107 protein-coding genes, 10 tRNA genes, 1 other RNA gene, 2 pseudogenes and 1 riboswitch (1 of these 121 cut by a window edge) are annotated in these 111,871 nt (G+C 71.2%); of the genes and pseudogenes, 77 read left to right on the plus strand and 43 right to left on the minus strand.

Features of this window, described 5'->3' with window-relative positions:
• Positions 1 to 423: 423 nt before the first annotated feature.
• Positions 424 to 972, minus strand: a complete 549-nt coding sequence (locus ACZ5C2_RS07765) for a MarR family winged helix-turn-helix transcriptional regulator (protein WP_468787711.1) — start codon at positions 970 to 972, stop codon at positions 424 to 426.
• 122 nt (positions 973 to 1,094) lie between these two features.
• Here ACZ5C2_RS07765 and ACZ5C2_RS07770 point away from each other — a divergent pair, with 122 nt between their 5' ends.
• Entirely contained in the window at positions 1,095 to 2,369 is a 1,275-nt protein-coding gene (locus ACZ5C2_RS07770; RefSeq protein ID WP_468788526.1) for an MFS transporter, read from the plus strand.
• A gap of 28 nt (positions 2,370 to 2,397) precedes the next feature.
• Here the strand turns inward: ACZ5C2_RS07770 and ACZ5C2_RS07775 are convergent, their stop codons facing one another.
• Together ACZ5C2_RS07775 and ACZ5C2_RS07780 are read right to left on the minus strand one after the other, a co-directional pair.
• Positions 2,398 to 4,062 (minus strand): ATP-binding SpoIIE family protein phosphatase, encoded by a 1,665-nt coding sequence (locus tag ACZ5C2_RS07775; RefSeq protein WP_468787713.1) that lies wholly within the window; start codon positions 4,060 to 4,062, stop codon positions 2,398 to 2,400.
• Between the two features lie 172 nt (positions 4,063 to 4,234).
• Positions 4,235 to 5,614 (minus strand): NAD(P)/FAD-dependent oxidoreductase, encoded by a 1,380-nt coding sequence (locus ACZ5C2_RS07780; RefSeq protein ID WP_468787715.1) that lies wholly within the window; start codon positions 5,612 to 5,614, stop codon positions 4,235 to 4,237.
• A 377-nt stretch (positions 5,615 to 5,991) separates the two neighbouring features.
• Here ACZ5C2_RS07780 and ACZ5C2_RS07785 point away from each other — a divergent pair, with 377 nt between their 5' ends.
• Positions 5,992 to 6,744 carry a TetR/AcrR family transcriptional regulator gene (locus ACZ5C2_RS07785; RefSeq protein WP_468787717.1) on the plus strand — a complete coding sequence of 251 codons (753 nt, stop codon included), beginning with the start codon at positions 5,992 to 5,994 and terminating at the stop codon, positions 6,742 to 6,744.
• Positions 6,745 to 7,298: 554 nt separating this feature from the next.
• Here ACZ5C2_RS07785 and ACZ5C2_RS07790 read toward each other — a convergent pair.
• The gene (locus tag ACZ5C2_RS07790) at positions 7,299 to 9,428 is read right to left on the minus strand and encodes an asparagine synthase-related protein (RefSeq protein ID WP_468787719.1); all 2,130 of its coding nucleotides are present in this window, start codon (positions 9,426 to 9,428) and stop codon (positions 7,299 to 7,301) included.
• A 738-nt stretch (positions 9,429 to 10,166) separates the two neighbouring features.
• Between ACZ5C2_RS07790 and ACZ5C2_RS07795 the strand changes: the two genes are divergently transcribed.
• The 4 genes from ACZ5C2_RS07795 to ACZ5C2_RS07810 all read left to right on the plus strand — a co-directional run bounded on the left by ACZ5C2_RS07795 (position 10,167) and on the right by ACZ5C2_RS07810 (position 15,287).
• On the plus strand, positions 10,167 to 11,591 hold the full coding sequence (locus ACZ5C2_RS07795; protein ID WP_468787721.1) for an MFS transporter: 1,425 nt from the start codon (positions 10,167 to 10,169) through the stop codon (positions 11,589 to 11,591).
• Between the two features lie 151 nt (positions 11,592 to 11,742).
• Positions 11,743 to 12,978 carry an L-2-hydroxyglutarate oxidase gene (lhgO, locus tag ACZ5C2_RS07800; RefSeq protein WP_468787723.1) on the plus strand — a complete coding sequence of 412 codons (1,236 nt, stop codon included), beginning with the start codon at positions 11,743 to 11,745 and terminating at the stop codon, positions 12,976 to 12,978.
• Between the two features lie 45 nt (positions 12,979 to 13,023).
• The gene (gene trmB, locus ACZ5C2_RS07805) at positions 13,024 to 13,860 is read left to right on the plus strand and encodes a tRNA (guanosine(46)-N7)-methyltransferase TrmB (protein WP_468787725.1); all 837 of its coding nucleotides are present in this window, start codon (positions 13,024 to 13,026) and stop codon (positions 13,858 to 13,860) included.
• Between the two features lie 44 nt (positions 13,861 to 13,904).
• Positions 13,905 to 15,287 carry a PrsW family glutamic-type intramembrane protease gene (locus tag ACZ5C2_RS07810; RefSeq protein ID WP_468787727.1) on the plus strand — a complete coding sequence of 461 codons (1,383 nt, stop codon included), beginning with the start codon at positions 13,905 to 13,907 and terminating at the stop codon, positions 15,285 to 15,287.
• 103 nt (positions 15,288 to 15,390) lie between these two features.
• Here the strand turns inward: ACZ5C2_RS07810 and ACZ5C2_RS07815 are convergent, their stop codons facing one another.
• The 5 genes from ACZ5C2_RS07815 to ACZ5C2_RS07835 all read right to left on the minus strand — a co-directional run bounded on the left by ACZ5C2_RS07815 (position 15,391) and on the right by ACZ5C2_RS07835 (position 19,957).
• Complete coding sequence (locus ACZ5C2_RS07815; protein ID WP_468787729.1) at positions 15,391 to 16,413, minus strand: M23 family metallopeptidase; 1,023 nt, start codon at positions 16,411 to 16,413, stop codon at positions 15,391 to 15,393.
• Positions 16,414 to 16,425: 12 nt separating this feature from the next.
• Positions 16,426 to 16,582: riboswitch (cyclic di-AMP (ydaO/yuaA leader) on the minus strand.
• 295 nt (positions 16,583 to 16,877) lie between these two features.
• A tRNA-Met gene (locus ACZ5C2_RS07820) sits at positions 16,878 to 16,951 on the minus strand.
• Positions 16,952 to 17,015: 64 nt separating this feature from the next.
• The gene (locus tag ACZ5C2_RS07825; RefSeq protein ID WP_468787731.1) at positions 17,016 to 18,149 is read right to left on the minus strand and encodes a dihydrofolate reductase family protein; all 1,134 of its coding nucleotides are present in this window, start codon (positions 18,147 to 18,149) and stop codon (positions 17,016 to 17,018) included.
• A gap of 115 nt (positions 18,150 to 18,264) precedes the next feature.
• The gene (locus ACZ5C2_RS07830; RefSeq protein ID WP_468787733.1) at positions 18,265 to 18,924 is read right to left on the minus strand and encodes a response regulator; all 660 of its coding nucleotides are present in this window, start codon (positions 18,922 to 18,924) and stop codon (positions 18,265 to 18,267) included.
• A 28-nt stretch (positions 18,925 to 18,952) separates the two neighbouring features.
• Positions 18,953 to 19,957 carry a HAMP domain-containing sensor histidine kinase gene (locus ACZ5C2_RS07835; RefSeq protein WP_468787735.1) on the minus strand — a complete coding sequence of 335 codons (1,005 nt, stop codon included), beginning with the start codon at positions 19,955 to 19,957 and terminating at the stop codon, positions 18,953 to 18,955.
• Between the two features lie 417 nt (positions 19,958 to 20,374).
• Between ACZ5C2_RS07835 and ACZ5C2_RS07840 the strand changes: the two genes are divergently transcribed.
• On the plus strand, positions 20,375 to 20,662 hold the full coding sequence (locus tag ACZ5C2_RS07840; protein ID WP_468787737.1) for a DUF3040 domain-containing protein: 288 nt from the start codon (positions 20,375 to 20,377) through the stop codon (positions 20,660 to 20,662).
• 413 nt (positions 20,663 to 21,075) lie between these two features.
• Here ACZ5C2_RS07840 and ACZ5C2_RS07845 read toward each other — a convergent pair whose 3' ends face one another.
• The 4 genes from ACZ5C2_RS07845 to ACZ5C2_RS07860 form a co-directional block, all read right to left on the minus strand.
• On the minus strand, positions 21,076 to 23,991 hold the full coding sequence (locus ACZ5C2_RS07845; RefSeq protein ID WP_468787739.1) for an AfsR/SARP family transcriptional regulator: 2,916 nt from the start codon (positions 23,989 to 23,991) through the stop codon (positions 21,076 to 21,078).
• 432 nt (positions 23,992 to 24,423) lie between these two features.
• Complete coding sequence (locus ACZ5C2_RS07850) at positions 24,424 to 26,070, minus strand: site-specific integrase (protein ID WP_468787741.1); 1,647 nt, start codon at positions 26,068 to 26,070, stop codon at positions 24,424 to 24,426.
• 30 nt (positions 26,071 to 26,100) lie between these two features.
• On the minus strand, positions 26,101 to 26,307 hold the full coding sequence (locus ACZ5C2_RS07855) for a hypothetical protein (protein ID WP_468787743.1): 207 nt from the start codon (positions 26,305 to 26,307) through the stop codon (positions 26,101 to 26,103).
• A 156-nt stretch (positions 26,308 to 26,463) separates the two neighbouring features.
• Entirely contained in the window at positions 26,464 to 26,889 is a 426-nt protein-coding gene (locus ACZ5C2_RS07860) for a helix-turn-helix domain-containing protein (RefSeq protein WP_468787745.1), read from the minus strand.
• Positions 26,890 to 27,166: 277 nt separating this feature from the next.
• Here ACZ5C2_RS07860 and ACZ5C2_RS07865 point away from each other — a divergent pair, with 277 nt between their 5' ends.
• The 44 genes from ACZ5C2_RS07865 to ACZ5C2_RS08080 all read left to right on the plus strand — a co-directional run bounded on the left by ACZ5C2_RS07865 (position 27,167) and on the right by ACZ5C2_RS08080 (position 60,108).
• Positions 27,167 to 27,454 carry a helix-turn-helix domain-containing protein gene (locus tag ACZ5C2_RS07865; RefSeq protein ID WP_468787747.1) on the plus strand — a complete coding sequence of 96 codons (288 nt, stop codon included), beginning with the start codon at positions 27,167 to 27,169 and terminating at the stop codon, positions 27,452 to 27,454.
• Positions 27,451 to 27,762 carry a helix-turn-helix domain-containing protein gene (locus ACZ5C2_RS07870; RefSeq protein ID WP_468787749.1) on the plus strand — a complete coding sequence of 104 codons (312 nt, stop codon included), beginning with the start codon at positions 27,451 to 27,453 and terminating at the stop codon, positions 27,760 to 27,762. Before ACZ5C2_RS07865 ends, ACZ5C2_RS07870 begins: the two co-directional genes overlap by 4 nt.
• A 15-nt stretch (positions 27,763 to 27,777) precedes the next feature.
• On the plus strand, positions 27,778 to 28,254 hold the full coding sequence (locus ACZ5C2_RS07875) for a hypothetical protein (protein WP_468787751.1): 477 nt from the start codon (positions 27,778 to 27,780) through the stop codon (positions 28,252 to 28,254).
• On the plus strand, positions 28,251 to 28,481 hold the full coding sequence (locus ACZ5C2_RS07880; RefSeq protein ID WP_468787752.1) for a hypothetical protein: 231 nt from the start codon (positions 28,251 to 28,253) through the stop codon (positions 28,479 to 28,481). Before ACZ5C2_RS07875 ends, ACZ5C2_RS07880 begins: the two co-directional genes overlap by 4 nt.
• Entirely contained in the window at positions 28,478 to 31,333 is a 2,856-nt protein-coding gene (locus ACZ5C2_RS07885; RefSeq protein ID WP_468787754.1) for a DUF927 domain-containing protein, read from the plus strand. The genes ACZ5C2_RS07880 and ACZ5C2_RS07885 overlap by 4 nt, the downstream gene beginning before the upstream one ends.
• 326 nt (positions 31,334 to 31,659) lie before the next feature.
• Positions 31,660 to 33,267, plus strand: a complete 1,608-nt coding sequence (locus ACZ5C2_RS07890; RefSeq protein ID WP_468787756.1) for a DEAD/DEAH box helicase — start codon at positions 31,660 to 31,662, stop codon at positions 33,265 to 33,267.
• A 59-nt stretch (positions 33,268 to 33,326) separates the two neighbouring features.
• On the plus strand, positions 33,327 to 34,799 hold the full coding sequence (locus ACZ5C2_RS07895) for a DNA cytosine methyltransferase (protein WP_468787758.1): 1,473 nt from the start codon (positions 33,327 to 33,329) through the stop codon (positions 34,797 to 34,799).
• A gap of 1 nt (position 34,800) precedes the next feature.
• Complete coding sequence (locus ACZ5C2_RS07900; RefSeq protein ID WP_468787760.1) at positions 34,801 to 35,124, plus strand: hypothetical protein; 324 nt, start codon at positions 34,801 to 34,803, stop codon at positions 35,122 to 35,124.
• A gap of 52 nt (positions 35,125 to 35,176) precedes the next feature.
• Positions 35,177 to 35,512 carry a hypothetical protein gene (locus tag ACZ5C2_RS07905; RefSeq protein ID WP_468787762.1) on the plus strand — a complete coding sequence of 112 codons (336 nt, stop codon included), beginning with the start codon at positions 35,177 to 35,179 and terminating at the stop codon, positions 35,510 to 35,512.
• Positions 35,509 to 35,751, plus strand: a complete 243-nt coding sequence (locus tag ACZ5C2_RS07910) for a hypothetical protein (RefSeq protein ID WP_468787764.1) — start codon at positions 35,509 to 35,511, stop codon at positions 35,749 to 35,751. Before ACZ5C2_RS07905 ends, ACZ5C2_RS07910 begins: the two co-directional genes overlap by 4 nt.
• Positions 35,748 to 36,362, plus strand: coding sequence for a hypothetical protein (locus ACZ5C2_RS07915; protein ID WP_468787766.1), 615 nt, complete (start codon positions 35,748 to 35,750; stop codon positions 36,360 to 36,362). The genes ACZ5C2_RS07910 and ACZ5C2_RS07915 overlap by 4 nt, the downstream gene beginning before the upstream one ends.
• A gap of 156 nt (positions 36,363 to 36,518) precedes the next feature.
• A complete protein-coding gene (locus ACZ5C2_RS07920) occupies positions 36,519 to 36,707 on the plus strand; it encodes a hypothetical protein (RefSeq protein WP_468787767.1) in 189 nt (62 codons plus the stop codon).
• Complete coding sequence (locus ACZ5C2_RS07925) at positions 36,704 to 37,009, plus strand: hypothetical protein (RefSeq protein WP_468787769.1); 306 nt, start codon at positions 36,704 to 36,706, stop codon at positions 37,007 to 37,009. Before ACZ5C2_RS07920 ends, ACZ5C2_RS07925 begins: the two co-directional genes overlap by 4 nt.
• Positions 37,006 to 38,148: a hypothetical protein gene (locus ACZ5C2_RS07930; protein ID WP_468787771.1), complete on the plus strand. Its 1,143-nt coding sequence runs from the start codon at positions 37,006 to 37,008 to the stop codon at positions 38,146 to 38,148. Before ACZ5C2_RS07925 ends, ACZ5C2_RS07930 begins: the two co-directional genes overlap by 4 nt.
• Positions 38,145 to 38,456 (plus strand): hypothetical protein, encoded by a 312-nt coding sequence (locus tag ACZ5C2_RS07935; protein ID WP_468787773.1) that lies wholly within the window; start codon positions 38,145 to 38,147, stop codon positions 38,454 to 38,456. Before ACZ5C2_RS07930 ends, ACZ5C2_RS07935 begins: the two co-directional genes overlap by 4 nt.
• 85 nt (positions 38,457 to 38,541) lie before the next feature.
• Entirely contained in the window at positions 38,542 to 38,793 is a 252-nt protein-coding gene (locus ACZ5C2_RS07940) for a hypothetical protein (protein WP_468787775.1), read from the plus strand.
• An 84-nt stretch (positions 38,794 to 38,877) separates the two neighbouring features.
• Positions 38,878 to 39,042 carry a hypothetical protein gene (locus ACZ5C2_RS07945; RefSeq protein ID WP_468787777.1) on the plus strand — a complete coding sequence of 55 codons (165 nt, stop codon included), beginning with the start codon at positions 38,878 to 38,880 and terminating at the stop codon, positions 39,040 to 39,042.
• A gap of 2 nt (positions 39,043 to 39,044) precedes the next feature.
• Positions 39,045 to 39,221 (plus strand): hypothetical protein, encoded by a 177-nt coding sequence (locus ACZ5C2_RS07950; RefSeq protein ID WP_468787779.1) that lies wholly within the window; start codon positions 39,045 to 39,047, stop codon positions 39,219 to 39,221.
• Positions 39,222 to 39,306: 85 nt separating this feature from the next.
• Entirely contained in the window at positions 39,307 to 41,499 is a 2,193-nt protein-coding gene (locus ACZ5C2_RS07955) for an FtsK/SpoIIIE domain-containing protein (protein ID WP_468787781.1), read from the plus strand.
• Positions 41,500 to 41,621: 122 nt separating this feature from the next.
• A complete protein-coding gene (locus ACZ5C2_RS07960) occupies positions 41,622 to 41,822 on the plus strand; it encodes a hypothetical protein (RefSeq protein WP_468787783.1) in 201 nt (66 codons plus the stop codon).
• A gap of 281 nt (positions 41,823 to 42,103) precedes the next feature.
• Complete coding sequence (locus ACZ5C2_RS07965) at positions 42,104 to 42,580, plus strand: hypothetical protein (RefSeq protein ID WP_468787785.1); 477 nt, start codon at positions 42,104 to 42,106, stop codon at positions 42,578 to 42,580.
• Between the two features lie 61 nt (positions 42,581 to 42,641).
• Entirely contained in the window at positions 42,642 to 42,935 is a 294-nt protein-coding gene (locus tag ACZ5C2_RS07970) for an HNH endonuclease (RefSeq protein ID WP_468787787.1), read from the plus strand.
• 54 nt (positions 42,936 to 42,989) lie between these two features.
• Positions 42,990 to 43,190, plus strand: coding sequence for a hypothetical protein (locus ACZ5C2_RS07975; protein WP_468787789.1), 201 nt, complete (start codon positions 42,990 to 42,992; stop codon positions 43,188 to 43,190).
• Positions 43,190 to 43,384, plus strand: a complete 195-nt coding sequence (locus ACZ5C2_RS07980) for a hypothetical protein (protein ID WP_468787791.1) — start codon at positions 43,190 to 43,192, stop codon at positions 43,382 to 43,384. The genes ACZ5C2_RS07975 and ACZ5C2_RS07980 overlap by 1 nt, the downstream gene beginning before the upstream one ends.
• A 145-nt stretch (positions 43,385 to 43,529) precedes the next feature.
• Positions 43,530 to 43,805 (plus strand): hypothetical protein, encoded by a 276-nt coding sequence (locus ACZ5C2_RS07985; protein ID WP_468787794.1) that lies wholly within the window; start codon positions 43,530 to 43,532, stop codon positions 43,803 to 43,805.
• Entirely contained in the window at positions 43,768 to 45,330 is a 1,563-nt protein-coding gene (locus ACZ5C2_RS07990) for a terminase large subunit domain-containing protein (RefSeq protein WP_468787796.1), read from the plus strand. The genes ACZ5C2_RS07985 and ACZ5C2_RS07990 overlap by 38 nt, the downstream gene beginning before the upstream one ends.
• Positions 45,331 to 45,460: 130 nt before the next feature.
• A complete protein-coding gene (locus ACZ5C2_RS07995; protein ID WP_468787798.1) occupies positions 45,461 to 46,609 on the plus strand; it encodes a phage portal protein in 1,149 nt (382 codons plus the stop codon).
• Positions 46,610 to 46,620: 11 nt separating this feature from the next.
• Positions 46,621 to 47,286, plus strand: coding sequence for an HK97 family phage prohead protease (locus tag ACZ5C2_RS08000; protein WP_468787800.1), 666 nt, complete (start codon positions 46,621 to 46,623; stop codon positions 47,284 to 47,286).
• Between the two features lie 135 nt (positions 47,287 to 47,421).
• Positions 47,422 to 48,672, plus strand: a complete 1,251-nt coding sequence (locus ACZ5C2_RS08005) for a phage major capsid protein (RefSeq protein ID WP_468787802.1) — start codon at positions 47,422 to 47,424, stop codon at positions 48,670 to 48,672.
• A gap of 58 nt (positions 48,673 to 48,730) precedes the next feature.
• Positions 48,731 to 48,985: a hypothetical protein gene (locus ACZ5C2_RS08010; protein WP_468787804.1), complete on the plus strand. Its 255-nt coding sequence runs from the start codon at positions 48,731 to 48,733 to the stop codon at positions 48,983 to 48,985.
• Positions 48,986 to 48,987: 2 nt separating this feature from the next.
• A complete protein-coding gene (locus ACZ5C2_RS08015) occupies positions 48,988 to 49,581 on the plus strand; it encodes a head-tail connector protein (protein WP_468787806.1) in 594 nt (197 codons plus the stop codon).
• 8 nt (positions 49,582 to 49,589) lie between these two features.
• Entirely contained in the window at positions 49,590 to 50,039 is a 450-nt protein-coding gene (locus ACZ5C2_RS08020) for a hypothetical protein (RefSeq protein WP_468787808.1), read from the plus strand.
• On the plus strand, positions 50,039 to 50,236 hold the full coding sequence (locus tag ACZ5C2_RS08025; RefSeq protein ID WP_468787810.1) for a hypothetical protein: 198 nt from the start codon (positions 50,039 to 50,041) through the stop codon (positions 50,234 to 50,236). Before ACZ5C2_RS08020 ends, ACZ5C2_RS08025 begins: the two co-directional genes overlap by 1 nt.
• Positions 50,229 to 50,966 carry a hypothetical protein gene (locus ACZ5C2_RS08030; protein WP_468787812.1) on the plus strand — a complete coding sequence of 246 codons (738 nt, stop codon included), beginning with the start codon at positions 50,229 to 50,231 and terminating at the stop codon, positions 50,964 to 50,966. The genes ACZ5C2_RS08025 and ACZ5C2_RS08030 overlap by 8 nt, the downstream gene beginning before the upstream one ends.
• Before the next feature lie 81 nt (positions 50,967 to 51,047).
• Positions 51,048 to 51,449 carry a phage tail protein gene (locus tag ACZ5C2_RS08035; RefSeq protein ID WP_468788528.1) on the plus strand — a complete coding sequence of 134 codons (402 nt, stop codon included), beginning with the start codon at positions 51,048 to 51,050 and terminating at the stop codon, positions 51,447 to 51,449.
• A gap of 10 nt (positions 51,450 to 51,459) precedes the next feature.
• On the plus strand, positions 51,460 to 51,966 hold the full coding sequence (locus ACZ5C2_RS08040; protein WP_468787814.1) for a hypothetical protein: 507 nt from the start codon (positions 51,460 to 51,462) through the stop codon (positions 51,964 to 51,966).
• A gap of 13 nt (positions 51,967 to 51,979) precedes the next feature.
• Entirely contained in the window at positions 51,980 to 52,369 is a 390-nt protein-coding gene (locus tag ACZ5C2_RS08045) for a hypothetical protein (RefSeq protein ID WP_468787816.1), read from the plus strand.
• A gap of 173 nt (positions 52,370 to 52,542) precedes the next feature.
• A complete protein-coding gene (locus ACZ5C2_RS08050) occupies positions 52,543 to 54,825 on the plus strand; it encodes a phage tail tape measure protein (RefSeq protein WP_468787818.1) in 2,283 nt (760 codons plus the stop codon).
• 8 nt (positions 54,826 to 54,833) lie between these two features.
• Positions 54,834 to 57,638: a hypothetical protein gene (locus ACZ5C2_RS08055; RefSeq protein ID WP_468787820.1), complete on the plus strand. Its 2,805-nt coding sequence runs from the start codon at positions 54,834 to 54,836 to the stop codon at positions 57,636 to 57,638.
• 9 nt (positions 57,639 to 57,647) lie between these two features.
• Entirely contained in the window at positions 57,648 to 58,064 is a 417-nt protein-coding gene (locus tag ACZ5C2_RS08060) for a hypothetical protein (protein WP_468787822.1), read from the plus strand.
• Positions 58,065 to 58,131: 67 nt separating this feature from the next.
• Positions 58,132 to 59,010: a peptidoglycan recognition protein family protein gene (locus tag ACZ5C2_RS08065; RefSeq protein ID WP_468787824.1), complete on the plus strand. Its 879-nt coding sequence runs from the start codon at positions 58,132 to 58,134 to the stop codon at positions 59,008 to 59,010.
• 39 nt (positions 59,011 to 59,049) lie between these two features.
• Positions 59,050 to 59,325 carry a hypothetical protein gene (locus ACZ5C2_RS08070; protein WP_468787826.1) on the plus strand — a complete coding sequence of 92 codons (276 nt, stop codon included), beginning with the start codon at positions 59,050 to 59,052 and terminating at the stop codon, positions 59,323 to 59,325.
• The gene (locus tag ACZ5C2_RS08075) at positions 59,325 to 59,750 is read left to right on the plus strand and encodes a hypothetical protein (protein ID WP_468787828.1); all 426 of its coding nucleotides are present in this window, start codon (positions 59,325 to 59,327) and stop codon (positions 59,748 to 59,750) included. The genes ACZ5C2_RS08070 and ACZ5C2_RS08075 overlap by 1 nt, the downstream gene beginning before the upstream one ends.
• A gap of 1 nt (position 59,751) precedes the next feature.
• Positions 59,752 to 60,108: a hypothetical protein gene (locus tag ACZ5C2_RS08080; protein ID WP_468787830.1), complete on the plus strand. Its 357-nt coding sequence runs from the start codon at positions 59,752 to 59,754 to the stop codon at positions 60,106 to 60,108.
• A 106-nt stretch (positions 60,109 to 60,214) separates the two neighbouring features.
• Here ACZ5C2_RS08080 and ACZ5C2_RS08085 read toward each other — a convergent pair whose 3' ends face one another.
• Entirely contained in the window at positions 60,215 to 60,457 is a 243-nt protein-coding gene (locus tag ACZ5C2_RS08085) for a GntR family transcriptional regulator (RefSeq protein WP_468787832.1), read from the minus strand.
• Positions 60,458 to 60,627: 170 nt separating this feature from the next.
• Between ACZ5C2_RS08085 and ACZ5C2_RS08090 the strand changes: the two genes are divergently transcribed.
• A complete protein-coding gene (locus tag ACZ5C2_RS08090; protein ID WP_468787834.1) occupies positions 60,628 to 60,960 on the plus strand; it encodes a hypothetical protein in 333 nt (110 codons plus the stop codon).
• Between the two features lie 368 nt (positions 60,961 to 61,328).
• Here the strand turns inward: ACZ5C2_RS08090 and ACZ5C2_RS08095 are convergent, their stop codons facing one another.
• The 5 genes from ACZ5C2_RS08095 to ACZ5C2_RS08115 all read right to left on the minus strand — a co-directional run bounded on the left by ACZ5C2_RS08095 (position 61,329) and on the right by ACZ5C2_RS08115 (position 65,495).
• A complete protein-coding gene (locus tag ACZ5C2_RS08095) occupies positions 61,329 to 61,553 on the minus strand; it encodes a helix-turn-helix domain-containing protein (RefSeq protein WP_468787836.1) in 225 nt (74 codons plus the stop codon).
• A gap of 294 nt (positions 61,554 to 61,847) precedes the next feature.
• Positions 61,848 to 61,920, minus strand: a tRNA-Lys gene (locus tag ACZ5C2_RS08100).
• A gap of 152 nt (positions 61,921 to 62,072) precedes the next feature.
• Positions 62,073 to 64,277: a DEAD/DEAH box helicase gene (locus ACZ5C2_RS08105; protein ID WP_468787838.1), complete on the minus strand. Its 2,205-nt coding sequence runs from the start codon at positions 64,275 to 64,277 to the stop codon at positions 62,073 to 62,075.
• Between the two features lie 248 nt (positions 64,278 to 64,525).
• Positions 64,526 to 65,071: a hypothetical protein gene (locus tag ACZ5C2_RS08110; protein ID WP_468787839.1), complete on the minus strand. Its 546-nt coding sequence runs from the start codon at positions 65,069 to 65,071 to the stop codon at positions 64,526 to 64,528.
• Positions 65,072 to 65,144: 73 nt separating this feature from the next.
• Positions 65,145 to 65,495, minus strand: a complete 351-nt coding sequence (locus ACZ5C2_RS08115) for a metallopeptidase family protein (RefSeq protein WP_189557072.1) — start codon at positions 65,493 to 65,495, stop codon at positions 65,145 to 65,147.
• Between the two features lie 84 nt (positions 65,496 to 65,579).
• Between ACZ5C2_RS08115 and ACZ5C2_RS08120 the strand changes: the two genes are divergently transcribed.
• From ACZ5C2_RS08120 to ACZ5C2_RS08150, 7 genes are all read left to right on the plus strand, one after another.
• Positions 65,580 to 67,199, plus strand: coding sequence for a metallophosphoesterase family protein (locus ACZ5C2_RS08120; protein ID WP_468787842.1), 1,620 nt, complete (start codon positions 65,580 to 65,582; stop codon positions 67,197 to 67,199).
• A gap of 80 nt (positions 67,200 to 67,279) precedes the next feature.
• Positions 67,280 to 67,352: transfer RNA gene (locus ACZ5C2_RS08125), tRNA-Glu, on the plus strand.
• 37 nt (positions 67,353 to 67,389) lie between these two features.
• Positions 67,390 to 67,464, plus strand: a tRNA-Asp gene (locus tag ACZ5C2_RS08130).
• Positions 67,465 to 67,488: 24 nt separating this feature from the next.
• Positions 67,489 to 67,562: transfer RNA gene (locus ACZ5C2_RS08135), tRNA-Phe, on the plus strand.
• Between the two features lie 95 nt (positions 67,563 to 67,657).
• Positions 67,658 to 71,638, plus strand: a complete 3,981-nt coding sequence (gene hrpA / locus ACZ5C2_RS08140; RefSeq protein ID WP_468787844.1) for an ATP-dependent RNA helicase HrpA — start codon at positions 67,658 to 67,660, stop codon at positions 71,636 to 71,638.
• Positions 71,639 to 71,731: 93 nt separating this feature from the next.
• Positions 71,732 to 71,806, plus strand: a tRNA-Asp gene (locus ACZ5C2_RS08145).
• 295 nt (positions 71,807 to 72,101) lie between these two features.
• Positions 72,102 to 72,290 carry a DUF6274 family protein gene (locus ACZ5C2_RS08150; protein ID WP_468787846.1) on the plus strand — a complete coding sequence of 63 codons (189 nt, stop codon included), beginning with the start codon at positions 72,102 to 72,104 and terminating at the stop codon, positions 72,288 to 72,290.
• 438 nt (positions 72,291 to 72,728) lie between these two features.
• Here ACZ5C2_RS08150 and bldC read toward each other — a convergent pair whose 3' ends face one another.
• Complete coding sequence (bldC, locus tag ACZ5C2_RS08155) at positions 72,729 to 72,935, minus strand: developmental transcriptional regulator BldC (protein WP_003949541.1); 207 nt, start codon at positions 72,933 to 72,935, stop codon at positions 72,729 to 72,731.
• A gap of 539 nt (positions 72,936 to 73,474) precedes the next feature.
• Positions 73,475 to 74,317: a DUF8083 family protein gene (locus ACZ5C2_RS08160; RefSeq protein ID WP_468787848.1), complete on the minus strand. Its 843-nt coding sequence runs from the start codon at positions 74,315 to 74,317 to the stop codon at positions 73,475 to 73,477.
• A gap of 249 nt (positions 74,318 to 74,566) precedes the next feature.
• On the opposite strand from ACZ5C2_RS08160, the gene ACZ5C2_RS08165 reads away from it, so the two are divergent.
• Together ACZ5C2_RS08165 and ACZ5C2_RS08170 are read left to right on the plus strand one after the other, a co-directional pair.
• Complete coding sequence (locus ACZ5C2_RS08165) at positions 74,567 to 75,664, plus strand: Leu/Phe/Val dehydrogenase (RefSeq protein ID WP_468787850.1); 1,098 nt, start codon at positions 74,567 to 74,569, stop codon at positions 75,662 to 75,664.
• Positions 75,665 to 75,982: 318 nt separating this feature from the next.
• Positions 75,983 to 76,231, plus strand: a complete 249-nt coding sequence (locus ACZ5C2_RS08170; RefSeq protein ID WP_468787852.1) for a DUF3073 domain-containing protein — start codon at positions 75,983 to 75,985, stop codon at positions 76,229 to 76,231.
• 132 nt (positions 76,232 to 76,363) lie between these two features.
• Here the strand turns inward: ACZ5C2_RS08170 and purM are convergent, their stop codons facing one another.
• The 9 genes from purM to purS all read right to left on the minus strand — a co-directional run bounded on the left by purM (position 76,364) and on the right by purS (position 85,392).
• The gene (gene purM, locus ACZ5C2_RS08175) at positions 76,364 to 77,431 is read right to left on the minus strand and encodes a phosphoribosylformylglycinamidine cyclo-ligase (protein WP_468787854.1); all 1,068 of its coding nucleotides are present in this window, start codon (positions 77,429 to 77,431) and stop codon (positions 76,364 to 76,366) included.
• 33 nt (positions 77,432 to 77,464) lie between these two features.
• Complete coding sequence (purF, locus tag ACZ5C2_RS08180) at positions 77,465 to 78,991, minus strand: amidophosphoribosyltransferase (protein ID WP_468787856.1); 1,527 nt, start codon at positions 78,989 to 78,991, stop codon at positions 77,465 to 77,467.
• Between the two features lie 62 nt (positions 78,992 to 79,053).
• Positions 79,054 to 79,839 (minus strand): META domain-containing protein, encoded by a 786-nt coding sequence (locus ACZ5C2_RS08185; RefSeq protein WP_468787858.1) that lies wholly within the window; start codon positions 79,837 to 79,839, stop codon positions 79,054 to 79,056.
• A gap of 49 nt (positions 79,840 to 79,888) precedes the next feature.
• Positions 79,889 to 80,686: a maleylpyruvate isomerase family mycothiol-dependent enzyme gene (locus ACZ5C2_RS08190; protein ID WP_468787860.1), complete on the minus strand. Its 798-nt coding sequence runs from the start codon at positions 80,684 to 80,686 to the stop codon at positions 79,889 to 79,891.
• Positions 80,687 to 80,695: 9 nt separating this feature from the next.
• Positions 80,696 to 81,532, minus strand: a complete 837-nt coding sequence (locus ACZ5C2_RS08195) for a M23 family metallopeptidase (RefSeq protein WP_468787862.1) — start codon at positions 81,530 to 81,532, stop codon at positions 80,696 to 80,698.
• Positions 81,533 to 81,584: 52 nt separating this feature from the next.
• A complete protein-coding gene (locus ACZ5C2_RS08200) occupies positions 81,585 to 82,085 on the minus strand; it encodes an ArsR/SmtB family transcription factor (RefSeq protein WP_468787864.1) in 501 nt (166 codons plus the stop codon).
• Between the two features lie 111 nt (positions 82,086 to 82,196).
• Complete coding sequence (purL, locus tag ACZ5C2_RS08205) at positions 82,197 to 84,455, minus strand: phosphoribosylformylglycinamidine synthase subunit PurL (RefSeq protein ID WP_468787866.1); 2,259 nt, start codon at positions 84,453 to 84,455, stop codon at positions 82,197 to 82,199.
• Positions 84,452 to 85,132 (minus strand): phosphoribosylformylglycinamidine synthase subunit PurQ, encoded by a 681-nt coding sequence (gene purQ / locus ACZ5C2_RS08210; protein WP_468787868.1) that lies wholly within the window; start codon positions 85,130 to 85,132, stop codon positions 84,452 to 84,454. Before purQ ends, purL begins: the two co-directional genes overlap by 4 nt.
• Positions 85,129 to 85,392: a phosphoribosylformylglycinamidine synthase subunit PurS gene (gene purS / locus ACZ5C2_RS08215; protein WP_468787870.1), complete on the minus strand. Its 264-nt coding sequence runs from the start codon at positions 85,390 to 85,392 to the stop codon at positions 85,129 to 85,131. Before purS ends, purQ begins: the two co-directional genes overlap by 4 nt.
• A 354-nt stretch (positions 85,393 to 85,746) precedes the next feature.
• On the opposite strand from purS, the gene ACZ5C2_RS08220 reads away from it, so the two are divergent.
• The 8 genes from ACZ5C2_RS08220 (at position 85,747) to ACZ5C2_RS08255 (ending at position 90,666) form a co-directional block, all read left to right on the plus strand.
• Positions 85,747 to 86,064, plus strand: coding sequence for an Lsr2 family protein (locus ACZ5C2_RS08220; protein WP_399985936.1), 318 nt, complete (start codon positions 85,747 to 85,749; stop codon positions 86,062 to 86,064).
• Between the two features lie 197 nt (positions 86,065 to 86,261).
• Positions 86,262 to 86,333, plus strand: a tRNA-Gly gene (locus ACZ5C2_RS08225).
• Positions 86,334 to 86,412: 79 nt separating this feature from the next.
• Positions 86,413 to 86,485, plus strand: a tRNA-Gly gene (locus tag ACZ5C2_RS08230).
• 219 nt (positions 86,486 to 86,704) lie between these two features.
• Entirely contained in the window at positions 86,705 to 87,667 is a 963-nt protein-coding gene (locus tag ACZ5C2_RS08235) for an ABC transporter ATP-binding protein (protein WP_468787874.1), read from the plus strand.
• A complete protein-coding gene (locus tag ACZ5C2_RS08240; protein WP_468787876.1) occupies positions 87,664 to 88,440 on the plus strand; it encodes an ABC transporter permease in 777 nt (258 codons plus the stop codon). The genes ACZ5C2_RS08235 and ACZ5C2_RS08240 overlap by 4 nt, the downstream gene beginning before the upstream one ends.
• A 248-nt stretch (positions 88,441 to 88,688) precedes the next feature.
• A complete protein-coding gene (locus ACZ5C2_RS08245) occupies positions 88,689 to 89,954 on the plus strand; it encodes a sensor histidine kinase (RefSeq protein ID WP_468787878.1) in 1,266 nt (421 codons plus the stop codon).
• A complete protein-coding gene (locus ACZ5C2_RS08250; RefSeq protein WP_468787880.1) occupies positions 89,951 to 90,571 on the plus strand; it encodes a response regulator in 621 nt (206 codons plus the stop codon). Before ACZ5C2_RS08245 ends, ACZ5C2_RS08250 begins: the two co-directional genes overlap by 4 nt.
• A gap of 22 nt (positions 90,572 to 90,593) precedes the next feature.
• Positions 90,594 to 90,666: transfer RNA gene (locus ACZ5C2_RS08255), tRNA-Gly, on the plus strand.
• 74 nt (positions 90,667 to 90,740) lie between these two features.
• Here ACZ5C2_RS08255 and ACZ5C2_RS08260 read toward each other — a convergent pair.
• The 6 genes from ACZ5C2_RS08260 to ffs form a co-directional block, all read right to left on the minus strand.
• Complete coding sequence (locus tag ACZ5C2_RS08260; RefSeq protein ID WP_468787882.1) at positions 90,741 to 91,640, minus strand: phosphoribosylaminoimidazolesuccinocarboxamide synthase; 900 nt, start codon at positions 91,638 to 91,640, stop codon at positions 90,741 to 90,743.
• A 119-nt stretch (positions 91,641 to 91,759) separates the two neighbouring features.
• Positions 91,760 to 93,277 (minus strand): N,N-dimethylformamidase beta subunit family domain-containing protein, encoded by a 1,518-nt coding sequence (locus tag ACZ5C2_RS08265; protein WP_468787884.1) that lies wholly within the window; start codon positions 93,275 to 93,277, stop codon positions 91,760 to 91,762.
• A gap of 265 nt (positions 93,278 to 93,542) precedes the next feature.
• Positions 93,543 to 95,525: a M48 family metalloprotease gene (locus ACZ5C2_RS08270; RefSeq protein ID WP_468787886.1), complete on the minus strand. Its 1,983-nt coding sequence runs from the start codon at positions 95,523 to 95,525 to the stop codon at positions 93,543 to 93,545.
• A gap of 288 nt (positions 95,526 to 95,813) precedes the next feature.
• Positions 95,814 to 97,067, minus strand: coding sequence for a phosphoribosylamine--glycine ligase (gene purD, locus ACZ5C2_RS08275; protein ID WP_468787888.1), 1,254 nt, complete (start codon positions 97,065 to 97,067; stop codon positions 95,814 to 95,816).
• 134 nt (positions 97,068 to 97,201) lie between these two features.
• A complete protein-coding gene (locus ACZ5C2_RS08280) occupies positions 97,202 to 99,427 on the minus strand; it encodes a DNA polymerase III subunit gamma and tau (protein ID WP_468787890.1) in 2,226 nt (741 codons plus the stop codon).
• Between the two features lie 50 nt (positions 99,428 to 99,477).
• An RNA gene (gene ffs / locus ACZ5C2_RS08285) (signal recognition particle sRNA small type) lies at positions 99,478 to 99,572 on the minus strand.
• A gap of 73 nt (positions 99,573 to 99,645) precedes the next feature.
• On the opposite strand from ffs, the gene ACZ5C2_RS08290 reads away from it, so the two are divergent.
• Positions 99,646 to 99,733, plus strand: a tRNA-Ser gene (locus ACZ5C2_RS08290).
• Positions 99,734 to 99,795: 62 nt separating this feature from the next.
• On the opposite strand, the pseudogene ACZ5C2_RS08295 reads toward ACZ5C2_RS08290, so the two are convergent.
• A pseudogene (locus tag ACZ5C2_RS08295) lies at positions 99,796 to 100,139 on the minus strand (site-specific integrase); the annotation flags it as partial.
• 92 nt (positions 100,140 to 100,231) lie between these two features.
• On the opposite strand from ACZ5C2_RS08295, the gene ACZ5C2_RS08300 reads away from it, so the two are divergent.
• Positions 100,232 to 101,653: an ATP-binding protein gene (locus ACZ5C2_RS08300; protein WP_468787892.1), complete on the plus strand. Its 1,422-nt coding sequence runs from the start codon at positions 100,232 to 100,234 to the stop codon at positions 101,651 to 101,653.
• Here ACZ5C2_RS08300 and ACZ5C2_RS08305 read toward each other — a convergent pair.
• Positions 101,602 to 102,117: an ATP-binding protein gene (locus ACZ5C2_RS08305; RefSeq protein WP_468787894.1), complete on the minus strand. Its 516-nt coding sequence runs from the start codon at positions 102,115 to 102,117 to the stop codon at positions 101,602 to 101,604. The genes ACZ5C2_RS08300 and ACZ5C2_RS08305 overlap by 52 nt on opposite strands.
• Positions 102,118 to 102,246: 129 nt before the next feature.
• Here ACZ5C2_RS08305 and ACZ5C2_RS08310 point away from each other — a divergent pair, with 129 nt between their 5' ends.
• From ACZ5C2_RS08310 to ACZ5C2_RS08330, 5 genes and pseudogenes are all read left to right on the plus strand, one after another.
• Positions 102,247 to 102,429 carry a helix-turn-helix domain-containing protein gene (locus tag ACZ5C2_RS08310; protein WP_468787896.1) on the plus strand — a complete coding sequence of 61 codons (183 nt, stop codon included), beginning with the start codon at positions 102,247 to 102,249 and terminating at the stop codon, positions 102,427 to 102,429.
• Between the two features lie 93 nt (positions 102,430 to 102,522).
• Positions 102,523 to 103,065 carry a DUF5753 domain-containing protein gene (locus ACZ5C2_RS08315; protein WP_468787898.1) on the plus strand — a complete coding sequence of 181 codons (543 nt, stop codon included), beginning with the start codon at positions 102,523 to 102,525 and terminating at the stop codon, positions 103,063 to 103,065.
• Entirely contained in the window at positions 103,062 to 103,310 is a 249-nt protein-coding gene (locus tag ACZ5C2_RS08320) for a DUF397 domain-containing protein (RefSeq protein WP_468787900.1), read from the plus strand. Before ACZ5C2_RS08315 ends, ACZ5C2_RS08320 begins: the two co-directional genes overlap by 4 nt.
• A 234-nt stretch (positions 103,311 to 103,544) precedes the next feature.
• Positions 103,545 to 104,564 carry a hypothetical protein gene (locus ACZ5C2_RS08325; protein WP_468787902.1) on the plus strand — a complete coding sequence of 340 codons (1,020 nt, stop codon included), beginning with the start codon at positions 103,545 to 103,547 and terminating at the stop codon, positions 104,562 to 104,564.
• Between the two features lie 29 nt (positions 104,565 to 104,593).
• Positions 104,594 to 104,951, plus strand: a pseudogene (locus ACZ5C2_RS08330) (maleylpyruvate isomerase family mycothiol-dependent enzyme); the annotation flags it as partial.
• A gap of 69 nt (positions 104,952 to 105,020) precedes the next feature.
• Here ACZ5C2_RS08330 and ACZ5C2_RS08335 read toward each other — a convergent pair.
• The 5 genes from ACZ5C2_RS08335 to ACZ5C2_RS08355 form a co-directional block, all read right to left on the minus strand.
• A complete protein-coding gene (locus ACZ5C2_RS08335) occupies positions 105,021 to 106,814 on the minus strand; it encodes a copper resistance CopC/CopD family protein (RefSeq protein ID WP_468788530.1) in 1,794 nt (597 codons plus the stop codon).
• Between the two features lie 310 nt (positions 106,815 to 107,124).
• Positions 107,125 to 107,898 carry an SDR family NAD(P)-dependent oxidoreductase gene (locus ACZ5C2_RS08340; RefSeq protein WP_468787904.1) on the minus strand — a complete coding sequence of 258 codons (774 nt, stop codon included), beginning with the start codon at positions 107,896 to 107,898 and terminating at the stop codon, positions 107,125 to 107,127.
• Positions 107,895 to 108,374, minus strand: a complete 480-nt coding sequence (locus ACZ5C2_RS08345) for a cupin domain-containing protein (RefSeq protein WP_468787906.1) — start codon at positions 108,372 to 108,374, stop codon at positions 107,895 to 107,897. The genes ACZ5C2_RS08340 and ACZ5C2_RS08345 overlap by 4 nt, the downstream gene beginning before the upstream one ends.
• Positions 108,371 to 108,979 (minus strand): GNAT family N-acetyltransferase, encoded by a 609-nt coding sequence (locus ACZ5C2_RS08350; protein ID WP_468787908.1) that lies wholly within the window; start codon positions 108,977 to 108,979, stop codon positions 108,371 to 108,373. Before ACZ5C2_RS08350 ends, ACZ5C2_RS08345 begins: the two co-directional genes overlap by 4 nt.
• On the minus strand, positions 108,972 to 111,080 hold the full coding sequence (locus tag ACZ5C2_RS08355) for a penicillin acylase family protein (RefSeq protein ID WP_468787910.1): 2,109 nt from the start codon (positions 111,078 to 111,080) through the stop codon (positions 108,972 to 108,974). The genes ACZ5C2_RS08350 and ACZ5C2_RS08355 overlap by 8 nt, the downstream gene beginning before the upstream one ends.
• Positions 111,081 to 111,154: 74 nt before the next feature.
• Between ACZ5C2_RS08355 and ACZ5C2_RS08360 the strand changes: the two genes are divergently transcribed.
• Positions 111,155 to 111,871 carry the 5' portion of a siderophore-interacting protein gene (locus ACZ5C2_RS08360; RefSeq protein WP_468787912.1) on the plus strand. Its footprint extends 6 nt past the window's final position, so only the first 717 of its 723 coding nucleotides appear in the window; the start codon lies at positions 111,155 to 111,157; its stop codon lies beyond the right edge, outside the window.

Below are 111,871 nucleotides of genomic sequence, written 5' to 3' on the forward strand. Positions count from 1 at the left end.
GAAACCGGATGGACGGGGTATCAACATATCTGGCGTTGACTTTTGGCACGCTGTTGAGTTCTCAAGGAACGGACGCTTCCTTCGTACTCACCCTCACGGGCTTTCCTCCGGGCGCTTCCCTTCGGTGTTTCCGACTCTATCAGATCCTTTTCTTGACCTGACCCCCTGTCAGCGGGGTTCGCCTTCCCGGCCGTTGGCCGTTCCGACGTCTCAAACCTTAGCGGCTCTCTCCGCGTTTCCCAAATCGGGGGTGAGAATTCGAATTCGGGCATGCCGAAATCATTCCCAGTGGGAGGTCGTGCTGAGGTTTTGAGTGCCGCAGTCGCGGCGGAAGATGCTGCCGAAGAACCGTTATGGCCCCCTGGCAACCCGAAGAACTCTACGTACCGGTGGGACGGCTGTCAACCACCCCGCCAAGATCCTTCAGTCCAGGTCGCTGAGACGTCCACCGGCGTCCGGCTGGGCGTCCTCCACCCGGCGCAACAGACGGGTGAGGACGTCACCGAGGGTCGCCCGCTCGTCCTGGTCGAGGTCCTGGAGGAGGTCCCCTTCGAAGACGGTGGCCATACGCATGGCCTCCTGCCACTTCTCCCGGCCCGCCGGGGTGAGCTCCACGATCACGCGGACCCTGTTGGTCTCGTCCCGGTCCCGGGTGACCAGGCCCTCGGCGACCATGCGGTCGATCCGGTGGGTCATGGCGGCCGGGGTCAGGCCCAGCCGCTTGGCCAGGTCGCTGGGGCCCATGCGGTACGGGGAGCCGGAGAGGACGAGTGCCTTGAGGACCTCCCAGTCGGCGTTGGTGATGCCGAGTTCGGCGGTCTGCCGGCCGTAAGCGACGTTCATGCGCCGGTTCAGGCGGGACAGCGCGTTGACGATCTTCTCGACCTGGGGGTCGAGGTCCTGGAACTCGCGCTGGTAAGCGGCGATCTGCTCTTCGAGTGTCGGCTCGCCGAGGCCGGAGGTGTCGCCCATGCCCGCAGTATGACACGTCTCCACTTTGCCTTGAAGTCCTTCTATGTGTACTCTTTACCTTCGAACTTTAGCTTCTAAGTCTTCAGGTCTAACTAGTGAGTGAGGTGAACGTGACCAGGGCGATGGGCGCAGCGATGCGCCGGATCCACGTGGGCAACGCACTCAGCGCTTTCGGGCTGGGCTTCACGGTCCCGTATCTGTACGTCTATGTGGCGCAGGTGCGGGGGCTGGGAGCCATGACGGCGGGCCTCGTGCTCGCCGTCTTCGCCGTGGCCGCGCTGATCGTGCTGCCGTTCGCCGGGCGCGTGATCGTCCGGCGGGGTCCGCTGCCGGTGCTGCTCGGAGCCCTGGTCACGGCCGCGGTCGGCGCGCTGAGCCTGGGACTGTCGAGCGGTGCGACGGCCGTGTTGCTGTCGGCGTCGGCGCTCGGTGCCGGGCAGGCCGTGATGCAGCCGGCCCTCGCGACGATGATCGTGGACTGCTCCACCACGGGGACCCGGTCCCGGGCGTTCGCCACGCAGTTCTTCCTGCAGAACCTCGGACTCGGTGTCGGAGGTCTTATCGGCGGTCACCTCGTGGACCCGACGAAAGCCGGCTCGTTCACCCTCCTCTTCTCGCTCGAGGCGGCGATGTTCCTGCTGCTGGTCGCGGTGATGGCGACGGTGCGGATGCCGCGCGCGCCGCGCATCACGGACACGCTCCAGCAGTCGGCCAAGGCGGGCTGGAAGCAGCTGCTGGGCAACCGGGCCATGGTGCAGCTCTGTGTGCTGGGCTTCGTGCTGTTCTTCGCCTGCTACGGACAGTTCGAGTCGGGGCTGAGTGCGTACGGCGTGGAGGCCGCCGGGATCTCCACCTCCGCGCTGGGGACGGCACTGGCCGCGAACACGCTGGTGATCGTGGTCGCGCAGTTCGCCGTACTGCGGTTCGTGGAGCGGCGCAGGCGCTCGCGCGTGATCGCGTCCGTGGGGCTGATCTGGGCCGTCGCCTGGGCCGTGGCCGGGTACGCGGGACTGGGCGACGGGAGCCAGACGATGGCGACCGCCGCGTTCATCTCGACGTACGCGCTGTTCGGGCTCGGGGAGGCGCTGCTGTCGCCGACGCTCGCGCCGCTCGTCGCCGATCTCGCGCCGACCGGTATGGCCGGTCAGTACAACTCGGCGTTCGCCCTGGTGAAGCAGCTCGCGCTGGCCGTGGGTCCGGCGGTGGGCGGCCCGCTGGGGGCCTCGCTGCACGCGCCGTACATCGTGGTCTTCCTGCTGTTCTCGCTCGGTATCTCCGTTCTGGCGGTGCGGCTGGGGCGGCAGCTCACCGACGTGCAGGACCATCCGTCGGGGGCGCGGAGCCGTGTGGTGGCGCAGGGCGGCGCGGGAGCGGGGCAGGCGACGGCACACGCCTGAGCCGGTCCGCGCGTGCCCCCGTGGCGTTCTATGAGCCGGAACCCTGGGTGTTCGGCGGCTTCGGCAGGAGGAACTCGCACCAGACCGCCTTGCCACCGCCCGGGGTGCGTCTGCTGCCCCAGCCGGAGGCGATCGTCGCGACGATGGCGATGCCCCGGCCGGACTCGTCGCCGGGCTCCGCGCGGCGCCGCCTCGGCAGGTGGTCGTCGCCGTCGGTGACCTCGATGATGAGGCGGCGGTCGGTACGGCGCAGCCGCAGCCGCATGGGGGGTGTGCCGTGCTGGAGCGAGTTGGCGACCAGTTCGCTGGCGGCCAGGACGCCCAGGTCGTGCAGTTCGGTGGGGAAGCGCCAGCTGGTCAGCACTCCCGACGCGAAGGCACGCGCGCGGGGTGCCGCTTCGACTCCGCCGAGCAGTTCCAGCGCGGCGTTGCGGAAGAGTTCGCTCTCCGCTCCCTTGCGGGCGGGATGCTGGAGGACCAGGACGGCGACGTCGTCGTCGTGGTCGGGGGTGACTCCGGCCGAGCGGACCAGGCGGTCGCAGACGACCTGAGGGCTGCCGGTGGCTCCGGCCAGGGCTCGCTCCAGGCCCGCGATGCCCTCGTCCAGGTCCTCGTTCCTCCGCTCGACCAGGCCGTCCGTGTAGAGGACGGCGGTGGAGCCGGGGCCGAGGGGAATCGATCCGGAGGCGTGCATCCAGCCGCCGGTGCCGAGCGGCGGTCCGGTCGGTTCGTCGGCGCGCTGGACGGTGCCGTTCCCGTCGCGGACGAGGATGGGGAGGTGGCCGGCGGAGGCGTACACCAGGCGGCCCTCGTTGGGGTCGTGGATGGCGTACGCGCAGGTGGCGATCTGGTTGGCGTCGATCTCCATGGCGAGGCCGTCCAGGAGCTGGAGGACCTCGTGCGGCGGGAGGTCGAGCCGCGCGTAGGCCCGTACGGCCGTACGGAGCTGCCCCATGACGGCGGCGGCCCGGACTCCCCTTCCCATCACGTCCCCGATGACCAGGGCGGTACGGCCGCCGCCGAGGGTGATCACGTCGTACCAGTCGCCGCCGACGGCCGCCTCCGTGCCGCCGGGGTGGTACGTGGCGGCGACACGCAGGTCGTCGGGTTCCTCGAGCTCCTGCGGGAGCAGGGAGCGCTGGAGGGTCACGGCGGTCTCGCGCTGCCGGCGCTCGCTGGCGCGCAGGCGTTCGGCTGCCTCGGCGTGGTCGGTGACATCGGTGGCGAAGATCAGTACCCCGCGGCCCGCGCCCTCGCTGACGGGGGTGCAGGTGAACGTGTAGGAGCGGCCGTCGGGTGCCCTGCGGGACTTCACCGTGCGGGGCTTGCCGCTGCGCAGGACCTGGTCGAGGAGGGGCAGCAGGCCGAGTTCGTCGAGCTCGGGGAGTGCTCCGCGGGCGGGGGCGCCGACGGGGCGGGCGCCGAAGGCCGCCGTATAGGCGTCGTTGACGTAGGCGATGCGGTGGTCGGGGCCGTGGACCAGGGCGACGAGGGAGGGGACGCGGTCCAGGACCTCGCGCACTCCGAGCTCGTCGACGGCGGGCACGGGACGGATGTCGTCGGAGGGTTGTTCGCCGCGGGCCGCGGGCACGGAGCCCTCTCCCCGCCGGTCCGGGGAGACCGTCTGCTCGGTCCGCGCTGCGGCGCGGCGCTGTGTTCCGGGGAGCCGGGCGCTCCAGCGCGTGAAGTTCACGAATCCTTGCCTCGTGTAGTTGTCGGCGGCCGGCAACCGGGACCGGCCAGGGCCCCGGGGGCCGCACCGGGGTGGGCGGGGCCCGCCCGCGGCGGTGGACCAGTCTGGCAGGGTGCCGACCGGGCCGACATCCGTCAGACGCCGGGCCGGCCGCTGGAGTTCCTGGGTCCGGTCAGGACGACCCCTTCGGGTTGTCCGGGGGGTCCTGAGAGGACTTTCCCCCGGCCGCCAGTTCGAACTCCGCCCGGGGGTGTTCGAGTGACCCCAGAGAGACGATCTCCCGTTTGAAGAGGCCGGCGAGCGTCCACTCGGCAGCCACCCGCGCCTTCCGATTGAAGGTCGGCACCCGGCTGAGGTGATAGGTCCGATGCATGAACCAGGCTGGGAAGCCCTTGATCCTGCGCCCGTACACCTGCGCGACCCCCTTGTGCAGCCCCAGGGAGGCGACAGAGCCTGCGTTCTTGTAGGCATACGTCTCCAGCGGTTCACCCCGCAGCGAGTGGACCACGTTGTCCCCGAGGACCCGTGCCTGACGCAGCGCGTGCTGTGCGTTGGGGGCGCACTCCCGCCCGGCCTCCCGCGCGGTGACATCGGGAACGGCCGCGGCGTCCCCCGCGGCCCACGCGTGTGCGGCACCGTCGACGGCCAGTTCGGCGGTGCACTTCAGCCGTCCCCGCCCGTTCAGCGGCAGATCGGTGGTGGCGAGCACGGGATGCGGCTTGACGCCGGCGGTCCACACGACCGTGCGGGTGGGGAAGCGCGACCCGTCGCTGAGCACGGCCATCCGGTCCGCGCAGGATTCCAGCCGGGTCTCCAGACGTACGTCGATGTTGCGTCGGCGCAGCTCGGTGACCGTGTACCGCCCCATCTCCTCACCGACCTCGGGCAGGATCCGCCCGGACGCCTCGACGAGGATCCACCTCATGTCCTCGGGCCGGATGTTGTGGTAGTACCGCGCGGCATAACGGGCCATGTCCTCCAGCTCACCGAGCGCCTCGACGCCCGCGTAGCCGCCGCCGACGAAGACGAAGGTCAGGGCCGCGTCGCGGATCGCGGGGTCGCGGGTCGACGACGCGATGTCCATCTGTTCGAGGACGTGGTTGCGCAGACCGATGGCCTCCTCGACGGTCTTGAAGCCGACGGCGTGCTCGGCGAGACCGGGGATCGGCAGCGTGCGCGACACGGAGCCGGGCGCGAGCACCAGCTCGTCGTAGACGGTCCGCAGCCCTCCCGTGCCCTCTTCCTCGGTGGCGAGGGTGTTGATGGTGGCGGTGCGCTTCGCATGATCGATGCCGGTGGCCTCGCCGATGATGATGTGGCACCGGTCGAGAACACGACGCAGCGGTACGACGACATGGCGAGGGGAAATGGCACCGGCGGCCGCTTCGGGCAGAAAGGGCTGGTACGTCATGTACGGGTCCGGGGTGACCACCGTGATCTCGGCCTCGCCCCGCCCGAGTTCCCGTTTCAGCTTCCGCTGGAGACGCAGGGCCGTGTACATCCCGACGTAACCGCCGCCGACAACGAGAATGCGCGCACGTTCCTTCACCATCCCATGACGCACCCGACACGGGCGTTTGTCCACAGCCTCGACGAATTGTGTGACCGGAAGGTCCCGCAACCGGGGTTGGCCGATTCACCGACCCCGACCGCATTCTCGCAGCTCACTCCGGGTACAAGCCCTCTCATAGAGGGGTACATTCAGGACGTATGCGACCCGTGCTCCGATCGAGGGGCGCTCCGTGCGGAACCTGCCTCTTCTGAATTGACCCCCTCTCAACTATGTTCGTGTGTCGACGGGGTGTAGGGGGCTGTGCTCATCGGGTCCGCGACGGGCGGAACCGGCAAGCCGGGCCTCTTCCACACGCCCCGGCCATCAATGGCGGGGAGCAGTCTCCGGGGGGAGACGTCATTACCGGGGGAATACATATGCATGTTCAGGACTCTCATTGGTCTTCCGCTGTCGCGACCGGCGGCGCGCTGAGTGCGCCCACAGGTGGCAGCGCACGCGCGGACGGCTCGCGCACGGCACCGCTGCGCGTGGACGCGCAGCGCAATCTGGAGCACGTACTGCGTGCCGCACGTGAGGTCTTCGGCGAGCTGGGCTACGGCGCGCCGATGGAGGACGTGGCACGCCGGGCACGGGTCGGTGTGGGCACGGTGTACCGGCGCTTCCCGAGCAAGGACGTCCTGGTGCGGCGGATAGCCGAGGAGGAGACCTCCCGGCTGACCGAGCAGGCACGTGCGGCGCTCGGCCAGGAGGACGAGCCGTGGTCGGCGCTCTCCCGTTTCCTGCGCACCTCGGTCGCCTCCGGCGCGGGGCGGCTGCTGCCGCCGCAGGTGCTGCGGGTGGGCGTGGCCGAGGAGCGCGGTCTGCCGGAGCACGCACGGCTGCCGCAGCAGCGGACGCAGACGGCGGGTGAGCTGCGGCTGGTGCCGGAGGCTCCGCCGGTGGGCGTGGCGGCCGACGACGCGGGCGCCTCGGAACTGCTCGATGTCGTGGGGCAGCTGGTGGAGCGGGCGCGGGCCGCCGGGGAGCTGCGACCGGATGTGTCCGTGTCGGATGTGCTGCTGGTCATAGCGACGGCGGCACCGTCCCTGCCGGATGCGGCGCAGCAGGCGGCGGCGTCGGCGCGGTTGCTGGACATTCTGCTGGAGGGGCTGCGGTCGCGGCCGGCGTGACACGTGCCTGCCCGGTCGCGCCGGCGCGCCTGACGGGCACGGGTGCTTTCGCAGCAGGTGCGGTGGGTGCTGCCAGGGCCGAGTTTCACCACCCGGCGCTTCCCTGTTGAACGAGGGGTGTCTGCGCAACCGGGTACGGGCGGGGTGCACCGGCGCTCATGCTGAGCAGGGGCCGGCCGGTTGCACAGCCCGGTACTTGCGGGGCGCCATCACGCTCGTGCTGAGCAGGAGTGTGTCTGCGCAATCCGGCGCCGACGCACGGCAGGACGGGCCGCCGGGCGCGCACGGCGTACGGGTGTGGACGACGGTGGGCGTGGTGTACGCGCCGACGGCGGGAAGGGGACGGGGCGGGGGGTCGCCCGCAGCGACTGGCGCGTCCGCGCCCCAACCCCCACAAGACACCTGTTCCGCGCCAGTCCGAGGACGGCCACCCCCGACCCACCCACCGACCGCAGGCGCTACACGCACCCCCACCGGACGGCCACAGGCGCCGCGGGCATACGACCGACGGCCGTCACCCACAGAGACAAGATCGCGCACCCCGCCGGAGGCGGTCAGCGTGTGCCGCCCGCCCCCGCGCCCAGCGCGCCCCGTTGCGGGGCGATTCCGCCCGGGACCGCTCGCTGACGGGCCGGTGTGCCGGTCCAGCAGGTTCCCCGGCGGGCCAGCAGGCGGCGTAGCCATACCTCCAGGGCGACCAGATCCGCCAGCCCGTCCAACGGCAGCGGCTCGCCCTCCGCCGCCCCCCGCAGCGCCTTGCGGACCACCCGTGCCTCGACCAGTCCCGCCTCCGCCAGCAGCGGCGTGTCGAACAGCGACATCAGCGTGCCGGCCGCCACCCGCAACCCGGTCCGTGCCGCGGCCCCCGAGGTGGCCGCGCCCGGCGCCCCCCACCCCGCCGGCAGCTCCCGCACCCCCGCCCCTTCCAGCACCGACCGCAGGATGGAGGCCCGGGCCCCCGGCTGCACCCGCAGCGCCTCCGGCAGGGCCCGGCACGCGCGCACCACCTGGTTGTCGAGGAACGGAGCGTGCAACCGCTGGGAGCGGATCTCGGCCGCCTGCTCCAGCACCCGCAGATCCGCCGCGTGCCGGGCCAGTGCCGCCCGCGCCCGGAAGTCACCGGGCCGCTGCCCCGGCCCCACGTCCGACCGCCGCGTCGACGCCTGGAGGCGAACCGATACTTCAGCCAGCGCCTCCCCGGTCAGCCAGCGCGCCGCCGGCCCGGGTCTCCCCCACGTCAATGCGGCCAGCGAGGCATCCGCCGCCCCCGGCCCGTCATCGTCCAGCCGCCGGTGCAGCAACCGCTCGGCGAGGCTCTCCAGCCCGGTCCGGTACGGGGTACGGGCAAGCCGCCGAGCCGCCGCGTACACGCGCGCGGGCACCATCACGGATCCGTCCGCCTTCGCCAGTGCGGCAACCGGCCGCACCAGGTGCCGCCGCTTACGGTCCATCAGCAGATCGGCCAGCCGCGCCGGATGCGCGTCCAGCACCTGCTTCGCCCCGTACCCCGTGAAGTGATCCGCGCTCCCGGCCGCCAGCCGAGCCCGGTGCCGGGCGGCGGTCACCAGCGAAGGGCCCGGCTCGTCCGTCAACGGCCCGTCCAGCTCGGCATACGGCAGCGTCGACTCCCCGCCCGCCACCACCACGTGGTGCAGCCGCGGGTTGGCGGCCAGCGCCCCCGCCCGTGCCAGCTCGTCCTCGTCCCGCCCTCCACCGGCTCCACCGGCTCCACCGGCCAGGTCGTTGAAGGTGACGGCGAGCAGCCGCTCCCCGGCTCCCGTGCCATGCCCCAGCACGGTCCCCGGCATCCCCGGCAGCCCCGCCGCCAGCAACGCCAGCGCGCCGGAGGCGGGCCCTCCGGACAGGTCCGCCCCGATCCCCGGCACCGGCGTCCCACGGGCGGCACGCCGCTCGGCGGGCCCCATCCCCGGCACCGGCCCGGGATCGATGTCGGCACCCGGAACGTGCCGGGGCGCGGCGAGCCGGGTCCGTACGGCCTCGACCAGCGCGTCGCGTACCGCGTCCACCGCGTGGTCGGGGTCGGCCGGCGGCGCGGCGACGGCGAGCGAGGCGACGGGTTCGTACCCGGCGATCTCGCGCGCCCCCGCGCGGAGAATGAGCGCGTGCCCCGGGGGAACGCGCTTCACGCCGTCGTACGGCGTGGAGTCGTGCAGTGCGGCCGGCACGTCGGGCGCGGCAAGCAGCGCGGCGAGGTGCCCGAAGTCGAGGTTGGCCTCGATGAGGTCGGCGAGCGGGAGAGCGGCGGTGGCGTACGCCGTGCCGCCCGCCCAGGGAGTGTGGAACACGGGCCGGGCGCCGGCGAGATCGCCGCACACCGTGACCCGGCGCCCCACTTGGACCACGGCCGTGTAGCTGCCCGCCCAGGCGGTCAGATGCCGCAGTGCCCCGCCCCGCGCGGCGAACAGCGCGACCCGCAGCTGCTCGTCGGAGGCGCCGCAGGTGCCGAGGACGGCGATCCGGGTCTGTTCGTCGGCCTTGACCACCCGTACCTCGTCGGGGCGCCAGTCGCCGACCGCCCACAGCGGGTCGGGGTCGCCCCACAGCAGCTGGGAACCCACGGGGTGGACGGTCTCGCCGTCGACTCCGGTGGCGCCGGCGGAGCCGTTGGGGCCGAACCCCATGGCTCTCGCGGCGGTGCTGCTCCATCCCACCAACCACCGCATCGCCGCCTCCACAGGCTGTGGACAACCAGTGCACCGTACGAACCGGTTCCCCATGCTGCCATGAAGGAGGCGCTCAGGAAGCGTGCCGGAGCCGTATGCGCTCCGTCGAATGCGCCCCGGCGGATACACCCACCCCGGATCCACCCGATCCGAACAGACGCCCGCCGCATACAGATCGCCGCACCGGTGCCACACCGGCGCCACGCAACACACCACGCCACTGCGACGCGAATGCGCCCCCGTAGCGCGCCCCCCAAACCTCCAACGCGCCGTCAACTACCTGGGTAGAAGCAGTGATACACCCGAAAGAGCGGGATCGATTTTCGGCCAAATCGGAGCGGTGAGGACCACCTCGAACACGCTCCGTACATGCTCTGCGCACCGCTGGGCGGCCGCGCAGCCCGGGAGACGGAGCACGTCTCCCGGACCGTTCCGCCACCCGCGGGGATGAAGGCGGCGGTGTCCCCCAGCCCACTGGATCCAGTACAGCGGGCCGACCCACGCACCGACCATGGAACCGCTCCCGCGATGGCCGGAGAAGAGCGCACACACGGGCGCACGGCCACACAACGGGAGCACGCCGCAACTGCGCGTATCGGACCCGTACTTCAGTACGGACCACAATCCCGCCATCCGGAAGAATGCCCCTTAACGCTTGGGATGCGGCGAACTACGCTGGGTTTACGAATGCCGCGTGGTTATGCCAGAGCGGCAGCCGTCTGTGTCGAGGGGTGGCGCATGTCCAGGGAGCAACGCGGGCCGAACGAAAAACTCGGCACCGTTCTCGCCCTCGCGGGAATCTCCAACGCAGGCCTCGCGCGGCGCGTCAACGACCTTGGCGCACAGCGAGGACTGACACTTCGCTACGACAAGACGTCGGTGGCGCGCTGGGTGTCGAAGGGAATGGTGCCGCAGGGTGCGGCACCGCATCTGATCGCCGCAGCCATCGGCCAGAAGCTGGGCCGTCCTGTGCCGCTCCACGAGATCGGCCTGGCGGACGCGGACCCCGCACCCGAGGTGGGCCTCGCCTTCCCGCGTGACGTCGGACAGGCGGTGCGCTCCGCGACGGAGCTGTACCGGCTGGACCTCGCGGGCCGCAGAGCCGGCTCCGGCGGCATCTGGCAGTCACTCGCCGGATCGTTCGCGGTGAGCGCGTACGCGACGCCCGCCTCGCGGTGGCTGATAACCCCGGCCGACAGCTCGGTGGCGCGGGAGGTGAACCCCGCAGACGGCTCCGGCGCACCGCTCAAAGTCGGCCACAGCGATGTGCAGAAGCTACGGGAGGCCGCAGAGGACGCCCGGCGCTGGGACTCCAAGTACGGCGGCGGGGACTGGCGTTCGTCGATGGTTCCCGAATGCCTCAGGGTCGAGGCGGCCCCGCTGCTGCTCGGCTCCTACTCCGACGACGTGGGTCGCTCGCTCTTCGGTGCGGCGGCTGAGCTGACCCGTCTGGCCGGCTGGATGGCCTTCGACACCGGCCAGCAGGAGGCGGCCCAGCGCTACTACATCCAGGCCCTGCGCCTCGCCCGCGCGGCGGCCGACGTCCCCCTGGGCGGCTACGTGCTCGCCTCGATGTCCCTCCAGGCGACCTATCGCGGCTTCGGTGACGAGGGCGTGGACCTCGCCCAGGCCGCGCTGGAACGCAACCGTGGTCTGGCCACCGCCCGCACCCTGAGTTTCTTCCGCCTGGTCGAGGCACGCGCGCACGCACGCGCGGGGGACGCGCAGGCGGCCGGTGCCGCGCTGAAGTCGGCGGAGAGCTGGCTGGAACGCTCCCGCTCCGGCGACAGCGACCCGGTCTGGCTCGGCTTCTACTCCTACGACCGCTTCGCCGCCGACGCCGCGGAGTGCTACCGCGATCTGAAGGCCCCCCGCCAGGTCCGCCGATTCACCGAGCAGGCGCTGTCGAGGCCGACGGAGGAGTTCGTGCGCTCGCACGGACTGCGCCTGGTCGTCTCGGCGGTCGCCGAACTGGAGTCGGGCAACCTGGACGCGGCCTGCGAGCAGGGGGTGCGCGCCGTGGAGGTGGCGGGCCGCATCTCGTCCGCCCGCACCACGGAGTACGTCAAGGACCTTCTGCACCGGCTGGAGCCCTACGGCGACGAACCCCGCGTGGTCGAACTGCGCGAACGCGCCCGTCCGCTCCTGATCACCACGGCCTGACCTGACCCGACCGGCAGGCGTCCGGACGCCCGGACGACCCGACGACCCGACGACCCGACGACCCGACGACCCGACGACCCGACGACCCACAGTACGACGCCCGGCGGCCCGCCTGCCGCGGCCGTTTGTCAGTGGCACGGTGCACTATCGGATGCGGGAGGTGGTGCAGGTGGTGATGGCACGGTCGTACGACTGTGACGTGCTGGTGGTCGGCGGCGGGATCGTCGGCCTGTCGACGGCGTATGCGATCAGCCGCGCGGCGCCGGGCACCCGGGTGACGGTGCTGGAGAAGGAGCCGGGTCCGGCCCGGCACCAGACGGGCCGCAACAGCGGAGTCATCCACAGCGGTGTCTACTACCGCCCCGGATCGCTGAAGGCGCGGTACGCGGTGCGGGGCGCCGCGGAGATGGTCAAGTTCTGCGCGGAGTACGACATCGCGCACGCGGTGACGGGCAAGCTGATCGTCGCCACGGCCCGCGAGGAGCTCCCGCGGCTGCACTCCCTGGTCCAGCGTGGCCGGGAGAACGGCATCGCGGTCCGCGAGCTGTCCGGCGCGCAGATAGCGGAGTACGAGCCGGAGGTGGAGGGCCTGGCCGCCATCCACGTCGGCACCACCGGCATCTGCGACTTCTCGGCGGTGGCCCGGCGGCTCGCGGAGGCGTCCGGCGCGGAGATCCGCTACGGCGCGCGCGTCGTACGCGTCGACCGCCGTGCCGACAGGGGAGTCGCCGTCCTGACCGCCGGCGGCGACGTCGTACGCGGCCGGGTGCTGGTCAACTGCGCCGGTCTGTACTGCGACGAGATCGCCCGCCGCACCGGTGACGATCCCGGCGCCCGGATCGTGCCGTTCCGCGGCGAGTACTTCGAGCTGGCCCGCCCGGAGCTGGTGCGCGGACTGGTGTACCCGGTACCCGACCCGGCGTTCCCCTTCCTCGGCGTCCACCTCACGCGCGGTATCGACGGGGGCGTCCACGTCGGCCCCAACGCGGTCCCGGCCCTGGCCCGCGAGGGCTACGAGCGGCGCACGGTGCGCCCGCGCGAGCTGGGGGCGACCCTGGCCTGGCCGGGCTCCTGGCAGCTGGCCCGCCGCCACTGGCGGTACGGCACCGGCGAACTGCACCGCTCGCTGTCCAGGGCCGCCTTCGCCCGGGCCGTACGCCGGTTGCTGCCCGCCGTGCGGGAGGACGACCTGGTGCGGGCGCCGGCCGGGGTGCGGGCGCAGGCGGTGTTGCGGGACGGAACCCTGGCCGACGACTTCCTCATCCAGGAAACCCCCCGCGCGGTGCACGTGCTGAACGCGCCGTCACCCGCGGCGACGGCGTCCCTGCCGATCGGGCGGGAGATCGCACGGCGCACGATGGCGCAGCTCACGGCCCGGGGGCGGTGAGAGCACGCCGGCCGCCCGCCGCGCCCCCGTAAAATCGAGAGCACTGTGTCTGACTCCGTGAGCACCCCCGAAGCACCGCACCCCGCCCACACGCCCGGTGTGCCGGTCCGCCATACCCGGGCCAAAGGGGAGCCGCGGTTCCCGGACGGGCCGAAGGCCGACCCCGCCGGGTCGCACTTCGAGCGGCGCATCCGCAGCTTCCAGCCGCGCCGCAGCCGCGTCACCGCCGGACAGGCGGACGCGCTGCAGCGGCTGTGGCCGACGTGGGGTTTCGACATCGACGGCAGCCGGCGGCTCGACCTCGCCGAGTTCTTCGGCAACGACCGTCCCGTCGTACTGGAGATCGGCTTCGGCATGGGCGAGGCCACCGCGGCGATGGCCGCCGCCGACCCGGCCACCAACATCCTCGCGGTCGACGTCCACACCCCCGGACAGGGCAATCTGCTCAACCTCGCCGACCAGCGGGGGCTGACCAACATCCGGGTCGGCAACGGCGACGCGATCATCCTCCTGCGCGAGATGCTCGCGTCCGACGACCTCGGCGGACTGCGCGTCTACTTCCCCGACCCCTGGCCCAAGAAGCGGCACCACAAGCGCCGCCTGATCCAGCCGGAGTTCCTCACCCTCGCCGCGGTCCGGCTGCGGCCGGGGGCCGTCGTGCACTGCGCCACCGACTGGGAGCCGTACGCGGAGCAGATGCTCGAGGTGCTCACCGCACACCCCGCTTTCGAGAACACGCAGGCGGACGGCGGTTTCGCGCCGCGTCCCGGGTTCCGTCCGCTCACCCGTTTCGAGGGACAGGGACTGGACAAGGGTCATGTCGTGAACGACCTGCTCTTCCGCCGCGTACCGCACGGGGAGCGGGCCGGGCACCGAGCCTGAGACCGCACGCAGCCCCGCCCCCGTCTCGTTAGGGTCGATCTCCCGTGGCCACCAGCCCCCCGTACCCGACGCGCCCCGGCGACGTTCCCCGCGGCACTCTGCGGCACGCGCACTGGTGGCAGCGGCCGTGGGTGCGTTACGGCGCACTGATCACCCTGCTGACGCTGTCCGGGCTGGTGATCCTCGCCCTGGTCCGCGAGCAGACGGGGACGCAGGGGTTCCTGGTCGGACTCGGTCTCGCCATTTTCCCGGTGCCGCTGCTGCTGGCCGCGTTCCGCTGGCTGGACCGGGTCGAACCGGGGCCCTGGCGGAACCTGCTGTTCGCCTTCGCCTGGGGGGCGTGCGCGGCGGCGCTGATAGCGATCGTCGCGAACAGTTTCGCCACGCGCTGGATAGCGACGGCGACGGCCGACCCGGTCGGCGCCGACACCCTGGGGACGACCGTCATAGCACCGGTCGTGGAGGAGTCCGCGAAGGCCGCGGCCGTCCTCCTGGTCTTCCTCTTCCGCAGACGTGACTTCACCGGGCTCCTCGACGGCGTGGTGATAGCCGGGGTCACCGCCACCGGCTTCGCGTTCACCGAGAACGTCCTCTACCTCGGCACCGCCTTCGGCACCGACCAGCTCACCGGCGGCAGCGGTGCGGCGTCGGTCACCGCGGCGACCTTCTTCGTCCGCATCGTCATGTCGCCGTTCGCCCATCCCCTGTTCACCGTGCTCACCGGGATCGGTTTCGGCATCGCCGCGCCGGCCACGGACCGGCAGCGGCTCCGGCGGGTGCTGCTCCCACTGTGCGGACTGCTCCTCGCGATGGGCATGCACGCGCTGTGGAACGGCTCCGCCGCGCTCGGTCCGTACGGCTTCTTCGCGGTGTACGGGGCGTTCATGGTGCCGACGTTCGGCCTGCTGACCTGGCTGGTGGTGTGGACGCGGCAGCGGGAGCTGCGGACCGTGCGGACGGAGCTGCCCGCGTACGCGGTCGCCGGCTGGCTCACCCCGGCAGAGCCGTTCGCGCTCGGCTCGATGCGCGCGCGGCGCATGGCCCGGCAGTACGCGCGCCGGTACGGCGGGAAACCGGCGGCGCGCGCGGTCGCGCAGTACGAGGCGTACGCGACGTCGCTGGCGTTCCTGCGGCACCGGGGCCGGCTGGGGAGGGCCGGGACGGACTTCGTGACCCGCGAACGGGAGCTGCTGCTGGAGCTGTGGCACCGGCGGGGAGCGGCCCGTCCGGCACTGGACCACGCGGCCCGCCTCACCGCACCGCCGGTTCCGGTCGCCTCCGCGCCGTGGCCGGTGCGGAGGACTTACGGGCAGCCTCCGTACGGACAGCCTCCGTACGGGCAACCGCCTTATGGGCAGCCTCCGTACGGGCAGCCTCCGTACGGGCATCCGTACCCGGTGCCCGACCCGAACCCCTACCGCTCCTGACGGGTCTGCCGCGGACGGCCCCGGAAACACCTGACCGGCAGCCCTGACGTCGGGGGGTCGTCGTCGGGACTGCCGGGGTTCCAGGGGCGGTGGGACTCAGGGCTCAGGGGTTGAGGCCCTTGCCCTGCAGCCACGCCATCGGGTCGATGCCGGAGGAGGAGCCACCGGTGTGGACCTCCAGGTGGAGGTGGGCCCCGGTGGAGTTGCCGGTGGATCCGACGCGGCCGATCACGTCGCCGGTGTTGACCTTCTGGCCGACGCTGACGCTGATGGACGACTGGTGGGCGTACCAGATCTCGGTGCCGTCGTCGAGGGTCAGCACGGTCTTGTAGCCGTAGGAGCCGTCCCAGCCGGCGGAGGTGATCGTGCCGGTGTGAACCGCCTTGATCAGCGTGCCGCTGGGTGCGGCGAAGTCGAGGCCGGTGTGCTGGCCGGAGGACCAGTAGGCGCCGGCCTGACCGAAGGTCGAGGAGATGGTGTACGAGGAGGTCGGCAGCGTGTACTGCTTGGCCAGCTCGGCGAGGCGCTCGGCCTCGGCCTTCTTCGCGGCTTCCTCCTCCGCCTTCTTCTTGGCGGCCTCCGCCTTGGCCTTGGCCTCCTTCTCCGCCTTGGCGGCGGCCTCGGCGGCCTGCTTCTCGGCAGCGGCGAGGGCCTCCGCGGCGGCCTTGGTCTCGGCCTGGCTCTGCTGCTGCTCGACCTGGGCCATGATCCGGCTGCGCAGCGCCTCGCCGGCACCGGGGGCGCCCTGCTCGGCCTCGGCCTCGGTCATGCCGAGGGTGCTGAGAGGGGTGGCCGAACCCTTGGGTGTTTCCTCGTCGGAGATGAGGGAACCCACATTGGGGAGGTCGGGCATGGAGATCGAGACCGGCGGCTTGCCGGTCTGGGCGGTGGCCATGCCACCGGCGCCGACCGCGGCTATGACGCCGACGCCGAGGACGGTGGAGCTGCGGGCGAGTCCTCCGCCGCGCTGCTTGGAGACGCGGTGCCGGCCACGTACCGGGCGAAGGGACTCCGCGGTGGGGTTCCACTCCTCGAGGGGGCCCTCGTCGAGGCGGACACCGCCGTAGGCGAAGGTGTCGTCGCTCGGCTTGAACGGAGCTTCGGGGGCAGGCGGGTTGGACGCCACGTGGGCGTACTCCTTTCCTTCCTTCTTCGCCTACCGGGTTAGCTGACGGGTTCGGAGCAGGAAGGTCTCCTACGCGCGGGCACGAACCGTGTTTCCACGGCGGTATCCACGCGATTCACCCCAATTGGTGGTTCCCCGGTTCCCTTGCGGGATTCGGCGCGTGCGCACGGAGCCGACTTCTGTGACGGCTGGGACGACCGCGCTGCGTTATCGAACGTTAATAGACGCGAGGGCTGGATTCCAAGCCGTTCCTCTTGATCATTAACGATTCTCGCGTGGACTTAACCGCCATGAGCGGCAAAAAACGGGCGAGTTGACCGCCCTTCAGGCCCCCGTCATTTCCTGACGGTACGTCAGCTGCTGTGCGGTGCGGGACGACTCGCTCACCGTGCGTGAAGATGGCGTCGGCCATCGGAAAACACCGAGGGCCGGAACCCTTTCGGATTCCGGCCCTTGGCCTTCAGTAGCGGGGACAGGATTTGAACCTGCGACCTCTGGGTTATGAGCCCAGCGAGCTACCGAGCTGCTCCACCCCGCGTCGTTGAAACCAGTGTACGCCATCCGCGGGACGCGCCGCACACCCATAACCGGCGGCCCCGGTTTCAGCCACTGATCAAGTGCCCGTTCGGCGCCTTGGCACGCTCCTCGTGCTCCGGCAGCACGAGGACGACGGCGCCCCCGTCCGCCAGCAGCCCACTGCCGTCGGCCCCCACCACGAAGGTGTCCGGCTCCCGCCAGGCCGTGACCACCCGCCGTACCCCCGCGTCCAGGATCAGCCGGGCACAGGGCGCCGGCCGGGACGCACGCCGGGCGCAGGGCTCCAGGCTGGAGTACACGGTGGCGGTGGCGAGGCGGGGATCAGCGGGGTCGGTCCTGGCGAGCGCGGCCTCCTCCGCGTGCACCACCGGGTCCGCGCCCTCCCGGGAGTGGCCGCGCGCCAGCTCCGTACCGTCGGCGGCCACCACCACCGCTCCCACGCTGAACGCCGTGTCGGACGGCGGGCACGCGGCGGCCAGCTCGCAGGCGAGGGCCAGCCAGTGGTGGTCGGCGGCGGCGGGCAGCACACCGGTGCCGGGGGCGGTGGGCTCGTAGCGCATGAGGACGACGTCGCCGATCGGGCGGGTTTCCACCAGCCGCATCCGGCCTCCCTGGTAGGAGCCGGGTCCGAAGAGGCGGGGGGCGTCCGCGTCGCCGACGAACAGCGGGGCGAGGACCAACTGCAGTTCGTCGGCGAGGCCCTGGGTGAGCAGCTGGGTGTGGATCCGTCCGCCGCCCTCGACCATGAGCCGCCGCACTCCGCGCCCGGCGTGCAGATGCTCCAGCAGCCGCCTCCAGTCGAGTTCGGGGCCGAGCGGGACGACGTCGGTGGCGAGACCGAGGGCGCGGGCCCGCTCGGCACCCTTGTCGGTGGTGTACAGGACCTTCTCGCCGCCGGTGTGCCAGAACCGCGCCGCCGGGTCGAGGTCGCCGGAGCCGCTGACGGTGACCTTGAGCGGGTACTCGGGCCGGCCCGCGTCGAGCCGGGCGGCACGCCGCGCGGGCGAGTTGACCAGCAGCCGGGGGTTGTCGGCGCGGAGGGTGCCGGCGCCGACCAGGATGGCGTCCACGGATGCCCGTACCTCGTCGACCCGGTCGAAGTCGGCCGGATTGGACAGCAGCAGCCGATCGGGGCCGGTGTCGTCCAGATAGCCGTCGAGGGAGACGGCGGCGGACAGCAGGACGTACGGACGGGGCATCGGCGTACTCCGGGTGTGGGGCGGCGGCGGGCCGGGCCGCGGGGCGACGGCCCGGGTCAAGTCTGACAACCCGACGCGCGGAGCGGCGCCGCGGTCCTGCGCGATCCCTCGGCGGTCAGGGTTCGATCAGACCCACACGGATGGCGTACCGGGTGAGTTCCAGGCGGTCCTTCAGGCCGAGCTTGGCCAGCAGGTTGGCGCGGTGCCGCTCCACCGTCTTGGGGCTGATCACCAGAAGGTCCGCGATCTGCTGCGAGGTGTTGCCCTCGGCGACGAGCTTGAGGATCTGCTCCTCGCGGTCGGTGATGGCCTTGGCCGGCAGGGTCCGGCCCTCCCGCGCGAGGTCGAGGTAGTTGTGGATGAGGGCGTTGACGGCCCCGGGGTAGAGGAACGGCTCACCGCGCATGGTGGCGTGGCAGGCCTCCACGAGGTCCTGGTCGGCGACGGACTTCAGGACGTAGCCCGAGGCACCGGCGGCGAGCGCCTCGAAGAAGAACTGCTCGTTGTCGTACATCGTCAGGATGAGGATCCGCGTCTCCGGCAGGGTGCGGGAGAGCTCACGGGCCGCTTGGAGACCGGTCAGACGGGGCATGGCGATATCGAGAATGGCCAGGTCGGGGCGGTGTTCACGGGCCAGTCCGAGGGCTTCGGCGCCGTCGGCGGCCTCGGCCACGACGGTCAGATCCGGTTCGCCGTCCAGGATGAGACGGACCCCCCGGCGGACCAGCGCGTGGTCGTCGGCGAGGAGGATGCGGGTGGGGGCCTGCTCGGTCATGTCAGCGTTTCCGGTCGAGGGACATCGGTCACGGGGGCGGAGCGTGCGCGGGCGCGGACGCTCCTCGCAGGGGAACGAGGGCGTGCGCGGGGAAACGGGCGGGGACGGGAACGGCCAGACGCACTTCGGTGCCGCCCCCGGGGCGGGGCTCCACGGTCACCTCGGCGCCGACGAGCAGGGCCCGTTCCCGCATCCCGCGGATGCCGGCGCCCTCCTCCGCCGGGCCGACGCCCCGGCCGTCGTCACGGACCCGCAGTTCGACACCGCCGGACGCGCGGTACAGGGCGACCTCGGCGCGGCGGGCGCGGGAATGGCGGGCGATGTTGGTGAGACCCTCCTGGGCGACCCGGTAGATGACCAGCTCCGTCTCCCGGTCGAGCTCCGGCAGGTCCGGGGCGAGTCTGTGCTGGACGCTCAGACCGGGTCCGCCGAACTCGGTGGCCAGGGCCTTGAGGGCGCTGGCCAGCCCCAGCTCGTCCAGCACCCCCGGGCGCAGACGGCGGGCGATGCGCCGGATCTCCTCCAGGCCGGCGCGGGTCGTCTCCTGCGCCAGGCGCAGTTCCTCACGCAGTTCGGGCGGCGCGTGGTCGGCGGCACGCTTGAGCTGGAGCAGTACGGCGGTCAGGGACTGGCCGACCTCGTCGTGCAGCTCCTGGGCGACGCGACGGCGTTCCCCCTCCTGCGCGGACAGGGCGCGGGCGCTGCTCGTGGCACGCTCGTCCTCCAGCCGGTCGAGCATGGTGTTGAACGTGGTGATCAGCTCGGCGATCTCGCCGCGTCCGCCGACCGCGGGACGGTGCCCCGGGCGGAGCAGGTCGGTCGTGGTCATGGCGCGGGTCAGGCGCTGCAGCGGCGCGAGCCCGAAGCGCAGCAGCAGCGCGTTGGCGACCAGCATGGCGGCCAGGCCCACGGCAAGGACCGCGGCCTCGGTGAGCAGTACCGGGGTGGATACGGTGACCGGTCCCAGCAGAAGGGCCGTGGCGACGATGAGCACGACGGCGTTCAGCATGAAGATCCGCCAGAACAGAGGCACCCCGTACCGCCTCCTCGTCCTGGACGGCTCGCATGGGCTCCCGGTGCGGCGGAAGCCGTGACGGGCCCGCGGCCGGGGGCGCGGCGCGGGCCGTCAGGGTCAAGCCTGCGCCCTGAGCAACCCTCGCGCCATCGGTGACAGCCCCCATTTTCCCGTCGGCCACACGGTCGGGAGGCGGTCCGCGTACGCACCGGATCCCACGGAGAATGGGGGGTGCCACGGATGGCCCGGGCCGCTGGCGGTGAGAGAGGCTGGAGTTTCCGGTACCGGACGGATGAGACGTCGGCACACGGGCAAACTCCTTTATAGCGGCCCGAGTTCGCAGCAGACTGGCGGACCCTCTCCACTCGTCCGGTAGTACCGGAGCGACGGCCGCCGGCATGTCGCCGTGCGGCCATCCCCTGGGAAGGAGGAGCCGTGCCCCAGTCCAATGACGATCACTTGGTCGACCTCGCGGCCCGACTCGAGCACGAGGATCCCCGTTTCGTCCGCTCGCTGTCCACCGGACAGCCGACCCGTCCCCGCGAGTACCGGCGCGCGGGCGCCTGGTGGGCGCTGGTCATCGGGGTGACGATGCTGATCGCGGGTGTGATCGTCCCCGACGGACTGCTGATCGCGGCGGGCCTGGTCCTCTCCGGGATCGCCGTCCAGCTTCTCGACCCCGAGCACCGCCGGACGGGCCACGTGCCCGGCACGACCCGCTGACCGGCCGCGACCTCCCGGGCCGCTCTCCCGCACGCCCCGCACTCCCCGTACCGCGCCCCACGCCAGGCCCCCTCCGGGCGGCCCTGGGCGCGAGCCGCAGCGCCGGGCCGCGTTCGGTCGTGCGTGTCCTTCTCGCGGGCCGCGCCCGGACCGCCGACGGCCGGACACAACACACCCCCGTACGTCCGCCGGTTCAGCCGTGCGTGAACCGCACCCACGCTCCGTACGACGACGGAGCGCGGGCCGGCTCCTCCGGCCGGACCTGCCGGGACTCCGTGCGAGGGCCGCTGAACCACCGGCAGCCGCCGGCCGTTGTGCAGGCGGCGGCCCGCCAGCCTGTGGGGGATGGCGGGCCGTACCCGAGGACGGAGCACGGCGACGGCGGACGCAGTGGTCGGGACGGGAGACGGGTGTCAGGCGGTCCGCCCGGGCGGCGGCCCGGCGCCGTGCGGGCGGTGCGGGCCCTCCTCGGACGGGCGGCCGAGCCTTTCGCGAACCTTCTCGGCGTCCGGATGGCCGATCTTCACGAAGATCTCCAGGGCCCGCCGCCAGTCCGCGCGGGCGTCCTCCGGCCGGCCGGCGTCCAGCAGGGCGTCGCCGAGGTTGCTCAGGGAGTGGCCCTCCCCCCACCGGTTGGCGACGGCCCGGTGGGTTTCCAGCGCGCGGTGGTAGTGCGCGACCGCGTCGTCGTAGTGCCGGAGCCGGTGGTGGACCGTGCCGAGGATGTCGAACGCGAGGCCCTCGACCCAGCGGTTGTCGCTCCGGCGCAGGACGGTCAGCGCCTCCTCCAGGCAGGAGACGGCCTCCTCGAACCGGCCCAGCCGCTGATAGGCGTCGCCCAGATTGGTCAGGGCGATGCCCACGCCCCAGTCGCTGCCGAGAGCCCGGTCGATGGCCAGCCCCCGGCGGATGTACTCCACGGCCCTGTCCGGCCGGCCGATCTGGAGGTAGGCGTCACCCAGGTTGCCCACCGCCTTCGACCTGCCCCTCACGTCCCCGAGCTCCCGGCAGACGGCCAGCGCCCGGTGCTGGACGTCGATGGACTCCTCGATCCTGCCCGCGCTGCGCAGCGCGGCAGCCGTGTCCGAGAGGCCCTGGGCCTCGCCGGCACGGTCGTGGGCGGCGCGGGCGGCCGACAGTCCGGTGCCGGCGGTGTCGAGCCAGTCGTGCAGATGGCTGCGGAGGTAGAAGAATCCCCACAGGACCGCGGGCAGCCGCCAGGCGACGCCCGGCTGTCCGTACGCGACGGCCTGGTGCACCGCGCTGACCAGGTTGCCCCGCTCGGTCTCGCACCACTCCAGGGCCTCCTCTCGCGTCGCCGGAGCCGCAGGCCGGCACAGGGCGGGCGGAGCGGGCAGGGAAACCCGGTCGCGGTGCGGGGTGATGAGCGGGTAGGCGGCGGCCGCGGAGTGCAGATACCAGGCGAGCAGCCGCTCGACGGCCCGCTCCCGCTCCGGCGGCGGATCCTCCGCGTGGACGCGTTCCGCGGCGTAGACCCGCAGCAGGTCGTGCAGGGCGTAGCGGCCGGGCAGACGCTCGATGACCAGGTGGGCCCCGGTGAGTTCGGCGAGCAGGTTGCGGGTCTCCCGCGCTTCCAGACCGGCGAGAGCGGCCACGGCGGGCGCCGGCATGTCCGGCCCCGCGTGCAGGCCGAGGAGGCGGAACAGTCGCGCGGCCGGGACGGACAGTGCCTGGTACGACCAGGAGAAGACGGCCCGTACGTCGGTGGCGATGTCGTCGCCCCCGGTGAAGGCGTCGAGGCTGCCGTGGCTTTCGCGCACCTCCTCGGCGATGGAGGCCAGCGGGAACGCGGGGTGGCCGGCCGCGTGGGCGGCGACGATGGCCAGCGCCAGCGGCAGTCGGGCGCACCGGGTGATGATCTCGCCCGCCGCCTCCGGTTCCGCGGCCAGCCGGCCGGCGCCGAGGCGGCGCGCCAGCAGATCGTGGGCCTCCGCGGCGGTCAGCTGGTCCAGCGTCAGCGGAAACGCCCCCTCGCCGACGACCAGACCGGTGAGCCGGCTGCGGCTGGTGACGATGACCAGGGAACCGGGCGACCCGGGCAGCAGCGGACGTACCTGGCCGGCGTCACGGGCGTTGTCGAGCAGGATCAGCATCCGCCGCCGGGCGAGCAGGCTGCGGTACAGCGCCGCCTGTGCGTCGAGACCGGCGGGAATCCCCTCGGGGGGAACACCGAGGGCGTCGAGGAAGGCGCGGATCGCCTCCTCCGGGGTCACCGTCGTGCCGGTCGGATCGAAGCCCCTGAGATTGATGCAGAGCTGGCCGTCGGGAAAACGGTCGGCGATCTCGTGGGCCCAGTGCACGGCCAGGGTGGTCTTGCCGATGCCGCCCATACCGCCGATCGCCCCGATGACCACCGCCGTGGGGGCCCGCCCGTCGTCCGGCAGGAGGGCCCGTATCCGGTCGAGTTCGGCGCTGCGGCCGACGAAGGTCGGCAGGTCGGCGGGGAGTTGTGCCGGGCGGGTGGTCCGCTGCTCGGCCGGTGCGGGAGGCCGGGCCGGTGGGGGCGGCGGCGCCTGCTGCCGGGGCGGTATGAGGGACGCGTCGGCCGCGAGCACACGGTCGCGCAGTTCCTGCAGCGGAACGCCGGGCTCGATGCCCAGCTGGTCCACGAGGGTCCGGCGGGTGCTGTGGAACACCTCCAGTGCCTCGGCCTGCCGTCCCGACCGGTACAACGCCAGCATGAGCAGTCGGCACAGCTGCTCCTTCAGCGGATGCTTATGGGTCAGGTTCATCAGTTCGGCGACCACCTCGCCATGCCGGCCGAGGTCGAGGTCGTTCTCGATCCGGCTCTCCAGCACGGCCAGCCGCTCCTCGTCCAGCCGGGCGCGCTCCGCCTCGGCCAGCGGACCGGGCAGGCCGACCAGCGCCGCCCCGTGCCAGCCGTCCAGCACGGCGTGCAGCAGACCGGCAGCGGCGTCGAACTCGCCCTCCGCGCGCAACGTCCGGGCGCGGACGGTTTGTTGCCTGAACAGCGCAAGATCCAGGGCATCCGGTGGGACCCGCAGCAGGTATCCGTCGCCGACCGAGGCGACCACCCGAGGGGCACCGGCCGTGTTCCCGCCGGTTTCCAGCACCTTGCGCAGCCGCGACGCATAGGTCCGCAGGACGGACACGGCCGCCGGGGGCGGCTGATCACCCCAGACGTCGTCGATGAGCTCGCCCAGGGTGACGGGCCGTCCGCTCCGCAGCAACAGGGCCACCAGGACAGCCCGTTGCTGCGGAGAGCCGAGATCCAGCTCCTGTTCGCCACGCCATGCCCGGACCGGCCCCAGTACGGAGAAACGCAGCGCATTCTCAGACGCGTTCACTTCTCGGACTTTAGTACCCACGCTCCCCGCACCGCCGATCCGATGGGAGCGTACCCACACGTGTGCGCTCGGGAGGCGAAAGGGACCACACCCTCGCCAGGAGCGCCCCGGAAACGGCACAGCCCCTGACCTCCGGCTTCCGCCGCAGGTCAGGGGCTGATCATGAGGTAGGCCCTGTGGGACTCGAACCCACAACCAATGGATTAAAAGTCTGGAGAGTGCCCATGACGTGCCGTACCGTCTCATGCCGCGTATCCGCGCACCGTACCGTCCTGCGCAGATCAGAGCCGTTTAGCGGACGTCCATCTCTCGCTCTTCACCGCGTCTCGTACCGTCTCGTATCGCGCTCTTACGTGGCCTTCGGGCCAGCACGGGGCCAGCAGGAAGGGCCCCCGACCCGCAGGTCAGAGGCCCTTTCGCTGACTCCCGATTCTACTCCGAGGACTCCCCGTTGTCAGCGCCGTCCCGTACCGTGAGGGCATCAGCATCCGCGTCTGCTGGCTGCGGTGCTCCCGGCCCCTGCTGCGGTACAGCGCCCGCAGCAGGGGCCGTTCCACGCCCGCGCCGAGCCCGCGGCACGGCGGCCGCCGCCTTCTCCGTCAGCTCCTCCTCATACTCCGCGAACAGCGCCATGTAGGTGTCGGCGGTGAGCACGATCGTGGAGTGCCTGAGCTTCTTGCTAGCGTCGTCGATGTCACCGCCGCCGGCCTTCACGAGCGCGGCGGCACCGTGCCGGAGGTCGCGCAGGTTGATCGGAGGCAGCCCGGCCACCTCGACCAGGCGCCTGAACTCCTTGCTGACGACGTCGGGGTGCAGCCAGGCGCCGGTCTCTGTGGTGAACACCTTCCCCGTCTCGGTCCACTTCGTCCCCGCGGCGAGCCGCTCGGCGTCCTGGCGGGCACGGTGCTCACGCAGCACCGCCACGGTCCCCTGGTCGAGCGTCACGGAGGCCATGGACGAGTCCGTCTTGGGGACAGTCTCCACAGGAGTCCAGCCGTCCACCACGATCTCGGTGAGCACGTCGATCCGCGCGGGCCTGCTGTCCAGATACACGTTCGACCAGTCCGCTCCGACGCCCTCACCGCGGCGAAGCCCGTGATGCGCGACCAGATGGTAGAAGGCGTACAGACGGCTGTCCTCGGCGGCGTCCAGGAACATGCCGAGCTGCTGAGGACTCCACACCATCACAGGGCTGGGCTTCTCACCGGTCACACGCCAACGGGCGATCCGCTCATCCGTCCAGAGCAGCCCCTTGGGCCGCGCGCTGGTGCCGAGTTCGACGTGAGCAGCCGCGTTGAAGGTGATGAGCTGCTGGGCGATGGCCGCGTTCAACGCTGTCCGCAGGGTACGGCGGATCGCGTGCCGTGTGGCTGGGCCGTTCGTCCTGCGGTAAGGCTTCATCTCGGCGAGCTTCGCCCGCTCGGTCGCCAGGCGCCCGCGCTCGGTCGCCGGCGGCCTGCCTGGCTTCGTCCACTTCGCCCGCGCCTCCTGCTCGCGGCGGGCCGCGTTCTGCGCGCGGATCACGTCGGACTCGTCGGCGATGGCATCGAACATCTCCTGGACGTGGCCGACGTTCAGCCGGTCCAGGCGGTAGTGCCCGAGACGGGGCTTCAGGTGGACCTTGATGTGCGAGCGGTAGCCCGCGTTCGTTGTACTCCTGGTCCTCTTGCTGGCCATCCACCGGTCGAGCCACTCGGCCATGGTGGTCTGCCCGTCGAGGGGAACGCCCACGCCCAGGCGCCGCTGCACCTCTGCGGCCTGAGGGATGTCAGCGCGGCGCCGGGAGATGTCGGCAAGTAGATCTCCCACACGCTGCTGTTCTGCCGGGTCGTCGCCCGGTAGAGCAAGGATGGCCTGCAGGCGGGAGAGGTCGCCCTGGGCCTTGGTCACCTCGGTATACCCGGTGCGCCTGAAGGTCCGGCGCTTGCCATCGACGCCCGGTGGCAGCTCCTGTCGGAGGGCTACGGACCCGTGGTTCTTCTTCTTCAGCTTCGGGCACTCCGTGCCCAACAGCTTGCCGTCCTCGCCGCGGCACTCGCAGCGTCGATAGATGCTGCCTGCCCGGCGTGCTGACGGCATGGTCGCTCCTTTCTCTCAGGAGGCCAGGAGTCACACGCCCACATTCAGGTGCGCGATTCCCACCCCCACTACATGGTCCGCCACTCGGTTGAGCTCGTCGAGCATCTCCCGTTCCAGACCCGCGTCCGGTCTCACAGCGATTGCCAGCCCGTGATCGTTCACGATGGGGATCATCAGTTTCCCCTCGGGCACGTCATCACTGAAGAAGTACCAAACCCGGCCGCGCGGTGACTCCATGCAAACCGCCCCCATCTCCCGCTCACGCGTTCGAATCATGCGTTAGACCAGCACCCTTTCGGCAAGGATGTCGGCACATGATCGCACCACGCGCATCAGAGGTCTACAGGCCGTTTGCTCCTGTCACCCATAGTGATGCGCAGGGGAATGGATCGCTCATTCGGGGGAAGCAGGCGGGGTTAGCGTGTCGATCAGGCGGAGAAGCTGGTCCCGCTGCTCCTGCGGCAACTGATCCAGCTTGTGCACATAGGCCTTCGCCTCCGACGAGCCGCCGACCAGTGGATCAACCCCGTGAAACTGGCTGCCTGCAGCGTCCTGGAGCGCCTCTACCGGCAGCTCGCAGGCCGCCGCCAGCGCACACAGCTCCTCATACACGGGCGGCGTGACAGGCTCCCCAGTCTCCAGCCGGTAGATCCACCCCCGCGTCACCCGCACCCCCGAAACCGGGTCGACAGCCTTCTCCGCGAAGGCGTTCAGGCCCTTATTCAGCTCGGCGCGACGCTTGCGGATCAAGTCCGCGAACTGCGTGCGGCGTTCAGGGTCCTGTGTCATATCGCTCGCTGGCATGTCGGTGGGGGCCATGGGGCTCATCCTGCCACTCCTGTGGTCAAAGGGATCGGCGGGTGTTCAGGGGTGTTCCCGCACACCGGGGCATACGGGCAGGTCAGTCGATCTGTTCATCAAGCGTGCTGAACGGATTGTTCAGCACCGGGCGCGATCACGCCAGGTCGCTCTGGGTCATTGGCCGATTACCGGCGCGCGCCCCTCATGTTCAGGTCACTGGACAAACCGTTCAGGCCGTGGAATGCTCGGCGCATCGCCATTCAGTGCGATGAACGGAACGTCCCGTGAGGTGAACGTGAGCGATTCCCCGCCCACCATGTACGCGGTCGTCAGCGGCGACCGACTCCGAATGCTCATGGAGCGCACCGGCACTGGTGAGTCCATCACCGTCCGCGAACTGGCCGCAGCCGCCGGCGTCGCCACCGGCACCATCGGCGGCCTCATGTCCGGCATGCAGCAGAGCGTCCCCGAGGACAAGGCCAAGAAGATCGCCGCCCGGCTCGGGGTGGACCTCCTGGTCCTGTTCATACCGATGGAGCGCGCCGGCCGGAGCCTCATCCCCGCACAGCAGGTGGTCGCATGACGACCGCCGCCCCCCTGACCCCCGCGCAGGTCGCGGCGCTGCCCGCGATGCCCACCGCTCTGCAGGCGTTCGCCGCTCTCGGAATCGGCGAGACGCTCGGCTACCAGCTGATCCGGGAGGGCGCTTTCCCGGTCGAAGTGATCCGGATCGGCCGCGCGCTCAAGGTCCGCAAGGCCGACCTCATGGAGTTTCTCGGCCTCTCCCAGTACGTCGCCGCCGAGGTCCAGTCGGCAGCGGCCACCAACAACGACGCCCCCGGGGTCCAGCCGGGGGCGCCTACCGAGCAGCCCGCCCACACCAGCAAGTAGAGAACGGAGCAGCTCATGGAGCAGCTTCCCACGGTGGGCACACCGTCGCCCAGCGCGGCCGTGATGCGCGCCCTGACCGACATCGAGACGTCGAAGCAGAACGCCGATCCGGCCGTCGCCGAGTTCCTCACCCTCGTCGGCGAGCTGATCGTGCAGCACGGCGACCCGGCCGCCGTCCTCGACCGCGTCATCAACGCGCTGGCCCGCGAGGAGATCGAAACCCTCGGCAGCACGTACTGCCTGACGCTGCACACCACCCGCGCCGTCGACCAGCCCACCCAGCTGCACGTCATCTGGACCGCCACCGGCGGGCTCGCCATCGTTCCCCGATCGCTGAGCCCCCGTAGCGCCCTTGAGCAGCTGCGCGCCGCGATCGCCGAACGCGAGGAAGAGGAGCGTCTGGCCGTCGACTTCCAGGCGTCCGTCGCCTCCGGGTACGTCGAGGCCGTCGAGGACTGGGCCGCCCGTATCGCCGACAAGGCGGGCAGTTGACCACCACCGCCGCGCGGGCCCGGGACACCCCGGGCCGCGCGCCCATCCCCCGCCAGGTCGACGGCCTGCTGGTCATCGACGCCGAGAACCGCCGCGCTCACTACGAGTGCTATCGCCCGGGGTGCCCGAAGCCCCGCGAAGAGCCGCTCGAACCGGCCACCACCAGTGCCTTCATCGACGGCATCACGGCCCGTCACGCACGCCAGTACCACGGGAGCCCGCGTTGACCGACACACAGCCCACCGACCTCCGGGCCGCCGCCCGCGAGCTGCACGACGCTGGCCTGTGCGTCCTGCCCATCAAGGCCGACGGCACCAAGAAGCCCGCCGTGTCCTGGCTCGACTACAAGGTCCAGCGCACCACGTCCGAGCAGCACGACGGCTGGTTCGGCGGAGACCGGCCCCGGGGCATCGCCGTGGTCTACGGGAAGGTCTCCGGCAACCTGGAGCTGATCGAGTTCGAGGGCCTCGCCATCCGTGAAGGCCTCCTCACCGAGGTCACCGAGATCATGGACGCGTCCGGGCCCCGGATCGCCGAGGCGTGGAAGGCGATACTCACCGGCTGGGTGACTGAGTCCCCGTCCGGCGGCCGGCACTACCGCGTCCGTGTCGAGGGCGGCGACGTCCCCGGCAACACCAAGCTGGCCAGCAGGCTCGCCCGCGAAGACGAGTACACCGAGGCGGACCGGCAGCGGCTGCGTGAGCGTCCCAACGCGCGCATCGTCCGGGTGCTGATCGAGACCCGGGGCGAAGGCGGGTACGGGCTGGTCGAGCCGTCTGACGGCGCCGTCCACGCCACCGGGCGCCCGTACGTCCGGCTGGAGGGCGGGCCCGGCAGCATCCCCGTCCTGGACGCGGACACCATGACCGCGATCCGCGACATCTGCCGGATGGCCGACCAGCTGCCCCAGCCTGAGGCACCGAAGACAGCGCCGCGCCCGGCGCCTCCGCGGCCCGACGGCAGCCTGCGCCCCGGCGACGACTTCGAAGCACGCGCCGACTGGGCCGACATCCTCAACGGCGTCTTCCGCCCGCTCCACACCCGCGGCAGCGAGACGTACTGGGGATGGGCCGACGGCGTCGGTGGCGTGAAGGCCACGACCGGCCGCGACGACAACGACCGCCTGTTCGTCTTCGCCACCGGCAGCGAGTTCCAGAGCGAGGTGCCGTACAGCAAGTTCGGCGCCTACGCCCTGCTGAGCCACGGCGGCGACCACAAGGCCGCTGCCCGGGAGCTGGCCCGCCAGGGATACGGCAGCCGCCACCTCGCTGCGGTCGGCGCCCCCGCTCCGGCACCGGCCCCAGAGCAACCGGACACCGACGAGGCCCCCGACGAGGACGACCAGGAGGAGCAGGAGCCGCAGGAAGACGAGAGCGGGCGCGAGGGATTCGACTACGCCACCACGTTCGACCTGCCCGCCGCCGTCCGCACGCCGTACGACTACCGGGTGACGGGCCGCGGGGTCGAAGTTCTCAGCACCAGCGGGGACAACTGGATCCGTGTGACGTTCGCGCCGCTGGTCATCACCGCCACCTTCGAGGACCCCGAAGGCGACCAGTACGTCGAACTGTCGTGGATCGACCGCAGCCTGGGGCGGCCCCGCCGGATCTCCCGCATCGTCAGCCGCGAGACCGCGAAGCGCGGGCGGAAGCTGATCGAAACCCTGGGCAGCGCCGGCCTGCCCGCCGTCGAAGGCGACGCGCGTGCGGTCGAGAAGTGGCTCGCCGAGTTCGAGGCCGCCAACTTCGGGCGTATCCCGTCCGAGCAGCTGGCGCGCTGGCTGGGCTGGCAGGACGACGGCACGTTCGTCTCCTCACCCGAGGACGGCATCAAGGTCGACGTCCCGTTCGAGGAGCAGCGCGGCCCGGCCCGAGCCCACGCCAGGAAAGGGACGCTGCCCGACTGGCAGGACGCCGTCGCCCAGCTGGCCGACTATCCGGTCCCGCGCGTCGCTCTGGCGGCCGCGCTCGCCGCTCCGCTGCTCAAGCCGCTCGGACTGAACTCGTTCACCCTGGACATCTCCAGCCGCTCCACGAAGGGCAAGACGACCGCGCTGCAGGTCGCTCTCAGCGTGTGGGCCGACCCGTCCGAGCACGCCTCAGCGATGTCCAACTGGCGCACCACGCTGTACGCGATCGAGAAGCGGCTCAACCTGGTCCGAGGCATCGTCACCGTCTTCGACGAGACGATGGCCGTCACGGACGACACTCTCATCGACGAGGTGCTGTACCAGCTCCCGATGAACCACGGGAAGGCCAGGTCGGGCGGGGCGTTCGGCAACATGCTGCCCTGGGAGACCATCCTCCTGTCCTCGGGCGAGCGGCCGGCGCTCTCCTTCACCACCAGCCAGGGCGCGGCGGCCCGCATCCTCGGCACCACGATCGCCCCGTTCGGCGACGGCGGCGGCGCGGTCGCGGCCGCCGCCCGGGAAGGCGTCCTCGCCAACCACGGGCACGCCGGGCCCGAGTTCATCCAGTGGATCCTCAGCGGCCTCGCCCACCCGAAGGGCCGGGACAAGCTGAAGGAGCATCACCGGGCCCTGGTCGACGAGTTCCGCGGCTCCGGAGACATGACCAACCGGCGCGCGCCCATGGTCGCCGTCCTGGCGCTCGCCGAGACGCTCGCGTGCGGCATCGGCCTACTCCCCTACGAGCCGCTGAGCCACGACGTATGGCGGGGCCTGTTCACCGCCCACAACCCCACCGATAACCGGCCCGACATGGCGCTGGACGTCTTGCGGGAGTACGTGGCCGGCCACGCGCACGAGCTGTTCACCGCCACCCGCGCGGCGATGAACGAGAAGCCCCCGTACTCCGGATGGCTCGGTGTCCTGTCGACAGACAAGGCGGGCGTCTCCGAGGTAGCTCTGTTGCCCGAACGTGTCCGCAAGATCCTCGCGGACGCTGGCTACTCGCTGGACGCCGTGGTCGGTAGCTGGGTCGATGCCGAATACCTGAAGACCCTGAAGAGCCAGCGGCCCGCTCATCTGGTGCCCCGCCGGTTCGACGGCGCCCGCGCCAAGTGCCTCGCCTTCACCCCGGAGGGCATGCCCTTCGGCGACCAGGACGAGGCGGCATGACCGCCGCCGCAAGGGTGGTACGCACCGAGTGCGTACCACCCACCGCCCCTCATTCCCGCAGGTCAGCGGCGGCGAAAGCGTCCTTCCGGGGGCGGTACGCACTCGCCCGGAAATGGCACCCCTCAGGCGTGGGCGCGTGTGCGTGCCTGTGTGCGGGCGTGCGCACACATCGACCCCTGTCTGTTTCTGCGTACCTGCGTACCACTGTCTCTAAAGAGAGACATAACAGCAGGTCAACCCCGCTTTTTGCCCGGTACGCAGCCGGTACGCAGCCGGTACGCAGTGCGTACCAGCCCTCTCCCCTCTCCACCGAATCGAGGTGACCCGTGTCCTTCACACCCCGCCCGTACCAGGTCGACGCCATCGAGGCGCTGCGCCAGGGCTGGTCCACAGGGAAGACCCGCCTGGCGGTCGTCCTGCCGACCGGTGCTGGCAAGACCGTCGTCTTCTCCCACCTGGCCCACCGGATGCTCGACGGCCTCGGAGGCAAGCGCGTCCTGGTGATCGCCCACCGGGAGGAGCTGATCGAGCAGGCCGCTTCCAAACTCTTGGCGGTCGACCCGATGCTGCGTGTCGGCATCGTCAAGGCGCAGCGCGATGACCACGCCGACGCCGACGTGATCGTGGCCAGCGTCCAGACCCTGGCCGTGCCACGCCGCCGGGAGGCTATCCGCGACATCGGCCTGGTGATCGTCGACGAGTGCCACCACGCCGCCGCCCGCACCTACATGGAGGTGCTCGCGCACTTCGGAGCCTGGGAGGGCACGCCCGTGGCTGGCTTCACCGCGACGATGCACCGCGAGGACGGCGGCCTCGCCGAGGTCTGGGAGGACGTCGTGTTCCGCCTCGACATCCTCGACATGATCAGCGACGGCTACCTGTGCGACGTCCGCGGCAAGCGCATCACGGTCGACACGCTCGACCTCAACAAGGTGCGCACCCGGGGCGGCGACCTGGTCGACGGCCAGCTGGGCAAGGCACTGGAGGACTCAGGCGCCCTGGACGCCATCGCCAAGGCGTATCTCGACCACGCGGCCGACCGGGCGGGCGTGGTCTTCACGCCGACCGTGGCGACCGCCCAGGCCGCCGCCGCCGCGCTGGAGGCCGTCGGCATCACGGCGGCCCCGGTGTGGGGCGACATGGGCCGCGAGGACCGGAAGGCGACGCTGGCCCGCTACTCGGCTGGGGACGTGCAGGTGCTCACCAACTGCATGGTGCTCACCGAGGGGTTCGACGCCCCGCACACCAGCTGCGCCGTCATCGCCCGCCCGACGAAGAGCGCCAGCCTGTACGTGCAGATGGCCGGCCGCGCGCTCCGGCCGGCGCCCGGGAAGAGCGACGCGCTGCTGCTGGACGTCATGGGCGCCTCCACCCGCCACAAGTTGGCCAGCATGGTCGACCTGACGGCGCGGGAGGTCGGGGAGGCCGAGGAAGGCAAGAGCCTGCGGGAGGTCGCCGAGGAGCACGTGGCCACTGAGAAGCGCCGCGCGCTGGCCGCCCGGGTCGAGGTCGAGGAGGCCAACCTCTTCGGGGAGTCGGCGATCCGCTGGCTGCGCACGGCTGACGGCACGTGGTTCATCCGCCTGACGGGGGCGATGTTCCTGTTCCTGCAGCGGGACCCTGGGACCCGGCTGTACCGGATGCGCCGCTGGACGGAGGCGCACGGCGTGCACCCGCCGAAGGAGGACGCGGCCCGGCCGCTGCCGGAAGCCCTGGCGTGGCTGGAGAAGCAGGCCAAGGTCCTCGCCCCGCATGCGTTCGTCGCCCGTCAGGCCCGCTGGCGGTCCGGGACGCCGAGCCCGAAGCAGTTGGGCTTGTGCCGGCGCCTCGGCATTCAGGTGCCGCGCGGCTCTTCCGCTGGCGACGTCGCCGACCTCATCGACCAGGACCGCGTTGGCCGCGTCCTCGGTCAGCTGATTCTTCCTGCCGCGTAGTAGTCCGGGCCTGCCCTTAACAGGCCCGGACCTCCACCCATCACATCACGGAGGAGCCGATGCTTACCTTCACCGACATCTTCTGCGGCGCCGGCGGATCGTCCACCGGCCTCGTCGCCGCCGGGCTCGAACTGAAGCTCGCCGCGAACCACTGGCAGCGCGCCATCGAGACCCACGCCGCGAACCACACCGACGCCGACCACCTCTGCGCCGACGTCAACAACTACGACATGCGGCGCCTGCCCAAGACGGACATCCTCTGGGCCTCCCCGATCTGCACCGAGCTGTCCCCGGCCGGCGGACGCCGCCGCCGCACCGCCGCCGGGGCCGGGCAGCTGGGCATCGAGGAGTTCGGGCCCGTCGCCACCGCCGCGTTCGAGCGCACCAGGGCAACCTTCTGGGACGTCATCCGCGCCACCGAGGTCCACCGGTACCGGGCCGTCCTCGTCGAGAACGTCATGGAGGCCGCGGACTGGGAGCTGTTCGACGTCTGGCTCTCGGGGATGCGCACCCTCGGCTACAACATCCAGTTCGTGTCCCTGTCCTCGGCGCACGCCGGAGACGAGGACGGGAACGATCCAGCGCCGCAGTGGCGGGACCGGATCTACATCGTCTGCACCCGCGAGGGCATCCCGCTCCCGGACGTCCAGCCCCGCCCGCGGGCCTGGTGCCCAGTGTGCGAGGAGACCGTCACCGCCTTCCAGTCCTGGAAGAGGGAGGGCCGCAAGCTCGGCAAGTACGGCCAGCAGTACGTCTACCGGTGCCCCAACGGGCCGCGCTGCCGTCACACCATCGTCGAGCCCTATGTCCGACCGGCCGCCTCGATCATCGACTGGTCCAACCTCGGCGTGCGCATCGGCGACCGCGCCGCGAACGGCCTGCGCCCGCTTGCGAAGAACACCGTCACCCGGATCCGCAAGGGCCTTGAACTGCTCGGCGACCGCCGCATGGTCCTGACCGTCAACCACGGCGGACACGACGGCCGGGCCTTCCTCGCCGACTCGGCTCCGCTTCCTGCCCGCACCGCGAAGATCGGTGACGCGGTCCTGGTCCCCTCCGGCGGCACGTGGAACACCACCTGCACCACCACGGCCGAGCCGATGCGTACCCGCATGGCGAACCCGAAGGGCTTCGAGGCCCTGGTGACACCGCCGCAGGCCGACGACTCGTTCATCGTCACCCTGCGCCGCAACAGCAGCGCCCGCCCCGTCACCGAACCGGTCGACACCGTCACTGGGCAGGGACGACACCACTGGCTGGTCATCCCGTACCGCAACGCGGCCACGAAGACGACCGGCGAGCCGCTGCACACCCTGTCGACGATCGACTCGGCGGCCATCGCCTCGCCGGCGCCCGCGCTGGAGGACTGCCACTACCGGATGGTCCAGCCTCGCGAGCAGCTGCTGGCGCAGCGCTTCCCGGAGGACTACATCGTGCTCGGCAACAAGGGCGAGCAGACGATGCAGGCCGGGAACGCCGTGTCCTGCAACGTCGCTCAGTGGCTTGGCCGCCGTGTGGCGGAGGTGCTCTGACATGAGCAAGCGCCCACCCCTTGGGGTCACCGCCGTCTGGAAGGCCGTCATGGGGCCCGCCGGCCATCAGTGCCAGTGCGAAGGCGGCCTGTGCGGCTCGCAGCACTCCGATACCGGCCTTCGCTGCATCAACACCACCGCGCACGGTCGGCTGATCATCGCCCCCGCTGATCTGACCTTGTCGACCGTCGCCGCGGCGGCCGTGCCCGTCGAGGGGCTGCGCGCCTGGTGCCCGAACTGCCACGCCAAGGCTCGGAGCCGACAGCTGGCCAACCTTCGAGAGCTGGAGCGGCAGACCACCGAGGAACCGCTGTCCCTGTTCTGACTCACCCTGGCCGCCCCGCGCGACGGGGCGGCCTCTACCCGAGGAGCACCTGATGACCGGATCAACCCGAGCGCTCTGCTGGGCCTACGCGCTCGCCGCCCTGTTCCTCGCCCACTGCGCCGCCACCAGCGCCCGAGCAGACGGCTGGTGGTACGGCAGCGGCCTCTTCATCACATCGCTGCTGCTGGGCGTCGCTCTCGCCCGCGAGTACGTCGCCGCCGACGAGCGCCGCGCGACCGCCGTGCGCGCCGAGCGGGCCGCCCGACTGGGCCTGTGGCAGAGCCAAGCCAGGGCCGACCTGTACTCCGGCTGCTGCGAACGCTGGTGGACGTCCGCCGGCGCAGAGCACGACGCCACCCACTGCACGAGGAAGGACCAGGCCGCATGACGCCGAAGCGGCACACCGCGAGCACGATCACCGACGACGCCTTGGACGCGCTGTACGAGAACGCGTCCAAGGGCTGGCGCCGCGGCGACCGATGGAAGGAGCGGGCCCTGGCCGCCGAGGCCGCGGTGGAGCGCGCCGAGCGGCTCGCCCGCAGGTGGGCCATCCTCCGCACTCACGGCGGCGCCGCTGTAGAACTCCGCGCCGCCCTCGCACAGCCCGAGGAGAACAGCACCAAGTGACCTGCGAACTCTGCGACCGCGCGTCCAGCGGCTACCTGTGCAACCGGCACCGGGAAGAACTGGGCGCTCGGCTCCGCGCTCTCCCCGACCTGTACGCCGAGGTCGGCGAATACCTCATCCCCCGCGCCACCGGCTGGGGCGAAATCGTCGCCACCAAGACGGCGGCCGGCCCCCGCTCCCCCGTCAACGAGGACGTCATCGACACCGTCAACTGGAACCGGGCCGCCGAGGTCCTGCGTTCCTGGCGCGAGGACGTCCGGCGCGTCCGCTGGCCCCACCGAGGTGCGCCCCCGCCCGGCGGCCTCGCCGAGGACTGCCGGTGGCTCGCCCAAGAGCTGGACTGGATCGTCGCGCAGTACCCGGCCGCCGGGGACCTCGCCCGGGAAGTCGCCGAGCTGAACAGCGCCGTGCGGTCGGTCGTCGGCGACCCGGAGCCGCGGCCGCAGCGGCTCGGGGCGTGCGTCGCGCTGGTGGGGGAGGGGGTGGTGTGCGGTGCGGTGATCTCTCGCATGCCGGGTGAGACGCAGCTGCGGTGCCGGTGGTGCGGGACCGTGTACGGGCCTGCGGACTACCTGATGCTGAGGTACTTCCAGCCTGCTGATGCGTCGTGATGCGAACCCCATACGTTCAACCTCCTGGACAAATTGTTCAGGAGGTTGAATACTGAGGATGCAAAGAAGGACCGAGCAGCAGCTCGGGGGTTGCAGCCCCCGGCGCGCGCACCGCCCGGCCCTTCGACCGAACACCTGATCTGACCAGGAGTCGGCATGACCGATCATTTCGCGTCCCCGAAGGACGCCGCAACCTCCCCCGAGGAGCGAGTCGCCGCGCTGCACGCCCAGTGCCGCGCCGACTACGCCCACGCCTCCGCCAACCGCGCGGCCTCCGCCGGCGCCGCCCGCGACCAGCTCGCCCTGGGCCGCGCGCACGCCGCCGAAGGCGGTGGCCGCCGATGAGCACCTACGACCTGCCCGAGCCCGTCCGCGACATGCTCGCCGCGATCAGCGAGACGCTGTCCCTGCCCGACCCTGGCGGCGACCGCATGGACCTGGCCCGCTACGAGACCTGCGTCTCCGAGCGCATCCGCCTCGTCCAGCTCCTCATCCGCGACGTCCTCGACAGCAAGACCGTGGACGGCCTGGAGTGGGAGACCGCCTACCTGCGTCAGCAGAACGAGGCCCGCCCGCCGCGCTACCGCACCGCCGATGAGTACCTCGCTGACCTTCGCCGCATCGCCGGGTCGGGTGAGGGCCAGTGAACACCCGCACGCTCACCAAGGGCCAGCGCAGCGTCCTCGGTATCGCCACCGCCCTGATGCTCGTCGTCGGCGCGGCCGGCGCCTGGGGCACCTACAGCAACGCCGTCTCCGAGTTCCACCGGCAGGCCACCGCCGCGGGCGTTGTCGCCGCCGGTGAGGGCCTGACCCTCATCCTCGCGATGGTGATGCTCGGACGCACGATGCTCGGGCAGTCCTCCCCGGCCGTCGTCCGGCTCGGCATGTGGCTCGCCCCCGTCTCCGCCAGCTGCATCGGCATCACCATCGCCGGGACCGCCCGGGAGGCCGCCGTGTACGCGGTCACCCCGCTCGCCATGTCCGGCGCCGCCGAAGGCCTGGGCTTCATCGCCCGCAGCATCGTCGTCTACACCACCGGCGTGGACGCCGAGACGCAGCGCCGCAACGCCGACGTCGCCCGGCAGCTCGCCTACCACCGCGCCGTCGCCGACGGCCACCCCGACGGGCGCAAGCAGAAGCACGCCGTCCGCGCCTACTGGAAGCTCGCCCGGAACGTCGGCGTCGGCGACACCGAGCTCGGCGCCGGCCTGGTCGACGTCCAGCGCCACCGCGTCCGCGACGGAGCTGATGCGGCCCTCGCATCCATGTACGGCGCCACGACGCCTGCGGCCCTCGAGGAACCGGCCGCCCGGCCCCGAACGGTGTCCGCCACCGAGGTACTCCGCGACCGGTTCGCCGCGATGGACCCGGCCGACGCCATCCGCCTCGCCGCCGATGCGCGACCTGATGCGGCCCCCGCCGAGCTCGCCACGGTACTCGCCTCCTACGACGTGCACGTCGACCCCGTCGCGGTCGCCATGGTCCTCGGTGAACAGCCCGCCGAGTACGAGGTGCAGCGCGATGATGCGGCCGCGCATCAGCAGGTCAGCACCCCTGCCGCCGTCCTGGAGCCGGTCACGCTGGAGGCCGCGGTCATCGAAGCCGCATCCACCCTCGGACCGGACGCCAAGGCCAAGCAGATCGTTGACGAGGTGGCCCGGCACCGGCGCCTCGTCGTCACCGAGCCCTACGTCCGCACCGCCCTGTCCCGGGCCGCCAAACGCGCCCAGGAGCAGGCTGACGCACCGCTGATGCGCGACCCCGGGAACGGAGGCTACGCATGAGCGACCTCGAGAAGGCTGCCCGCGATGCCGTCGAGGCCGCGGACAACACGCAGATGGTGCAGCAGATCGCTGCGATCCTCGCCGCGCAGCAACTGCTCAACGCGCAGCAGCCGCAGCAGCCGGCCTGCCAGCACCAGCACAAGCCCGGCCGCAGCGCCAGCGAGTGGCTCGGCATCGGAGCCGCGGCGTGCGTCGGAGGCGTCGGTATCGCGTTCGCGTCCATCGCGATCGCCATCGGCGCCGTGTCCGTGGCGATCCTCGCCCTGGTCCTGCGCTCCATCTGGCAGGACGCCCAGAAGCGCCGCTGACCGGCTGCCCGATCCGCCCGAACCCGTGTCGGGCGGTGAGGGGAACCGCGCCAGCGTTTCCGCCCACCGCCGAGAGGACCAGATCGTGAGCGACGAGTACGACGACATGACCACCGAGGACCTGTTCACCAGCGACGAGCTGGCCGCGATGGACCTCGGCGACGAGCTCCGCATGGACGAGGCTGACGCCGCCCGCTATGAGGAGCCGAAGCCGGGCGACGGCCTCATCAGCGGCATCAGCCAGTGCGACCACGACGACTACCACGACCCGCACGAGTGGCACGACAAGCCGCACCTGTGGTGCCCCGGCCACGGCTTCGAGACCGACGAGGACTGACGGCTGCCCGCGGGTCCCGCCCCCACCGGCGGGGCCCAAGGGGAGCCGGGACAGCCCCGGCCCACCGATCCGAGAGGACCACCCATGGCGTTCGGCACCAGCCACCACGCGTTCGTGTCCAGCGAGAACCGCGGATACGGCCGCTACACGCACCCCGTCGTCTGCACGTGCGGCAAGCAGCTCGGCACCTACAACAGCCGGACCACCGCCGACCGAGTGGCCCGCAAGCACGAGAAGACGGGGAAGTGACCATGCCCGCCACGAACCACGACCCGCACACCTGGCGGGAGATCGCCCAGACCGTCGCCATCGGCGCCCGCATCCAGCGCCGCAAGGCCCGCGGCAAGTCCACCCGCGCCCTGGAGAAGCGCGCCGACGCGATCACCGCCAAGGCGCAGGCCCGCGAGGACGCCCGCCGCAAGAAGTAGATCTGCCCCGGGGCGGCCGCCATGCCGGCCAGCGAACCGGCCGCCCCGGGCCCCCATCCCTCAGCAGAGAGAAGGAAGCCCCATCATGACCGAGACCACGCTGCAGCGGGTCAACGGGCACGCCGACCCCCAGGTCAGCCTGCTGAAGTTCGCCCCCGAGCCCGCCGTCGACGAGCAGCCGGCCGAGGTGGAGGCCGTCGACCGCGTCGACAACCCGCTCGCCGACTGGCTGACCGTGCCCGACGCGCCGATCCTCCCCGCCTGGGCCCGCTCCGCCGCCTCCCTGCGCGCGAACACGGCCGCCCTGGGCAGGCTGTGCGCCTGGCACACCCGCTACCACCTGCTCCGCACCCCCAAGTACGCGTTCCGCATGGCGTGGCTGGCCACCAAGGGCCTGTGGCGTGCCCTGCGCGGTCTATGGCCCACCCTCACCGCGCACGACCAGTCCGCCGCCGTGAAGGCCCTGCGCGCCCAGGCGAAGGCCAAGCCCGACGATGTCGACCTGGCCGTCCGGTACGCACTCCTCCACCGGGAACGCACCCTCGCCCGCCGCTGGCGGTGGGGAGCCGCCGCAACCGCCGTCGCCGCCGCCACGGTCGGCTGGGCCCTCGCCCCGCTACCCGCGCAGGCCGGCATGCTCGCCGCCGCCACCATCCCGCTCGCCTACCTGGGCCGGGGCGAGGACGTGCAGCTTCTCGACAACCCGACCCCGCCCCTGCGCGTCGACATGTCCGCGCAGCAGCTCAACGACGCACTGCGCGCCGCCGGCCTGCTCAAGGCCGGGAAGGGCGACGACGAAGGACCGCGCATCACCTGCGTCATGGGGCCCGTCCGCGACGGCAACGGCTGGGCCGTCATCTTCGACCTGCCCAAGGGCGGCGGGAAGACCGCCGCGGACGTCCTCGCCAAGCGCACCGCCATCGCCGCCGAACTCGGCGTCGACGAGATCCAGGTCATCGCCTCCCGCGTCCGCGCCGCAGCCGGCGGCAACGCCGGACGCGTCTCCATGTGGGTCGCCGACGACGACCCCTACCTGGGCACACCGAACCCGTCGCCGCTGGTCAAGACGGACACGTTCTCCGTGTGGGAGCCGATCCCGTTCGGGCAGGACGCCCGCGGCAACCGCATCACCGTGCCCGTCATGTGGCAGTCCCTGTTCTTCGGCGGCCTCCCCCGCCGGGGCAAGACGTTCACGCAGCGGCTCATGACCGCCGCCGGCCTCCTTGACCCTTACGTGCGGCACTACGTCGCCGACGGCAAGGGCGGTGCCGACTGGATGCCCATGAAGGCCGTCGCCCACCGGCTGGTCATGGGCGCCGAGGACGACGCCGTCGAGGCGCTGAAGGCGATGCTGAAGGAGCTGCTGGCGGAGATGGAGCGCCGGTTCGTGCTGCTGCGCGGCCTCCCGGTGTCGGTGTGCCCCGAGGGGAAGCTGACCCCGGGCATCGTCGAGCGGTACAACCTGCCCGTCATCTTCGTGACCATCGACGAGCTGCAGGAGTACTTCACCGCCATGGAGAAGGACGACCGCGAGCAGGTCATCAACGACCTGTGCCGCATCGCCCGCCGCGGGCCGGCCGCAGGGTTCATCTGCAACTTCGCCTCCCAGCGCCCCGACGCCGACAGTGTGCCGACGAAGCTGCGGGAGATCATCACCCTTCGGTACTGCACGCAGGTCGTCGACCAGACGTCCTCTGACATGGTGCTGGGCAAGGGGAAGGCCGCCCAGGGCGCCGACGCCTCCGTGCTCTCCGAGGACCACCGGGGTACGGGCGTCCTGGTCACCGGCCCTGCGTCGTTCGTGACCGTGCGCGCGGACTTCCTGCCGGGCCCGGACTTCTCCGAGCTGTGCCAGCGCGGGCGTGCACTGCGGGTGAAGCACGGTCAGTTGACCGGCGACGCGACCGGGGACGTGACCGCGGCCGCCGACCAGGCGGGCGTCACCATCGCGCCCGTGCTGTCCGACTGCCTCGACGTCATGCGGCACACCGACCGGATGCACACTGTCGACCTGCTGGACCGGCTCGTCAACGTCGACGAAGACCGGTACGGCGACTGGGACGCCGAGCAGCTGGCCGCCGAACTCGAGGCCGCGGGCGTCGACCGCACCACCAAGCAGGTCAAGGTCGCCGGAGTGAACCGCGCCGGCTACCGGCGCGCGGACCTCGAGGCCGCCGTGCCCGCCGAACTCCTGCTCTCCGCACGGCGGGTAGACCCCGCCCCCTCTACCGAGCCCGCTACGGACACCCCTCCCAAGGACACCGCCGAAGGCGCCTGATGTAGAGGGGGCCCACTACCCCGGTAGTGACCTTGGTAGCGGGCCCCCACCTGCGAAGTAGTGCCCGTAGAGGGGGGAAGGGATCACCCCCGGCAAGGACACGGAGGCGGCATCATGGAGGCATGGAGCCACAGATCATTCGGCCCGGCCACCTCACCGCACACCAGACCGCGCGCCTTCTCGGTGTGAAGCTGACCGGCCTCCGCAGCATCGTCCACCGGGGCCAGCTCACCCGCTCCGGCGGCACCGAGCGACAGCCCTGGTACGCCGCAAAGGACGTCGCCGCTCTCGCTGCCAAGCGCGCCGCTCGCGCCGCCGCTTGACCGCAGGTCAGGCCGAGTGCAACGATCTCGGTGAACAGCTGTGCCTCGAAGCGGGCAGCTGCGGACGCACGACGACGCCCCGACCGCTAGGTTCCCGGTCGGGGCGTCGTCGTGTCCAGACGTCCGCGCAGGGCCACCCTGGATCGCTCACACGACCCGGGGCTGCTGTGCTGGCAGGCCCTGCGCGGACCCCCCACGTCACAGGACAGGCACAGCGTCCCCACGCCACCCCCACAGCACCGATGATGGCCACGCCAGCACCAGCCATCCCAGGGGGAACCATGCGCACCCGCACCGCCGTCGCAGTCCTCGCCGTCCTCGCCCTCACGCTCACCGCATGCGGCAGCGAGGACAGCAGCGACCAGGACGACGTGAAGGCCACCGCCGCTAGCTCACAGACCGCCGGCGGCTACGACAGCGCGAAGGACATCGCCGACGCGCTCAAGGCGGCCGGCCTGACCGTCACACCGCCGGAGGAAGAGACCGGCGACTCATACATCGCCCAGGTCGGCGGCACGCCGTACAACTTCACCGTCACCGACCAGGGCAAGGCAGCTGGCGACGCCGCCATCAACCTCTTCCCCAACCCGCAGGCACTCGCCGGGTGGATCCCGCTGTCCAAGCAGTTCGGCGGCGTAGCGGTCACCGGCGACACGTGGGCGGTCAGCCTGCCCACCCGCAACGAGGCCGCCCTCGCCGACAGCAAGCGCCTCGCGCCGAAGGTCGCCGAAGCCCTGGACGGCACCGTGCAGCAGTAGCCGCACCGGACACCCGAGGCCCTGCCCACCGGCGGGGCCTCCGTCACGCCCGGGAGGCGCCATGGCCACCGACCGGTCAGAGCTGACGTCCTACGAGTACCGCCAGATCCGCGCCCGCATCCTGCGCGAGTCAGACGTCTGCATCGTCTGCGGCCACGGCCACGCCACCGACGTCGACCACATCATCCCCAGGTCCAAGGGCGGCGCACGGATGGACCCCGACAACCTCGCCCCCATCCACGGCAACCACGGCTGCCCCGTCTGCCTCCGCAAGTGCAACAACGAGAAGGGCGACAAGCCCCTCGCCGCCGTCCGCCAGCTGCACACCAGCGTCGACTGGTTCGCCGGACCGTAGAGAGGCTGACCCGTGGTACGCCTCGGACCACTCACTCCCGTGGAGGAGGGGAGCATGCCTGACCACCCCGAAGCAGTCCAGTTCGCACGCCGGTTCGTCGTCCGCCGCAAGGGCCAGCCCGACATCCACGGCGTGGAGTTCCCCTCTGGGCGCTGCCTGTACGACCTGCCTGACGTCGGCCTCGCGGCCGCCATGGCCATCAACTACGTCACCGACGAGCCACACACCGTCCACTGGGATGAGACCGACAGGTGATGACCGCGCTGCTGCGCCGCATCGCCCGCCGGTGCGAGACCCACGACCGCCCGTCCTACCCGCGCATCCGGAACCTGGAGACCAGCCTCGGTCTGCCGCCCAGCCCCCCGCCCGCCAGCCTGGTCGACGCCCTCATGGATCCCACGATCATCGACTGCGGCCATGCCTGGTGCAGACATCGAGACACCGCGTAAACGCGCAGGTCAGAGCGCCGACATGATCGTCTCGGCTCGGGAGCGTCCGGCGTTTTTTGAAATCGGACATATCGCAACCCCGCGCCCCCCTGCCATTTTTCTCTCCCCGGGCCGATACCAACGGATGATCATGGAAGGGGGCGCCATGGGCTCGGTCGAGGACGCCGTGCGCAGCGACATCGAGCAGCTCGGTGACCTGGTCGGCGTCGAGCCGTCGCTCACCGAGCTCGCCTTCGCGCTGGCCGGCCGGATCGACGCCGCGCGGACCGCCGAGTGCGACACGTGCGGCGAGCCGGTGGCGCAGGACGACCGCCTCCTCCCTCAACTGGCCCGCGAGCTCCGGCAGACGCTCGCCCAGATCCTGGAGGGACGGGCGCCGGACGATGACGACGACCTCGGAGACCTGGGCTCCCCCGACTGAGTTCGGCGAGGACCTGCGGGAGCGGTACGGGCTGGAGTGCCCACCGCGCTGGGGAACGCCGCGTCATCCGGACCGGCCGTCGCTGGGGCCGAAGCTGTGGAAGGTCATGACCAAGCTCGGGGCGCCGCCGATGCCCTGGCAGAAGTACGTCAGCGACGTGGCCCTGGAGATCGACCCGGCCACGGGGCTGTTCGCGCACCGCGAGGTGGGGCTGTCCGTCTCCCGGCAGCAGGGCAAGACGGAGCTGACGCTGGGGGCGCAGGTCCACCGGGCGATGGCGTGGCCGCGGCAGAACATCGTGTACGCGGCGCAGACCCGCGGCATGGCCCGGCAGCGCTGGGAGGACGAGTTCTGGGAGAAGATCTCCACCTCCCCTCTCGCCAAGTACGCCCGGATCCGGAAGAGCAACGGCAACGAGGCGATCCTGTTTCCCGGCAAGCGCAGCCGGATGGGCATCACGGCGAACACGGAGAAGGCGGGCCATGGGCCGCCGCTCGATCTGGGGTTCATCGACGAGGCGTTCGCGCACGAGGACGACCGGCTGGAGCAGGCGTTCTCTCCCGCGATGCTGACGCGGGCGATGGCTCAGCTGTGGTGGGCGTCGGCTGGCGGCACGACCAAGTCGGTGTGGCTGAACAAGAAGCGGGAGAACGGGCGCGCGCTGATCGAGGCCCTGTTCGCCGCGCTCGCTGAGGACGCGCTGGCGACGCGGCCGCGCACCTGCTACTTCGAGTGGTACGCGCCGGAGGACATGGACCGCGCGGACCCGGCGACGTGGCGGGCGACGCTGCCCGCCCTCGGCTACACGGTGACAGAGGAGATCATCGCGGCCGAGCTGGAGAAGATGGACCCGGCCGAGTTCGACCGGGCCTACCTGAACCGGACCAGGAAGCCCACGCCCCCGACGGATCCGAACGTGCCGAAGGAGAAGTGGCCCGGCCTGGTCGACACGGACAGCCGGCCGGTGGCGGACAGCGTGGCCCTGGCCATCGACGTGTCGAAGGACCGGGCGCACGCCTCCATCGCCGCGGCCTCGCTGCGGGCGGACGGCCTGGTGCACCTGGAAGTCGTGGCTCGGCGGCCGGGTACGGACTGGGTGGTGCCTGCTGTGGCGAAGCTGCACAAGCTGTGGCGGCCGGTGGCCGTCGCGGTGGCGTCGTCGGGTGCGCCGGCCGGTTCGCTCATCGACGACCTGGCGTCCGCGGGCATCGAGTCGCCGAAGGACAAGGCGAACCCGCAGCGCGGCGACCTGGCTGTGATGCGGGCGGGCGACATCACGGAGGCGTGCGGGCAGCTGGCCGACGCGATGAATCAGGGCACGGTCCGGCACCTGGACCAGGTGCCGCTCACCGCGGCGGTGAACGGGGCCAGAACGCGCCGCAACGGGGACGCGTGGCAGCTGGACCGCACGGCGTCGCTGGTCGACATCAGCCCGCTGTGCGCGGCCGTCTTCGCCCGCTGGGCTCTGCTCATCCGGGGGCCGCAGGTGATCGAGGACTACGACCCGCTGGATTCGGTGCTGTGAGGAGGAAGCTGTGGTGAGTCCGACTCGCGGCCCTGATGGGGTGTGGTATCCGGGCGGTCCGCCTCCGTCTGTGGGCGGATGGCGGCGTGCAGGGCGCGCCCTCCTGGCGAGCTTCCGGCGGCTGGGCGCGGTGTCGAAGCGGGCCATCACGTCGCTGCCGTGGATCTCCGGCGGCCCCCGTCCGGGCGCGGTGTCGCAGCAGCAGGCGATCCGGCTGATCCCGCTGTTCGCGTGCGTGCGGATCCTCGCCGACTCGATCGCGTCGCTGCCGGTGCAGACCTATCGGAAGAACGGCGCGTCGCGGGAGCTGCTGACGTTCGTGCCGTCGCTGCTGTTCCAGCCGGCCGCGCGGGACAACCTGTTCGAGTGGCTGCACAAGGCGGTCGTGTCGCTGGCGCTGCGGGGAAACGCCTACGGGCTGATCACGCAGCGGGATGACTTCGGGTTCCCCACGATGATCGAGTGGCTGAACCCGGACGAGGTGTGGGTGGATGAGCTGCGGCCGACGCTGCCGGTCTTCTACTGGCAGGGCCAGGAGGTGCCGCGCGAGCAGATCGTCCACATCCCGTGGGTGGTGTTGCCCGGCTGCGTGGTCGGTCTGTCGCCGGTCCAGGCGTTCGCCCGCACGATCGGCGTGGGCCTGTCGGCCACGGAGTACGGGCTGTCCTGGTTCGACAACGGGGGCACCCCGCCGGCCACGATGAAGAACAGTTCGAAGGCCATCAACCCGGATGAGGCTGAGGAGATCAGCGACCGGCTGGCCGCGCGGGTGCGGGCCCGCAAGCCTCTGGTGTACGGATCGGACTGGGACTTCACCGCGCTGAAGGTGAACCCGGAGGAGTCGCAGTTCATCGAGACGATGCGGCTGAATGCCTCGCAGATCGCGGCGATCTACGGGGTTCCGCCGGAGATGGTCGGCGGTGACTCGGGCGGGTCGATGACGTATGCGAACGTCGAGCAGAACGCGATCAACTTCGTCGGGTTCACGCTGCGGCCGTGGCTGTCCCGGCTGGAGGCGAAGCTGTCGGCGCTCATGCCGGGCCGCGAGTTCGTGCGGTTCAACGCGGACGCGATGATCCGCGTCGACCTGATGACCCGCTATCAGGCGCACTCGATGGCGCTGAACGACGGCTGGCGCAACCGCGACGAGGTCCGCGCCCTCGAGGACCTGGCCCCGCTGCCGGACGGCCAGGGGCAGACCTACCTGCCCGTGTCGCTGCTCAGCAGACCCACCAACGATCCGGCTCCCGGGCCGGGCGATCCCAACCCCAATCAGTGAGGAGGCCGACCGTGGCCGACCTGGAGAGGCGCTACACGCCGGTGCCCGTCGAGCTGCGGGCGCCCAAGGAGCAGCAGCGCAAGACCATCAGCGGCTATGCGGCCGTGTTCAACCGCGAGTCGTCCAACCTCGGCGGCTTCGTCGAGGTGGTGGACCCGCGCGCGTTCAACAAGTCCAGGGGGGACGGCTGGCCGGACGTCATGGCCCGCTACAACCACGACGACAACATGCTGCTCGGCACGGTGGCGGGCGGCACGCTGCGCCTGTCGATCGACGACCAGGGCCTGATGTACGACGTCGACCCGCCGCAGGCTCGCGCGGACATTCTGGAACTCGTGGCCCGCGGTGACGTCCGCAAGTCCAGCTTCGCGTTCCGCACGATCGAGGACGACTGGGGGATGACCGACCAGGGGTTCCCGAAGCGGACGCTGCTGCGCGCGCAGCTGGTCGACGTCGCCCCGGTCAACATCCCCGCCTACCCCGACTCGTCGGCCGGCCTGCGGTCGCTGGCCGCGCATGTCGGGGCCGATCTGGAAGAGGTGCGGTCCCTGGCCCGGCAGGACGAGCTGCGGAAGCTGTTCCGCCGCACGGACGGGCCCGGTCCGGCGAAGCCGCAGACGTTGGGTGCGGCCGCGCGCATGGCGCTGCTGGCGCGGCGTGAGTCCCCGCACCTCTGATTCCCCTTGGGGCAGGCCGACAGCCACCCCACCGAGTAACCCAACGGCCCGCCTGGTGCGGGCCTTTCGCATGTCGAGGCAGGCCGACAGCCACCTCGGACCCCACCCCTGGATTCACAGTGAGGAGATCGGACCATGTCCGAGGTAGTGAAGTCCCTGCAGGAGCGTCGGCTGCGTGTCTGGGAGCAGGCCAAGGCGCTCGCTGACACGGCGGCCGACGAGAACCGCACCTTCTCCGGCGAGGAGGAGTCCACCTGGACGTCGCTGAACGCGGAGCTGGACGCGCTGGACAAGCGCATCAAGGCCGTCATCGACGGAGAGCAGCGCGCGAAGGACGCCGAGGACGCCATGTCCAAGCTGCGTGGCGAGCCCCGCGGCAAGGGCGGCCCGGACGCCCCGGCGAACAGCGAGGAGCTGCGGAAGTTCCTGCGCGGCGAGGGCGGCCGCACGTTCGACGTCGTCCCGGCCGGGCCGGTGTCCTTCCGTGACCTGTCCAAGCTCTCGTCCGGTGCCGGCGGCGCGACCGTGCCGACGGACTTCTACGGGCAGCTGGTGGCGCACCTGATCGAGACCAGCGCCGTCATGCAGGCCGGCGCCACGGTCCTGAACACCTCCAGCGGCGAGACGCTGCAGGTGCCGAAGACGACCGCGCACAGCTCGGCTGCGATCGTCACCGAGGCGGGCCCGATCGGCGAGTCCGACCCGACGTTCGGCCAGGTGTCCCTCGGGGCGTACAAGTACGGCACGGTCATCCAGGTGTCGCGCGAGCTCCTCACGGACGCTGGCGTCGACCTGGAGGGCTACCTGTCCATGCAGGCCGGCCGCGCGCTCGGCAACGCCTTCGGCGCGCACGCCATCACCGGCGACGGATCGGGCAAGCCGCGCGGCATCGTCACCGACGCGTCGGCCGGCGTGACTGGTCCGGCTGCGGTGGCTGGCGGCTTCGGTTCCCAGTCGACGGTCGGCCAGGGCGCGGACCTGCTGATCGACCTGTTCCACTCGGTGATCTCCCCGTACCGTATGTCCAGCTCCTGCCGCTGGATCATGAACGACGGCACGGCTGGCGTGATCCGGAAGATCAAGACCACGGAGGGTCAGTACATCTGGCAGCCGTCGGTCGTCGCCGGTACCCCGGACACCATCCTGGGCAAGCCGGTGCTCACGGACCCGAACGTCGCGGACATCGGCGTGGCTGCCGAGTCCGTGATCTTCGGTGACATCTCGCAGTACTTCATCCGCATGGCCGGTGGGATCCGCTTCGAGCGGTCCGACGAGTTCGCGTTCAACGCCGACCTCGTCACCTTCCGCGCGCTGATGCGCGCGGACGCTGCGCTCGTCGACCTGACCGGCGCGGTGAAGACGTTCACCGGCGGCGCGGCCGCCTGATCCGGAACCGGGGGCGGGCGCACACCGGTGCCCGCCTCTGCCCCGACGGGAGTTGATCGTGAAGATTCGCATGCTGGTCGACATGTCCGGGACCCGTAACGGCCGGCGGTGGCCCGCCCGCGGTGAGGCCGTAGACCTTCCGGACGCCGAGGCCGCGCACCTGATCGCCTCCGGCATCGCCAAGGAGGACGACGCCACGCCACCGGTGGAGACGGCGACCCTGCCGCCTGCCGAGGTGACCGCCCCGCCTGCGGCCGCGCCCCCGGCACGGCGACGTGGCCGCACCGGCAAGGGCGAAAACGCCAAGGAGTAGCTGTGGCCAACGAGTACGCCGAGCTGGCCGTCCTCAAGTCGATGCTGGCCATCGAGGCGGACGACACGAGCCGGGATGCCCTGCTGTCCAAGGCGCTCACTGCCGCGTCCCGCAGCATCGACCGCGCCTGTGGCCGCCGCTTCTACCTTGATGCGGCGGCCAGCGCCCGGACCTACAACCCGGCGGGCAAGGTGGTGTTCGACGTCTTCGGGGCCCGGCTCCTCATCGACGACGCTGGCGCCGCGCCCACGCTGGTGGAAACCGGGTCGGGCAGCTCCTTCGCCCCGTTTACCGACTACGAGACCGGCCCGGACAACGCCATCGTGCGCGGCCGGGCCGTCACCTCCCTGCTCAGCCCGTCATCGAGCTGGGGGCACGGCACGGCACGGGTCAGGGTCACCGCCCGGTGGGGCTGGCCCGAAGTGCCCGAGGAGATCGAGCAGGCCACGCTCATCCAGGCATCCCGCCTGTACAAGCGCAAGGACTCCCCCGAGGGCGTCACCGGCTCCGCTGAGTGGGGTGTCGTGCGTCTGTCTCGCCGGGACCCGGACGTGTGGGCGCTGATCGAACACTTCGTCCTTCCTGGCTTCGGATAGGGGGCGCCGTGCAGATCTCAGATGTCCGCGACGCGATCGCGACCGCCGCCCGTGCGGTGGTCCTGCCCGCCGGTATCGGGAAGCTGGTATGCACCGGCTACGTCCCAGACGCCGTCGTTGCCCCGTGCTTCTTCGTCGGTGAGGTCGAGGTCAACTTCGACAAGGCGATGGGCCGTCGCCTGGATGAGCTGGTCTTCACCTGCCGTGTGCTGGCCGGCCGCGCCGACGACCGGTCCTCGCAGCGCATCGTCGACGCGCTCCTGTCCGGCGCCGGTCCGGCCTCTCTGAAGAAGGCGATCGAGGCGGCCCGCGGTGCCCCCGGCGAGAAGGCCCTGGGCGGCTTGGCCGATGACCTGCATCTGCAACGCGTTCAGGGCTACAGGTGGTTCGAGCACGCCGGGTCCACCTACATCGGCGCCGAACTGGTCATCAAGGTCATCGGAGACGGGAGCACCTGATGAAGATCCGCATCCTGGCCGCCGGGGCGCCGGGCGCGGTCCTGCACGGCCGGCCGTGGCCCAATGTGGGGGACGTCGTCGACGACTACCCGACCACGGTGGCCGCCCACTTGGTCGCCTCCGAGGTGGCCGAAGAGGTCACCGACCCGCCGCCGCTTGTCCGGCGCAAGAGCAGGAAGGAGAGCGACCGTGGCTAAGTCCGTCCTGCTGAACGTGAGGTGCTTCGCCGTCGGCCTGGACCTCACCAGCCGCTCCAACAAGGTGGAGCTGTCCACCGAGGTGGAGGCCAAGCCGTCCACGAACTACGGCTCCGAAGGCTGGGGAGAAGTCGTCGGTGGGCTCGCGTCGTCACAGATCGCGGGCGAGGGGCAGTGGGAGGCCGGCGACGACACGAAGGTCGACGATGCGTCGTGGGCTCAGTTCGGCGGGGTCGGCCCGTGGACCGTGTGCCCCACCGGCACCGCGTTCATCGGGGATCTGGCCTACCTGACGAAGGCCCTGCGCGCCGACTACAAGCTGGGGGAGACGGTCGGCGAGGTCGCACCGTGGACGTCGACGGCGAAGGGCAGCTGGCCGCTGGTGCGCGGCGTGGTCATGCACCAGCCGGGCACGGCCCGGACCGCGACCGGCACCGGCACCGCGCTGGAGATGGGCGCGCTCCTGGCGGGGCAACGCATGTACGCGTCCCTGCACGTGCTGTCCGCCGCCGGCACCACCCCGTCCATCACGGTCACCGTGGAATCGTCCGCCACGGAAGACTTCGCCAGCCCCACCACGCGGCTGACGTTCGACGCGGCGACCGAGCCTGGTGGGCAGGCGCTGCGCACCGACGGCACCGCCATTACGGACACCTGGTGGCGCCTCGCCTGGACGGTCTCCGGGACCACGCCCTCGTTCCTCCTGGCCGCTGCCCTCGGCATCGGCTGACTCACCCCTCATCCCCTGGCCCGAACCCCGCGAGGGCCGGGCGTCTCGTCATGTCTGAAAGGGAGGCCGGCCGTGCCCACGATGGTTCTGCTCGCCGAGTTCCTGTCCATCAACTCCAACGACCTCTCCGAGTACACCAAGAAGGCGGAGGTGGCCGTGGAGGTGGAGGAGAAGGACGTCACCAACTACAAGAGCCTGGGCTGGAAGGAGGTCATCGGCGGCCTGAAGTCCGGCACGCTGGCGTGCGAGTTCCTCCAGGACTACGCGGCCACCAAGCTGGACGCGATCATGTGGCCGCTGCTGGGCACCGTGGTGCCGTTCGAGGTGCGGGCGGACCAGGCCGCGGTCGGCACGTCCAACCCGTCCTACAGCGGGAACGTGCTGATCTCCGGCTGGTCCCCGGTCACCGGTTCGGTCGGTGATGAGGCCACCGTGTCGCAGGACTTCACCACCTCCGGGGCCGTTGCCCGGGCCACCTCGTAAGGCCGGTCCGGTGGCGGACACGTCCGGGCTGGGGCTGGAGCTCGACGCGGGCAACCTGCGGGCGATCTCCCGCGCACTGCGCGCCGAGGAGGACGGCAAGGCGCTCCGCAAGGAGCTCACGAAGAACATGCGCGACGCTCTCCGGCCGGGGGCCGCGCAGGCGAAGAGCGCCATCATGTCGATGGCGTCGACGACCCCGCACGCCGGCCCGGCCCTGAAGACCGCGATCGCGCGGAAGATCCGGCCAGAGGTCCGCATCACGGGCCGGTTCCCCGGGGCCAAGATCAAGGCGTTCAAGACGAAGAACGTGCGTGGCTTCCCCAACGCACCGAAGCGCACGAACCGCGCGTCCGGCTGGCGGCACCCGGTGTACGGCAACCGCGAGGTGTGGGTGCAGCAGACCGGCAAGGTCAAGTGGTTCGACCGCGCCTTCGAGGGCCAGGACGCCCACTACAAGCGGCAGGTCCAGTTCGCCCTGGCGGACATGGTCAACCGCATCGCATCCCGATCCAACTGAAGGGGGTCCCCTCGTGAAGGTCACCTACACGCCCGAAGACGGCGACGAGCAGGTCTTCGACTACAACCCGAACAAGCTGATGTCGGTGGAGCGGGAGGCCCTGGAGAAGCGCACTGGGATGTCGTTCAGCCAGTTCGCCAAGGGCGTCCTCAGCGGGCACGCGCTGTGCCGCCGGGCGCTGCTGCACGTCCTGCTGAAGCGGCAGCACCCCGGCATCGCGTTCGACGACGTCGACTTCTGCTGGGACGAGCTCACGGTCGAGATGACCAAGGGCGAGATCACGCTCGCTGTGGAGCAGCTGCGGGAGAAGAACGGCAGCGACGAACTGATCGAGGCCATGCTCAGGGGCTACGACGACGCTCCGGAGGACGAGGGAAAAGCCCGGCTGCCGTTCGCCGCCTGAGCCACCTCGGCAACGCCGCGCACCTGCTGCACATCGGTCCCCGTGACTGGGACCTGATGACCGTCGAAGAGGCAGACCACTACCTGGACTGGCTCGACAGCTACCTCGCGCAGATGGAGAAGGCCGCCCAGCAGTCCAAGCGGCGGTGACGCTCACACAGAAGGGGGCCTGTTGTGTCGGACACCAGCCTGGTCTTTTCCCTGTCGGCCCGGGACCGCACCGGCCCGGGCATGCGCTCCGCGCGGGAGACGGTGGAGACCGAGACGGAGGGCATGGCGGACGCCGCCGCGGCGAACGGCTCGAAGATGGGCACCGCCCTGGCGGCGGCCGGCGCGGCGGCCGGTGCGCTGGCCGGTGCCGCCATCATGTCGACCCTCGCCCAGGCGATGGACATGTCCGAGGCGACCACCCGCCTCGAGGCGCAGCTGGCGAACACCACTGCCGACGTCGGCGCGGCGACGGACGCGATGACGAACGTGTTCGTGCAGGGCTGGGGTGAGTCGGCCACCGAGGTCGGTGACGCCATCAAGTCGGTGACGCTGAACATGGACGAGTTCACCGGCGAGCAGGACCGCCTGGAGGACATGACGGAGAAGACCCTGGCCCTGTCCAAGGCCTTCGACCAGGACCTCAACAAGGCCACGGCGGCGGCCGGGCAGATGGTGAAGACCGGCATGGCCGGCTCCTTCGAGGAGGCGATGGACCTCATCGCCGCAGGCCTGAGCAGCGTCGCCAACAAGTCGGATGACCTGCTCGACACGATCAACGAGTACTCGACCCAGTTCCGCCGGCTGGGCCTGGACGGCGCCACCTCCATGGGCCTGATCAGCCAGGGACTCCAGGCCGGCGCCCGGGACGCCGACAGCGTCGCGGACGCCATCGGCATCTTCGGCGAGATGGCCCTCGCGGGCGGCGACAAGGTCAACGAGGCGTTCTCGTCGATCGGCCTGAACGGCGAGGACATCGGCCGGAAGATGCGCGCGGGTGGCGACCAGGCCACCCAGGCGCTTCAGGACACGATGGATGCCCTGCGCGGCACCGACGACGAAACGGTCCGGCTGGCCGCCAGCCAGGTGCTCTTCGGGGACCTCGCCAACACCCAGGCGGACGCCCTGTACGCGCTCGATCCCGCGTCGGCTGCGGCCGCGGGCGGCTTCGACGAGGTGGCCGGCGCCGCCGACAAGGTCGTCGACAAGCTCGAGGACTCCCCCGCGATGAAGATGGAGGCCTTCAAGCGGGGCGTCCAACAGAACGTCATCGACTTCCTGGGCGGCCACGTCATCCCCGCGGTGATGGACTTCAAGGACCAGTTCGGCCGGGCCGTCAACGACGCCTGGACGGAGGCCGGGAAGGGCGGCGTGGACGGCGTGGACCGCGTCCTGGACTTCGTGACCCTGCTCGGTCAGCGCGTCGGCGAGAAGATCGTCACCGAGCTGGCGCCGCGGGCGATCGAGGGGCTGGTCACGTTCGGCACGAAGATCGCCGACTACGCCATGGCCAACCCGATGCAGCTGTTCAAGGTCGTCGCGATCGCCGGTGCGATCATCCTCGCCATCACCCAGCTGCCGCTGCTCCTGGCGGCCGCCCTCGGCTCCGTCGCGGGGCTCATCATCGGCGGGTTCGTCGGGCAGCTCCTGGTGGCGCTGGACGAGAAGCTGCCCGAGTGGTGGCAGTCCTTCACCGGGTGGATCGCGTCCTTCGCGGGCGACGTCTGGTCCGCTTTCGGGGTCCTCGGACAGGCCTCCGCAGACTGGTTCTCCGGCCTATGGTCCCGCTACATCGCCGGTCCGGTCAGCAGTCAGTGGAACAGCTTCATCGAGACCGTCCAAGGGCTGCCCGGCCGAGCCTGGAACGCCCTGTCAGGACTCGGGAGCTCCCTGCACACCCAGGCCTGGAACGGCTTCCAGTCGATGAAGAACGCCGCCGTCAACCGGGCCACCAGCCTGGTGACGTGGATGACCGGCCTGCCGGGACGTCTGGTCAACGCCGCGGTCGGACAGGCGTACCGCCTCTACAACGCGGGGCAGGACTTCGTTTACGGCATCTGGGACGGCATCTCGTCGGCCGGCGGCTGGCTGTGGTCCCAGGTGTCGTCCTTCGCCAGCCGGAACATCGTCGACCCGGTGAAGGACTTCCTGCACATCGGGTCCCCGTCCAAGCTCGCCGCCGACGAGATCGGCCACTGGATCCCGGCCGGTATCGCCATGGGCGTGGACGACAACGCGGGCGTCGTCGCCGACTCGATGCGAGCCGTGGTCGACCCGGCCGCCTACCGGCCCGCCGTCTCGCAGGGTCCCCGGATGCCGTTCGCGTCCGCCCTGGGCGCCTCGCAAGCCGCAGGCCCGCACCTCGTCATCGAGTGGCGGGGCACCGCCCCTCGTGCCTTCCGCGAGTGGTTCCAGGAGACCGTCCGCATCAGCGCGGGCGGCGACGTCATCAAGTTCGCAGAAGGGTGAGGTGACCAATGCCGAGCCTGCCCCCGCCCCTGTGGGCTGAGCTGTCCTACAGCGGCGCCTGGACCGACATCACCGAGGACGTGCGGGCGACCACGTCGCAAGTGAGCGTGACCCGCGGCCTGTCCTCGGAGTCGTCGTCCGCTGCAGAGCCCACCTCGTGCACGTGTGACCTGGACTCCCGGGACGACCGGTACGCCCCCCGCAACCCCATGAGCCCGCTGTACGGGCTGATCGGCCGCAACACCCCGTTCAGGGTGGGGTACGAGGTGGGCTCCCCGTGGGCCGCCCTGCCCGGCAGCGCAGGCAACGCGCTGACCACGGCGACCAGTCCCGCTCTCGCGGTCGGCGACCTGGACCTGCGCCTGGACATCGCCCCGGACTCGTGGGAGGCCGGGCAAGGGCTGGCCGCCCGCTACGTCTCCACCGGCGACAACCGGGCGTGGGCGATGGCCCTCGCCGGGACCGGCCAGCTGACGTTCTACTGGTCGCCCAACGGCACGCTCGCCTCCCGTGTGATCCAGTTCTCCACCGTGCCCGTCAAGGCCTACAACGGGCAGCGGCTCGCGGTCCGGGTCACGCTCGACGTGGACAACGGGGCAGGGGGCTACGAGCTGCGCTTCCACACGGGCCGCACCGTGGACGACAGCGAATGGGCGCTGCTGGGCGATCCCATCCTGGGTACCGCGACGACGGGCGTGTTCACCGCGGTCGCCCCGATGGAGCTTGGGGTGGTCTCCGGTCTCACGATCGACCCCATGAGAGGGAAGCTGTACGCGGCCAAGCTCCTGAACGGCCACAACGGCACGGTCGTGGCGGAAGCAGACACCGCGGACGGGGTGCCCGGCGCCGCATCGGTCACCTCCGGTGGCCGCGTCTGGACCCTCGCCGGGGGCGCCTCGCTGACGAACCGGCATATCCGCATGGCCGGGGAAGTGCCCGCGTGGCCGCCCACCCGGGACCTGTCCGGCAACGACAACATCGTGAGCGTCAACCCCTCCGGGCTGATGCGGCGGATGGACGCGGGGAACCGGCCGCAGGACTCCGCGCTGCTGCGCTACATCAAGGCCCGCGGCCCGGTGGAGTGCTGGCCACTGACCGACGGCCCCCGCACGACCGGCGCCAGATCCCTCGTGGGCGGGCAGGACATGGCCCAGGAGTTGGTGACCGGCACCGACACGGCCGGCGAGTGGCAAAAAGGGATCCTGGCCGACTGGATCGAGCCGGTCATCGCGGTGAAGGCCAACACCACCGGCCAGCTCCGCGGCGGCCTGCCGCGCACAACGGGTACCGACAGCTTCTGGTCGGTGGACCTGTTCCTCAGCGGCGGCGGAACCCCGTCCTCGGGGCAGTGGACCATCTCTGACCGGGGCGCCGGCACCGACGTCGACAATCAGAACCGCATCCGGATCATCTTCACCGGCAGCCTGGATCAGCTCACCGTCATCCGGGAGTCCGAAGGCACGACCTCCTCGAGCTCCGCACTACTGGCGAACATCGCAGCCGTGGGGATCTACGACGAGAACCCGCACCACCTGCGCCTGTCCATCGACCCGTCCGCCCCGAACACCCTCTGGTACGTGTACGTGGACGGGCAGCTCGCCGGCACCGGCACCATCAGCGGCATCACCATGAAGGCCGCCCGCCAGGTACTCCTCGGGTGGGGCTTCGCGACGATAGCGGACACCACCATGTCCGACCGCAGCTTCGGCTACATCACCTACTGGGACGGCACCGGGCCCAGCGCGGCCGCGCTCTACGACGCGTACATGGGTTTCCAGGGCGAGCATGCCGGAGCGCGTATCGGGCGGCTCGCGGCCGAGGCCGGCTACGCGGCCACCGTGGCGGGCGAGACGGCCTTCCAGCAGCGCATGGGTATCCAGGGGCAGAAGAAGCTGCTGGAGCTCCTGAACGAGGCCTCCCGCACGAACTTCGGGTACCTGCTGGACGCGCGGGACCGTATCGAGGTCATCCACCGCGGGAACTCCACCCTGTGGAACCAGCCTCCCGCGCTCACGCTCGACTACAGCGCCGGGCTGATCTCGCCGCCGTTCAGGCCGGTCGACGACGACCGGCTCACCGAGAACGACGTGTCGGTGGGCCGGGAGTACGGCTCGGTTCCGGCACGGGAGGTCCTCGAGGAAGGGGAGATGTCGGTCCTGCCGCCGGAGGACGGAGGTGTGGGCCGCTACGACCAGCCCTACACCTACAGCCTGTACACAGACGCGCAGGCCCGCCAGGTCGCCGGGATGCGGCTACACCTCGGTACGTATGCCGGGGTGCGCTACACCCGCATTACCCTGAACCTCGCCAACGACCGGGTTTTCGCCCACATCGACGACATCCTGCGCCTGGACGTCGGCGACAAAATCAGGCTGACGAACCTCCCCGCGGACCATGGTCCGGACGACGTCGACGTCCTGGTGGCCGGCTACAGCGAGGACGCCGGACCGAACGGCTGGCTGATCACCTTCAACTGCGTACCGGGCGAGCCGTGGACCGCCGGCGTCGTCGGCTCCGACACCTACGGGCGGGCGGACACGGCCGGTAGTGAGCTGGCCGCGGCCGTGGACGCCACCGCCACGACCGTGGACGTCACCACCACTGCGGTGGCGCGCTGGGTCGACAGCACCTCCTACCCCGGCGACTTCCCGTTCGACGTCCGCGTGGGCGGCGAGGTTATGCGGGTAACCGCCTGCACTGGAATCACGACAGCCCAGACTTTCACTGTGGTCCGCTCCGTCAACGGCGTGAGCAAGGCCCACACAGCAGGCCAGGACATCCGCCTGGCGACCCCCGTCTACGTGGCGATGTAGGAGGCGACGATGACCGTATGGCTCGCCGGGATGAGGATGACCGCTGACCGGCTCAACGACAACGAGGTGGAGTCTTCCGTCTCCTCAGGTGCCCTCGCCGCCAGCGGGTTCAGCGTCACCGACTTCTCGGGACGCAAGGTGAACGGGGTCACGACCATCACCATCACCTGCAGCCGGACCGGAGCCGCGATCACCGAGACGGCAGCCGGGTCCGGCAACATCGGAGACACGGCCATGGCCACGCTGCCAGGGGGCTGGAGGCCGCCCGAGCTGGTGGAGGTGATGTGGGACTCGGGGTTCAACGACGGTGGTGCCACCATCAGCACGTCCGGCGTGATCACCCTGCGCACGACCTCAGGGTTTAGCGGCATCGACAACGGCAACAGCCCCAGGGTCAGCGCCGTATGGATCAGCGGTAACGACTGATCGACCTCACCTCACCCCGCACGCCCCGCGCCGTCTGGCCGGGGCTCTTCTCATTCCTGGAGGCCTCATGGCCTGGTATCCCGGCGCGGTCAAGATGGAACTTCAGCCGGAGTCCGATCAGCAGGCGGCGATCCGGCCGACGCAGTTCATCGTCCACTCGATCGTCGCCCCCTGGACGGCCCGCCGCACCTACGAATACTGGCGGGACAGCACCAACTTGGAGTCGCATTTCGGTGTCGACTACGACGGCGTGGTGGGCCAGTACATCGGCACCGAGACCCGCGCGGACGCCAACGCCGGCGCGAACCGTCGGCCGGACGGGACGGGTGCCGTGTCCGCGGAGACCGCGTCCAACACCAGCGGGTCGGACCCGTGGAACGCGAAGCAGATCGACGACCTGATCGCGATCGGTGTGTGGCTGCACCAGGAGCACGGCATCCCGCTCCGCATCTGCCGAACCCACGACGACCGCGGCTACGGCTACCACAGCATGTTCCGCGAGTGGTCCACGTCCGGCACCGCCTGCCCCGGCAAGGCCCGCATCACCCAGTTCAAGACGGTGGTGTTCCCGGGCATCGTCGCCCGCGCCACCGGCAAGACCACCACGGAGGACGACATGGCCCTGACCGACGCGCAGCTGCGCGAGCTCGCTGACCTCGTCGCTGAGCGGGTGTGGAACCGCGACGGCGTCATCACGGTGCCGTGGGGCACTGAGCAGAACCCGCACTGGGCGGGGAAGAGCATCCTCACCTACGTCGGTGAGCTGGGCCGGGAGAACCGGGGCCGCATCAAGCAGCTGCAGGCCGAGGTTGGCGCGCTGTCCGGCATCGTCGCCAAGCTCGCCGAGGGCGGTGGGCTGACGCAGGCCCAGGCCCAGGCCGCCGCCGAGGCCGGAGCCCGCGCCGCACTCGAGCGGCTCGGCGAAACCCTCACCGACCAGACCTGACCCTCACCCCCTGCCCAACCCGAGAGAGATGAGAGACCCATGGCGAACCCCAACTTCCCGTCCCGGGCAGACGTCGACACCGTTGTGAAGACCGGCGCCACCTACGCGAGAGACCTCGTCGAACGGATCGTCTGGACGTTCCTCGTCGCCGCCGGAGGTGTGGCGCTGGCGGCCGGCCCCGCGGACATGTTCTCCGCCTCGTTCTGGGAGACCGTGGGCGCGGCCGGTATCGCGGCGGTCGGCTCGCTGGTGAAGGGCCTGGTCGCGAAGGTGATCGGGCAGCGGAACAGCGCCTCGACGGCGCCGAGCGTCTGATGCTGGCGGCGGCCCGGCGGCTCACCCGACGACTGGGCCGCCGCGGTGCGCTTCTCACCCTCAAGGGCGTCATGGCCACCGGGTACGGCTCAGGGCAGCTCGTGCAGCCGACGGGTGACCGGCAAGGGCTGACGCTGCTGCTGAAGCTGGCGCCGTTGGAGGTCTGGGGCTGGGCTTGGATCCTTGCAGGTGCCGTTGCCCTGGTCTGCGCATGGCTGCCACGACCGCACGACTGGCCGGGGTTCGTCGCGGTGTGGCTGATTGCGTCCGCCTGGGCCGGGGCCTACCTCGCGTCCTGGTGGCCGCTCGAGGAGAGCCCCAGGGGGTGGGTCATCGCCCTGATTTTCGGCGCGTTCGGGACGGTCAACCTCGTGGCGATCGGATGGGACGAGCCCGCACGAACGGAGCCACCGCGTGAGACCTGAGATGCTGACTGCACTGTCCGCCCTGGCGGTGGCAGTCGTCACCGCCATGGGCGCCATTGCGACCACTGTGATCGGCCGGCGACAACCGCGAGGACAGCAGCGTCGCGACGACTTCACCACCATCGTCACGGAGCTGCGCACCAACGTGGGCGAGCTGAAGACCGAGCTCGCTGAGCAGAAGGCAGCATCCCAGCGCGATCGGGAGCGGATCACCGCCCAGGAGTTCGCCCTCCGGTACGTCGCCGGGTGGGCGCGCTCCCTGGTCGGCTACATGCGGCAGCAGCGGCTGGAGCCGCCGCCGCCCCCGCAGCCAGTGCCCGAGGAGGCCCGGCCCTTCCTTCACGACATCGGGCTGTGAGTCCCGGTCCGGCCCCGTGGTGGGAGGCCGGCCCGGGACGTCTGGTGCCCGCTCCCTACAACTGCCCCCGCTCTCCCCTGGTATGGGGGAGGGCGGGGGCGTTTCGTCATGCCTGGGTGCGGTCGGCGACGAACGAGCCGAGGCCGCGCACCGTGTAGATAACGCCCTCTTCGCGCAGGTTCGCGAGTACTTTCTGGGCGGTGTCGACGGCGACGCCGGTGTCGGTGACGATCTGCTGCACGGAGGGGACGCGGGAGCGCGGCGGATAGGTGCCGTCTGCGATCCGCTGCCGGATGACGTCGGCGATCTGCTCCCACCGTGGCCGGTCCTGCGCCCACTCGTCGATCATGTGTGCACCGTAGGCACCGGTCCCGCATGGCCGCGATCGGTAGAAGTTGGGCGTATCCCAGGGTGCACTACCCCGTACTAGGGGTAAGGTCCCCATCACATAGCGAACCCCCGCGACTACTGGCCAGCGGTCACGAGGGTTCGATGCCGACGCTACGAGGGAGCGACGACATGCCAGAGACTACGCACCCCACCGACCTACGGACAGACGGCGCCCTGCCGCTGCCATTGCCCGCGCTGTCGCTGCTGTCCGGCGAGCAGCGCCGCGGCGTGCACTGCGCCTGGTGCAGTACGGCGCTCACCGCCGAGACGGCCAAGGACGCCGGAGAGCGGGACGCGGCCGACGGCGGCCGGCTGTTCCCCCGCGGTTGCGCCGGATGCGCCGGCCGGGCCGCGTACCAACTGCTGTTCGAGCACACCCGCTCGTGCGACCGCTGCCAGACGGACGCGTCGTGCCCGGTGTCGGTGGCCGCGAACCGGCTGATGCGGGAGGGCGGCCTGTGACCACGCCGCGGGACACCATGGAGGAGGCGCCGGTCCTGGGCGTCCTGCTCCCCGACGCCGAGCCCGCGCCTGGTTGCGCCAACTGCCGCGGCTGGGCCTGTCGCCGGGACATAGCCCGGCGGGCACGCGACTTCACGCGCGTCTCTGACTGCAACGTGATGATCCGCCGCTGTACCCACTGACTCCCGTGCCCGGTGTGCAGTCCGCCGATCGCACCGGGCGCGGGACCCGGGCGGCCCGCCCTACGCCCCCGTCGGGGACGGGCCGCTCACCCAGACTCCTGGCCGCCAGCCAGGGGGACGCCGTTCGGTGTCGGCCGTCCATCCGGAAGAGAGCGGCTGCCCGTGCCGAAACTCCAGGGCAGCCGCTCACCCCACCAGGTCACGCAGCGGGACACCGATCGCCCGGGCGATCCTCAGCAGAGTCCTCAAGGTCGGGTTCGCCCCGCCGGACTCGATGTCCTGGTAGTGCGACCGGTTCATCGGAACCGCGAGGAACACGGCCTCCTGTGTCAGGCCGTGGTGCTCGCGAGCGTCACGGATGCGCCGGCCGATACGGGCCATCTCGCTGGTGAGGTCATCGTCGGCGGGCACGCGAGACACGGTGGGCCCGTAACGATCTTGTGTCAGCCTGGTGACACCAGGCTATTGGCGATCATGGGTCGTGGTGGGGTGCAGGAGGCGGGGAACAGACTGCCGATGGCGTTGCGGCCACCCGGGAGGGTGCCCCAGGAGAGGACGCCGGAGGCAGGGAGGGCGGTCACCCATATCGGGTGACCGCCCTTTCTCGTCCCTTCGGGCCAGCGACGGGCCAGCTAGCGATCATGGGGCCTGGTCAAAACGGACAGGACCCCAGCTCAGTTCGCGTCTGAGCTGGGGTCCAGCAGGTAGGCCCTGTGGGACTCGAACCCACAACCAATGGATTAAAAGTCCACTGCTCTGCCAATTGAGCTAAGGGCCCCTGGCGATGTTGCCTCCCCGAGCATAGCCGGACGTGGCCGAGTCTCCGATCGGGTATCGGGGAGGCGGGCCGTGATGCGCCCCGCACGGACGCGGAAGAGCCCGCGCGACAGGTGTCGCGCGGGCTCTTCCGGCCGGCTCGGTGAGAGCGTGTCAGCCGTTGCGCTTCCAGCGCGGCTTGTCCTCGCGGCGGCCGAAGGAGCCACCACCGCGGTGGTCGTCACGACGGCCGTACGGGCGGTCGTGGCCGCCGGTGCGGAAACCCGGGCGGTCGCCCTGGCGGTCCCGGTTGAACGGACGGTCGCTGCCCCGGTGGCCACCGCGGTCGTCACGGCGGAAACCGCCACGGTCAGCGTCACGGTCCCGGCCGATGCCGCCACGGTCGTCGCGGCGCTCGAAGGAACGCCCACCACGGTCACCCCGCTCACCCCGCTCACCACGGTCATCGCGGCGGAAACCGCCACGGTCACCGCGGTCGTCACGGCGGAAGCCACCACGGTCACCGCGGTCGTCGCGACGGAAACCGCCACGGTCAGCGTCACGGTCCCGGCCGATGCCGCCACGGTCGTCGCGGCGCTCGAAGGAACGCCCACCACGGTCACCCCGCTCACCACGGTCATCGCGACGGAAACCGCCACGGTCACCACGGTCGTCACGGCGGAAACCACCACGGTCACCGTCACGGCGCTCGAAGGAACGCCCACCACGGTCACCCCGCTCACCACGGTCGTCACGGCGGAAACCACCACGGTCACCACGGTCGTCACGGCGCTCACGCCGCTCGTACGGCGCCGAAGCCTCCGTACGCTCCACGCGCTCGGTCCGCTCGACGTCACGCGCGGTCGGCTGCTCCGGCAGCGACACCTCGGCCTCGGCCGACGCCACGGCGGCCGCCTCGGCCACTACCGTCTCCGGGTCCTCGCCGCGCTCCCGCGCGGACCGGGCCAGCAGCCGGTCGGCCTCGCCGCGCAGCTCCGACGCGCGGCGCTGCGCCCGCTCCAGCTCCTTGGTGAGCTGGGCGACCTCGCGCTCGGCCTGCTGCGCCGCGTTGCCCGCCGACTCGGCCTGCACCTCGGTCATCGACCGGGCACCGGTGATCTCGGCGACCTCCGGCTCGAAGGCCGCGCCGCCCTGGATGATGTGGCGCGTGGCGTCGACGCCCGCGTCCTCCATCAGCCGGAAGATCTGACGCCGCTGGTGCGGCAGGGACAGGGACACCACGGTGCCGGTACGGCCGGCACGCGCCGTGCGGCCCGCGCGGTGCAGGTAGTCCTTGTGGTCGCCGGCCGGGTCGACGTTGAGGACGAGGTCGATGCCGTCGACGTGGATACCGCGGGCGGCGACGTCCGTCGCGACCAGGACGTTGACGTAACCGTCCTTGAAGTCGGCCAGCGTCCGCGTGCGCGCGCCCTGCGTCATGCCGCCGTGCAGTGCGTCCGACTTCACACCGGCGTCACGCAGCTGCTCGGCGACGCGGTCGGCGCCCAGCTGGGTGCGGACGAAGATGATGGTGCGGCCCTTGCGGGAGGCGATGGCCGCGGTGACCGGCGCCTTGTCCTTCGGCTTCACGACGAGGATGTGGTGCGACATGGTCGTCACCGCGCCCTGCGCCGCGTCCACCTCGTGCGTCGCCGGATCGTGGAGGTAGCGGTCGACGAGGGTCTTGATCTCGTTCTCCATGGTCGCGGAGAACAGCATGCGCTGGCCGCCCGCGGGTACCTGGTCGAGCAGTTCGGTGACCTCGGGCAGGAAGCCCAGGTCGGACATCTGGTCGGCCTCGTCGAGGACGGTGATCTGCACGTTCTCCAGGGAGCAGGCACCGCGGTTGATGATGTCGCGCAGACGGCCCGGGGTGGCGACGAGGATGTCGACGCCGCGCTCGAGGGCGTAGATCTGGTTGCCCATCGACGTGCCGCCGCAGACGACCTTCATCTTCAGGCCCATGACGTCGCCGTACGGCTGGAGTGCGTCGGCGACCTGCATGGCGAGCTCACGCGTCGGCGTCAGGATGACGGCGCGCGGCTTGTGCTTCTCGGTCCGGCCGCCGGCCAGCGTGGCCAGGGTCGGCAGACCGAAGGAGAGGGTCTTGCCGGAGCCGGTGCGGCCACGGCCGAGGATGTCCTTGCCGGCCAGGGCGTCCGGGATGGTCGCGGCCTGGATCGGGAAGGGGGTGGTCACGCCGTTCTGCGCGAGCTTGCGCACGACACCCTCGGGCAGGCCGAGGTCGGTGAAGGTGGGCTCGGAGGCCGCCACCTCGGGGACCGCCACCTCGGGGACCGCCACCTCGGGGGTGACGTCGATGCCGGCGTCCTCGATGTTCTCGGGCACGACGACGTGATCAGTACTGGCGATGGGCATACGAATGCGAAACCTTCCGGAGTCTCTTCGGCACGCGCCCGTCAACTCCGTGATTCGCAATTCGCAATACGACCGCCTCGATGCGGTCCACCACGGCAAGGGAGAGACTACGCGCCACACGGCGCGCTCTGCAGTGGCGCCGGGCAAATAGGATCAAACGATCTGCCACCATACGCACCCTGGCACCCCGAAAGCAAACCGGCAGGTGAGCGCGGGGTCGGGTGGGCAAGGAGGCGCTGGGGAGAACCTTAGACCGGCGCCCCCGCTTCCGGCGCCGGTTCCCGCTGCGCCAGCTGTGTCCCGGGCGGCTGGTGGGCCGACGAGGACGGTTCCGCCTGGGTCGGCTCCGGCGTTGCCGACGGCTCGGGCGGCACCGGCGTGGGCTCCGGGTCCGGCGTCCGCGTGGGCTCCGGCGGAACGGGACCCTCGTCGGGGGTCGGCCCCGGGGGACCGCCGGGGCCGCTGCCGACCGGCGCGGACCGGCTCGCCCCCGGGGACGGCGAGGCCCCGGCCGACGCCGGTTTCCCCGCTCCGTCCTTCTCCCCCCTGCCCTTGCGCCCCTTGTCCGTGCCACCGTCCGCGCCTTCGCCGTCGGCGGCCGCGGCGCCGTGCCCGGCCCCGCCGCCCGGCCCGGCCGCGCCCCCGTCCGGAGCCTCACCGCCCGACCGCCCCGCGGAGTGCGACGGCCCGGCGTCCCCGCCGGTGCCGCTCTCACCCACGCTCACACAGCCGGCGGCAGCGGTGAGGGCGACGACCGTGGCGGCCAGGCGAACGGGTACGTACAAGCGGCGCACGGAGCCACCTCCGATGGGAGTACAGGGTCAACAACCCCAACTCCCGCCACCCACAAGAAGACACGCGTACGGCCTATCCGTAGCCGAGCGCGTGCAGCCGGGCGTCGTCGATCCCGAAGTGGTGCGCGATCTCGTGCACCACCGTGATCTCCGTCTCGGCGACCACGTCCTCCCGCGACTCGCACATCCGCAGCGTCGGCCCCCGGTAGATGGTGATCCGGTCCGGCAGCACCCCGGCGTACCACTCGCCCCGCTCCGTCAGCGGAGTTCCCTCGTACAACCCGAGCAGCTCCGGATCGTCGGCCGGCGGTTCGTCCTCGACGAACACCGCGACGTTGTCCATCAGCCGCATCAGCTCCGGCGGAATCCGGTCCAGCGCCTCGGAGACCAGCTCCTCGAACATTTCGCGCGTCATCTCCAGCACAGAGCCATTGTCGGGCACGGGCCGTCCGTACGAGATGCGCGGGTCACCCGCATATCCCGCCCGCGACGTGGGCATACGGGACCAATGGCCCGCGTCCCCTCCGCCGTCGTGAACACCGTCCACCGCATCCAACGGGTCCCGCGGGCCCTCACCCGCCGCCACCGCTCCCGCCGGTCCTCGCCCGCACCCTCCACGCAGGCCCTCGTCCCGGGCTCGCACCCCTGGACACGCGCCCTCGGTCTCGTCGCCGTGGTCGTTCTCGGCGCCTGGCTCGGCCTGCTCGTCGTCGGCAACGTGCGCGTCCCCGTCGGACCCATGAACACCACGATGGCCCTGCGTCCCTCCTTCACCGGCGGAACCAAGATCAACGTCTCTCCCCTGGGCGCCCTGCAGCTCGACAGCCACACCGCCCCCGTGCGCCTCGACGTCAACATCGACCAGCTCGACCCCGAGCGCTCCCAGGCTCTGGTCGACCACCCCGAGCGGCTCGCCGGCCTTCAGGACGAGGTCACCCAGGACATCGGTCACGGCACCGCCGACCTCGCCGTACGCTCCTGCGTCGCCGTCGTCACCGGCGCCACCGCCCTCGGCCTGGTCATCTACCGCCGCCCCCGGCGCGCCCTCGCCGCCGGCGGCCTCGCCCTCACCCTCCTGGCCGCGTCCGGCGGCACCGCCTACGCCACCTGGAACCCCGACTCGGTCCTGGAGCCCAGGTTCTCCGGCCTGCTCTCCTCCGCCCCCTCCCTCGTCGGCGACGCGCGCAGCATCGTCACCGAGTTCGACGTCTACCAGCAGGAGTTGGCCCGCCTCGTCACCAACGTGACCAAGCTCTACGACGCCACCTCCACCCTCCCCGTCTACCAGCCCGACCCCACCACCCTCCGCGTGCTGCACGTCTCCGACATCCACCTCAACCCCGCCAGCTGGAAGATCATCGCCTCGCTGGTGGAGCAGTACCAGGTGGACGTGATCGTCGACACCGGGGACACCATGGACCACGGCACCGCCGCCGAGAACGGTTTCCTGGACCCCGTCGAGAACCTCGGCGCCCCCTATGTATGGGTCCGCGGCAACCACGACTCGCTCGTCACCCAGCGCTACCTCGCACGCAAGAAGAACGTCCACGTCCTCGACGACGGCAGGGCGAAGACCATCGCCGGCCTGCGCTTCGCCGGCATCGGCGACCCGCAGTTCACCCCCGACCGCTCGAAGAGGGCCGGCGCCGAGCAGTCCCAGGAACTGGCCGGCGCCCGCCTCGCCTCCGCCCTGCGCGACCAGCGCACCGCCGGCACCCCCGTCGACGTCGCGCTCGCCCACGAACCGTCTGCCGCCCGTGAGGTCGACGGCACCGTGCCCCTGGTCCTGGCCGGACACATCCACCGCGAGGACACCGAGGTCATGCGGTACGGCACCCGGCTCCGCGTCGAGGGCTCCACCGGCGGCAGCGGCCTGCGCGCCATCGAGGGCAAGTACCCCGACCCCATCGAGACGTCGATCCTCTACTTCGACCGTGACAGCCGCCGTCTCCAGGCCTGGGACTCCATCGAACTGGGCGGGCTCGGCCTGACGACGGCAGAGGTCAGCCGGCACCTTCCCGAGGAGAACCAGCCGGGCGCGACGACCTCGCCGTCACCCTCCCCCGGCACCGGTTCGACCGCCCCTCCGTCGCCCTCCCCCGGCACGCGCTCCACGCCCGCACCGTAAACCGTTTTGGCGAACCCTCCCGCCATCCCATATGCTTCTCACGTCCCCGACGCGCCGAGAGGCGCCCAGGCGGGCCGATAGCCCTCATCGTCTAGCGGCCTAGGACGCCGCCCTTTCAAGGCGGTAGCACGGGTTCGAATCCCGTTGGGGGCACGCACCACCCTGTGCGACACTGTCGTACGACGCGCTTGGTCCTGTGGAGCAGTTTGGAGTGCTCGCCACCCTGTCAAGGTGGAGGCCGCGGGTTCAAATCCCGTCAGGACCGCTGGTGTTTCACGTGAAACACCGCGGCTGGGTAGCTCAGTTGGTACGAGCGATCGCCTGAAAAGCGATAGGTCGCCGGTTCGATCCCGGCCCCAGCCACAGCAAAGGCCCCGATCAGCGATCGGGGCCTTGTTGTGCGCCCCCCGCAAAATCGTTGGCCGCGAAATTCCGCGGGATGAGATCCTGGAGTCCGTATGTCTACGCACTCTGCCCCCGTTCTCGCCTCCCTTGCCTCCCGTCTCCCCGAGCTGTCGCTGCGCGACGCGCACCGGCTCGGGCGGAGGCTCGAGGGTGCGCGCAAGATCCGTAAGCCGGAGGCCCGCGCCGCCGTGCTCGCCGAGATCGAGACGGAGGTCGACGCGGCCGAGGAGCGGATGACGGCCCGGCGCACCCGGGTGCCGGAGATCCGGTACCCGGAGCAGCTGCCCGTCAGCCAGAAGAAGGACGCGATCGCCGAGGCGATCCGTGATCATCAGGTCGTGATCGTCGCCGGCGAGACGGGTTCCGGCAAGACCACCCAGATCCCGAAGATCTGCATGGAGCTGGGCCGGGGCGTCCGGGGCATGATCGGGCACACCCAGCCCCGGCGCATCGCCGCCCGTACGGTGGCCGAGCGGGTCGCCGAGGAACTGGACACCCCGCTCGGGGAGGCCGTCGGCTGGAAGGTCCGCTTCACCGATCAGGTGAATCCGGACGCCACGTTCGTCAAGCTGATGACCGACGGCATCCTGCTCGCGGAGATCCAGACCGACCGTGAACTGCGCGCCTACGACACGATCATCATCGACGAGGCGCACGAGCGGTCACTCAACATCGACTTCCTGCTCGGCTATCTCGCCCAGCTGCTGCCGAAACGTCCGGACCTCAAGGTCGTCATCACGTCGGCGACCATCGACCCGGAGCGCTTCTCCCGGCATTTCGGCGACGCCCCGATCGTCGAGGTCAGCGGGCGCACGTATCCGGTGGAGGTGCGATACCGGCCGCTGCTGGAGGAGGATTCGGACGACGCCGACCGGGATCAGATCACGGCGATCACGGACGCCGTCGAGGAGCTGATGGCGGAGGGATCCGGCGACGTCCTGGTGTTCCTCTCCGGCGAGCGGGAGATCCGGGACACGGCGGACGCGCTGACCAAGAAGCGGTACCGGTCGACCGAGGTGCTTCCGCTGTACGCCCGGCTGTCGCATGCGGAGCAGCACCGGGTGTTCCAGCAGCACAGTGGTCGCCGGATCGTGCTGGCGACCAACGTGGCCGAGACGTCCCTCACCGTGCCGGGCATCAAGTACGTCATCGACCCCGGGTTCGCCCGTATCTCCCGCTACAGCCATCGCACCAAGGTGCAGCGGCTGCCGATCGAGCCGGTGTCGCAGGCGAGCGCCAACCAGCGCAAGGGCCGCTGCGGCCGTACGTCGGACGGCATCTGCATCCGGCTGTACAGCGAGGACGACTTCCTGGCCCGTCCGGAGTTCACCGACGCGGAGATCCTGCGGACCAACCTTGCCTCGGTGATCCTGCAGATGACGGCGGCCGGCCTGGGTGAGATCGAGAAGTTCCCGTTCATCGACCCACCGGACCACCGCAACATCCGTGACGGTGTCCAGCTGCTCCAGGAACTGGGGGCGCTCGACCCGGCACAGAAGGATCCCCGTAAGCGGCTGACCCAGACCGGGCGGAAGCTGGCGCAGTTGCCGGTGGACCCCCGGCTGGCGCGCATGGTGCTGGAAGCGGACCGGAACGGCTGTGCCCGTGAGGTCATGGTCATCGCGGCGGCGCTGTCGATCCAGGATCCGCGCGAGCGGCCGGCGGACAAGCAGACCCAGGCCGATCAGCAGCATGCCCGCTTCCGGGACGAGTCCAGTGACTTCCTGGCGTTCCTCAACCTGTGGCGGTACGTCCGCGAGCAGCAGAAGGAACGGGGCTCGTCGTCGTTCCGTCGGATGTGCAAGCAGGAGTATCTGAACTTCCTGCGGATCCGTGAGTGGCAGGACATCTACACGCAGCTGCGGACGGTCGCCCGGCAGATGGGCATCCATCTGAACGAGGACGACGCGGCGGAGGACCGCGTCCATGTGTCGCTGCTGGCGGGTCTGCTCTCGCACATCGGCATGAAGGACGTGAAGGAGTCCAAGGACTCCGGTCAGAGCGGCGGCCGCAAGGACGGCGGGCGGAACGAGTACCTGGGGGCGCGGAACGCCAAGTTCGCGATCTTCCCCGGTTCGGCGCTGTTCAAGAAGCCGCCGCGGTTCGTGATGTCGGCCGAGCTGGTGGAGACGTCCCGGCTGTGGGCGCGGGTCAACGCGAAGATCGAGCCGGAGTGGGTGGAGCCGCTCGCGGAGCACCTGCTGAAGCGCACGTACAGCGAACCGCACTGGGAGAAGGACCAGGCGGCCGTGATGGCGTACGAGAAGGTGACGCTGTACGGCGTACCGATCGTGGCGCAGCGCAAGGTGAACTACGGCCGGATCGATCCGGAGATCTCCCGGGAGCTGTTCATCCGCAACGCGCTGGTCGAGGGCGACTGGCGTACGCATCACAAGTTCTACGCGGACAACCGGCGGCTGCTGACCGAGGTCGAGGAGCTGGAGCACCGGGCGCGGCGCAGGGACATCCTCGTCGACGACGAGACCCTGTTCGACTTCTACGAGCAGCGGATCCCCGAGCACGTGGTGTCGGGGGCGCACTTCGACTCGTGGTGGAAGCACAAGCGCCACGAGCAGCCGGACTTCCTCGACTTCGAGCGCGAGATGCTGATCCGTGAGTCGGCGGAGGCGGTCACCGAGGCCGACTATCCCGACACCTGGCGGCAGGGACCGCTGAAGTTCCGGGTGACCTACCAGTTCGAACCGGGCGCGGATGCCGACGGTGTGACGGTCCACGTTCCGCTGCAGGTGCTGAACCAGGTGACGGACGAGGGCTTCGACTGGCAGATCCCAGGTCTGCGGGAGGACGTCGTCACGGAGTTGATCCGTTCGCTCCCCAAGCCGATCCGGCGGAACTACGTGCCGGCGCCGAACGTCGCCCGGGCGTTCCTGGAGCGGGCGGTGCCCTTGCAGGAGCCGCTGACGGTCACGATGGCCCGCGAGCTGAAGCGGATGGTCGGGGTGCCGTTCGAGGCGGAGGACTTCGACTGGTCCCGCGTTCCGGACCACTTGAAAGTCACGTTCCGGATCGTCGACGAGCGGCGGCGCAAGCTCGCGGAGGACAAGGACCTGGAGGCGCTCAAGCTCCAGTTGCGGCCCAAGGCCCGCAAGGCCCTGTCCCAGGCGGCCGCCGCGACCGCGCAGCGTCAGGGCGGCGAGTCGCTGGAACGCAGAGGGCTGACGGACTGGACTATGGGTTCGCTCACCCAGGTGTTCGAGACCCGTCGTGCCGGTCAGCCGGTGAAGGCGTATCCGGCGCTGGTGGACGACGGTGACACGGTCTCGGTCCGGTTGTTCGACTCGGAGGCCGAGCAGGCGGAGGCGATGTGGAAGGGCACCCGGCGGCTGATCCTGCTCGGAATCCCGGTGAACCCCGCGAAGTTCGCTTCCGAGAAGCTGACGAACCCCCAGAAGCTGGCACTGTCCGCGAATCCGCACGGTTCCGTACAGGCTCTGTTCGACGACTGCGCGACGGCCGCGGCGGACAAGCTGATCGCGGACTTCGGCGGGCCGGTGTGGGACGAGGAGTCGTTCCGGAAGCTGTTCGACAAGGTCCGCGCGGAGATCGTCGACACGACGGTCCGCGCGGTGGGCCAGGTGCAGCAGGTACTGGCCGCGTGGCAGGCCTGTGAGCGCCGTCTGAAGGGCGTACGGAGCCCCGCGCTGCTGGCGAACCTCCAGGACGTGCGGGGGCAGCTGGACGAGCTCGTACGGCCGGGCTTCGTGACGGAGGCGGGGCTGCGGCGGCTGCCGGACCTGATGCGGTATCTGGTGGCCGCGGACCGCCGGCTGCAGCAGATGGCGGCGAACGTGCAGCGGGACTCCACGCGGATGGCGAAGGTCCATGAGATGCGGGACGAGTACGCCTGGCTGCTGGAGCAGATGCCGCGGGGACGGCCCGTTCCGCGCCAGGTGCTGGACATCCGCTGGATGATCGAGGAGCTGCGGGTCAGCTACTTCGCCCACGCGCTCGGCACGGCGTACCCCGTGTCGGACAAGCGGATCGTGAAGGCCATCGACGCGGCGGTGCCGTAACCGCGCCCGTACGCAGGGTGAGTTCGACCAGGGAGCTCCCCCTCCTGTACAGTCCTTCTCGCAGCGCAGCGCAAGGATCGCACTGCGAAACCTGGTCCTGTGGAGCAGTTTGGAGTGCTCGCCACCCTGTCAAGGTGGAGGCCGCGGGTTCAAATCCCGTCAGGACCGCAGCAAAGGAAGGCCCGCACCCGCAAGGGACCGCGGGCCTTCCGCGTTCGCCGTCGCCGCATCGGCCGCGCCCCGCGGCGGAGACGCGCACAGCGGGTGTATCGCCGCCCGACGGCCGACCCGTGACGGGTGTGGGACTTCCGCACGAAGGATCCGGGTCCTCACCCGGGCTCCTTTGCGTGCGTCGGGGCACTGTGCGCCTCTCTGCGGCTCTACGCCGTCTTGACGGGCCCACCCCATCCCTCGGTACCCCAGGAGGCGGGGCACGACTCCACGGAGCCCCTGGAGGTGGCGCATGGCGGGATCGGCCAGGCACGAGACGCGGGCGTTACTCCGTGCCCATCTGTCGGCCGCGTCCTCCTACCGGCATCTGATGCGTCACTGCCCCATCTGCCACCGCCTGTTGCGGCTCACGCCGGATCCTCCGCCCCACCCGTCGGAACCCTCCGGGGAACAACCCGCCCCCAACGGACGTTCGCTCTAGCGCATATGCCACAGGCCCAACAAGGCGACTGGCATGTGACGGGTGTCACCGCATGAGTTTCGGGAAGTGCGGTACTTACGCCTGACCTACAACAGGTCAATTTAATATGTGCAATTGCACCACTCACCGAGGTCCGCGCCGACCGGCACGGAGACGATCCCACAGCCGCCCCCAGAGTCCGACAAGCCCGCGCACGGAGCACCCCCCGAGCCTTGTCACGGGCACCGCCCGGCCCACCAGCAGCGCACAAAAAAGATCGCGCTGGACCCGGCGGAGTCCAGCGCGATCGACGACGCGCCCTTGTTCAGTTACCTGGAAAGCTCTGATCTGCTGGGGCGAGGGGTCTGTTGGGGCAGTCCCCGCGTCGCTTGGAGCTGAGATTCCCGGGCGCCTCGACCAGTGGGGGACCAGCCGGTTGTGCCCGGTTCATGCAGTTGTTCAGGCCTCGCTGCGCTGCTGCGGAATGCCCGCGAGCAGTGCGCGGACCTCGGCTTCGCGGTAGCGGCGGTGCCCGCCGAGCGTGCGGATCGACGTGAGCTTGCCGGCCTTCGCCCAGCGCGTGACCGTCTTCGGGTCGACGCGGAACATGGTGGCGACCTCAGCCGGGGTCAGCAGCGGCTCGGCATCAGGGGTGCGAGCGGTCATGAGCGGCCTCCTCGGGAGAACCGAACCTTCTCGGTTCATTCCTCTAAATTCTGCACCTTGACCCGCGTTGCCCGAAATGGTGGACGCGGGTCGAGTCGGTTATAGGACGAACGGCTTGTCCTCGGCACTACAACTACACCATCCGTCCAGCCGCGTCGGCCAAACCGATGGAATTGCCCTCCCAGGTGTTCATCAGCCGCGGAAGCCGATGGACCATGCCATAGCGGACAGTCACGCTGCTGTGACGATCAGTCACAGCAGCGATCAGGAGTCACCAGACCACCCAAAGCGTGCAATGCTGAGATTCCGCCCATAGTTGAGCACAGTAGGACGGAGGAGTCCTCCCCGGACTCCTTGTCCTATTTTGGCATGAGGGTGGGCAAGTGGCGCAAGGGGCCCGTAAGTGTGGTCCGTCACGCTTGACGCCCTTGGGGCATACGCCCGGATCGGCATCTACGTCCGTTGCCGGGGCCGCACTGACGGAACCTCAGGATCCTCAGGGCGACGACAAAACCCCAAGAAGGGCGTTTGGTCAAACGTCAGTTCGCCGAGCGCAGGTCACGCACCGACCTCCAGCGCTCCACGAGGCGCCCGTAGGCCGCCCCGGCGCCCTCCTCGTCGCCGCGCCGCAGCGCCGCGATCCCTTCGGCCACGTCCGCCGCCGAGTGGTCGCCCTCCAGGGAGCCGGCCGGCAGGGCGTGCACCAGTCCGCCGTAGTCCAGCTCCACCAGCGAGCGCGGGTGGAACTCCTCCAGCCAGCGTCCGACGTCCACGAGTCCGTCGATCAGCAGGTTCTCGTCCATGGCGTCCCGCAGCGCCCGCAGCCCGCGTGCCACCCGCCGGCGGGCCTGGACCATGGGGGTGCGATAGCGCAGGACCGGCGCCTCACCGGGGGAGCCCCTGTCGTACTCCCGCTCGTCGTCCGCGACCAGCACGAACCAGTTGATCGGCACCTGCCAGGTCGCGGTGCGGATCCACGGCCGGGCGTCGGGATGTCCGGCCAGCCAGCGTTCGTAGTCCTGGGTGGCCTGGTGCCGTACGACCGGGGGCAGCAGGGCGTCCAGAACCGGCAGCGGGAACTCCTCGGCGAGTTCCCCCAGGGCCTGCCAGCCGCGCAGCCGGGTGCGCCACGGACAGACGCAGACCACGCCGTCCGCCTCCAGGACGAACGCGTCGTCACTCTCGTGCACGGGCACCGGCACCGGCGGGGTCGGTGCCAGGTCGGCCAGCGACCGACGGAGTTCGTCCTGGTAGGACGGGCGGTCGGGGCGGCGTGCGTACCGGGTCCAGTGGTCGCGTTCCGGTTCCGGGAAGGCGGCCAGCGGTTCGTACACGCGCAAGTAGGTCGCGTAGGGGACGGTCACCGAGGACACCTTGGGCACCCCTGCTCCCTCCCCCGCGGACCGCTGCGAAAACCTGCCCGGCACCCGCTCGGACGGGTGGGAAACCGAGGCAAACCGCCGCACGGCGGTACTCCGGACGGAGGTGATACGGGACACGGTGCCGCCGTCCGGCGCATCAGGATCTAATCTCGTGCTCACAGCCCCCGCCGCCCTCCCCTCTGCCACAAGCGTGGGGGGACCCCACGGGAGCCGACCCCACCCGCCGCTACTTACTCAGGAGTCACCACAGTGACCGACGTATCTGACGGCGTCCTGCACACCCTGTTCCGCTCGGACCAGGGGGGCCACGAGCAAGTCGTGCTCTGTCAGGACCGTGCCAGTGGCCTCAAGGCCGTCATCGCCCTCCACTCCACCGCCCTGGGCCCGGCCCTCGGCGGTACGCGCTTCTACCCGTACGCCTCCGAGGAGGAGGCTCTCGCCGACGCGCTGAACCTCGCGCGCGGGATGTCGTACAAGAACGCCATGGCCGGTCTCGACCACGGCGGCGGCAAGGCCGTGATCATCGGCGACCCGGAGCGGTTCGAGCCCGCGCAGAAGGAAGCGCTGCTGCTGGCCTACGGCCGGTTCGTCGCCTCACTCGGCGGCCGGTACGTCACCGCCTGCGACGTCGGCACCTACGTCGCCGACATGGACGTCGTGGCCCGCGAATGCCGCTGGACCACCGGCCGATCCCCCGAGAACGGCGGCGCGGGCGACTCGTCCGTACTCACCTCCTTCGGTGTCTACCAGGGCATGCGGGCCGCCGCCCAGCACCTGTGGGGCGACCCGTCGCTGCGCGACCGCAAGGTCGGCATCGCGGGCGTCGGCAAGGTAGGCCACCACCTGGTGGAACACCTGCGGGCCGAGGGGGCCGAGGTCGTGATCACCGATGTGCGCGAGGACGCCGTACGGCGGATCCTCGACCGTCACCCCCAGGGCGTGTCGGCCGTGGCCGACACCGACGCGCTGATCCGCACCGAGGGCCTGGACATCTACGCCCCGTGCGCCCTCGGCGGGGCGCTGAACGACGACAGCGTGCCGGTGCTGACCGCCAAGGTGGTCTGCGGCGCCGCCAACAACCAGCTCGCCCACCCGGGTGTGGAGAAGGACCTCGCCGACCGCGGGATCCTCTACGCACCGGACTACGTGGTGAACGCCGGCGGTGTCATCCAGGTCGCCGACGAGCTGCACGGGTTCGACTTCGACCGGTGCAAGGCGAAGGCGTCGAAGATCTTCGACACCACGCTCGCCATATTCGCACGTGCGAAGGAAGACGGGATTCCGCCGGCCGCCGCGGCCGACCGGATCGCCGAGCAGCGGATGGCGGAGGCGCGTCCGGTCCGTTGAGAAGGAAGAGGGCGGCCCGGATCGGGCCGCCCTCGCACGTCTGAGCGGTACCCGCCGGAGGGCACTTGGAGAGAACTCTCACTTCTCTCGGCGGGTCGACCGCCGATAAGTGGTGAAAATCGCGGTTGACCAGCAAGAACAGGGCGCTTCGACACCCCTGGGCACGGGCACGTCGTGCGGGCGACGTACCGTATGGGCGCGGGCTCAGGTACCGTGGGAGCCCTACGGACCGGTCTCTTCACGGAGAGCCCGTTCCGGACCATGAACGCGTGTCAAGACTCTGGGGCCGTCGAGCCCCGTCGTTGAGGGGGTCGAGCCATGGGGCGCGGCCGGGCCAAGGCCAAGCAGACGAAGGTCGCCCGCCAGCTGAAGTACAACAGCGGTGGGACTGACCTCTCACGCCTGGCCGAAGAGCTGGGTGCATCGCCATCGAATCAGCCACCGAACGGTGAGCCTTTCGAGGACGATGAGCAAGACGACGACCTGTACGCACGGTACGCCGACCTCTATGAGGACGACGACGAGAGCGGGGACGGCCCGTCCCCGGGGCAACGTCGCGGCGCTTGACCTTGCGCTGAGCATGAACCCGGTAGGTGACCCCGGTCACCGGCCGGGTTCAGTGTTGCCCGGGAATTCCGGACCGCTCCCACGGTCCGGTGCGCTGCCCGCCCGCTCACCGTGCGGGCAGCGTCCCGGTGCTCAGTTCGCGTAGTCACCGACCAGGGCCGCGCCCGTGGTGTGCTCGCCGCGGTCGGTGATCTCACCGGCCACCCAGGCGTCCACCCCGCGGTCGGCCAGCGTCGTGAGGGCCACGTCGGCGGACTCCTGCGGCACGATCGCGATCATGCCGACGCCCATGTTCAGCGTCTTCTCCAGCTCCAGCCGCTCGACCGCACCGGTCCGTCCGACGAGGTCGAACACGGGTGCGGGCGTCCAGGTGGAGCGGTCGACGTGGGCGTGCAGCCCGTCGGGGATCACGCGCGCCAGGTTGGCCGCGAGGCCGCCGCCGGTGACATGGCTGAAGGCGTGCACCTCGGTGGTGCGCATCAGCGCCAGGCAGTCCAGGGAGTAGATCTTGGTGGGCTCCAGGAGCTCCTCGCCGAGGGTGCGGCCCAGCTCGTCGATCCGGGCCTCCAGGGCGAGCCCCGCGCGGTCCAGCAGCACGTGCCGAACCAGGGAGTAGCCGTTGGAGTGAAGTCCCGAGGACGCCATGGCGATCACCGCGTCGCCCGTACGGATGCGATCCGGGCCGAGCAGACGGTCGGCCTCCACGACACCCGTACCGGCGCCGGCGACGTCGAAGTCGTCCGGGCCCAGCAGACCGGGGTGCTCGGCCGTCTCACCGCCGACCAGGGCACAGCCGGCCAGTACGCAGCCCTCGGCGATGCCCTTGACGATGGCGGCGACCCGTTCGGGGTGGACCTTGCCGACACAGATGTAGTCGGTCATGAACAGCGGCTCGGCGCCGCACACCACGATGTCGTCCATGACCATGGCGACCAGGTCGTGGCCGATGGAGTCGTAGACCCCCAGCTGCCGCGCGATGTCGACCTTGGTGCCGACGCCGTCCGTGGCGGAGGCGAGCAGGGGGCGCTCGTAGTTCTTCAGGGCGGAGGCGTCGAAGAGGCCGGCGAATCCGCCGAGGCCGCCGAGGACCTCGGGGCGCCGGGTCTTCTTCACCCATTCCTTCATCAGCTCGACCGCGCGGTCGCCCGCTTCGATGTCGACGCCCGCCGCTGCGTAGCTGGCACCAGTGTTCTGGGACATGGCTGTGAGAGCTTTCGTGTCGTCCGTCAGGGCTTACGGGCGGCGGATCGCGTCGACCGCGGCCGGGGCGGCGGTGCCGGCGGCCAGCTCGGTCTCCAGGAGCTGCTTGCCGAGGAGCTCGGGGTCGGGCAGCTCCATCGGGTACTCACCGTCGAAGCAGGCGCGGCACAGGTTCGGCTTGGCGATGGTGGTCGCCTCGATCATGCCGTCGATGGAGATGTACGACAGGGAGTCGGCGCCCAGTGAGGTGCCGATCTCGTCGATGGTCATGCCGTTGGCGATGAGCTCGGCGCGGGTGGCGAAGTCGATGCCGAAGAAGCAGGGCCACTTCACGGGCGGCGAGGAGATCCGGATGTGGACCTCGGCCGCACCCGCCTCGCGGAGCATGCGGACCAGGGCGCGCTGGGTGTTGCCGCGGACGATCGAGTCGTCGACCACGACCAGGCGCTTGCCCTTGATGACTTCCTTGAGCGGGTTCAGCTTCAGGCGGATGCCGAGCTGGCGGATCGTCTGCGAGGGCTGGATGAACGTGCGTCCGACGTACGCGTTCTTGACCAGGCCGGCACCGAAGGGGATGCCGGACGCCTCCGCGTAGCCGATGGCGGCCGGGGTGCCCGATTCCGGGGTCGCTATGACGAGGTCGGCCTCGGCCGGGGCCTCCTTGGCGAGGCGGCGGCCCATCTCGACGCGCGAGAGGTACACGTTCCGGCCGGCGATGTCGGTGTCCGGGCGGGCCAGGTACACGTACTCGAAGACACAGCCCTTGGGCTTCGCTTCCGCGAATCGAGAGGTTCGCAGTCCGTTCTCGTCGATGGCGACGAACTCGCCCGGCTCGATCTCTCGCACGTAGCTGGCGCCGCAGATGTCGAGGGCGGCGGACTCGGAGGCGACGACCCAGCCGCGCTCCAGACGGCCGAGGACCAGCGGGCGGATGCCCTGCGGGTCGCGGGCCGCGTAGAGGGTGTTCTCGTCCATGAAGACGAGGCTGAAGGCGCCCCTGACCTTGGGGAGGACCACGTGTGCGGCCTGCTCCACGGTCACCGGCTCGCCGTCGGCGGCACGCTGGCCGGCCAGCAGGGCGGTGATCAGGTCGGTGTCGTTGGTGGCCGCCACCTTGGGGGCGCGGCCGTTCTCCTTGGGGAGCTCGGCGACCAGGTCGGCGAGCTGCGCCGTGTTGACCAGGTTGCCGTTGTGGCCGAGCGCGATGGATCCGTGCGCGGTGGCGCGGAACGTCGGCTGGGCGTTCTCCCATACGGAGGCGCCCGTGGTCGAGTAGCGGGCGTGACCGACCGCGATATGACCCTGGAGCGAACCGAGAGAGGTCTCGTCGAAGACCTGGGAAACCAGGCCCATGTCCTTGAAGACGAGGATCTGGGAGCCGTTGCTGACCGCGATACCCGCGGATTCCTGGCCCCGATGCTGGAGGGCGTACAGCCCGAAGTACGTGAGCTTGGCGACCTCTTCGCCCGGAGCCCAGACACCGAAGACGCCACAAGCGTCCTGGGGGCCCTTCTCACCGGGGAGCAGGTCGTGGTTGAGTCGTCCGTCACCACGTGGCACGCCTCCGAGTGTAGGCGAGATCGACCACTGGTCCGAATGCGGAATATGCCCCCGGCGGTGGATCAGCGCTGTGCGACGGCCCGGACACTGGTGCCGTTTTCGCTGGTCAGCGTGAGGTTCCGGCCGTCGATCTCATAGCTCACGGTGCCGCTGAACAGCTTCGTCAGCGTCTTCTCGCCGGCCATGAGTGAGTCTTCGCACATCATTCGGGTCATGCCCGGCACGCCGAGGGTGATACGGCCGTCGCGCACGGTGGCGTCGGCGGTCACACGGTTGCAGCCGAGGCTGCCGGCGACGGTGCCCTCCACCTTGTCGAAGGTGAGGTGGGCGCGGTGGTCGAGGGCGGGGGTGGTGACGGTCCACTGGGTGCCGTACAGCGGGCTGTCCTCGGTCCTGCTGAGGCGGACGGTGTCGCCGGACCCGGTGGTGAGGGTGAGGCGGCCGTCGTCCACCTCGGTCTTCAGGGCGCCGTCACCGAGGGCGCGGGCCACGGTGCTCTCGAAGTCCATGATCTTCTCGGAGCAGGCCCGCAGGGTGGTTTCCCGGTCGTCGAACCGGATGCGGTCGCCGTCGAAGGTGACACGGCCCTTGAACAGGTTGCACCCGTAGTCTCCGGTGGCCCGGCCGTCCTCTTCCAGGGTGAGGTTCGCTCCGTCGGGGGCACGGTGGGTGGTGCCGTCGACGGTGACGCCGTCGATGGTCCAGCGGATGCCGGTGACCGGCTCCGCCGCCTCCGCGCTGCCGCTGCCGGCGTCCGCCTTCTCACTGCCACAGGCCGCCGCGAGCGGAACGATGAGCACGGCGGCGGCCGTCAGGATCATGCGCTGCTGGTGCTTCTGCCTGTACATGCCGATGGGACGGGGACGGGGAGCGGGTGGTTCCCCCTCCGTCCCCGGCTCATGCCAGCAGCGGCAGATACGGTCCGAGGTCCGCCCGCTCTCCACTCGCGCTCACCTCGGCGGCGGCCACGGCGTCCTGCCAGGCGGTCCGGCCGCAGGCCAGCCGGAGCCAGATCAGCGGGTCGGTCTCGACGACGTTCGGCGGGGTGCCCCGGGTGTGCCTCGGTCCCTCGACGCACTGCACGACCGCGTACGGCGGTATCCGCACCTCCGTCGACCGACCGGGTGCCTTCGCGGCGAGCACGTCGGCCAGCAGCCGGGTGCAGGCGGCGACGGCCCGACGGTCGTACGGGACGTCCAGGCCGGGGACGGCGGCGTTCAGGTCGTCGGTGTGGACGACGAGTTCCACGGTGCGGGTGACGACGTAGTCGGCCAGCGGCAGGGCGCCCGCGCTGGTGGGGAGCAGCCTGCTGTCCGGGTGGGTGTCGAGTCGGGCGGTGAAGCGCTGTTCGACGTCCGCGAGATGGGCGTCGAGACCGGGGTGGTCCGCCGCGAGCCGGCGGGCGGTGCCGGCGATGGCGCCGGCGTCGGCCGCGATGGCGGCCGGCCAGTCGAGCAGGTGCCCGTCCTGCCGTGCGGGCTCCGGCTCGTCGAGCAGCCGGTCCACGGCCGTGAGCGCCATCCCGAGGTGCGCAACCAGCTCCCGTACGGTCCAGTCCCCGAGCCGGGTGGGCAGGGTGAGCTGCTGCGGGGTGAGGGTGCGGACCGCCGCCCGCACGTTCCCGAACTGGGCCAGCACGGCGGCGCGGGTCTTCGCGGGGTCGTAGGAGCGGGTGCGCTTCTTGGCCGGGGGCATGGCGGCAGCCTATGCGGGACCGACCGTTGCCGGTTCGGGTACGTCGAACACCTCGCCGTTGCGGGGGACGCCTATGCCGCGCCAGGTGAACGGGATGCCGCGCGCGGTGTCCGGGTCGGGGCCGTCCATCAGCTGGAAGTGCAGGTGGGGCTCGCTGGAGTTGCCGGAGTTGCCGCAGGCGGCGACTACCTCCCCGGCGCGCACCCGGTCGCCCTCGCGCACCGTGAAGGAACCGCGCTTCACGTGGGCGTAGGCCGCGTGGATCCCGTCACCGAGGTCCAGTACGAGGTGGTTGCCGAGGATCCGGTGGACTCCCGCCATCTCGCGCAGCGAGCCCTCGATCAGCATCAGGTACAGCAGCGCGGGCAGCGAGCCCCGGCTGAGATGGTCGCGCTGCCGGTCGTGCACCCGTACGACCCGGGCGTCGGCGACGGCGCGCAGCGGAACACCGAACGCCGGGAACGCGCCAGGGCGGCGGGTGAGCGGCCACAGCGCGGAGAAGCCGGGACGGGCACCCGGCTCCGGCTCGGCCACGACATCGATGGCGTAGGTCTGGCCGTAGGCGTGCACTCCGTGGCTCGGAGTGCGGTCGGCCGGGCTGTTCAGCGCGGACCAGCGGCCGGTGACGGGCGGGGCGACCTCGACGGGCTCACGGGCGACACCCGGGGCGTCCGGGGCACCGCCCCACCGGTTCACCGTGATGACCACGGCGTAGGCCAGGGCCAGCACCAGGAGGTTCCACCACCAGCCGTAGCCCCAGCCGAAGGCGATGTGTGCGGTCACCAGTCCGATGAAGCCGAGCTGCAGGCCCCGGAAAGTGATCATGGCGATCTTGCGTGCGGACATGCTTCCCCCTCGTCCTCGGTGCCGGACCGTTGCCCTCGGTGCCCGGCCGTGGTCAGGGCCGCGCCGCCGACAGCGTCACCAGCAGGGGTACGACCCGGCCGGGCGGTACCTCGTAACGACCCCGGCCGGTGGTGTGCAGCCAGCCGGCGCCGGTCAGCTGGCGCAGATGGTGGTAGATCTGGCCGGTCGTGCCGATCCCCTCCAGCTCCGCCAGCTCGGCCGCGGTGCGGCGGCCACCGACTGTCTCGCGGAGCAGCCGGAGCCGTACCGGATGGCCGAGCGCGGCGAGCGCCTCGGCGGCGTCCGGCCACTCGTAGGCCAGCAGCCCCTCGGTCAGGGCGCCGTGCTGCCACTCGTACTGCTCGCCGGTCGGCATCCGGACCACACCGGTGAACAGCACGCCCCCGTCGGCCGCCTTCAGCTCCGCGAGCTGCTGCTTCAGACCCTCCAGGGCCCAGAAGTCGCCCTCGCCCAGGCCGGGGGCGGCGCGGTCGGCCGCCTCCAGTGCCGCCAGCCGGCGTTCGAGCTCGGTCATGCGCTCTTCGAGTTCCACGTCTTCGAGATTACGTAACTACGTAATCTCGCGCAAGGGCCTTTCGGCAATGGCCTCGACACGCCGAAGCCCCCGACCGGGCGGGGGCTTCGTACGGAAGGGGCGGGCGGATCAGGCCAGAAGTGCCGGGATCGTGCCCTCGTGGGCCTCGCGCAGCTCGGTCAGGGTGAGCGCGAACTCGCCCTGGACCTCGATGGTGTCGCCGTCGACGACACCGACACGGGTGGCCGGGAGGCCGCGCGCACCGCACATGTCGTTGAAGCGGAGCTCCTCCGAGCGCGGCACGGCGACGACCGCGCGACCGGCCGACTCGGAGAACAGGAAGGTGAAGGCGTCGAGCCCGTCGGGCACGACCAGACGCGCGCCCTTCTCCCCGAGCAGCGCCGACTCGACGACCGCCTGGACCAGACCGCCGTCCGACAGGTCGTGCGCGGAGTCGATCATGCCGTCGCGGGACGCGGAGATCAGGATCTCGCCGAGCAGCCGCTCACGCTCCAGGTCGACCCTGGGCGGCAGGCCGCCGAGGTGGTCGTGGACGACCTGGGACCAGGCCGAGCCGCCGAACTCCTCACGGGTGTCACCGAGCAGGTACAGCAGCTGGCCGTCCTCCTGGAACGCGACCGGCGTGCGGCGGGCCACGTCGTCGATGACACCCAGGACCGCGACCACCGGCGTCGGGTGGATGGCGGCCTCGCCCGTCTGGTTGTAGAGGGAGACGTTGCCACCGGTCACCGGGGTGCCGAGCTGCTGACAGCCGTCGGCGAGACCGCGAACGGCCTCGGCGAACTGCCACATGACCGCCGGGTCCTCCGGCGAGCCGAAGTTCAGGCAGTCGGAGACGGCGAGCGGCTTGGCGCCGGTCGTCGCCACGTTGCGGTAGGCCTCGGCGAGGGCCAGCTGGGCGCCCGTGTAGGGGTCGAGCTTGGCGTAGCGGCCGTTGCCGTCGGTGGCGATCGCGACGCCGAGACCGGACGCCTCGTCGATGCGGATCATGCCGGAGTCCTCGGGCTGGGCGAGGACGGTGTTGCCCTGCACGAAGTGGTCGTACTGCTGGGTGATCCACTGCTTGGAGGCCTGGTTGGGCGAGCCGACGAGCCGGAGGACCTGGTCCCTCAGCTCGTCACCCGTCGCCGGGCGGGGCAGCTTGTTCGCGTCGTCCGCCTGGAGTTCGTCCTGCCAGGACGGGCGGGCGTAGGGGCGCTCGTAGACCGGGCCGTCGTGGGCGACGGTGCGCGGGTCGACGTCGACGATCTTTCCGCCGTGCCAGTAGATCTCCAGCCGGTCGCCGTCGGTCACCTCACCGATGACGGTGGCGATGACGTCCCACTTGTCGCAGATCTCGAGGAAGCGGTCGACCTTCTCCGGCTCCACGACCGCGCACATGCGCTCCTGCGACTCGCTCATGAGGATCTCCTCGGGCGAGAGCGTGGAGTCGCGCAGCGGTACGTCGTCGAGGGTGACGCGCATGCCGCCGGAGCCGTTGGAGGCCAGCTCGGAGGTGGCGCAGGACAGGCCGGCCGCGCCGAGGTCCTGGATGCCGACGACCAGCTTCTCGGCGAACGCCTCCAGGGTGCACTCGATGAGGAGCTTCTCCTGGAAGGGGTCGCCGACCTGGACCGCCGGGCGCTTCGACGGCTTGGCGTCGTCGAACGTCTCGCTCGCCAGGATCGACGCGCCGCCGATGCCGTCGCCGCCGGTGCGGGCGCCGTAGAGGATGACCTTGTTGCCGGCGCCTGACGCCTTGGCGAGGTGGATGTCCTCGTGCCGCATGACACCGATGGCACCGGCGTTGACCAGCGGGTTGCCCTGGTAGCAGGCGTCGAAGACGACCTCGCCGCCGATGTTGGGCAGGCCCAGGCAGTTGCCGTAGCCGCCGATGCCGGCGACGACGCCCGGGAGGACGCGCTTGGTGTCGGGGTGGTCCGCGGCGCCGAAGCGCAGGGGGTCCACGACCGCGACCGGGCGGGCGCCCATCGCGATGATGTCGCGGACGATGCCGCCGACGCCCGTGGCCGCACCCTGGTAGGGCTCGACGTACGACGGGTGGTTGTGCGACTCGACCTTGAAGGTGACCGCGTAGCCCTGGCCGACGTCGACGACACCGGCGTTCTCGCCGATGCCGACGAGGAGGGCCTCGGACTCGGGGGCCTTCTCACCGAACTGGCGCAGGTGGACCTTGCTGCTCTTGTACGAGCAGTGCTCGGACCACATCACCGAGTACATGGCGAGCTCGGCGCCGGTCGGGCGGCGGCCGAGGATCTCCACCACCTGCTCGTACTCGTCCTTCTTCAGGCCGAGCTCGGCCCAGGGCAGCTCGACCTCGGGGGTCGCGGCCGCGTGCTCGACCGTGTCCAGAGGCGTCTTGCTCATGCGGTGACCAGCTTCTTGAGGATCGAGGTGAAGAACGGCAGGCCGTCGGTACGGCCCGTACCGATCAGCGACTCGACGGCGTGCTCGGGGTGCGGCATCAGGCCGACGACGTTGCCGGCGGCGTTGGTGATGCCGGCGATGTCGTTGAGCGAGCCGTTCGGGTTGAAGTCCATGTAACGGAACGCGACGCGGCCCTCGGACTCCAGCTCGTCCAGCGTCCGCTGATCGGCGACGTAGCGGCCGTCCATGTTCTTCAGCGGGATGTGGATCTCCTGCCCGGCCGTGTAGTCCGTGGTCCAGGCGGTGTCCGCGTTCTCCACCCGCAGCTTCTGGTCGCGGCAGATGAAGTGCAGGTGGTCGTTGCCCAGCATGCCGCCGGGGAGCAGGTGCGCCTCGGTGAGGATCTGGAAACCGTTGCAGATGCCGAGCACCGGCAGGCCGGCCCGGGCCTGGTCGATGAGGGTGTCCATCACCGGCGAGAAGCGTGCGATGGCGCCCGCGCGGAGATAGTCGCCGTACGAGAAGCCACCGCAGAGCACCACGGCGTCGACCTGCTTGAGATCCTTGTCCTTGTGCCAGAGGGCGACGGGTTCGGCGCCGGCGACGCGGATCGCGCGCTGCGTGTCCCGGTCGTCCAGGCTGCCGGGGAAAGTGACGACGCCAATACGAGCGGTCACTTCACGGCCTCCGCGACGTTCTCCACGCGGACGGTGAAGTCCTCGATCACGGTGTTGGCGAGGAAGGATTCCGCAAGATCGTGGATACGCGCGAGCGCGGCCTCGTCGACCGGCCCGTCAACTTCCAGTTCGAATCGCTTTCCCTGACGGACGTCCGAGATCCCTTCGAAACCCAGTCGCGGCAGTGCGCGCTGCACCGCCTGGCCCTGGGGGTCGAGGATCTCCGGCTTGAGCATGACGTCGACTACGACGCGTGCCACTGGCACTCCCGGTGTGTGGTGCTGAGCAGGTCCCTTCAGACTACCCGCACAAAATTTCTACGCGAGTAGAGTTGTAGGAATCTACGTGACCACGATCACGATTCGGCATCGCGGGGAGGCCGCAGGGAAAAAATCCGGGAAAGATCAGCCTTCACTCGTACAACGCTATTGCGCCGCAGACACGCGGACAGATTTAGTCAGGCTTCACAATGCATTGCCGAGCACTGTACAAATGAATTGTCATTAGCAGACACTTTGCCCGATTACAGGGCGAACAGCCGACATCTCGGCGACGTACCGGCACGTCATCACGGACGTACGGACGAGAGGTGTCACACGAAGGGACCGATATTCGTGGCGCAGAAGGTCGTGGTCACTCTCTTTGACGACATCGACGGCTCGGAAGCGGCGGAAACGATCGCCTTCGGACTCGACGGCAAGTCGTACGAGATCGACCTCAATGAAGCCAATGCCAGGAAACTGCGGAAGGCGCTCGAGCCCTACGTGGACGCCGGCCGCAAGCGGTCGCGCTCCGGCAAGGCGTACCGGCAGACGGAGGTCGCCCCCGACCCGGCCGCCGTGCGTGCCTGGGCCCAGGCGAACCGGATGGACGTCCCCGCGCGGGGACGGATCCCCAAGAAGGTCTATGAGGCGTTCGCCGCGGCACGGTGAGCCGGGCCGGCCGGGCTCGGCGGGGTGCGGACCCCGGACCCGACAGGGTGACGCACCCCGAGCCCGTTCGGGTGACCCGCCCGACGGCCGGTCACCCACCCCTCACGGCAACCGACTTGCGCAGCACCCCCGCTGATCAGTTAGAGTCTGGAGCACGCCGAGGGGCAAGGCCGAAAGGCCGGGCTCACGGAGTACATGCGGGTGTAGTTCAGTAGTAGAACATCCCCCTTCCAGGGGGAAGGCGCAGTGTGCAATTCCTGTCACCCGCTCTGCATCGCCTACCGGGCATCCTTGTCGATCAGGTAGACTGGTGCCCGCGCCGATCGGTGAGAGCCGGTCGGAGGCAATGCGGACGTAGCTCAGTTGGTAGAGCGCAACCTTGCCAAGGTTGAGGTCGCGAGTTCGAACCTCGTCGTCCGCTCTTTGATCAAGGCCCCGGTCATTGACCGGGGCCTTTGTCGCGCCCTGACACTAGTGGCCCTCCACGAGTGGGACCCCATGAGTGGCCCTCCATGAGCGCCGTTCTTCCCGTGAGCGTCCGTCCGGTGAGTGCCGGTCCGGAATGCCCTCTGACATTTGTCATGTCCCGTGATGACAGCCCGCACTGCCCAGGCGTCCGGGTTACCGGGATGATCGAGGCATGGAAACGAACGGACACGAACACGTGATTGAGGTCACCGACCTGCGACGTGTCTACGGGGGCGGGTTCGAAGCGGTGCGCGGGATCGGCTTCTCCGTGCGGCGCGGCGAGATCTTCGCCCTGCTGGGCACCAACGGAGCGGGCAAGACCTCCACCGTCGAGCTGCTGGAGGGCCTCGCCGCCCCGGCCGGCGGGCGGATCCGGGTCCTCGGCCACGACCCGTACACCGAGCGCGCCGCCGTGCGGCCCCGCACCGGCGTGATGCTCCAGGAAGGGGGCTTCCCCTCCGAGCTGACCGTCGCCGAGACCGCCCGGATGTGGGCGGGCTGTGTCAGTGGGGCCCGGCCGGAGCGGGAAGTACTGACGCTGGTCGGGCTGGAGACGAAGACCGGCGTCCGCGTGAAGCAGCTCTCCGGGGGCCAGCGGCGCCGCCTGGACCTCGCGCTCGCCCTGCTCGGCGATCCGGAGGTGCTCTTCCTCGACGAGCCGACCACCGGACTCGATCCCGAAGGCCGACGGGAGACCTGGGAGTTGGTGAACGCGCTGCGCGACCGCGGTACGACCGTGCTGCTCACCACGCACTACCTCGAAGAGGCCGAGTTCCTCGCCGACCGGATCGCGATCATGCGCGAGGGCCGCATCGCCGTCACCGGCACCCCGGCCGAGGTGACCGCCTCCGAACCGTCCCGGATCACCTTCGAACTGCCCGAGGGCTACTTCGTGGGCGACCTGCCGCCGCTCGACGAGCTGGGCGTGAGCGACCACACGGTCGACGGCCGGACCGTCCGGCTCCGCACCCACGAACTGCAGCGGGTGGCCACGGAGCTGCTGGTGTGGGCGCGGGACACCGGGGTGGAGCTGCGCCGGCTGGACGTGCGGTCGGCGTCCCTGGAGGAGGCGTTCCTCAGGATCGCCAAGGAGGCGTCCGCAGGGGCGACCGCGACGAAGGAGTACGCGGCATGAGCACGACCGTGACCACCCCGATCAGCCGGATGGGCGCGCTCGCCCGGGCTGAACTGACCCTGCTCGGGCGGAGCAAGGGTACGCTCGTCGCCGCGCTGTTCGTGCCGCTCGTGCTGCCGTTCAGCGTGCGTGAGGCGGCCAAGGAAATGGACCTCGCCGAGGTCGGGCTCACCCTCGGCACGATGGTGCTGCCGGCCGCGATCGGTTTCTCCCTCCTGTTCGCCGTCTACGCGGCGCTCGTCGGCTCCTTCGTCGCCCGGCGCGAGGAACTCGTCCTCAAGCGGTTGCGCACCGGAGAGCTGCGGGACGCCGAGATCCTGGCCGGCTCCGCGCTGCCGGCTGCCTCGACGGGTCTGGTGCAGTCGCTGCTGCTGGCCGCCGGCTGTGCGGTCCTGCTGGACATGGCGGCCCCGCCCGCCGTCCACCTGTCAGTGCTGGGCCTGCTGCTGGGTGTGGTGCTGTGCGCGGCGCTCGCGGCCGTCACCGCGAGCTTCACCCGGACCAGCGAGAGCGCGCAGGTCACGCCGATGCCGGTGATGTTCCTCTCGATGCTCGCCTCCGGGATGATGATCCCCCTGGAGATTCTTCCCGAGCGGGTCGCCACCTTCTGCGAGTTGCTGCCGCTGACCCCCGTGATGACCCTGGTGCGCGGCGGCTTCACCGGCGACCTGTCGGCCGGCGAGACGCTGGGAGCCGTGACGGTGGCGGTGGCCTGGATCGTGTTCGCGGTGTTTGCTGTACGACGCTGGTTCCGCTGGGAGCCGAGGCACTGACACGGGCCGGGGCCTGTCCGGCGGACCGGGCCGGAGAGAACCGAGGGCCCTTTGCTGCACCAGGTGAGCAGGGTGCGCCGCATGCGGCCGCGAGGCGGGGGAGCAGTCGGACGGGGAGCCGGCAACCGGCGGCGAGGCCGCCGGGGGCGCCTCCCCCTCCTCTGGGACAGCGGGGCGAGCACGCGACAGACCCTCCGCGTCTCCGGCACGATCCGCCGTACACGACCTGGGGCAGGGAGCACGAGGAGATGAACAGGCCCGGCGGCTGGTGGGGGCGCAAGAGCACACCGGCGAAGTTCGAGACGTACACCCGGTGGTCGTTCCACATGCTCGCGTTGACCGAGCTGTCGGTGGCGATCGGGCCGGTGATCGGGCAGGTGGAGCAGCGGCGGCCGGCCCTGATGCTGGTGGCCCTGGCGGCCGTGCACAGCGTGGTCTGCGGTGTGACCGGCTCGCGCGCCCTGGACTGGCATCGCGGCCAGCGGAACCGGCCGGTCCGGACGCTGTGGTCGTTCGGTGCCGCGACCGTGCTGGTGGCCGCCGTCACGCTCGTCATCGCCCGGCAGAGCCCCGGCGGCGGTGAGGTGGAGGGCGCCGCCGGCGGGATCTTCGCGATCACGATGGTCTTCGGCGCCGGTACGACGGCCATCGGCATGCGCGAGCGCGAGCGGATGACCGCCATGGTGGCGGCCTTCGCGGCGGGTGCGGGAGTGGTGTCCTGGGCCGTCACACAGTCCTGGGCCGTCGCTCTGGTCACCGCTCTGGTCGTGCTGGCCGGCGGCGGATTCTTCGCCTTCACCTCCGCCTTCTCCGTCTGGCTGCTCAACGCCGTCTACGAACTGGACGAGGCACGTGAGACCCGCGCCCGGCTCGCCGTCGCCGAGGAGCGGCTCAGGTTCGGGCGGGACCTGCACGACGTCATGGGTCGCAACCTCGCGGTGATCGCGCTGAAGAGCGAACTGGCCGTCCAACTGGCCCAGCGGGAGCGGCCGGAGGCAGTGACCCAGATGGTCGAGGTACAACGGCTCGCGCACGAGGCCCAGCGAGAGGTGCGCGACGTCGTACGCGGCTACCGCGAGGCCGACCTCGGCAGCGAACTCGCGGGCGCGCAGGGTGTACTGACCGCCGCCGGTATCGACTGCACGGTCACCGGACCGGTGACCGGGTTCCCCGCGCCGGTGCAGTCCGCGCTCGGATGGGCGGTGCGGGAGGCCGCCACCAATGTGCTGCGGCACGGGGACGCGCGGTGGTGCGGGATGGAACTAGGGGTACGGAAGGGGCGTGTGGTGCTGACGGTGGAGAACGACGGGGTGCCCCAGTCCGGCGGCTCGGGCGGGGGGTCCGGGCTCATCGGGCTGCGCGAGCGGCTGGCGGAGATCGGGGGGACGCTGCGGGCCGGTCCCACCGGGGACGGGCGGTTCCTGCTGACCGTGGAGGTCCCCCTGCCCGCACATTCCGGCGAGGCCGCTCCCGCCGTCGGCGCCCCCGATCCGGTGAGTGAGGCGACACCGTGACCGGCCCTCGGCCCGTGCGGCTGCTGCTGGCCGACGACGAGCATCTGATCCGGGGCGCACTGGCCGCGCTGCTGTCGCTCGAGGACGACCTGACGGTCGTCGCCGAGGCGGCCACCGGGCCGGAGGCACTGGCGATGGCCCGGGCGCACGGCCCCGACGTGGCCGTACTGGATCTGCAGATGCCCGGCGCGGACGGTGTGAAGGTCGCCACATCCCTGCGGGCCGAGCTGCCCGACTGCCGGGTGCTGATCGTGACCAGTCATGGGCGTCCGGGGCATCTGAAGCGGGCGCTCGCCGCGGGAGTACGCGGGTTCGTCCCCAAGACCGTCAGTGCCCAGCACCTCGCGGAGATCATCCGCACGGTGCACGCGGGAAACCGTTATGTCGACCCCGAGTTGGCCGCCGACGCAATCGCCGCCGGCGACTCCCCGCTGACCGTGCGCGAGGCCGAGGTGCTGGAGCTGGCGGCGGACGGCGCGCCGGTGGCGGAGATCGCGGAGCGGGCCGCGCTGTCCCAGGGGACCGTGCGCAACTATCTCTCCTCGGCCGCCTCGAAGCTCGGGGCCGAGAACCGGCATGCGGCGGTGCGCCTCGCACGGGAGCGAGGTTGGGTATAGTGGAGGTCGCGCCACGGCGCATGCGAACGTAGCTCAGTTGGTAGAGCGCAACCTTGCCAAGGTTGAGGTCGCGAGTTCGAACCTCGTCGTTCGCTCAGGATCAAAGGCCCCGGTCGTCGACCGGGGCCTTTGTCATGGGCCGGGCCCCCGGGGGCCCGGCTTCGTGCGTTCAGCTCCAGGTGGTGCCGGTCAACCGCTCGTACGCCTCCACGTACTTGGCCCGGGTGGCGTCCACCACGTGCTGCGGCAGCGGCGGCGGGGGCTGCTCGCTCCCGCGGTCCCAGCCCGACTCGGCGGAGGTGAGCCAGTCCCGTACGAACTGCTTGTCGTACGAGGGCTGTGCGTGGCCCGGCTCCCACTGCTCGGCCGGCCAGAAGCGGGAGGAGTCCGGGGTGAGCACCTCGTCGGCGATGACCAGGGTCTCGCCGTCGAAGCCGAACTCGAACTTCGTGTCCGCGAGGACGATCCCCCGGTCGCGGGCGATGTCGCGGGCACGGGAGTAGGCGGCGAGGGTCGCCTGGCGCAGCCGGGCCGCGGTGTCCGCGCCGACCTGGCGGGCGACCTCCTCGTAGGACACGTTCTCGTCGTGCTCGCCGACGGCGGCCTTGGTGGCCGGGGTGAAGATCGGGGCGGGCAGTTCCGAGCCGTCCACCAGGCCCTCGGGGAGGGCGAGGCCGCAGACCGTACGGGACTCGTTGTACTCGGCGAGGCCCGAGCCGGTGAGGTAGCCGCGGGCCACGCACTCCACGGGGACCATGTTCAGCGATGTGCAGACCAGGGTGCGGCCCGCCCAGTCGGCGGGGGCGCCGGCCGGGAGTTCGGTGCTGAGGACATGGTTGGGGAGCAGGTCGGCGAGCTGGTCGAACCACCACAGGGACAGCTGGGTGAGCACCCGGCCCTTGTCGGGGATCTCGGTCGGCAGCACCCAGTCGTAGGCGGAGATACGGTCGCTGGCGACCATCACGAGGTCGCCCGCCTCGTTGCGGTACAGCTCGCGCACCTTGCCGGTGTGCAGGTGCACCAGGCCCGGAACCTGGATCGGTTCGGGCTTTTCGACGAATCCGGACACGGTTCCTCCCCGTGGTTGAACAAAGGAGCGCCCGCGGGGCTCCCACAGGGCGGCGGTGGGAGTCGGGCGGGCCCAGTGACTCGATTCTCCCGTATGGGACGAACGGCCGCGGCCGGGGGTCAGTCGCGTTTGCAGATGCGGTCCAGGAGGTTGGCGGTGGCGCGCTGGATCCGGGGGTCGACATGGCCCGGGCGGTCCAGCGCCGGGGACCAGGCGAAGGTGCCGGCGGCGAAGACCCAGGCTCCGGAGGGGGCCCGGTAGAGGGAGGTCTCCTGGTGGCGCCGGGCGCCCTTCCGGTCGGTGTAGGGGGAGTGCGCGAGCAGGACGCGCTCCTCGTGCTCGGGCAGCGGGGTGCGCGGGTAGTAACGGTCGGCCTCGCCCACGACCATGCCCTCGATGCCGTCGCCCTCGTGGGCGCCGGTCGCCTCCCACATCCAGTGGTCCGCGTTGCGGACGATCAGCGGGTGCGGCCGCGGCACATGACCGGCGTACTGGATGCCGAGCAGTTGCTGCTCCGCGCGGTCGATCTCCCGCCACAGCACCGGTTTTCCCGGGCCCTGGCGTTTGCGGCAGGCCAGCAGGCGGTTCGGGCCGGACGGGGAGGGGACGAGCTCCACCTGCCAGTACAGGGTGTTGGCGGAGAGGAAGACCAGGGACGTGCCGTGCGCGCGGGCGCGTTCCACGGCGGTGCGCATGGGCGCCGACCAGTACTCGTCGTGGCCGGGGAAGACCAGGCCACGGTGACGTGCGGGGTCGACACGGCCGGCGTGCAGATCGCGGGCGTCGGCGTAGGCGAGGTCGTAGCCGTAGCGCTCGGCCCATCGGATGACATCGTAGGCGTGCCCGACGTGCAGCGGCAGGCCGGCGCCCGCGTAGGGGCGGTCGAAGGAGACGGTGGTGGCGGCGTCGGACTCACCGAGGAGCCTGCCCTGCTCGTCCCAGGCGTGGTAGAGGCTGGCGCCGGTGCGGCCGTCCTCCGGGTAGAGGTTGTAGGCCTGCCAGGTGACGTCGGGCAGGACGAGGAGGAGGTCCGCCGGGCGGTTGTCGCGCACGGTGAACGGGATGTGCGAGCGGTAGCCGTCGGCCGTGGTGAGCACGGCGACGTACGCGCCGACGCTCCAGTACGACGGGACGGGTAATCGCCAGGACAGCCACCAGTGGTGGCAGGAGACGGTGCGGTCGGCGGTGAGCGGCGGGGGCTGCACCATGCCGGACAGGCGCGGGCTGGAGGTGATCTTCGTGGCGCCGTGACCGCTGTAGTGGCCGATGCGGTAGACGTCGACGCCGAACTCCTGGGGCGGGTCGACGGTGACGTGGAAGTCGATGGCTTCGCCGGGGGCGACGGCACCGGTGGAGGTGAAGCCCTTGATCTGGCGGCGCACGTCGTCGGCGGCGCGGGGGCCGCCGGAGGAGCGGGGGGTGGGGACCCCGATACCGCCCTGCCCGGGGATACGGGCCGTGGCCCGGTCCGTGTGCGGTACCGGGTCCGGGTCCATGTACCAGGGGACGATCCGGCCGGTGTCGCCGAAGTAGGTCTCGCTGCCCCGCAGCCACGGCAGGGGGCCCTGTCCGAAGGGATCGTTCACGGCGTGCGCCAGTGCTCCCGACTCCCAACGGCGGATCTGCTCCGAGCCCATGAGCGCTCCCCTCCCTCGTGGCCCCGTTGCGGTGCGGTGCGCGGTGCTGTTCGGCAGTCGCCCGACGGGTGAGGTCTGGCGTCAGTCATGTGCTTGTCGTCTGTCGCGAGCTCTTGCCAGTGAGTTCGAACGGTCCAAGCACATCACATAACGCACGCAGTCCGTCACCGTTCGTTCTGAATTGACCGAAAGCGGAAGACTGAGCTCCGGGAAGCGTGGGGTGGCCTGGGGTGGCCTGGGGTGGCGTGGAGCGGGGGTCGCGGGCTCAGACGAGCCGTACCGGTTTCTCGGGGCGTATGCCGTGCCGGGTCAGCCACAGACGGAGGTCGGAGGGATCGCCGTCCTCGATCAGGGCCAGGACCTGGGGGGACAGGTCAGCCGCCCGAACGCCGCCCAGGAGCAGTGTCGGGCCGTCGAGCCAGTCGAGCCCCGGGGCGGCGCCCGCGGTGTCCATCGCGGCGCAGCAGACCATCGCCGTGATGTGGTCGGCGAGCAGCTCACGGGCGGTGCGCGGGGACTGGAGCGGGAAGAGGGGGAGCGCGCGGTCGTCGCGCTGGGCGGCGGGGTCGGGGGCGCCGGGGGGCGCGGTGCCGTCCGGGCGCGCGGCGGAGGCGTGGGCCGCGGCGGAGGCCGCCAGGGCCTCACGCGCCAGCTCGGCACTGAGCCCGGCGGCCAGTGCGGCGCTGCGAGCGGTGGTACCGGAGAGGTCCTCGTCGTCGTCCAGTACGGGGGCGAGGTCGGGGCCGGGCCCGACGGGGCCGGGACCGGAACCGGGGCCGGGGCCGAAAGGACCCGAACCGGAGCCGGACGACGGCGCGAGACCGGAACCGTGCTCGCCAAACGGGGCAGGGGCCTCCTCCGAGGCGGCAGGCCCGGTCAGTCGGGTGGGCTCCGTGGACGGGGCCGACGGCGAGAACGGCGCCGTCTCCCGGGGCGCCGCCGGTTCCCCGGGCGCGGGCCGGGTCGTCAGGTGGGCGAGGATGCGGGTGAGGGTCGGGCCGTCCGGGGCCGAGGGCTCTCCCGGAGCGGGCGCGGGTACGTGGAGGGCGTCCAGGATCCGGTGGAGACGGGCGGCGTCGGCGCGCCACTTGCGGTCGACGACCTCCTCCGGGTAGTCGCCCCAGTGGACCGGCGACCAGTCCGGGCCGGTCTCCGCGGGCCCGCCGTGGAAAAGACGGGCGGCGAGCAGCGACGCGGCCTCATCCATCGCACCGGGCTCTTCGAGCAGGTCACAGGCGGGACGCTCACCGAGGCGGGAGGTGAAGCCCTCCGCCAGCCGGTCGCGGCGGGACAGTTCGGTGAGCGCCGCCACCACCCCCGCGTTGAGCCGCGACGGCCAGCGGCCCATCCGCCAGGCGGGCAGCGCGACCCGGGTGAGCAGCCGGTCCCAGCCCGCGTACGCCAGGCCCACCTGTTCCTGGGCGACGATCCGCAGTCCGTAGTCCACAGCCTGTGCACGGTCGGCCGCCGCGGCGGCGACCCCGCGCTCCATCTCGGCGGCATGCTCCCGGCACCCGCGCAGCAGCAGCCGGACCACCCGGCCGACGCCCGCGAGGACCCCGCGGACCACCGGCCCGCGGCGCGGTGCCGACGTCACGGCCACGGCGGCGTCCAGCCCTTGGACGAAGCGCCGGGCGGCGGCTATGTCCGGGTGCGCCGACGGTCCCGTACCGGCGACGACCGGGGCGAGGACCGCGCGCAGCTCGCCCACGCGCATCCACCACAGGAACGGGGAGCCGATCACCAGCACGGGTGCGGCGGGCGTCCCGCGGGAAGGCCGCCCCGCGCCCGCTATGTCGCCGTGCTCCTCGGCCGGCGGGGGGCCGTGAGCCGGGTGGGTGCGGTCCTCCAGCCAGCTGTCGCAGTCCGGGGTGAGCGCTATCGAGGAAGGAGCCGGGACGTCGAGGCGGTCGGCCAGGTCACGCACCATCCGGTACAGGTCGGGGGCCGCCTCCTCGGCGACCGGCACCGTAGGGCTCACGGCGGGCCGCGCCCGGGCGACGACCAGGGCGACTCCGGCGGCGAGGAGCAGGACGAGCAGAGCGACGGGCGTCAGGAGCCGGCGGGCGAGATCCCAGCCGGCGCCCGGGAGATGGCCGGTGGAGCCGCCGACGAGCAGGATCACGGCGACGGCGGTCGGCAGCAGTGCGACGGCCAGCGCCCGGCTGCGGACCCGCAGCACCGCCAGCGCCCGGGAACGCGCGCTCGGTGCCTCCGCTCCCGCTGCCCGCGTACGGCTTCCGCTCATGGTCCGACGTCACCCCCTCCCGGCTCCGGATGCTGTCCTGGCGTTGCCCATGCCCCCACTGTGGCACCCGTCACTGACATCGCAATGCCGGTGGGCCAAGTGCCGGAACGCTTGCGCGGCACCCTAGTTGGGGCCCCGGTTCACGTCAGCCGGATGGCCTATCGCTCACTCGATGGAATGGCTCTGGGGAAAGGTGGATGACGCAGGGCAAGGGTCAGGCCCCGGATTCTGAGACGGATCCGGGGCCTGCGGGGTTCATCGGTGCCGGGGAGCGGACCGGCCCTCCTGCTACGCGTCCCGCGCCGCCTTCGCCGCGATGTCCGTGCGGTGCTGGGAGCCGTCGAGGCCGATACGGGACACCGCGCGGTAGGCGCGGTCGCGGGCCTCGGTGAGGTCCTTGCCGGTCGCCGTGACGGACAGCACGCGCCCGCCCGCGCTGACGACCGCATCGCCCTCGAGCTTCGTCCCGGCGTGCAGTACGTACGCGTGCGGGGCGTCCTGGGCGGCGACCTCGTCCAGGCCGGTGATCGGATCACCGGTACGGGGGGTGCCGGGGTAGTTGTGCGAGGCGACGACCACGGTGACCGCGGCCTCCTCGCTCCAGCGCGTCGGCTCCAGATGGGCGAGATTGCCGGTGGCCGCGGCCATCAGGATGCCGCCCAGCGGGGTCTTCAGCCGGGCCAGGACCACCTGGGTCTCGGGGTCGCCGAAGCGGGCGTTGAACTCGATCACACGGACACCGCGCGAGGTGATCGCCAGACCGGCGTAGAGCAGGCCGGAGAACGGGGTGCCACGGCGCCGCATCTCGTCGACGGTCGGCTGCAGCACCGTCTCCACGACCTCGTCGACCAGCTTCGGATCGGCCCACGGCAGCGGGGAGTACGCCCCCATGCCGCCGGTGTTCGGGCCCTCGTCGCCGTCCAGCGCGCGCTTGAAGTCCTGGGCGGGCTGGAGCGGCACGACGGTCTCGCCGTCGGTGATCGCGAAGAGGGAGACCTCGGGACCGTCGAGGTACTCCTCGATGACCACGCGGTCGCAGCCTCCGGCGTGGGCGCGGGCCGCCTCGATGTCGCCGGTGACGACGACACCCTTGCCGGCCGCGAGCCCGTCGTCCTTGACGACGTACGGGGCGCCGAACGCCTTGAGGGCGGCGTCGGCCTCCTCGGGTGTCGTGCAGACGTAACTGCGGGCGGTGGGCACGCCCGCTCCCGCCATGACGTCCTTCGCGAAGGCCTTGGAGCCCTCGAGCTGCGCGGCCTCCTTGGAGGGGCCGAAGACCGGGATGCCCGCGTCGCGTACGGCGTCGGCGACACCGGCGACAAGGGGTGCCTCCGGGCCGACCACCACGAGGTCGGCGCCGAGCCGCACGGCCAGCGCGGACACCGCCGCGCCGTCGAGGGCGTCGACCTGGTGCAGCTCGGCGACCTCGGCGATGCCGGCGTTGCCGGGCGCGCAGTGCAGCGCGGTGACATCGGGGTCGAGGGACAGGGAGTGGCACAGGGCGTGTTCGCGGGCGCCGCTGCCGATGACGAGGACCTTCACGGGGGTCAGCCTAACGGGAGACGGCGGGCTCCCTTTGTGCGGGCTTCCGAAGGCGCGGCGGGGGGTGATTCGTGGGTTCCTCCGAACGCCACCCGCGACGGAGGACGGCCGCGGTCCTCGGGAGGCCTCCGGGACTACTCGTTCGTGATCTCCTCGACGACCGTCGCGCCCAGCTCCCGCACCAGGAGTTCCTGCCCGGAGAGGGCGGACTCGTCCAGGTCGGGGTCGTCGTCCTCGGGGGTGTCGTCCTCGGGGGAGACCGGGGCCGGCGGCTCCGGGGCGGCCCGGCGGGGCGCCGGGGCCGGGTCGGGAACCCGTGCGGGGGCCGCCGAGGGGCTCGTGGGCGGCGGGGGGGCGGCCGGGGGGCCCGCCTGCGGCGGGGCCGTACGCTCACCGGCGCCGGAGCCGCCGTAGCCTCCGCCTCCGCCACCGCTGTGGCCGCCGGGCGACCCGGCCGGAGCGGGGGCCGCGGCACCGCCGCCGGACGGGTCGACGACCGCCTCGATCTTCCACTGCACGTTGAACTGCTCGGCCAGCGCCTGGCGCAGTACGTCCTCGCTGCCACTGCTCAGGAAGTTGTCCCGCGCGCCCGCGTTCACGAAGCCGATCTGGAGGGTCGCCCCGTCGAAGCCGGTCACCTGGGCGTTCTGGCTGAGCAGGATCCAGGTGAAGCGACGGCGGTTCTTGACCGTCTCCAGAATGTTCGGCCAGATCGTGCGGGGGTCGAGGCCACCGCCACCCGCAGGGGCGGGGGCCGACGGTGCCGCCCGGGGCGTGGGTGTGGGCGAGGGCGTCGGCGCGGGGGTGCTCGGCGCCGCAGCCGGGGAACGGTCGCCGCCGCCCGCCGGGGCAGCCGTGGGCCAGCCTCCGGGCCGACGGCCGCCACTGCCGGCGGACGCGGCGGTGGGCCAGGCACCGGGGGCGCCGGCCGGCGCGGCCGGACTCTCGGCAGCCGCCGGGGCGGGAGCAGCCGCCGGGGGCTGGGCACCCGGGGCGGCGGGGGCCGGGGCGGGAGGGCCGGCCTGGGCCGCCGGCGCCGGAGCGGCCGACGGACCCGGAGTCCGCACCGCGGCCCGGGCGGCGGCGGGGCCGCCTCCCGGCTCCACGGAGCCCTGTCCCTGCGCCCCCCCGTGGGCCTCCGGCCCGGGCACGTACCCCACGGCGGGCACACCGGCACCGCCGGCCGCCCCCGCGGAGAAGTTCACCCCGCGCTCGACCCGGTCGAGCCGGGCCATGACGGACCGCTCGTCGCCGTACGCGGCGGGAAGCATCACGCGCGCGCAGATCAGCTCGAGCTGGAGACGCGGCGAGGTGGCGCCGCGCATCTCGGTGAGCCCCTCGTTGACGAGGTCGGCGGCGCGGCTGAGCTCGGCGGGGCCGAAGGTGCCGGCCTGGGCCTGCATCCGCTCGATGACGTCGGCCGGTGCGTCGATGAGTCCCTTCTCGGCGGCATCGGGAACCGCGGCGAGGATAACGAGATCCCGCAGCCGCTCCAGCAGATCCGCGACGAACCTGCGAGGATCGTTGCCGCCCTCGATCACCCGGTCGACGACCTCGAAGGCCGCGGCCCCGTCACCGGTCGCGAAGGCCTCGACGACGGAGTCGAGCAGCGAGCCCTCGGTGTACCCGAGCAGGGAGGTGGCCATGGCATACGTCACGCCCTGCTCCCCCGCGCTGGCGAGCAACTGGTCCATGACGGACATCGAGTCACGCACGGACCCGGCCCCGGCCCGCACGACGAGCGGCAGCACGCCCTCCTCGACGGGGGTGTCCTCCTTCTGGCACACCTCACCGAGGTAGTCCCGCAGGGTGCCGGGCGGGACCAGCCGGAACGGGTAGTGATGGGTCCGCGACCGGATGGTCCCGATGACCTTCTCGGGCTCGGTGGTCGCGAAGATGAACTTCAGATGCTCCGGCGGTTCCTCGACCACCTTGAGCAGCGCGTTGAAGCCCTGCGGGGAGACCATGTGGGCCTCGTCGATGATGTAGATCTTGTAGCGGCTGGACGCCGGCCCGAAGAACGCCTTCTCGCGCAGGTCACGGGCATCGTCCACACCACCGTGGGAAGCGGCGTCGATCTCGATGACGTCGATCGAGCCGGGCCCGTTGCGCGCGAGGTCCTGGCAGGACTGGCACTCCCCGCACGGCGTCGGCGTCGGGCCCTTCTCGCAGTTCAGGCAGCGCGCGAGGATGCGCGCACTGGTCGTCTTGCCGCAGCCGCGCGGACCACTGAACAGGTACGCGTGATTGACCCGGTTGTTCCGCAGCGCCTGCTGCAACGGGTCGGTGACATGCTCCTGCCCGATGACCTCGGCGAACGACTCCGGGCGATAGCGGCGGTACAGCGCGAGAGACGACACGTCTACGAGGTTATAGGCGCGCACTGACAACCGGACCGGCCGCCCACAACGCAGACGCCCCCCACGCACCCGCCAGAGCCGACCTACCCTTGCTGCCTTCCGGCCCTGGGGGAGTTCAGTCAGATAGCGCCGCGTGAGGGGCTACGCAGAGGCTACCCCATGTCGTGGGCCCGGAACGAGTTCGCGAGCACTCCACTCGGTCATGTAATGTTCCCACCGGAGGATTCGCCTAGTGGCCTAGGGCGCACGCTTGGAAAGCGTGTTGGGGGCAACCCCTCACGAGTTCGAATCTCGTATCCTCCGCCAGTGCCTCACCGGGCACGAAGTCGAAGGGCCCTCTGGAAACAGGGGGCCCTTCGACGTTGTCCTCACGCCTCGTTGTCCTGGTCTTTGTGGTCTTTGTCCACAGCGAGGTTTTCCGGGGCTCCCCAGATGGCCCGCTCGATCTTCCGGGCCGCTTCCTTGAACATGGGCTCGGTCACGTGCAGATAGCGCGCCGGCATCCAGGCGGCGCCGCCTGGCTCCCAACCCATGATCTGGTCAATGACTCCGTCCCGGACCCCTAGCAGCATCAGCACGGTGCCCGTGGTGTGCCGCGCATCGTGCGGACACCCGTGCCGGACGCCGGCGTCTTCCAGCAGCCGCTTCCAGTCGTGGCAGTCCGTGTTCGGACTGAGCAGCCCGCCAACGGCTTGGTGAACACGCACTCGGACCGCCACCGGCGAGGCGGACCTGGAGCGCCAGGGATAGTTACAGGGGAGATAGTGTCTCCATCGATACTATCTCGATCGGGAGTGTCTTCCCATGCTTCGTTTCATCGGACGGAACCGCGAGCTGGGTGTGCTCAGCAATGCCTTGCAGGCGGTCCGGGACGCCGTCGGGTCGGTGAAACCGGGTCAGTGCGTCCTCATGCGAGGGAGGCGGCGCGTCGGCAAATCCAGCCTCGTCGAGGAGTTCCTCCGGCGCACCGGAGCACCGTACGTCTTCTACACTGCGGCGGGCGGCACGGCGGAGGACGAACTGTCGGAGCTGCTCGACGCCGTCGCCCGCTCCACCCTGCCGGAGCGGGAACTGTTCACGGAGGAGACCCCTGGGCAGTGGAACGCGGCGTTCAGATTGCTGGCGGAGATCCTTCCCGACGACGTCCCGAGCGTGGTCGTCATCGACGAGGTCCCCTGTCTCATGGACCGCATCGACGCCTTCGAAGGCATGCTCCAGCGGGCCTGGGACCGTCTACTCAGCCGCAAACCGGTGCTTCTCCTCCTGGTCGGATCCGACCTGTCGATGATGGAGGCACTGAACAGCTACGACCGCCCCTTTCATCAGCGGGGACGGGAGATGGTCGTGGGCCCCCTGAACCCGGCCGACATCGGCGACATGCTCGGTCTGTCCCCGGCGGCCACGTTCGACGCCGCTCTGGTCACGGGGGGCCTCCCCCTGATCTGCGCCGAGTGGCGGCACGGAGCGGATGTCCGGGAGTTCCTGCACGACTCGCTGGACAACCCGATCTCCGCGCTGCTGGTCTCCGCCGAGCGCTCACTGGCGGCGGAGTTTCCACCGCAGGCGATGGGCAGGGAGGTCCTGCGAGCCATCGGGTCCGGGGAGCGCACCTTCACCAACATCGCTCGCGCGGCCGGCAATATCGCCCACACCACTCTCACCCGCGCCACGGACATCCTTATCGAGAAACGGGTGGTGGCAGCCGAGTTGCCGCTCTCCCTACGGGCCTCCAGGGAACGCCGCTACCGAGTGGCCGATCCCTACCTCGGTTTCTGGCTGGCTTTCCTGGGCCCTCACATGGCGGAGATCGAGCGCAGGCGGGGAGACATCACGCTGAGCCGTATCAAGGAGCAGTGGACGAGCTGGCGGGGCCGCGCGATCGAGCCCCTGGTCCGGGAATCCCTCGCCCGCCTTCTGCCGGACGGTCACCTGCCCGCCGCCTCGGCGGTCGGTGGGTACTGGACGCGCAGCAACGACGTCGAGATCGACCTGGTGGGAGCCGACCGGCAGCCGGTGGCCCAGCGGTTGCTCTTCCTCGGCTCGATCAAGTGGCTGGAGAACTCGGGGTTCGACGGCCACGACCTGGCCGCACTGCACAAGCACCGGTCAGCGCTCACCGACGAACCCGTACCGCTCGTGGCGGTCTCCCGCAGCGGGGTCACGTGCTCCGGCCTTCAGGCCGTGTACGGCCCCGAGGAACTTCTCGGCGCGTGGCGCGAGGCGTGAGTACCGCCGACCGACGGAGGTGAAGGGCTCGTCAGGAGGTCCAGTTCACACCACACCTCCTTGCCGATGCCGCACTCCCTTCTCCGCGCACCCCAGTCGTCCGCCAGCGCGGCCACGAGTGTGAGGCCCCGGCCCGACTCGTCGTCCGGTCGAGCCGTGGTCGGGGTCGGGGGCGGGAGAACGGCGCCGGCGTCCGTCACCGTGATACGGAGGAGGTCGTCCGTGAGGACGCAGCGGGCCCGGATCTCGCGGCCGGCCGGGCCGTTCGCGTGGCGGTACGCGTTCGTCATCAGCTCGCTCAGGAGGAGCTCCGCCGTGTCCGTCGTCTCCTGCGGGATGCTCCAGGAGGCCGCCTGTTCACGGAACAGGGCGCGTACGCGGCCGACGCTGCGGGCGTGACGGGGGAGGCGCCACTCGATGTCCTTCGGGGTGGTGGTGGGCAGCGGGAGCCGTGGGGTCTGCATGTGCGGTTCATCCCTTGTGCTGGTGTTTCCCTGTTGGCGGGATCACCGTCCTGGTTCGTGCGTAGCCTCGCGAGTAACGGAGTGGGTACAGCGGGTGGTTGTACCCTGCGTGGACCTTCGGGGGTGTGTATGGCGACCGAGGTGAACTCCCAGCCACCGATCGCTTGGCGGTACTGCGGCAGCCAGATCAAGATGTGGCGTGCGGAGGCCGGTGTCGGCCGGGACGCGCTGGCCAGAGAGGCCGGGTACGACTACGAGTACGTCAAGTCGATGGAGAACGGCCGCCGTCGGCCCACGCTGCGGTTCCTTTAGGTCGCGGACCAGGTGTGCGGGGCGGGCGGGAAGCTCGTCGCGGCTCAGGAGTATCTGAAGCCGGAGCCGTTCCCGGCGAGGTCCCATGAGTTCATGGCCATCGAGGCAGAGGCCATCGCCTTTGCATGGTACGAACCGCTGCTCATTCCAGGCCTGCTACAGACGGAGGCTTACGCTCGCGCATTGATCAGTGGCAGTTCGCCGCCACTTGATGACGAGACCATCAACGAGCGTGTCGCGGCCCGGCTTCGTAGGGCTGAGGCACTCCATCGCAAGGTCGGCGTGATGCATGGGTTCGTCATCTACGAAGCTGCGCTACGCACCAATGTCGGGGGAATCAACGTGATGCGTGAGCAGTTGGGGCACCTCGCGGATATGGGCGCGCTCCGCAATGTCTCGATCCAGGTGTTGCCGTTCGGGCGTTGTAGCGGCGTAGCACTGAACGGCGGCATTGTTCTGTTGGAGACACCTGAGCACGAGCAGTGTGGGTACGTCGAGGCACCGGAGGCAAGCGTCCTGCACAGCAGCCCCGACAAGGTGAGTGCACTCACTCAGGCCCATGCGATGATCCGCATGCATTGTCTCGGCGTGGACGAGTCGGCCACGTTCATCAGAAGGGTGGCGGAGGAGCAATGACTGAACGCCTGAGTTGGTTCAAGTCGAGCCACAGCGACAGCCAGGGCGGCGCCTGCCTCGAAGTAGCCCTCGACTGGCGCAAGTCCAGCCACAGCGACAGTGAGGGCAGCAACTGCGTCGAAGTAGCCCCCTGCCCCCACACCGTCCACGTCCGGGACTCGAAGCTCGGGCCCCGGAGCCCCCGCTTCGCCGTCGCCGGGGGCGCCTGGGCAACGTTCGTCGCGTACGCCCGTACCGGCGCTTGAGCTTCGGGGGACGGGGCTCGGGATCCGAGCGGCGTTTGTGAGGAATGGGTGGTGGGATTCGACCCACCACCCACCCTCCCGGGGCAACCGGCCGCCCCACCGGCCGACATGACTATTCGTGATCGGGTTGCGACGCGGTGTCGTCGCGCTCTAGCGTGCGCAGCAACGAAACAACCCCGGTCGGGTGTTAGCAGCACCCGCCGGGGTCTCACCTCAAGATCGGCAGACGATCCCGTGGCTTACGAAGACTTTAACGCTCTCCCGCCCGTACCCGCAGTGCATCCGCTGGCCAATCCCGGATACGGCAAACGCACCGTCCCCACCGAGCCCGGCGCCGCCCGTCGGCCCGTCGACTTCTCCCACCTTCCCGCCCGCGAGGCCTACATCGCCGCCTATGTGCACCGGCTTCCCGAGGGCGCCGCGATGGACGTGAAGAGCCTCGCCAAGGTGCTGCCCCTGTACGGCCAGCAGGCCGTACGCAGCGCGCTCAACTTCCTCTCCCGCGCCGGGCATCTGCACCGTGTCCGGGGTCTCGCCGCGAACGGCGACGGCGGTACGCGCTGGGTGTTCCGTACGTTCTGGTCCGGCACCGCGCGGGACAGCGACTGGTGGGCGGGGTTCCTTGGTGGTGGCGTCTCCGTGGAGGGCGTGGCCGCGGCACCGGTCGAGGTCACCCCGGTGAGTGAGCCCGCGCCCACAGCCATCGCCCCTGATGCGCACCGCACCACGGCCTACCGCACCCTCGCCCGCCTCGGCCGTGTCGAGCCCCGCCTCGCCCTGTCCGATGCCGACTGCAATGCCCTCGCGGAGCTGGTCGTGCCCTGGTTCGAACGGGGGGCCAGTCCCGTGCTCGTGATGCAGGCGCTCACCGCCGGCCTGCCGGACCCCGTCCACGCGCCACGCGGCTTCGTCGCCCGCCGTCTGCGGGACAAACTGCCGCCTGTTTCCACGCCGTCCACAGCGCCGGTGCCCACATCCGAGGGCCCGGAACCGCGCCTCGTCGGCCGTCTCATGCCGGAGTGCACTGAGTGCGGCGTGCCGGGCCGCCCGACTGCCTTCGTCGGCGGCCTGTGCCGTGGCTGCCGTACCGTCACGCCGGGCCCCAGCACACATGGCGTCCCGCACCAGGCAGCCGCACCGTCCCGCGCCGCCGTCCTCGCCCGCGAAGCCGTACTCGCCGCCCGTGGCCACCCACAACCGGTCACTTGCCCGCAGACCCCGGCCTCGCAGACAACGGTCGCTCCCGGGCGATGACTTTGCTCCACGGCGGGAGTCCTCCTCGCATGACGGATCCGGCACTGACAGCACACCGCCCTCCCAGGACCAGGGTGGTCCCTGATCCACGCCGAACGAGCGGCGCTGGCGGCCGATCTCGCGGGCCTGACGGACGAGCAGTGGAAGACGCCGTCGCTCTGCACGGGCCTGACCGTCCGTGAGGTGCTAGCGCACCTGACCGCGGGTGCGAGCCTCAACGCCTTGAGCTGGCTGGCGGGTGTGATCCGCTGCCGGTTCGACTTCGACAGACAGGTGGCCATGCGCCTGGCCGAGCGGCTCGGCGCGACCCCGGGTGAAACCCTCGAACACTTCCGGCGCGTCGTCCCGAGCACGACCAAGCCTCCCCTGCCCGCCATCGCCATGCTGCGGGACGGCATGAGCGGCGACCTCGATGACGGCATCCCCGCGCGCACGTCGTCGAACCCCGGCTCGTCCTCAGCGGGTGATCCTCACCTGCCGGGTCTCGGTCACCTGGTCCAGTTCGGAGACACGGATCGTCAGTTTCATCGTCCAGGTGCCTTCGAGGGGGAGGGTGAGGTCGCTGGTGGCCCAGTAGCCGCCGCGGTCGGTGACCTTCGCGTCGATGGGGCCGACGTCCTTGGCGGCGAGGGTGAAGGAGATACGGAGTTCGGGGACGGAGGTCAGGGCGCCGCGGGGGCCGAAGACCACGGCCTGGAGGCCGTTCTCGCCGACCCGGCCCGGGTCCATCTGGATCTGTACCGTGCCACGGCCGCCGGGTGTGCCGACGTCGTAGGGGATGGTGAACGCCGCCGCGCCGGGGAGTCCGGCCACTTGGGGGCGGGGTGCCTCGGCCGCCTCGGCCTCCGCGCGGGCGGGGAGGGTGCCGGTCAGCACCGTGGTGATCAGAAGCACGACGACGGCCACGGCCACCTCCGCCAGCACGGAGCGGCGCAGGGCACGGCGGTAGTGGTCGGGAGTCGAGGGCGAGGTCGGCGGCGGAGGCGTGCCGGGCCGCTCCGGCCCGTCCGGCACCGGTTCTTCCGGGGTTCCGCCCGACGCCCCGACCAGTTCCGGCACCCGCCGTGTCTCCACCGTCGCCGGTGCCTGGACCCTCGTCACCAGGAGGGTCGTCCAGCGGCGGGAGAAGGCTGCCGCCAGCAGCAGGAAGACGGTCGCCGCGAGTTTGGCCGTCAGGGTGCGGCCGTACGACGACTCCGTGAGAGCCGACCAGGAGCCGAGGCCGCGCCAGGACTGGTAGAGGCCGGTGACGACGAGGACGGTCACGGAGAGGAAGGCCAGGTGGGAGAAGCGGGCGACCGTGGCCGGCGGGGGCGGGGTCTTCGCGCGGTGGAGGGTAAGGAGCAGGGCCGTGAGGCCGCCGAGCCAGCACGCCATCGCCAACAGGTGAAGGACGGACGACGTCATCGCCGCCGGGACCTGGATCCCGGCGGAGGCGTGTTCGGCCGCCGCCCAGGTGAGGGCGAGGGTGACGGAGACGGCGGCGCCGATCGCCAGGCGGGTCCGGGGGCCCCTGCGCCGGGCGAGCGGTACCAGGACCGCCGCCGTCAGCAGGAGCAGGGCCAGCCGGGTCAGCAGGGCGAGGCCCGGACGGCCGGTGAGGGTGTCGGGGAACGCCGAGAGGTCGAGGGCGGTCGCGGGGGACGTGCCGTTCTCGTAGGGAGCGCGCAGGACGAGCAGGGCGAGTGTGGCCGTCAGCAGCGTCCACCAGCCGGTGAGCAGCACCGGCCGCAGCGGGGCCGTGTCCGGCGGGCGGCACAGCCCGATGAACGCCGCCGCGCCGATCATCAGCGCGACGGCGATGTAGGCGAGGTAGCGGCCGGTGTCGTACAGGCTGTTGGTGACCGGGTGTTCGGCGTGGTCCGCGGGGGCGGCGGGCGGGGTGGGCGAGGGGGCGCCGACGGAGAAGGTGAAGGCACCCGAGACCGGGTGGCTGTCGGCGGAGACCACCCGCCAGGCCACCGTGTAGGTGCCGTCGGCGAGGTCGCCGGGCAGTTCGGTGCGCGCGGTGTCGAAGGCACCGTCCGCGTGCTGCGGTTCCTCCAGGGGGACCCGGCGGTTGTCGGGGCTGTAGACGCGGAAGGAGTCGTCGAGCAGGCCGACGGACTCCGTGAAGGTCAGGGTGATGTGGCGCGGGGCGGTTTCGACGACGCTTCCGGCCTCGGGGTCGCTGGCGCGCAGGGCGGCGTGGGCGGCGGCGGGGGCGGCGCTGCCGAGGACGAGCAGGACCAGCACGGTGCCCAGCAGCACCAGCCCTTGAAGTCGCCGGGTCGCGCGGGCGTCCCGAATCGCGCGGGCGTCCCGGGTCGCGTGGGCGTCCGGCGTGCCGCAGGTGTCCCGGGTCGCGCGGAAGTCCCGGGTCGCATGGATGACCCGGGTGCCGCAGGCGAACTGGATGCCGCGGAGGAACCGGGTCGCGCGGAGGAACCGAGTCGCGCGGACATCCCGGGTGTCGCTTCGTCCGTCATCGCCCGCCGCCTCGCTGCGCCGTCGCTCCACGTCGTACCCGCCTCCCGGCCATCCGGCTTCACAACAGGTACGGACGGGAAGCCCGGCGTGCTCACCAGGTCGGGCGGGCCGTGGCTCCCCCGTCGACCACCAGGTCGTGGCCGGTCACCCAGGACGCGAGGCGGGACGCCAGGAACACGCAGGCGTCGCCGATGTCCTCCGGGCGGCCGAGCCGGCCCACGGCGGACGCCTCGCGCCACCGGCGTACGCCCTCCGGCCAGGCGTCGGCCAGGCCCTCCCGGTCGATGAGACCGGGCGAGACGGTGTTGACGCGGACGCCCCACGGGCCGTACTCCTGGGCCGCCGCGCGGGCGTGCATCACCACCGCCGCCTTGGACGCGCCGTAGTGGGCGTGGCCGGGGGCCGGGATGCCCGCCTCGACGGAGGCGATGTGGGTGACGCTGCCGCCGCCGTCCTGGTCGCACATGAGACGTGCCGCCGCCTGGGTGCAGGCGAAGACGCCGGTCAGGTTGGTGTCGACGACCGAGCGCCACTGTGCCGCCGTCATTCCGGCGAGATCCTGGACCGGCTGGATCCCCGCGTTGTTGACGAGCGCGGTCAGCCGTCCGCCGCCCCACTCGGCCGCCTCGGCCACCACGCGGTGGCACGCGTCCTCGTCGGTGAGGTCACCCTGGAGGACGACAGCGGCGCCGCCCGACTCCCGGATGCGGCCGGCGGTGTCCCGCGCGGAGGCGAGCGCCGTACGGCAGTGCAGGGCGACGGCCGCGCCCTCCTCGGCGAACCGCCGCGCGATGCCCCGTCCGATGCCACCGCCCGCGCCGGTGACCAGGGCGACCTGGCCGTGCAGCAGACCCCGCTCGCTCATGGGCGGGCCAGTTCCGCGATCAGCGTCGCTCCTTCGGGGTAGCGCGCCGTCAGTTCCGCCGCGTCGCCGTGCTCGTACCCCTCGTAGGTGAAGCCGGGCGCCATCGTGCAGCCGAAGAACGTCCAGGCGCCGCCCGCCGCCACCCGTGCGCCCATCCAGGTACCGGCGGGGACGGTGAGCTGGACGTGCTGGCCGCCGAGGACGTCCGGGCCGAGCACGGGGGTGCGGGAGGTGCCGTCGGGGGCGAGGAGGAGCAGCTGGAGCGGGTCGCCGAGGTAGTGGTGCCAGATCTCGTCGGCGGGCAGGCGGTGCAGGGCGGAGAAGTCGCCGGGGGCGTCGGTGAGCAGGGCGACGATGGCGGTGCCCTCGGGGCGGCCGTCGGGGCGGCCGGGGCCTGCCCAGGTCTGCCGGAACCGCCCGCCCTCGCGGGGGAGCGGTTCCAGACCGTAGTGGGCGACGAGCTGCTCGGGGGTCACCCGCCGAACGCTACCTCGCGGGTGAGGAACGCGAGCTGTGCCTTCTTCTCCGGGAGGTACACGTCGGGCAGGTCGATCTCCGGGAGGACGACCTCGGGTCCGGCCCTGAAGCCCTGGCGCAGAAAGCGGGCGAGCGCCTTCTCGTTGGCGACGTCCGGATCGACCACGACCCGGCTGCGGTCGAGCACCACCATCACGTAGGTGACGATGGCGGTCACCAGCCCGCCGGTCCAGCCGGACCGGGTGGCGCCGGGCGCGGCGGGGGCGAGGAGCAGATGGACGCCGATGTCGCCCGGTTCGACGGGGTAGCACGCGCCGACGCGGTCGGCCTCCGGGTCGTACGTCTGGAGCAGCGCGACCGGGGCCCCGTCCTTGAGGACGAGGTACGCGTGGTGGGTGTCGAGGGTGCGCATGTGGGCGTAGATCTCGGCGACGCGCTGCTCGGTGAGGCCGTTCATGCCCCAGAAGACGGCGCGTTCCCCGCTCACCCAGCGGTGCAGGAGGGGTGCGTCGGCGGCCGGGTCCAGCGGCAGGACGCGTACGGTGCCGAAGCCGTCGACCTCCTGCTCGTGGACGGCCGCGCGGGAGGCGTACGGGTCAGACATCGGTCTCCTTCGTCAGGTGCGCCCAGTCGGTGAGGACCGGGGCCAGGTCTCCGGCGAGCCACAGGGGCTGCTGGTCGCGGTGGTGCGGTGAGCCGGGCACGCCCGAGGCGCCGTACGGCACCACCCAGCGGCTGTCCTCGCGCCGGGCCAGGTCCCAGACGTAGCGGGCGGCGGGACCGCGCGCGGCGAGGTCGGTGAGGCCGGGCACGGGGGAGGTGCACAGCACGCAGTCGTGGTCGCCGGAGAGTCCGGGTTCGCCGTACGGCGTTCCGGACGGCGGCAGGGCCCGCCAGGGGGCGAGGCGGTGGGTGTCGCCCCAGGTGCCGGTGGGCGGCTCGGCGGCCACCTCCTCGAGCGCCGCGCGGACGGCGTCCGGGCGGTCGATGCCGAACAGGTCCTCCGCGGAGAGCAGGTGCTCGAGGGCGTACCCGACGCGCGGTACCAGCGCGAGCCAGGGGCGGAAGAGCTCGGGGTACGGCGGTGGCGTGGCCGTCGCCGCGAAGGCGGGGTGGGCGGCGAGCCGGCGGACGACAGCGGTGCGCAGCGCGGCGAAGGCGGCCGCGTCGGCGCTGTCCGCGTCCATGTGACGGTTCCAGCGCAGCAGGCGGTCCCGCAGGGCGGCGGCGGGCCCGGTGAGGGCCGGGGTGCCGAGCGCGGCGAGGTGGTCCAGGAGGGGCGCGGCGGAGCCGAGGTGGGTGTCCGTGTGGATCGTGGCCATGTCGGCGGCGGACCAGCGGGACTGCCGGCCCAGCAGGGTGGCGATGCGCTCCGCGCGGTGCGGCGGGGCGAACTCGGTGCCGAGGGGGGCGGCCGGGCCGCGCTGGTTCGCCATCACGGCGACACCGTCGGTCAGCCCGGCCCGCGGGGGTTCGTGCCAGCCCTGCCAGGCGTAGTCGGGCTCCCACGCGGGGACCGGGCGGGTCCGGTTGGCCGCGTGGCGCACCGGGACCCGGCCTGCCACGCGGTGCAGGGCGGCGCCGTCGGTGTCGGCGGCCATGATGACGTTGACCGGCTCGGCCCACCGGTCGACGGCCCGGTCCACGTCGGCGGCTCGGCGGGCCCGCAGCAGCGGCAGCAGCGCGGCGAAGCCGAGGTCGCCGGTGACGCGGGGCGGGTAGCGGAGGGCGACGGCGAGCGGGGGTTCGCCGGGCTCGGGCACTCCGTCGTCGAGGCCCTCGGGGCCGCCGATGACGACGGGGCCCCGGTCGGTTTCGATGACCTCGACCTCGACCGGCGCCCCGCCCGCCACCTCGACGGTCTCGGTGTGCCGGGCGGCCCGCCGCCAGGTCCCGTCCGGACCGAGTGCCTCCACACCGGTGCCGGTGCGCCGCAGCCGCTCGCGGTAGAGGTCCTGGTAGTCGGCCATGGCGTTGGTGATGGCCCAGGCGACCGTGCCGGTGTGGCCGAAGTGCGCGACACCGGGGACACCGGGTACGGCGAGGCCGACGACATCGAACTCCGGGCAGGCCAGGCGGATCTGCTGATACACGCCCGGGTCCTCGATGAACCGGTGCGGGTCCCCGGCGATCACCGCGTGCCCGGTCACCGTGCGCTCCCCGGAGACCAGCCAGCCGTTGCTGCCGGAGGTACCGGGCCCGTCGGTGGCGAACAGGGCGACGGCGTCGGCACCGAGGTGCGTGGTGATGTGCTCGCGCCAGAGCTTGGCGGGGAACCCGGCGAAGAGGATGTGCGTGGCGAGCCAGATCGCGAGCGGGGTCCAGGACTCCCAGCGACCGGGAGCGAGCCCGACCCGCTCGAACTCGGGGGCGTGCCTCGTCGTCCCGGCGGACGCCAGACCCTCGTTGACCCCCGTCACGTACGCCCGTACCCACTCCGCCGTCTCCGGGTCCCGCCGCTCCAGTTCGGTGAAACAGCGGCGGGCCGTGTCGGCCAGGCGGGCACGGCGGGCGAAGCGGTCCCAGGGGAGGGCCTCCGGGCCCAGGAAAGCGGCCGAGGTGCCCTGGGCGCGGTGGCGTTCGACCTCGAGCTGCCAGGCCCGGTCGAGTGCGGTGACCCGGCCCTGGAGGCGCGCGAGTTCGTTCGCGCTGTCCGCGCGCAGATGCGGGATGCCCCAGGGGTCCCGGAAGATCTCGCCGGTCACTGTGCCCTCACTTCACTTTAGGTTAGGCTCCCCTAAGTAATCGTGGCGAATCGTACGCGAAAGGCGCAGACGCGATGGGGCAGGGGCGGGGTTGGGAGGGCGCGGTCCTCAAATTGCTGCGCGCGAAGGACTTCACGTGCACGGTGACGGGGAGCGAGGACGTCACCGCCGACTACCGGCGGGTGCGCTTCACCGACGGCGGGCTGCTGGCGGCGGCCGGAGTCCACCCGACGATGTGGGTGCGGTTGTGGTTCCACAACGCGGGCAAGCCGCACCAGCGCGCGTACACCCTGGTCGATCCGGATCCGGCGGCGGGCACCTTCACCCTGGAGTTCGCGCTGCACGAGGGGTGCGCCAGCGACTGGGCACGGACGGCGAAGCCCGGCGACACCATCGAGGCGACCGTGCAGGGCACGGGGTTCGAGCATCCCGCCCCGGCTCCCTCCCACGTCTTCGCCGTCGGCGACCCCGCCTCGCTCCCGGCCATCAACTCCCTGCTCGGCGAGCTGGGCGACGCCCCGGCGACCATCTGGTTCGAGGGCACCCTCGACGGTCTGCCCTGTCTCGCCGACCCCGGCCGGCACGAGGTGCGGGAGGTGCCCCGGCGGGAGGCGGGGGCGGCACTGGTCGAACGCGTGCGGGCCGAACTGCCCGAGCTGCTGCGGACCGGCCCCGACCCGTACGTGTGGATCGCCTGCGACACCGCCACCACCCGGGCGCTCTCGACGTTCGTACGCAAGGAGCTGGGCGTTCCCCGGCAGCGGATGCAGGCACTCGGGTACTGGCGCGCG

This window comes from Streptomyces sp. NPDC031365, from assembly GCF_055569765.1.

Bases quoted from the DNA above. Each gene is read 5' to 3' on its own strand.
- ACZ5C2_RS07765 (WP_468787711.1), bottom strand. From the start codon at position 972: ATGGGCGACACCTCCGGCCTCGGCGAGCCGACACTCGAAGAGCAGATC.
- ACZ5C2_RS07770 (WP_468788526.1), top strand. From the start codon at position 1,095: ATGGGCGCAGCGATGCGCCGGATCCACGTGGGCAACGCACTCAGCGCT.
- ACZ5C2_RS07780 (WP_468787715.1), bottom strand. From the start codon at position 5,614: ATGGTGAAGGAACGTGCGCGCATTCTCGTTGTCGGCGGCGGTTACGTC.
- ACZ5C2_RS07785 (WP_468787717.1), top strand. From the start codon at position 5,992: ATGCATGTTCAGGACTCTCATTGGTCTTCCGCTGTCGCGACCGGCGGC.
- ACZ5C2_RS07790 (WP_468787719.1), bottom strand. From the start codon at position 9,428: ATGCGGTGGTTGGTGGGATGGAGCAGCACCGCCGCGAGAGCCATGGGG.
- ACZ5C2_RS07795 (WP_468787721.1), top strand. From the start codon at position 10,167: ATGTCCAGGGAGCAACGCGGGCCGAACGAAAAACTCGGCACCGTTCTC.
- lhgO (WP_468787723.1), top strand. From the start codon at position 11,743: ATGCGGGAGGTGGTGCAGGTGGTGATGGCACGGTCGTACGACTGTGAC.
- ACZ5C2_RS07825 (WP_468787731.1), bottom strand. From the start codon at position 18,149: ATGCCCCGTCCGTACGTCCTGCTGTCCGCCGCCGTCTCCCTCGACGGC.
- ACZ5C2_RS07830 (WP_468787733.1), bottom strand. From the start codon at position 18,924: ATGACCGAGCAGGCCCCCACCCGCATCCTCCTCGCCGACGACCACGCG.
- ACZ5C2_RS07850 (WP_468787741.1), bottom strand. From the start codon at position 26,070: ATGCCGTCAGCACGCCGGGCAGGCAGCATCTATCGACGCTGCGAGTGC.
- ACZ5C2_RS07855 (WP_468787743.1), bottom strand. From the start codon at position 26,307: ATGGAGTCACCGCGCGGCCGGGTTTGGTACTTCTTCAGTGATGACGTG.
- ACZ5C2_RS07860 (WP_468787745.1), bottom strand. From the start codon at position 26,889: ATGGCCCCCACCGACATGCCAGCGAGCGATATGACACAGGACCCTGAA.
- ACZ5C2_RS07870 (WP_468787749.1), top strand. From the start codon at position 27,451: ATGACGACCGCCGCCCCCCTGACCCCCGCGCAGGTCGCGGCGCTGCCC.
- ACZ5C2_RS07875 (WP_468787751.1), top strand. From the start codon at position 27,778: ATGGAGCAGCTTCCCACGGTGGGCACACCGTCGCCCAGCGCGGCCGTG.
- ACZ5C2_RS07895 (WP_468787758.1), top strand. From the start codon at position 33,327: ATGCTTACCTTCACCGACATCTTCTGCGGCGCCGGCGGATCGTCCACC.
- ACZ5C2_RS07900 (WP_468787760.1), top strand. From the start codon at position 34,801: ATGAGCAAGCGCCCACCCCTTGGGGTCACCGCCGTCTGGAAGGCCGTC.
- ACZ5C2_RS07905 (WP_468787762.1), top strand. From the start codon at position 35,177: ATGACCGGATCAACCCGAGCGCTCTGCTGGGCCTACGCGCTCGCCGCC.
- ACZ5C2_RS07910 (WP_468787764.1), top strand. From the start codon at position 35,509: ATGACGCCGAAGCGGCACACCGCGAGCACGATCACCGACGACGCCTTG.
- ACZ5C2_RS07920 (WP_468787767.1), top strand. From the start codon at position 36,519: ATGACCGATCATTTCGCGTCCCCGAAGGACGCCGCAACCTCCCCCGAG.
- ACZ5C2_RS07925 (WP_468787769.1), top strand. From the start codon at position 36,704: ATGAGCACCTACGACCTGCCCGAGCCCGTCCGCGACATGCTCGCCGCG.
- ACZ5C2_RS07935 (WP_468787773.1), top strand. From the start codon at position 38,145: ATGAGCGACCTCGAGAAGGCTGCCCGCGATGCCGTCGAGGCCGCGGAC.
- ACZ5C2_RS07945 (WP_468787777.1), top strand. From the start codon at position 38,878: ATGGCGTTCGGCACCAGCCACCACGCGTTCGTGTCCAGCGAGAACCGC.
- ACZ5C2_RS07950 (WP_468787779.1), top strand. From the start codon at position 39,045: ATGCCCGCCACGAACCACGACCCGCACACCTGGCGGGAGATCGCCCAG.
- ACZ5C2_RS07955 (WP_468787781.1), top strand. From the start codon at position 39,307: ATGACCGAGACCACGCTGCAGCGGGTCAACGGGCACGCCGACCCCCAG.
- ACZ5C2_RS07960 (WP_468787783.1), top strand. From the start codon at position 41,622: ATGGAGCCACAGATCATTCGGCCCGGCCACCTCACCGCACACCAGACC.
- ACZ5C2_RS07965 (WP_468787785.1), top strand. From the start codon at position 42,104: ATGCGCACCCGCACCGCCGTCGCAGTCCTCGCCGTCCTCGCCCTCACG.
- ACZ5C2_RS07970 (WP_468787787.1), top strand. From the start codon at position 42,642: ATGGCCACCGACCGGTCAGAGCTGACGTCCTACGAGTACCGCCAGATC.
- ACZ5C2_RS07975 (WP_468787789.1), top strand. From the start codon at position 42,990: ATGCCTGACCACCCCGAAGCAGTCCAGTTCGCACGCCGGTTCGTCGTC.
- ACZ5C2_RS07980 (WP_468787791.1), top strand. From the start codon at position 43,190: ATGACCGCGCTGCTGCGCCGCATCGCCCGCCGGTGCGAGACCCACGAC.
- ACZ5C2_RS07985 (WP_468787794.1), top strand. From the start codon at position 43,530: ATGGGCTCGGTCGAGGACGCCGTGCGCAGCGACATCGAGCAGCTCGGT.
- ACZ5C2_RS07990 (WP_468787796.1), top strand. From the start codon at position 43,768: ATGACGACGACCTCGGAGACCTGGGCTCCCCCGACTGAGTTCGGCGAG.
- ACZ5C2_RS08005 (WP_468787802.1), top strand. From the start codon at position 47,422: ATGTCCGAGGTAGTGAAGTCCCTGCAGGAGCGTCGGCTGCGTGTCTGG.
- ACZ5C2_RS08025 (WP_468787810.1), top strand. From the start codon at position 50,039: ATGAAGATCCGCATCCTGGCCGCCGGGGCGCCGGGCGCGGTCCTGCAC.
- ACZ5C2_RS08035 (WP_468788528.1), top strand. From the start codon at position 51,048: ATGGTTCTGCTCGCCGAGTTCCTGTCCATCAACTCCAACGACCTCTCC.
- ACZ5C2_RS08055 (WP_468787820.1), top strand. From the start codon at position 54,834: ATGCCGAGCCTGCCCCCGCCCCTGTGGGCTGAGCTGTCCTACAGCGGC.
- ACZ5C2_RS08060 (WP_468787822.1), top strand. From the start codon at position 57,648: ATGACCGTATGGCTCGCCGGGATGAGGATGACCGCTGACCGGCTCAAC.
- ACZ5C2_RS08065 (WP_468787824.1), top strand. From the start codon at position 58,132: ATGGCCTGGTATCCCGGCGCGGTCAAGATGGAACTTCAGCCGGAGTCC.
- ACZ5C2_RS08070 (WP_468787826.1), top strand. From the start codon at position 59,050: ATGGCGAACCCCAACTTCCCGTCCCGGGCAGACGTCGACACCGTTGTG.
- ACZ5C2_RS08075 (WP_468787828.1), top strand. From the start codon at position 59,325: ATGCTGGCGGCGGCCCGGCGGCTCACCCGACGACTGGGCCGCCGCGGT.
- ACZ5C2_RS08080 (WP_468787830.1), top strand. From the start codon at position 59,752: ATGCTGACTGCACTGTCCGCCCTGGCGGTGGCAGTCGTCACCGCCATG.
- ACZ5C2_RS08085 (WP_468787832.1), bottom strand. From the start codon at position 60,457: ATGATCGACGAGTGGGCGCAGGACCGGCCACGGTGGGAGCAGATCGCC.
- ACZ5C2_RS08090 (WP_468787834.1), top strand. From the start codon at position 60,628: ATGCCAGAGACTACGCACCCCACCGACCTACGGACAGACGGCGCCCTG.
- ACZ5C2_RS08105 (WP_468787838.1), bottom strand. From the start codon at position 64,277: ATGCCCATCGCCAGTACTGATCACGTCGTCGTGCCCGAGAACATCGAG.
- ACZ5C2_RS08120 (WP_468787842.1), top strand. From the start codon at position 65,580: ATGGCCCGCGTCCCCTCCGCCGTCGTGAACACCGTCCACCGCATCCAA.
- hrpA (WP_468787844.1), top strand. From the start codon at position 67,658: ATGTCTACGCACTCTGCCCCCGTTCTCGCCTCCCTTGCCTCCCGTCTC.
- ACZ5C2_RS08150 (WP_468787846.1), top strand. From the start codon at position 72,102: ATGGCGGGATCGGCCAGGCACGAGACGCGGGCGTTACTCCGTGCCCAT.
- bldC (WP_003949541.1), bottom strand. From the start codon at position 72,935: ATGACCGCTCGCACCCCTGATGCCGAGCCGCTGCTGACCCCGGCTGAG.
- ACZ5C2_RS08170 (WP_468787852.1), top strand. From the start codon at position 75,983: ATGGGGCGCGGCCGGGCCAAGGCCAAGCAGACGAAGGTCGCCCGCCAG.
- purM (WP_468787854.1), bottom strand. From the start codon at position 77,431: ATGTCCCAGAACACTGGTGCCAGCTACGCAGCGGCGGGCGTCGACATC.
- ACZ5C2_RS08185 (WP_468787858.1), bottom strand. From the start codon at position 79,839: ATGTACAGGCAGAAGCACCAGCAGCGCATGATCCTGACGGCCGCCGCC.
- ACZ5C2_RS08190 (WP_468787860.1), bottom strand. From the start codon at position 80,686: ATGCCCCCGGCCAAGAAGCGCACCCGCTCCTACGACCCCGCGAAGACC.
- ACZ5C2_RS08195 (WP_468787862.1), bottom strand. From the start codon at position 81,532: ATGTCCGCACGCAAGATCGCCATGATCACTTTCCGGGGCCTGCAGCTC.
- purL (WP_468787866.1), bottom strand. From the start codon at position 84,455: ATGAGCAAGACGCCTCTGGACACGGTCGAGCACGCGGCCGCGACCCCC.
- ACZ5C2_RS08235 (WP_468787874.1), top strand. From the start codon at position 86,705: ATGGAAACGAACGGACACGAACACGTGATTGAGGTCACCGACCTGCGA.
- ACZ5C2_RS08240 (WP_468787876.1), top strand. From the start codon at position 87,664: ATGAGCACGACCGTGACCACCCCGATCAGCCGGATGGGCGCGCTCGCC.
- ACZ5C2_RS08245 (WP_468787878.1), top strand. From the start codon at position 88,689: ATGAACAGGCCCGGCGGCTGGTGGGGGCGCAAGAGCACACCGGCGAAG.
- ACZ5C2_RS08265 (WP_468787884.1), bottom strand. From the start codon at position 93,277: ATGGGCTCGGAGCAGATCCGCCGTTGGGAGTCGGGAGCACTGGCGCAC.
- ACZ5C2_RS08270 (WP_468787886.1), bottom strand. From the start codon at position 95,525: ATGAGCGGAAGCCGTACGCGGGCAGCGGGAGCGGAGGCACCGAGCGCG.
- ACZ5C2_RS08300 (WP_468787892.1), top strand. From the start codon at position 100,232: ATGCTTCGTTTCATCGGACGGAACCGCGAGCTGGGTGTGCTCAGCAAT.
- ACZ5C2_RS08305 (WP_468787894.1), bottom strand. From the start codon at position 102,117: ATGCAGACCCCACGGCTCCCGCTGCCCACCACCACCCCGAAGGACATC.
- ACZ5C2_RS08310 (WP_468787896.1), top strand. From the start codon at position 102,247: ATGGCGACCGAGGTGAACTCCCAGCCACCGATCGCTTGGCGGTACTGC.
- ACZ5C2_RS08315 (WP_468787898.1), top strand. From the start codon at position 102,523: ATGGCCATCGAGGCAGAGGCCATCGCCTTTGCATGGTACGAACCGCTG.
- ACZ5C2_RS08320 (WP_468787900.1), top strand. From the start codon at position 103,062: ATGACTGAACGCCTGAGTTGGTTCAAGTCGAGCCACAGCGACAGCCAG.
- ACZ5C2_RS08340 (WP_468787904.1), bottom strand. From the start codon at position 107,898: ATGAGCGAGCGGGGTCTGCTGCACGGCCAGGTCGCCCTGGTCACCGGC.
- ACZ5C2_RS08350 (WP_468787908.1), bottom strand. From the start codon at position 108,979: ATGTCTGACCCGTACGCCTCCCGCGCGGCCGTCCACGAGCAGGAGGTC.